This window comes from Streptomyces sp. NPDC016309 (genome assembly GCF_043077235.1).
In the GTDB taxonomy this organism is placed as follows: Bacteria; Actinomycetota; Actinomycetes; order Streptomycetales; family Streptomycetaceae; genus Streptomyces.
Window position 1 is genome coordinate 115344 of record NZ_JBIBSG010000001.1, and the last position, 115343, is coordinate 230686.

102 protein-coding genes and 1 pseudogene (2 of these 103 cut by a window edge) are annotated in these 115343 nt (G+C 72.2%); 40 read left to right on the forward strand and 63 right to left on the reverse strand.

The window, feature by feature from the left end:
• A protein-coding gene (locus ACF068_RS00480; RefSeq protein ID WP_392271929.1) for a M4 family metallopeptidase crosses the window boundary here: on the forward strand, nt 1–773 show its 3' portion. 1261 nt of this gene lie to the left of the window's left edge; only the last 773 of its 2034 coding nucleotides appear in the window; its start codon lies off the left edge, out of view; its stop codon occupies nt 771–773.
• A gap of 317 nt (nt 774–1090) precedes the next feature.
• Here the strand turns inward: ACF068_RS00480 and ACF068_RS00485 are convergent, their stop codons facing one another.
• The 6 genes from ACF068_RS00485 to ACF068_RS00510 all read right to left on the reverse strand — a co-directional run bounded on the left by ACF068_RS00485 (nt 1091) and on the right by ACF068_RS00510 (nt 10555).
• A complete protein-coding gene (locus tag ACF068_RS00485; RefSeq protein ID WP_392271930.1) occupies nt 1091–3718 on the reverse strand; it encodes a glycosyltransferase family 1 protein in 2628 nt (875 codons plus the stop codon).
• A 125-nt stretch (nt 3719–3843) separates the two neighbouring features.
• A complete protein-coding gene (locus ACF068_RS00490; RefSeq protein WP_392271931.1) occupies nt 3844–5127 on the reverse strand; it encodes an FAD-dependent monooxygenase in 1284 nt (427 codons plus the stop codon).
• 13 nt (nt 5128–5140) lie between these two features.
• Nucleotides 5141–6262: a monodechloroaminopyrrolnitrin synthase PrnB family protein gene (locus tag ACF068_RS00495; RefSeq protein WP_392271932.1), complete on the reverse strand. Its 1122-nt coding sequence runs from the start codon at nt 6260–6262 to the stop codon at nt 5141–5143.
• Between the two features lie 61 nt (nt 6263–6323).
• Complete coding sequence (locus ACF068_RS00500; protein ID WP_392271933.1) at nt 6324–7715, reverse strand: MFS transporter; 1392 nt, start codon at nt 7713–7715, stop codon at nt 6324–6326.
• A gap of 298 nt (nt 7716–8013) precedes the next feature.
• Nucleotides 8014–9465, reverse strand: a complete 1452-nt coding sequence (locus tag ACF068_RS00505) for a 4-hydroxyphenylacetate 3-hydroxylase family protein (protein ID WP_392271934.1) — start codon at nt 9463–9465, stop codon at nt 8014–8016.
• Between the two features lie 118 nt (nt 9466–9583).
• Entirely contained in the window at nt 9584–10555 is a 972-nt protein-coding gene (locus tag ACF068_RS00510; RefSeq protein WP_392271935.1) for an AraC family transcriptional regulator, read from the reverse strand.
• A gap of 130 nt (nt 10556–10685) precedes the next feature.
• Between ACF068_RS00510 and ACF068_RS00515 the strand changes: the two genes are divergently transcribed.
• The 6 genes and pseudogenes from ACF068_RS00515 to ACF068_RS00540 all read left to right on the forward strand — a co-directional run bounded on the left by ACF068_RS00515 (nt 10686) and on the right by ACF068_RS00540 (nt 20194).
• Nucleotides 10686–11627, forward strand: a complete 942-nt coding sequence (locus ACF068_RS00515) for an SDR family oxidoreductase (protein ID WP_392271936.1) — start codon at nt 10686–10688, stop codon at nt 11625–11627.
• A gap of 262 nt (nt 11628–11889) precedes the next feature.
• Nucleotides 11890–13875, forward strand: coding sequence for an alpha-1,4-glucan--maltose-1-phosphate maltosyltransferase (locus ACF068_RS00520; protein ID WP_392272662.1), 1986 nt, complete (start codon nt 11890–11892; stop codon nt 13873–13875).
• Nucleotides 13872–15563, forward strand: a pseudogene (treS, locus tag ACF068_RS00525) (maltose alpha-D-glucosyltransferase); the annotation flags it as partial. The gene ACF068_RS00520 and the pseudogene treS, both read left to right, overlap by 4 nt.
• A 448-nt stretch (nt 15564–16011) precedes the next feature.
• Complete coding sequence (locus tag ACF068_RS00530) at nt 16012–17394, forward strand: maltokinase (protein ID WP_392271937.1); 1383 nt, start codon at nt 16012–16014, stop codon at nt 17392–17394.
• A gap of 210 nt (nt 17395–17604) precedes the next feature.
• Nucleotides 17605–19812: a 1,4-alpha-glucan branching enzyme gene (gene glgB, locus ACF068_RS00535; RefSeq protein ID WP_392272663.1), complete on the forward strand. Its 2208-nt coding sequence runs from the start codon at nt 17605–17607 to the stop codon at nt 19810–19812.
• A gap of 76 nt (nt 19813–19888) precedes the next feature.
• Entirely contained in the window at nt 19889–20194 is a 306-nt protein-coding gene (locus ACF068_RS00540; RefSeq protein WP_392271938.1) for a hypothetical protein, read from the forward strand.
• Here the strand turns inward: ACF068_RS00540 and ACF068_RS00545 are convergent.
• The 4 genes from ACF068_RS00545 to ACF068_RS00560 form a co-directional block, all read right to left on the reverse strand.
• Entirely contained in the window at nt 20184–22406 is a 2223-nt protein-coding gene (locus ACF068_RS00545) for a HelD family protein (protein WP_392271939.1), read from the reverse strand. The two genes, ACF068_RS00540 and ACF068_RS00545, sit on opposite strands and share 11 nt — an antisense overlap.
• Before the next feature lie 147 nt (nt 22407–22553).
• Nucleotides 22554–22889: a thioredoxin gene (trxA, locus tag ACF068_RS00550; protein WP_392271940.1), complete on the reverse strand. Its 336-nt coding sequence runs from the start codon at nt 22887–22889 to the stop codon at nt 22554–22556.
• Entirely contained in the window at nt 22886–23275 is a 390-nt protein-coding gene (locus tag ACF068_RS00555) for a MerR family transcriptional regulator (protein ID WP_392271941.1), read from the reverse strand. Before ACF068_RS00555 ends, trxA begins: the two co-directional genes overlap by 4 nt.
• Before the next feature lie 29 nt (nt 23276–23304).
• Nucleotides 23305–23817, reverse strand: coding sequence for an Lrp/AsnC family transcriptional regulator (locus ACF068_RS00560; protein ID WP_392271942.1), 513 nt, complete (start codon nt 23815–23817; stop codon nt 23305–23307).
• A 45-nt stretch (nt 23818–23862) separates the two neighbouring features.
• Here ACF068_RS00560 and ACF068_RS00565 point away from each other — a divergent pair, with 45 nt between their 5' ends.
• Both ACF068_RS00565 and ACF068_RS00570 read left to right on the forward strand, forming a co-directional pair.
• On the forward strand, nt 23863–24738 hold the full coding sequence (locus ACF068_RS00565; protein ID WP_392271943.1) for an NAD-dependent epimerase/dehydratase family protein: 876 nt from the start codon (nt 23863–23865) through the stop codon (nt 24736–24738).
• A 44-nt stretch (nt 24739–24782) separates the two neighbouring features.
• On the forward strand, nt 24783–25613 hold the full coding sequence (locus tag ACF068_RS00570; protein ID WP_392272664.1) for an aldo/keto reductase: 831 nt from the start codon (nt 24783–24785) through the stop codon (nt 25611–25613).
• 101 nt (nt 25614–25714) lie between these two features.
• Here ACF068_RS00570 and ACF068_RS00575 read toward each other — a convergent pair whose 3' ends face one another.
• Nucleotides 25715–27331 carry an MFS transporter gene (locus tag ACF068_RS00575; protein WP_392271944.1) on the reverse strand — a complete coding sequence of 539 codons (1617 nt, stop codon included), beginning with the start codon at nt 27329–27331 and terminating at the stop codon, nt 25715–25717.
• Nucleotides 27332–27433: 102 nt separating this feature from the next.
• On the opposite strand from ACF068_RS00575, the gene ACF068_RS00580 reads away from it, so the two are divergent.
• Complete coding sequence (locus ACF068_RS00580) at nt 27434–28033, forward strand: TetR/AcrR family transcriptional regulator (RefSeq protein ID WP_392271945.1); 600 nt, start codon at nt 27434–27436, stop codon at nt 28031–28033.
• A 76-nt stretch (nt 28034–28109) separates the two neighbouring features.
• On the opposite strand, the gene ACF068_RS00585 is transcribed toward ACF068_RS00580, so the two are convergent.
• Both ACF068_RS00585 and ACF068_RS00590 read right to left on the reverse strand, forming a co-directional pair.
• On the reverse strand, nt 28110–29297 hold the full coding sequence (locus ACF068_RS00585) for a YncE family protein (RefSeq protein ID WP_392271946.1): 1188 nt from the start codon (nt 29295–29297) through the stop codon (nt 28110–28112).
• 155 nt (nt 29298–29452) lie between these two features.
• Nucleotides 29453–30799 carry a cation:dicarboxylate symporter family transporter gene (locus tag ACF068_RS00590; protein WP_392271947.1) on the reverse strand — a complete coding sequence of 449 codons (1347 nt, stop codon included), beginning with the start codon at nt 30797–30799 and terminating at the stop codon, nt 29453–29455.
• 124 nt (nt 30800–30923) lie between these two features.
• On the opposite strand from ACF068_RS00590, the gene ACF068_RS00595 reads away from it, so the two are divergent.
• From ACF068_RS00595 to ACF068_RS00605, 3 genes are all read left to right on the forward strand, one after another.
• On the forward strand, nt 30924–32636 hold the full coding sequence (locus ACF068_RS00595) for an ATP-binding protein (protein ID WP_392271948.1): 1713 nt from the start codon (nt 30924–30926) through the stop codon (nt 32634–32636).
• The gene (locus ACF068_RS00600) at nt 32633–33361 is read left to right on the forward strand and encodes a response regulator (protein ID WP_392271949.1); all 729 of its coding nucleotides are present in this window, start codon (nt 32633–32635) and stop codon (nt 33359–33361) included. The genes ACF068_RS00595 and ACF068_RS00600 overlap by 4 nt, the downstream gene beginning before the upstream one ends.
• A gap of 110 nt (nt 33362–33471) precedes the next feature.
• Entirely contained in the window at nt 33472–34158 is a 687-nt protein-coding gene (locus tag ACF068_RS00605; RefSeq protein WP_392271950.1) for a helix-turn-helix domain-containing protein, read from the forward strand.
• 48 nt (nt 34159–34206) lie between these two features.
• On the opposite strand, the gene ACF068_RS00610 is transcribed toward ACF068_RS00605, so the two are convergent.
• Nucleotides 34207–34641: a hypothetical protein gene (locus ACF068_RS00610; RefSeq protein ID WP_392271951.1), complete on the reverse strand. Its 435-nt coding sequence runs from the start codon at nt 34639–34641 to the stop codon at nt 34207–34209.
• Between the two features lie 197 nt (nt 34642–34838).
• Nucleotides 34839–35864, reverse strand: coding sequence for an ATP-dependent 6-phosphofructokinase (locus tag ACF068_RS00615; RefSeq protein ID WP_392271952.1), 1026 nt, complete (start codon nt 35862–35864; stop codon nt 34839–34841).
• A gap of 304 nt (nt 35865–36168) precedes the next feature.
• Between ACF068_RS00615 and pta the strand changes: the two genes are divergently transcribed.
• The 4 genes from pta to ACF068_RS00635 all read left to right on the forward strand — a co-directional run bounded on the left by pta (nt 36169) and on the right by ACF068_RS00635 (nt 41702).
• Nucleotides 36169–38277 carry a phosphate acetyltransferase gene (pta, locus tag ACF068_RS00620; RefSeq protein WP_392271953.1) on the forward strand — a complete coding sequence of 703 codons (2109 nt, stop codon included), beginning with the start codon at nt 36169–36171 and terminating at the stop codon, nt 38275–38277.
• Nucleotides 38278–38306: 29 nt separating this feature from the next.
• The gene (locus tag ACF068_RS00625; RefSeq protein WP_392271954.1) at nt 38307–39536 is read left to right on the forward strand and encodes an acetate kinase; all 1230 of its coding nucleotides are present in this window, start codon (nt 38307–38309) and stop codon (nt 39534–39536) included.
• Between the two features lie 87 nt (nt 39537–39623).
• Nucleotides 39624–41054 (forward strand): pyruvate kinase, encoded by a 1431-nt coding sequence (pyk, locus tag ACF068_RS00630; protein ID WP_392271955.1) that lies wholly within the window; start codon nt 39624–39626, stop codon nt 41052–41054.
• A gap of 153 nt (nt 41055–41207) precedes the next feature.
• The gene (locus ACF068_RS00635) at nt 41208–41702 is read left to right on the forward strand and encodes a hypothetical protein (protein ID WP_392271956.1); all 495 of its coding nucleotides are present in this window, start codon (nt 41208–41210) and stop codon (nt 41700–41702) included.
• Nucleotides 41703–41851: 149 nt separating this feature from the next.
• On the opposite strand, the gene ACF068_RS00640 is transcribed toward ACF068_RS00635, so the two are convergent.
• The 4 genes from ACF068_RS00640 to ACF068_RS00655 form a co-directional block, all read right to left on the reverse strand.
• Nucleotides 41852–43162, reverse strand: a complete 1311-nt coding sequence (locus ACF068_RS00640) for a hypothetical protein (protein ID WP_392271957.1) — start codon at nt 43160–43162, stop codon at nt 41852–41854.
• Nucleotides 43152–43685: a DUF6114 domain-containing protein gene (locus ACF068_RS00645; protein WP_392271958.1), complete on the reverse strand. Its 534-nt coding sequence runs from the start codon at nt 43683–43685 to the stop codon at nt 43152–43154. The genes ACF068_RS00640 and ACF068_RS00645 overlap by 11 nt, the downstream gene beginning before the upstream one ends.
• A 94-nt stretch (nt 43686–43779) precedes the next feature.
• The gene (locus ACF068_RS00650) at nt 43780–44445 is read right to left on the reverse strand and encodes a DUF6230 family protein (protein ID WP_392271959.1); all 666 of its coding nucleotides are present in this window, start codon (nt 44443–44445) and stop codon (nt 43780–43782) included.
• A 587-nt stretch (nt 44446–45032) separates the two neighbouring features.
• A complete protein-coding gene (locus ACF068_RS00655; protein WP_392271960.1) occupies nt 45033–46001 on the reverse strand; it encodes a tetratricopeptide repeat protein in 969 nt (322 codons plus the stop codon).
• Nucleotides 46002–46295: 294 nt separating this feature from the next.
• Between ACF068_RS00655 and ACF068_RS00660 the strand changes: the two genes are divergently transcribed.
• On the forward strand, nt 46296–46922 hold the full coding sequence (locus ACF068_RS00660; RefSeq protein ID WP_392271961.1) for a TetR/AcrR family transcriptional regulator: 627 nt from the start codon (nt 46296–46298) through the stop codon (nt 46920–46922).
• Between the two features lie 25 nt (nt 46923–46947).
• Here ACF068_RS00660 and ACF068_RS00665 read toward each other — a convergent pair whose 3' ends face one another.
• On the reverse strand, nt 46948–47439 hold the full coding sequence (locus ACF068_RS00665) for a GNAT family N-acetyltransferase (RefSeq protein WP_392272665.1): 492 nt from the start codon (nt 47437–47439) through the stop codon (nt 46948–46950).
• 62 nt (nt 47440–47501) lie between these two features.
• Here ACF068_RS00665 and ACF068_RS00670 point away from each other — a divergent pair, with 62 nt between their 5' ends.
• Nucleotides 47502–47963, forward strand: coding sequence for a MarR family transcriptional regulator (locus ACF068_RS00670; RefSeq protein ID WP_392271962.1), 462 nt, complete (start codon nt 47502–47504; stop codon nt 47961–47963).
• A 93-nt stretch (nt 47964–48056) separates the two neighbouring features.
• On the opposite strand, the gene ACF068_RS00675 is transcribed toward ACF068_RS00670, so the two are convergent.
• From ACF068_RS00675 to ACF068_RS00685, 3 genes are all read right to left on the reverse strand, one after another.
• Entirely contained in the window at nt 48057–49757 is a 1701-nt protein-coding gene (locus ACF068_RS00675; protein ID WP_392271963.1) for a methylmalonyl-CoA mutase, read from the reverse strand.
• A gap of 83 nt (nt 49758–49840) precedes the next feature.
• A complete protein-coding gene (locus ACF068_RS00680) occupies nt 49841–50173 on the reverse strand; it encodes a DUF3817 domain-containing protein (RefSeq protein ID WP_392271964.1) in 333 nt (110 codons plus the stop codon).
• 52 nt (nt 50174–50225) lie between these two features.
• Nucleotides 50226–50735, reverse strand: a complete 510-nt coding sequence (locus ACF068_RS00685) for a MarR family winged helix-turn-helix transcriptional regulator (RefSeq protein ID WP_392271965.1) — start codon at nt 50733–50735, stop codon at nt 50226–50228.
• 159 nt (nt 50736–50894) lie between these two features.
• Here ACF068_RS00685 and ACF068_RS00690 point away from each other — a divergent pair, with 159 nt between their 5' ends.
• Nucleotides 50895–51932 carry a glycoside hydrolase family 6 protein gene (locus tag ACF068_RS00690; protein WP_392271966.1) on the forward strand — a complete coding sequence of 346 codons (1038 nt, stop codon included), beginning with the start codon at nt 50895–50897 and terminating at the stop codon, nt 51930–51932.
• Between the two features lie 56 nt (nt 51933–51988).
• Here ACF068_RS00690 and ACF068_RS00695 read toward each other — a convergent pair whose 3' ends face one another.
• The 4 genes from ACF068_RS00695 to ACF068_RS00710 form a co-directional block, all read right to left on the reverse strand.
• Complete coding sequence (locus tag ACF068_RS00695) at nt 51989–53959, reverse strand: galactose oxidase-like domain-containing protein (RefSeq protein WP_392271967.1); 1971 nt, start codon at nt 53957–53959, stop codon at nt 51989–51991.
• Nucleotides 53960–53962: 3 nt separating this feature from the next.
• On the reverse strand, nt 53963–55756 hold the full coding sequence (locus tag ACF068_RS00700) for a glycosyltransferase family 2 protein (RefSeq protein WP_392271968.1): 1794 nt from the start codon (nt 55754–55756) through the stop codon (nt 53963–53965).
• Nucleotides 55757–55915: 159 nt separating this feature from the next.
• Nucleotides 55916–56209, reverse strand: a complete 294-nt coding sequence (locus tag ACF068_RS00705) for an MTH1187 family thiamine-binding protein (RefSeq protein ID WP_392271969.1) — start codon at nt 56207–56209, stop codon at nt 55916–55918.
• Entirely contained in the window at nt 56206–56550 is a 345-nt protein-coding gene (locus ACF068_RS00710) for a DUF3817 domain-containing protein (protein ID WP_392271970.1), read from the reverse strand. Before ACF068_RS00710 ends, ACF068_RS00705 begins: the two co-directional genes overlap by 4 nt.
• 174 nt (nt 56551–56724) lie before the next feature.
• Here ACF068_RS00710 and ACF068_RS00715 point away from each other — a divergent pair, with 174 nt between their 5' ends.
• The 4 genes from ACF068_RS00715 (at nt 56725) to ACF068_RS00730 (ending at nt 59397) form a co-directional block, all read left to right on the forward strand.
• Nucleotides 56725–57363, forward strand: coding sequence for an AIM24 family protein (locus ACF068_RS00715; RefSeq protein WP_392271971.1), 639 nt, complete (start codon nt 56725–56727; stop codon nt 57361–57363).
• Complete coding sequence (locus ACF068_RS00720) at nt 57363–58013, forward strand: AIM24 family protein (protein ID WP_392271972.1); 651 nt, start codon at nt 57363–57365, stop codon at nt 58011–58013. Before ACF068_RS00715 ends, ACF068_RS00720 begins: the two co-directional genes overlap by 1 nt.
• The gene (locus ACF068_RS00725; protein WP_392271973.1) at nt 58010–58783 is read left to right on the forward strand and encodes an AIM24 family protein; all 774 of its coding nucleotides are present in this window, start codon (nt 58010–58012) and stop codon (nt 58781–58783) included. Before ACF068_RS00720 ends, ACF068_RS00725 begins: the two co-directional genes overlap by 4 nt.
• Nucleotides 58784–58920: 137 nt before the next feature.
• The gene (locus tag ACF068_RS00730) at nt 58921–59397 is read left to right on the forward strand and encodes a MarR family winged helix-turn-helix transcriptional regulator (protein ID WP_392271974.1); all 477 of its coding nucleotides are present in this window, start codon (nt 58921–58923) and stop codon (nt 59395–59397) included.
• 3 nt (nt 59398–59400) lie between these two features.
• Here ACF068_RS00730 and ACF068_RS00735 read toward each other — a convergent pair whose 3' ends face one another.
• Entirely contained in the window at nt 59401–60756 is a 1356-nt protein-coding gene (locus ACF068_RS00735; protein ID WP_392271975.1) for an ATP-binding protein, read from the reverse strand.
• The gene (locus tag ACF068_RS00740; RefSeq protein WP_392271976.1) at nt 60753–61412 is read right to left on the reverse strand and encodes a response regulator transcription factor; all 660 of its coding nucleotides are present in this window, start codon (nt 61410–61412) and stop codon (nt 60753–60755) included. The genes ACF068_RS00735 and ACF068_RS00740 overlap by 4 nt, the downstream gene beginning before the upstream one ends.
• Before the next feature lie 117 nt (nt 61413–61529).
• Here ACF068_RS00740 and ACF068_RS00745 point away from each other — a divergent pair, with 117 nt between their 5' ends.
• Nucleotides 61530–61814: a PepSY domain-containing protein gene (locus tag ACF068_RS00745; RefSeq protein WP_392271977.1), complete on the forward strand. Its 285-nt coding sequence runs from the start codon at nt 61530–61532 to the stop codon at nt 61812–61814.
• Nucleotides 61815–61913: 99 nt separating this feature from the next.
• On the opposite strand, the gene meaB is transcribed toward ACF068_RS00745, so the two are convergent.
• Nucleotides 61914–62870 carry a methylmalonyl Co-A mutase-associated GTPase MeaB gene (gene meaB / locus ACF068_RS00750; protein ID WP_392272666.1) on the reverse strand — a complete coding sequence of 319 codons (957 nt, stop codon included), beginning with the start codon at nt 62868–62870 and terminating at the stop codon, nt 61914–61916.
• 16 nt (nt 62871–62886) lie between these two features.
• Nucleotides 62887–64095: an acetyl-CoA C-acetyltransferase gene (locus ACF068_RS00755; RefSeq protein WP_392271978.1), complete on the reverse strand. Its 1209-nt coding sequence runs from the start codon at nt 64093–64095 to the stop codon at nt 62887–62889.
• A 138-nt stretch (nt 64096–64233) separates the two neighbouring features.
• On the opposite strand from ACF068_RS00755, the gene mce reads away from it, so the two are divergent.
• The 7 genes from mce (at nt 64234) to ACF068_RS00790 (ending at nt 74130) form a co-directional block, all read left to right on the forward strand.
• Nucleotides 64234–64686, forward strand: a complete 453-nt coding sequence (mce, locus tag ACF068_RS00760; RefSeq protein WP_392271979.1) for a methylmalonyl-CoA epimerase — start codon at nt 64234–64236, stop codon at nt 64684–64686.
• Between the two features lie 166 nt (nt 64687–64852).
• The gene (scy, locus tag ACF068_RS00765; RefSeq protein ID WP_392271980.1) at nt 64853–68908 is read left to right on the forward strand and encodes a polarized growth protein Scy; all 4056 of its coding nucleotides are present in this window, start codon (nt 64853–64855) and stop codon (nt 68906–68908) included.
• A gap of 115 nt (nt 68909–69023) precedes the next feature.
• Nucleotides 69024–69962 (forward strand): hypothetical protein, encoded by a 939-nt coding sequence (locus ACF068_RS00770; protein ID WP_064071808.1) that lies wholly within the window; start codon nt 69024–69026, stop codon nt 69960–69962.
• A gap of 214 nt (nt 69963–70176) precedes the next feature.
• A complete protein-coding gene (locus ACF068_RS00775; protein WP_392271981.1) occupies nt 70177–71112 on the forward strand; it encodes an ATP-binding cassette domain-containing protein in 936 nt (311 codons plus the stop codon).
• 2 nt (nt 71113–71114) lie between these two features.
• Nucleotides 71115–71894 carry an ABC transporter permease gene (locus ACF068_RS00780; RefSeq protein ID WP_392271982.1) on the forward strand — a complete coding sequence of 260 codons (780 nt, stop codon included), beginning with the start codon at nt 71115–71117 and terminating at the stop codon, nt 71892–71894.
• A gap of 173 nt (nt 71895–72067) precedes the next feature.
• Nucleotides 72068–73324, forward strand: a complete 1257-nt coding sequence (locus tag ACF068_RS00785; protein WP_392271983.1) for an ABC transporter ATP-binding protein — start codon at nt 72068–72070, stop codon at nt 73322–73324.
• Nucleotides 73321–74130, forward strand: a complete 810-nt coding sequence (locus tag ACF068_RS00790; RefSeq protein ID WP_392271984.1) for an ABC transporter permease — start codon at nt 73321–73323, stop codon at nt 74128–74130. Before ACF068_RS00785 ends, ACF068_RS00790 begins: the two co-directional genes overlap by 4 nt.
• A 12-nt stretch (nt 74131–74142) precedes the next feature.
• Here ACF068_RS00790 and ACF068_RS00795 read toward each other — a convergent pair whose 3' ends face one another.
• Nucleotides 74143–74472 (reverse strand): ATP/GTP-binding protein, encoded by a 330-nt coding sequence (locus tag ACF068_RS00795; RefSeq protein ID WP_392271985.1) that lies wholly within the window; start codon nt 74470–74472, stop codon nt 74143–74145.
• Nucleotides 74473–74664: 192 nt separating this feature from the next.
• Here ACF068_RS00795 and ACF068_RS00800 point away from each other — a divergent pair, with 192 nt between their 5' ends.
• Entirely contained in the window at nt 74665–75699 is a 1035-nt protein-coding gene (locus tag ACF068_RS00800; protein WP_392271986.1) for an LLM class flavin-dependent oxidoreductase, read from the forward strand.
• Nucleotides 75700–75812: 113 nt separating this feature from the next.
• Here ACF068_RS00800 and ACF068_RS00805 read toward each other — a convergent pair whose 3' ends face one another.
• Nucleotides 75813–76205, reverse strand: coding sequence for an SCO5389 family protein (locus tag ACF068_RS00805; RefSeq protein WP_064071815.1), 393 nt, complete (start codon nt 76203–76205; stop codon nt 75813–75815).
• A 220-nt stretch (nt 76206–76425) separates the two neighbouring features.
• Here ACF068_RS00805 and nucS point away from each other — a divergent pair, with 220 nt between their 5' ends.
• Nucleotides 76426–77088, forward strand: coding sequence for an endonuclease NucS (gene nucS / locus ACF068_RS00810; RefSeq protein WP_185923484.1), 663 nt, complete (start codon nt 76426–76428; stop codon nt 77086–77088).
• Between the two features lie 136 nt (nt 77089–77224).
• Here the strand turns inward: nucS and ACF068_RS00815 are convergent, their stop codons facing one another.
• The 4 genes from ACF068_RS00815 to ACF068_RS00830 form a co-directional block, all read right to left on the reverse strand.
• Nucleotides 77225–80101, reverse strand: a complete 2877-nt coding sequence (locus tag ACF068_RS00815; RefSeq protein WP_392271987.1) for an ATP-binding protein — start codon at nt 80099–80101, stop codon at nt 77225–77227.
• A gap of 296 nt (nt 80102–80397) precedes the next feature.
• Nucleotides 80398–80721 carry an STAS domain-containing protein gene (locus ACF068_RS00820; protein ID WP_031073773.1) on the reverse strand — a complete coding sequence of 108 codons (324 nt, stop codon included), beginning with the start codon at nt 80719–80721 and terminating at the stop codon, nt 80398–80400.
• Between the two features lie 179 nt (nt 80722–80900).
• The gene (locus ACF068_RS00825) at nt 80901–81749 is read right to left on the reverse strand and encodes a 3-hydroxyacyl-CoA dehydrogenase family protein (RefSeq protein ID WP_392271988.1); all 849 of its coding nucleotides are present in this window, start codon (nt 81747–81749) and stop codon (nt 80901–80903) included.
• Nucleotides 81750–81914: 165 nt separating this feature from the next.
• Nucleotides 81915–82565: a TetR/AcrR family transcriptional regulator gene (locus ACF068_RS00830; RefSeq protein WP_392271989.1), complete on the reverse strand. Its 651-nt coding sequence runs from the start codon at nt 82563–82565 to the stop codon at nt 81915–81917.
• Between the two features lie 78 nt (nt 82566–82643).
• On the opposite strand from ACF068_RS00830, the gene ACF068_RS00835 reads away from it, so the two are divergent.
• Genes ACF068_RS00835 through ACF068_RS00845 form a run of 3 tightly spaced genes read left to right on the forward strand, consistent with a single transcriptional unit; the run spans nt 82644 to nt 84770 of the window.
• Nucleotides 82644–83426: an ABC transporter ATP-binding protein gene (locus tag ACF068_RS00835; RefSeq protein ID WP_392271990.1), complete on the forward strand. Its 783-nt coding sequence runs from the start codon at nt 82644–82646 to the stop codon at nt 83424–83426.
• 8 nt (nt 83427–83434) lie between these two features.
• Nucleotides 83435–84184: an ABC transporter permease gene (locus tag ACF068_RS00840; RefSeq protein ID WP_392271991.1), complete on the forward strand. Its 750-nt coding sequence runs from the start codon at nt 83435–83437 to the stop codon at nt 84182–84184.
• 13 nt (nt 84185–84197) lie between these two features.
• Nucleotides 84198–84770 carry a cob(I)yrinic acid a,c-diamide adenosyltransferase gene (locus ACF068_RS00845; protein WP_392271992.1) on the forward strand — a complete coding sequence of 191 codons (573 nt, stop codon included), beginning with the start codon at nt 84198–84200 and terminating at the stop codon, nt 84768–84770.
• Between the two features lie 58 nt (nt 84771–84828).
• On the opposite strand, the gene ACF068_RS00850 is transcribed toward ACF068_RS00845, so the two are convergent.
• Nucleotides 84829–85413 carry a hypothetical protein gene (locus tag ACF068_RS00850; protein ID WP_392271993.1) on the reverse strand — a complete coding sequence of 195 codons (585 nt, stop codon included), beginning with the start codon at nt 85411–85413 and terminating at the stop codon, nt 84829–84831.
• A 150-nt stretch (nt 85414–85563) separates the two neighbouring features.
• Between ACF068_RS00850 and ACF068_RS00855 the strand changes: the two genes are divergently transcribed.
• From ACF068_RS00855 to ACF068_RS00865, 3 genes are all read left to right on the forward strand, one after another.
• A complete protein-coding gene (locus ACF068_RS00855; protein WP_392271994.1) occupies nt 85564–86775 on the forward strand; it encodes a sensor histidine kinase in 1212 nt (403 codons plus the stop codon).
• Nucleotides 86772–87473 carry a response regulator gene (locus tag ACF068_RS00860; RefSeq protein ID WP_392271995.1) on the forward strand — a complete coding sequence of 234 codons (702 nt, stop codon included), beginning with the start codon at nt 86772–86774 and terminating at the stop codon, nt 87471–87473. The genes ACF068_RS00855 and ACF068_RS00860 overlap by 4 nt, the downstream gene beginning before the upstream one ends.
• Before the next feature lie 131 nt (nt 87474–87604).
• Complete coding sequence (locus tag ACF068_RS00865) at nt 87605–89461, forward strand: glycosyl hydrolase family 18 protein (protein WP_392271996.1); 1857 nt, start codon at nt 87605–87607, stop codon at nt 89459–89461.
• Here ACF068_RS00865 and ACF068_RS00870 read toward each other — a convergent pair whose 3' ends face one another.
• The 25 genes from ACF068_RS00870 to ACF068_RS00990 all read right to left on the reverse strand — a co-directional run.
• Nucleotides 89462–90217, reverse strand: a complete 756-nt coding sequence (locus tag ACF068_RS00870) for a 4'-phosphopantetheinyl transferase family protein (protein ID WP_392271997.1) — start codon at nt 90215–90217, stop codon at nt 89462–89464.
• 73 nt (nt 90218–90290) lie between these two features.
• Complete coding sequence (locus tag ACF068_RS00875) at nt 90291–90764, reverse strand: DUF2550 domain-containing protein (RefSeq protein WP_392271998.1); 474 nt, start codon at nt 90762–90764, stop codon at nt 90291–90293.
• A gap of 129 nt (nt 90765–90893) precedes the next feature.
• On the reverse strand, nt 90894–91268 hold the full coding sequence (locus ACF068_RS00880) for a F0F1 ATP synthase subunit epsilon (RefSeq protein WP_392222507.1): 375 nt from the start codon (nt 91266–91268) through the stop codon (nt 90894–90896).
• A gap of 153 nt (nt 91269–91421) precedes the next feature.
• On the reverse strand, nt 91422–92864 hold the full coding sequence (atpD, locus tag ACF068_RS00885) for a F0F1 ATP synthase subunit beta (protein WP_392271999.1): 1443 nt from the start codon (nt 92862–92864) through the stop codon (nt 91422–91424).
• Entirely contained in the window at nt 92864–93781 is a 918-nt protein-coding gene (locus ACF068_RS00890; RefSeq protein WP_392272000.1) for a F0F1 ATP synthase subunit gamma, read from the reverse strand. Before ACF068_RS00890 ends, atpD begins: the two co-directional genes overlap by 1 nt.
• A 20-nt stretch (nt 93782–93801) precedes the next feature.
• Nucleotides 93802–95400 (reverse strand): F0F1 ATP synthase subunit alpha, encoded by a 1599-nt coding sequence (atpA, locus tag ACF068_RS00895; RefSeq protein WP_392272001.1) that lies wholly within the window; start codon nt 95398–95400, stop codon nt 93802–93804.
• Nucleotides 95401–95526: 126 nt separating this feature from the next.
• On the reverse strand, nt 95527–96342 hold the full coding sequence (locus ACF068_RS00900; RefSeq protein ID WP_392272002.1) for a F0F1 ATP synthase subunit delta: 816 nt from the start codon (nt 96340–96342) through the stop codon (nt 95527–95529).
• Nucleotides 96339–96884: a F0F1 ATP synthase subunit B gene (locus ACF068_RS00905; RefSeq protein WP_392272003.1), complete on the reverse strand. Its 546-nt coding sequence runs from the start codon at nt 96882–96884 to the stop codon at nt 96339–96341. Before ACF068_RS00905 ends, ACF068_RS00900 begins: the two co-directional genes overlap by 4 nt.
• A gap of 41 nt (nt 96885–96925) precedes the next feature.
• Complete coding sequence (gene atpE / locus ACF068_RS00910) at nt 96926–97159, reverse strand: ATP synthase F0 subunit C (RefSeq protein WP_010474382.1); 234 nt, start codon at nt 97157–97159, stop codon at nt 96926–96928.
• Between the two features lie 87 nt (nt 97160–97246).
• Nucleotides 97247–98056 (reverse strand): F0F1 ATP synthase subunit A, encoded by an 810-nt coding sequence (gene atpB / locus ACF068_RS00915; RefSeq protein WP_392272004.1) that lies wholly within the window; start codon nt 98054–98056, stop codon nt 97247–97249.
• A gap of 225 nt (nt 98057–98281) precedes the next feature.
• Nucleotides 98282–98719 (reverse strand): hypothetical protein, encoded by a 438-nt coding sequence (locus tag ACF068_RS00920; protein ID WP_392272005.1) that lies wholly within the window; start codon nt 98717–98719, stop codon nt 98282–98284.
• 262 nt (nt 98720–98981) lie between these two features.
• Nucleotides 98982–100298: an MraY family glycosyltransferase gene (locus ACF068_RS00925; protein ID WP_392272006.1), complete on the reverse strand. Its 1317-nt coding sequence runs from the start codon at nt 100296–100298 to the stop codon at nt 98982–98984.
• A gap of 106 nt (nt 100299–100404) precedes the next feature.
• Nucleotides 100405–101679 carry a serine hydroxymethyltransferase gene (gene glyA, locus ACF068_RS00930; RefSeq protein WP_392272007.1) on the reverse strand — a complete coding sequence of 425 codons (1275 nt, stop codon included), beginning with the start codon at nt 101677–101679 and terminating at the stop codon, nt 100405–100407.
• A 132-nt stretch (nt 101680–101811) separates the two neighbouring features.
• Nucleotides 101812–102450 (reverse strand): protein-tyrosine-phosphatase, encoded by a 639-nt coding sequence (locus ACF068_RS00935; protein ID WP_392272008.1) that lies wholly within the window; start codon nt 102448–102450, stop codon nt 101812–101814.
• A complete protein-coding gene (locus tag ACF068_RS00940) occupies nt 102447–103094 on the reverse strand; it encodes an L-threonylcarbamoyladenylate synthase (RefSeq protein WP_392272667.1) in 648 nt (215 codons plus the stop codon). Before ACF068_RS00940 ends, ACF068_RS00935 begins: the two co-directional genes overlap by 4 nt.
• 29 nt (nt 103095–103123) lie before the next feature.
• Nucleotides 103124–104005 carry a peptide chain release factor N(5)-glutamine methyltransferase gene (gene prmC, locus ACF068_RS00945; protein WP_179166411.1) on the reverse strand — a complete coding sequence of 294 codons (882 nt, stop codon included), beginning with the start codon at nt 104003–104005 and terminating at the stop codon, nt 103124–103126.
• A gap of 32 nt (nt 104006–104037) precedes the next feature.
• On the reverse strand, nt 104038–105117 hold the full coding sequence (gene prfA / locus ACF068_RS00950) for a peptide chain release factor 1 (RefSeq protein WP_392272009.1): 1080 nt from the start codon (nt 105115–105117) through the stop codon (nt 104038–104040).
• Nucleotides 105118–105222: 105 nt separating this feature from the next.
• Nucleotides 105223–105447 carry a 50S ribosomal protein L31 gene (gene rpmE / locus ACF068_RS00955; RefSeq protein WP_392272010.1) on the reverse strand — a complete coding sequence of 75 codons (225 nt, stop codon included), beginning with the start codon at nt 105445–105447 and terminating at the stop codon, nt 105223–105225.
• A 132-nt stretch (nt 105448–105579) separates the two neighbouring features.
• Nucleotides 105580–106677 carry an LCP family protein gene (locus tag ACF068_RS00960; RefSeq protein WP_392272011.1) on the reverse strand — a complete coding sequence of 366 codons (1098 nt, stop codon included), beginning with the start codon at nt 106675–106677 and terminating at the stop codon, nt 105580–105582.
• A 254-nt stretch (nt 106678–106931) separates the two neighbouring features.
• Nucleotides 106932–107291: a hypothetical protein gene (locus ACF068_RS00965; RefSeq protein ID WP_392272012.1), complete on the reverse strand. Its 360-nt coding sequence runs from the start codon at nt 107289–107291 to the stop codon at nt 106932–106934.
• A gap of 442 nt (nt 107292–107733) precedes the next feature.
• Nucleotides 107734–109440: a trypsin-like serine protease gene (locus ACF068_RS00970; protein WP_392272013.1), complete on the reverse strand. Its 1707-nt coding sequence runs from the start codon at nt 109438–109440 to the stop codon at nt 107734–107736.
• Nucleotides 109441–109750: 310 nt separating this feature from the next.
• Nucleotides 109751–111820: a transcription termination factor Rho gene (gene rho / locus ACF068_RS00975; protein WP_392272014.1), complete on the reverse strand. Its 2070-nt coding sequence runs from the start codon at nt 111818–111820 to the stop codon at nt 109751–109753.
• 381 nt (nt 111821–112201) lie between these two features.
• Nucleotides 112202–113119 (reverse strand): homoserine kinase, encoded by a 918-nt coding sequence (gene thrB / locus ACF068_RS00980; RefSeq protein ID WP_392272015.1) that lies wholly within the window; start codon nt 113117–113119, stop codon nt 112202–112204.
• Between the two features lie 382 nt (nt 113120–113501).
• The gene (thrC, locus tag ACF068_RS00985; protein WP_392272016.1) at nt 113502–114560 is read right to left on the reverse strand and encodes a threonine synthase; all 1059 of its coding nucleotides are present in this window, start codon (nt 114558–114560) and stop codon (nt 113502–113504) included.
• Between the two features lie 6 nt (nt 114561–114566).
• On the reverse strand, nt 114567–115343 hold the 3' portion of the coding sequence (locus tag ACF068_RS00990; protein WP_392272017.1) for a homoserine dehydrogenase. It continues 516 nt past the right edge of the window; 777 of the gene's 1293 nt are visible here — the last part of the coding sequence; the start codon falls outside the window, past its right edge; it ends in the stop codon at nt 114567–114569.

Consider the following 115343-nt stretch of genomic DNA (forward strand, 5'->3'; position numbering starts at 1 on the left):
GCGGCGACGGCAGTCCGCTGCGCTACATGGACAAGCCGAGCAAGGACGGCTCGTCGAAGGACGCCTGGTACTCCGGTATCGGCAACGTCGACGTCCACTACTCGTCCGGCCCGGCGAACCACTGGTTCTACCTGCTCTCCGAGGGCAGCGGCGCCAAGTCCATCAACGGCGTGAACTACGACTCGCCGACCTCCGACGGCCTGCCCGTCACCGGCATCGGCCGCGACAAGGCCGCGCTGATCTGGTACAAGGCGCTCACCACCAAGTTCAACTCGACGACCAACTACGCCGGTGCCCGCACCGGAACGGTCGCGGTCGCCACCGAGCTGTACGGCGCGGGCAGCGCCGAGGTGAAGGCCGTCGAGCACGCCTGGGCCGGTGTCAACGTCGGCTCCCGTCCCGGTGGCGGCGACCCCGGTACCGGCAAGATCTTCGAGAACACCGCCGACGTCGCCATCCCGGACAACGGCGCCGCCGTCACCTCGGCCGTCAGCGTCACCGGCATCGCCGGCAACGCCCCCTCCACCCTCAAGGTGGACGTGGACATCGTCCACACCTGGCGCGGTGACCTGGTCGTCGACCTGGTGGCCCCGGACGGCTCGGTCTACAACCTCAAGCCGTTCAGCTCCTCCGACTCCGCCGACAACGTGAAGGCCACCTACACGGTCAACGCGTCCAGCGAGGTCGCCAACGGGAGCTGGAAGCTGCGCGTGCAGGACAAGGCCGCGCAGGACACCGGCTACATCAACAGCTTCAAGCTCACCTTCCCGTAAGCCCGGGAAGCGGTGACGCACCGCCCGGTGGCACTCCACGTGCCGCCGGGCGGTCGTGCGTCCGGACGGCGTGGCGGACGGGCCCGGGGGCGTACGGCCCGGGGCGCGCCGCCCGCCCGCGGCTTGCCGCCCGCCCCCGGACGGACCGCGGCCGGGCGGTCCTCCTCCTCACGGCGGGGGACGCCTCCGCCGAACGGCCGAGGACCGGATCGGTTCCCCGGCCGATGCCCCGGAGAGGGCGGGGGCGGCAGGCTGTGCGGCGCGCGGCCCGTCGCCCCCCACGAGGGGAGGGGGCGACGGGCCGCGGGCCCCGGTACCTAGCGCATCAGCACGCCCGCGCCCTCGCCCGTCGACTCGGTCGGCAGGGCGACCAGGCCCAGGTCGGCGCCGGCGGGCAGCAGCCGGTGGGTGGGCAGTATCCGGACCGTGTACCCGAACGGGCCCGTCCGGTCGAGGGTGAGCGGCCCCTCGTACACCCAGCGCCCCTGCTGGTCGGGGCCGCCCGCCGGCTTGAGCGGCACGGTCTCGGCGTCCCGCAGCCGGTCGTCGGTGTCGACCCGGCCGGCGACCGCCTGCACCTCGACGTCCTCCGGCTGGAGGTCCCCGAGGGCCACCCGCACCCGCAGCGCCAGGGTCGAGCCCAGCTCGGCGACGCCGTTGGCCTCGTCCACCTCGACGTGGTCGACGGCCACGCGCGGCCATACGGCGCGCACCCGGGCCTTCCAGGCGGCGAGCTCCCGTGCGGCGCCGGTGTCCAGCGCCCGGTGGGCGAGGGCCGCCGGGGCGTAGAGCCGCTCCACGTACTCCCGCACCATGCGTCCCGCCAGCACCTTGGGGCCCAGGTTGGCGAGCGTACGGCGGACCATCTCGATCCACCGCTCGGGCAGCCCGTTCGCGCCCCGGTCGTAGAAACGGGGGGCGACACGCTTCTCGATCAGCTCGTAGAGCGCGTTCGCCTCCAGGTCGTCGCGCCGGTCCTCGTCCGTCGTCGGGCCGTCGGCGGTCGGGATGGCCCAGCCGAAGTCCGGCTCGTACCACTCGTCCCACCAGCCGTCCAGGACGGACAGGTTGAGACAGCCGTTGAGGGCGGCCTTCATCCCGGACGTGCCGCACGCCTCCAGCGGGCGCAGCGGGTTGTTCAGCCACACGTCGCAGCCGGGGTACAGCTTCTGCGCCATGCCCATGCCGTAGTCGGGCAGGAACACGATCCGGTGGCGCACGCGCGGGTCGTCGGCGAACCGGACCAGCTCCCGCACCAGCCGCTTGCCCCCGTCGTCCGCCGGGTGGGCCTTGCCGGCGACGACGATCTGCACCGGCCGGTCCGGGTCCAGCAGCATCCGCGTCAGCCGGTCGCGGTCCCGCAGCATCAGCGTCAGACGCTTGTACGAGGGGACCCGGCGGGCGAAGCCGATGGTCAGGACGTCGGGGTCCAGGACCCCGTCGATCCAGCCGAGCTCGGCCGAGCCCGCGCCCCGCTGCCGCCAGGAGGCGCGCAGCCGGGTCCGGACCTCCGTGACGAGCTGTTCGCGCAGCTCGCGCCGCAGGTCCCAGATCTCGGAGTCCGCGATCTCGCCGACGGCGTCCCACCGCTGGGAGCCGCCGACGCTCAGCGCGTCCTCGGCGCGCTGGGTGCCGATCCTGCGGGCACCGAGCCGGAACACCTCGGGGGCCACCCAGGTCGGGGCGTGGACGCCGTTGGTGATGGAGGTGATCGGCACCTCGTCCGGGTCGAACCCGGGCCACAGGCCGGCGAACATCTCCCGGCTCACGGCGCCGTGGAGGGTGGACACGCCGTTGGCGCGCTGCGCCAGGCGCAGCCCCATGACGGCCATGTTGAAGAGGTTCGGCTCGCCGCCGGGGTAGGTCTCCCTGCCGAGCTGGAGGATCCGCTCGACGTCGACGCCGGGCAGTTCCGCGCCGTCGCCGAAGTGGCGGGCGACCAGCTCGCGGTCGAACCGGTCAATGCCGGCGGGGACGGGGGTGTGGGTGGTGAAGACCGTCCCCGCCCGGACGGCCTCCAGGGCGGCGTCGAAGTCGACGCCCTCCTCGCTCAGTTCCCGGATGCGCTCCAGGCCGAGGAATCCGGCGTGCCCCTCGTTGGTGTGGAACACCTCGGGCGAGGGGTGGCCGGTGAGCTCGCAGTACGCGCGTACCGCCCGGACACCTCCTATGCCGAGGAGCATTTCCTGGAGCAGTCGGTGTTCGCTGCCGCCGCCGTACAGCCGGTCGGTGACGTCCCGCTCGGAGGGGCCGTTCTCCTCGACGTCCGAGTCGAGCATCAGCAGCGGTACGCGGCCGACCTGGGCCACCCAGATGTGGGCGTGCAGGCTGCGGCCGCCCGGCAGGGCGAGGGAGACCCGGACCGGGGCGCCGCCGCGCTGCCGCAGCAAGGCGACGGGCATCTCGTTGGGGTCCAGCAGCGGGTAGTGCTCCTGCTGCCAGCCGTCCCGGGAGAGCGACTGGCGGAAGTAGCCGTGCCGGTAGAGCAGGCCGACGCCGATGAGCGGTACGCCGAGGTCGGAGGCGGCCTTCAGGTGGTCGCCGGCGAGGATGCCGAGGCCGCCCGAGTACTGGGGCAGGGCCGCGGTGACGCCGAACTCGGGCGAGAAGTAGGCGACGGCGGCGGGCAGGTCGCCGTCGGGGAGGGAGTGGTTCTGGTACCAGCGGCGGCCGCGCAGGTAGTCGTCGAGGTCGTCGGCGGCGGCCGACAGGCGGCGCAGGAAGCGCCGGTCGCGGGCGAGCTCGGCGAGCCGGGCGGCGGACACGGAGCCCAGCAGCCGCACGGGGTCGCAGCCGGCCGCCCGCCACCCCTCGGGGTCGACGGCCTGGAACAGATCACGAGTCTCGGCGTGCCAGGACCAGCGCAGGTTGCGCGCGAGGTCGCTGAGCGGCCGCAGCGGTTCGGGGAGGACGGGGCGCACGGTGAATCGACGGATTGCCTTCACGTGTTCCACCTTCGCAGGGCAGGTACGTATCGGGGCGGACGCACCACGGTGTGCGCCCGCCTTCACCCTCCGACGTTATCGGGACCTCGCCCTCCGTAACCACGGCGCACTCGGGGGGAGCGCGTTCACCGCGCGCTCACCGGGACCCGGTAGGGCGACCCCGCGTTGACCGTTTCCGGGTCGAACGCGCCGGTCGCGGCGTACCGGGCGGCGATCCCGCGCCGTTCCTCCGGCGGGATCACGTCGTCGATGTGGGTGAAGCCGCCGGGGGCGCGCCGGTGGGCCAGATTGATGACGACTTCCGGACCGAGGCGCCGGTTGGCGCGCTGAAGGTCCGTCATGGCGGGCCGCCGCTCCGCCTCGTAGGCGGCGAGGGCGGCGGCCGGGTCGGCGTGCCGGGCCATGGCGTGGGCGAGGGCCCGGGCGTCGATGATCGACTGGGTGGCGCCGTTGGAGCCGATGGGGTACATGGCGTGGGCGGCGTCGCCGACCAGGGTGGTGCGGCCGTGGCTCCAGCGGGCCAGCGGCTCGCGGTCGACCATGGGGTACTCGTAGGCGGCCTCGGCGGCGCGCAGCACGTCGGGGACGCGGACGCCGTCGAACTCCCAGCCGTCGTAGTGGCGGAGGAGCCCGGACACGGGCACGGCCCGGTTCCAGTCGCCCCGGTGGCCGGGGGTCGCGATGCTGTCGGCGGGCATCGCGAGCGCCCAGTTCACCAGGACGTCCCCGGAGGGACGTTCGGCCATCGGGTAGACGACGGCCTTCTGCCGGTCGTCGCCCGCGATGAGCATGAAGGGGCCGGCCCGGCGGGCGTCCAGCCACGACACGCCGCGCCAGACCAGCATGCCGTTCCAGGGCGGCTCGCCCTCGTGGGGTTCGAGGGCGGCGCGGACCGCGGAGCGGATGCCGTCGGCGCCGATCAGGACGTCGGGTTCCAGGGAGGCGCAGCCGCCCCTGGTGCCCTCGCGGTGTTCCAGGCGCACCCGCGGCCGACCGTCGGGGAGCTGCTCCAGGCCCGTCACCCGGACACCGGTGACGAGCGCGGAGGGGCCGAGCCGGTCGCGCACCGCGTCGGCAAGGACCCGCTGGAGGTGTCCGCGCGCGAGGGAGAGCTGGGGCCAGTGGTAGCCGGCGCCCAGCCCGCGCGGCTCGCGGGAGATCAGCCCGCCCGAGCGGTGGTAGTAGCGCAGCTCGCGGGTGCGGACGGCGTCGGCCTCCAGGTCGTCGAGGAGTCCGAGCGCGTCGAGCTCGCGCACGGCGTTGGGCATGAGGTTCAGCCCGGCACCGAGCGGCCGGATCTCCCGGGCGGCCTCGGCCACGGTGACGCGGGGGAAGCCGGCGGCGTGGAGGGCGAGCGCGGTGGTGAGGCCGGCGATGCCGCCGCCGGCGACGAGTATGTGCGGGGTCATGGTGCTCGCCCCCTCACGCGGCCGTGGTGCGCGGGCGCTCGGCGGCCTGGCGCACCAGCGTCTCGTTGTCCCGGGTCAGGTCGAGCACCGAGCGCAGCAGCGCGACCGGTGCGCCGCCGCTGCCCTGGTCGTACAGGCGGAGGTCGTCGCCGTAGGCCTTGCGGGCGATGCCGAGGTGGCGGGCGCGGAACGTCTTGAGGACGCGCAGCACCCGGGCCAGGGAGTGGGCGGAGGCGACGAGCTGGGGCGGCAGCCGGTGGGCGGTCTCCCAGCTCAGCGCGGCGGAGAGCTTGCTGACGGCGGACACCCCGTCCTTGTGGGCGGCGTGGAAGGCGCGCCACGACGGGAGGCTGTAGGCGACCGACTCGGCGAGGAAGGCGTCGTAGCCGGGGTCGGGCCGGTCGCACTGCCAGACCGTCAGATCGACGAGCCACAGCGGCACCTGGGCGGCGGCCGGGCCGAGCCAGGCGCGGCCGGCGACGTCGACCTCCTCGAAGTACGGCCGCAGGGTGCGCGCGAAGTAGGACGGCGAGACGTGGGTGATGGTGAAGTCGATGGAGTCGACCATCGCCTGGACGTGCTGTGCGGTGCGGTCCAGGGTGCGGGCGAAGCCGGGTTCGTACGGTTCGAGCCCGGCGAGCCGCTCACAGGTGTCGAGCGCGGCGACGAGGCCGGGGAAGACCATCCGGACGGCTTCCTGGAGGTGGGCCTCCATCTCGTGGCCGGTGTACATCCGCTGCCGGGGGCCGAGCGGGTTCCAGGTGGTGTAGTGGTGCACGGTGTCCCGGGGCACCATGTCGGTGCGGCGGGCCAGCTCCTCCAGGACGGGGAGCACCTCGGGGACGGCGGCGACCGGCTGGACGCCGTGCCGTTTCAGGGAGCCGAGCAGCATGCCGAGGTCCCGCATGGCGGCGAGGGCCTCGATGACGCACCACTCGGCGACCCGGTCGAGGTCGGGTACGAGGGTGCGCAGCGCGACGGTGAGCGCGGCGACGTCGGCGTCCCGGTTCATCGCGGGGAGCGCGGCGAGCAGCGCGTCGGCGCCGAGCGGGTCGGCGTCGCGTATCTCGGTGAGGCGGTAGCGCGGTTCGGCACAGGTGTCGGGACCGGGCGCGACAAGGTCGTACAGGGTCAACGGGATGCCCCCCTCGGGCGGTGTGGATTCGGGAGTGGCGCGGTGTTCGCTGGTCAGGCGGTCACCGCGGGTCGCCCACCCGGTCCTGGCGTGGCGGCGCCGGTGCGGGCGCGGGCGGGCTCAGCCGTACGGACAGCAGCGCGGCCGCCGCGGCGAACGCGGCGCCGACGAGCAGCGCCGCCTGGTGGCCCGCGGTCTCGGCCTGGGGTGTGGCCGCTCCGGTACGGGTGGTGGCCACGGCCACGAGGACGGCCAGGCCCAGGACGGACCCGAACTGCTGGCTGGTGTTGACCAGCCCGGAGGCCAGGCCGGTCTCCTCGGGCGCGGCCCCTGCCGTGGCGGCCACGTTGGTGGTGACCGTGACCAGCGGCAGGGCGGCACCCAGCACGAGGCTGGGTGCGAGGACGGTGGTGGCGAAGGTGCCGTGGGGATCGAGGGCGAGGGCGAGCCAGACCATGCCGGCGAGCAGCAGCCCGAAGCCGAGGGTCATGGTCCGGCCGAGGCCGAGTCGCCGGATGAGGCGGCCGGTCAGCGGGGCGGTGGCGACGACGACCACCGACAGGGGCAGCAGGCCGAGGCCACCGGTGAGCGGGGAGTGCCCCAGGACGTGCTGGAGGTGCAGGCTGACCAGGAAGAACATGGGGAACAGCGCCATCTGGGCCAGGGCGGCGAGGCCGTTGGCGAGGCGCGGCACCGGCCGCTTGAGGGCGGCGGGCGGTACGAGGGGCCGGGCGGCGCGGGTCTCCACGAGGGCGAACGCGGCGAGCAGGGCCGAGCCGGCCGCGGCCACGGGCAGGCTGCGTCCGACGAGGGCGTAGGCGACGAGGCCGAGGCCCCCGGTGGCGGTGAGCGCGCCGAGCAGGTCGAAGCCGGGCCCGGCGCCCCGGCTGCCGCCCGCCGGGAGGCGCGGGGCGAGCAGGGCGAGGACGGCGGCGACGGCGACGTTCAGCCAGAAGGTGGAGCGCCAGCCGAGCAGGTCGGTGAGGGCCCCGCCCAGGACGGTGCCGAGGACGCCGCCGAGACCGCCCGTCGCGGCGAAGACGCCGAGGGCCCTGTGCCGGGCGGGGCCGTCCGGGAACAGGACCAGCAGCAGGGCGAAGGCGGCGGCCCCGGCGAGTGCGGCGCCGATCCCCTGCGCGGCACGGGCGGCGATCAGCGCGCCGGTGCTCTGCGCGAGTGCCCCGGCGGCGGAGGCGGCCGCGAGGAGGGCGAGTCCGAGGACGTACAGCCGCCGGTGACCGAACAGGTCGGCGGTGCGGCCGCCGAGGAGGAGCAGCCCGCCGAAGGTGATGAGGTAGGCGTTGGCCACCCAGGACAGGTTGGCGGACCCGGCCGCGAGGTCGGCGCCGACGGACGGCAGCGCGACGTTGATGATCGCGGTGTCCATGATCATCAGGAGTTGGGTGGCGGCCAGCAGTCCCAGCGTGCCGCGCGTTCCCCCCGGGCGGCTCACCGGTGGCCCCCGGCGCGGGTCCAGCCGGGGTCGGCGGCGCCCGGGAGGGAGCGGTGCGGGCGCCGTAGCGGGGCGGCCGCGTGCGCCGAGCGGACCGCGTGTGCCGGGACGGCCGCGTGTGCCGGGCGGACCGCGTGTGCCGGGACGGCCGCGTGTGCCTGGCGGACCGCGTGCGCCGGGACGGCCGCGTGTGCCGGGCGGACCGCGTGTGCCTGGCGGACCGCACGGCCTGGGCGGACCGCGCGGCCGCCCCGGGCGCACCGGCCAGGGTCGGCCGCGCGCAGCCGGGCGGGTGCGGTCATCGCGTACGCCCCAGGCCGTAGCCGTCCAGGCAGGTCCGGGCGAGGGCCTCGCAGCCGGGCGCCCCGCCCTCCCGGGCCTGCTGGGTGAGGTAGACGTGGGGGGCGCCGTGGTAGAAGCGTTCGTACTGCTCGTGCCGGCCGGCGAACTCGGATCCGAGCGCGTCCCAGGCCAGCTTCAGCAGCTTCACGCGGTCCTCGGCCGGGGTGCCGGGCGAGCGGACGTACCTGCGGAGCAGCGGGCCCAGTTCCGGGTGGAGCAGGTCCTCACCGGACGCGGGGAGCTGGATGAGGCCGCCGCCCGCGAGCAGCTTGACCTCCTGGACGGCCTGGGGGTAGAGCTCCCCGGCCATGATGCGCTGGGCGAACGAGATGTCCTTGCCGGGCGCGACCCCGCCCCGGCCGCCGTCGACCTCCTCGTACGAGGCCTCCGCCGCGAGGACGAACGCCTTGGCCTGCGCGACCCGGCCGAGGAGGCGGCCGACGGCCTGGGTGACCGGCGGCAGCTCGTAGGTGTTGTTGGCCTTGGCGATCAGGATGGCGAGGCCGGCGAGGAACTCCAGTTTCGTCCAGAAGCGGGTCGCGGCCTGGTGGACGAGGTTCAGGTACGCGGGGGTGTGCCACCACATCCGGAACGACACGTCCACGTTCCGGTAGGTCAGCACCCGTTCCCAGGGCACGAACACGTCGTCGCACACGAGCAGCGCGTCGTTCTCGTCGAAGCGGGAGGAGAGCGGGTTGTCGAACACGCTGCGGGCCCGTGCCTCGTAGGAGGTCCGGGAGAGGAACTTCAGTCCGGGGGTGTCGACCGGGACGGAGAAGCACACCGCGTGCGCGACGTCCTCGGGGGCGAGCGGTTCGATGGTGCCGACGATCACCTCGTTGCCGAAGACCGTCGCGGTGCCGATCATCTTGGCGCCGCGCACCACGATCCCGCCGTCCTTCTCGGCGACGACCCGCACCACCAGGTCGTCCTCCTCCTGGCCGGAGGCCGGCCGGGTGCGGTCGATCTGCGGGTTGGTGATGGTGAAGACCGGGTAGAGGTCGCCCTCGGCGAGCCGCCGGTGGTGGGCGAGGGCGGCGGCGGAGCCGTCGTACGCCTCGGTGGCGAAGAGGGAGGGCAGCGCCGCGAAGCCCGCCGCGCCGCCCGCCATGTAGTCGGGGGTGCGGCCCAGGAAGCCGAAGCTCGCCTCCGCCCACACCTTGTACGCCTCACGGCGCGCCACCAGGTCCTGGTACGAGCGCGGGATCGCGTACGCCCGGTGGACACCGCCCTGGGTGAGGACCGGGGTGTGCTCGGAGTCGTGCGCCAGGTCGTACAGCCGGGCGATCGAGGTGGCGGTGTTGCGGAACGCGGGGTGCGAGGTGACGTCCTCGACCCGCTCCCCGTCGAGCCATATCTCCCGGCCGTCGCGCAGCGACGCCAGGTACTCCTGACCGGACCTCGTCACCGTTTCTCCTCTTGCGGATGCCATTGCCGCAGCAGAGCCTGTCCGTTGGTACACACCTACGGCAATGAACGTCCGTCCAATGGTCCTTAAGAACCGGCCAGTCCGCGTCCGGAAACCATTAGGCGGCGCGTGCCGCGCCCGCCCGGTACTCACCGGGAGTGACGCCGAACCATTTGCGGAACGCAAGGTGGAAACCGACCGCGCTCTGGTAGCCGACCCGCTGCGGGACCGCCGACTGGGGCAGCGACGTCTCGCCCAGCAGCCGCGCCGCCTCCTGCATGCGCCGTCCGGTCAGATGGCGCGCCGGTGCCTCGCCGACGAGCGCGCGGAACGCGGCGGTGAACGCGGAGCGGGACATGCCGACCTCCCGGGCGAGCGACTCGATGGTCCAGGGCTCGGCGAACCGGGTCGCGATCATCACCAGGGCGCGGCTCACGCCCGGGTGGCGCAGGACCGGCAGGGACGCCGGGTTCTCCGCGAACTCGCGCAGCAGCGGGCGCAGCGCGAGCACCAGGGCCATCTCGAAGGCCCGCAGCGTGATGAGCCGGTCGCCGGGGCCGATGGGCCGGTCGGGGGCGGCGAGCAGCCGGAGGGTGTCCCGCAGCAGCGGTTCGCGGCCGACCTGGGAGCCGTCCAGGACCAGGGCCCAGGGCAGCGCCTTGTACAGACCGGTGGCGGCGCTGGAGTCGTAGTGCAGCCCGGCGCACAGCAGCCGGCTCTCCGGTCCGGTGCCGCCGATGCGGATCTCGCCGGAGGTGCCGGGCTCCCGCTCCGGCAGGACCGCCTTGAGCGGCACGCCCTGCCGGCCGGGCCGGTCGGAGAGCCGGTGCGCGGTGCCGGTGGGGAAGACGGCCAGGTCACCGGCGTGCAGTTGCTGGGGCGGCTGGCCCTCGGCGGTGATCCAGCAGCCGCCCTCGACGATGTAGTGGAGGACGGCGCAGCCCTGCTCGGCGTCGCCCTCGATGGCCCAGGGGGCGCGGACGTGCCAGCGGCTGTCGAAGACGCCGGTGAGCCGCAGTGGTTGCAGCAGCTCACTGAGGAGGTCGTCGTGCCGGTCGTCGTTCCCGGTTTCGGTGCGCACGGTGTCCATGGACGATCCTTCAACCCCCGCCCCGAATTGTTAATTGATCGGCCAAAGCCGCCGCCGCCAGCCTGAGTGAACGCCTTCATGGCAGCAGTCACACCCTATCGAAGGGCCGATCAGGCATATGTCGGAGCAGATGTCCGAGCAGAATCGGATGCGGGTAGCAGTGGTGGGAGCGACCGGTTTCCAGGGGGGTGCGGTGGCCCGGTTGCTGACCGAGCGTGACCACCGGGTGCGTACGCTCTCCCGCCGTCCCGAGGGCGACCGGCCCCCGCTGCCCGGGGTCTCGTGCGCCACCGGCGACCTCGGTGACGCCGAGGCCGTACGGCAGCTCTTCACCGGGGCGACGCACGCCGCGGTGGTGATGCCGCTGGTGTACGAGGCGGAGCGGGTGCGCGCCTACGCCCGGAACGTCGCGGACGCGGCGGTGGAGGCGGGGGTGCGGCGCCTGGTGTACAACGCCAACACCCGGGTGCCGCGCGCCGCCACCGACGTGGCGGCCTTCGAGACCCGCCGGATCGCCGAGGAGGTGCTGCGGGAGAGCGGCGTGCCGCTGGTGGTGCTGCGCCCGCCGGTCTACCTCGACAACCTGTTCAGCCCTTGGAACGGCCCGGCGCTCGTCAACGACGGCATCCTCTCCTATCCGCTGCCGGCGGACGTGCCGACCGCGTGGCTGTCGCACCGCGACCTGGCCGGGGCGGTGTACGCGGCGCTCACCGCGGAGGGCGTGGAGGGGCGGACGTACGACATCGGCGGGGCGCGGGCCCTGACGGGTGATGAACTGGCGGAGGAGTTCGGCAAGGGGCTCGGGCGCCGGGTGCGCTACCGGACGCTGGCCCCGCACGTCTTCGAGCAGGGGCTGGCGCAGGCGATCGGCCCGGTCGCGGCGGCCGGGGTGGCGGGCATCTACCACTACATGGCCGCGGGCCGGGATCCACTGCTGCTGGCGGGCGATGACGGGCTGTCCGCGGAGGCGCTGTCGCTGACGCCCACGCCGGTCGACGCCTGGGTGTCACGCCGGCCGTGGCAGATCTGGGCGAACGATCCGGAGGAGCGGGACGCCCAGACGCTCACCTGAACGCCACTGGACACACCCGAGCGGGAACCGGCCACGATATTCCACTCGAACGGGGCCGGTTCCTTTCGTGTTCGCGTACGCCTGAGTAGTTAACAACACGCCGGATTGCCCACCCGAAGGGTGTGGGTAGGGCTCCTCCGGTACCCGCCCACCCGAGTGAACCCGGACAGGAGCGGTGATGCCTGCGCTCTGCCACTCGTCAACGGAGCAAGTACAAAGAGCGATACCCCGTACGCAACCCTCAGGTGATGCCGTGAACTCGCTGATTGGTCGCATTCCCGTTCTCGATGTACGCCCGCTGGTCGACTGCGGCAGAAGGCCCGCCAAGGCGGTGGTCGGCGAAACCTTCCAGATTACGGCCACGGTCTTCCGCGAGGGGCACGACGCCGTGGCCGCGAACGTGGTGCTGACGGACCCGGCCGGCAAGCCGGGCCCGTTCACCCCGATGCGGGAACTGGCGCCCGGCACCGACCGCTGGGGCGCCGAGGTCACTCCGACGGCGGAGGGGCGGTGGACCTATACCGTCGAGGCCTGGAGCGACCCCATCGCCACCTGGCGCCACACCGCCGGCATCAAGGTCCCGGCCGGCATCGACACCGCCCTGGTCCTCGCCGAGGGCGCCACGCTGCACGAACGGGCCGCCGACGGCGTACCGAAGGGCGAGGGCCGCGAGGCCGTGCTCGCCGTGGTGGACGCCCTGCGGGACGAGCGGCGCTCCGCCGAGGACCGGCTCGCGGCCGCCCTCGGCACCGAGGCGGTCCAGGCGCTGGCCGCCCATCCGCTGCGCGAACTGGTCTCCGCCGCCAAGCCGTTGCCGTTGCTGGTGGAGCGGGAGAGGGCGCTGTTCGGGTCGTGGTACGAGATGTTCCCGCGCTCCGAGGGGGCCCGCCGGGAAAACGGACGCCTGGTCTCCGGAACGTTCCGCACGGCCGCGGAGCGACTTCCGGCCATCGCCGCGATGGGGTTCGATGTCGTATATCTGCCGCCCATCCACCCCATCGGCACCACCCATCGCAAGGGTCCCAACAACACCCTGACGGCCGGTCCCGACGACGTCGGTGTGCCGTGGGCGATCGGCTCCCCCGAGGGCGGCCACGACGCGGTCCACCCGGACCTGGGCACCCTCGAGGACTTCGACGCCTTCGTCGAACGCGCGCGCGAACTGCGCCTGGAGGTGGCGCTGGACTTCGCGCTCCAGTGCTCGCCGGACCACCCATGGGTCGAGAAGCGCCCGGCGTGGTTCCACCACCGGGCCGACGGCACCATCGCGTACGCCGAGAACCCGCCCAAGAAGTACCAGGACATCTATCCGATCGCGTTCGACCGGGACATGCGCGGCATCATCCGCGAGACGGTGCGCGTACTCCGCCACTGGATGGCCCACGGCGTCCGCATCTTCCGCGTCGACAACCCGCACACCAAGCCCGTGGTGTTCTGGGAGAAGGTCATCGCGACCATCAACAAGAGCGACCCCGACGTGATCTTCCTGGCGGAGGCCTTCACCCGCCCGGCGATGATGCACACCCTGGGCGCGATCGGGTTCCAGCAGTCGTACACGTACTTCACCTGGCGCAACACCAAGCAGGAGCTGACGGAGTACCTCACCGAACTGTCCGGCGACGCCGCCGCCTACATGCGGCCGAACTTCTTCGTGAACACCCCGGACATCCTGCACGCCTACCTCCAGCACGGCGGCCGCCCCGCCTTCGAGGCGCGCGCGGTGCTCGCCGCGACGATGTCCCCGACGTGGGGCGTGTACGCCGGGTACGAACTGTGCGAGAACACCCCGGTGCGGGAGGGCAGCGAGGAGTACCTGGACTCCGAGAAGTACCAACTGCGCCCACGCGACTGGGAGTCGGCCGAGCGGGAGGGCCGCACCATCGCGCCGCTGATCACGAGTCTGAACCGGATCAGGCGCCGCAACGCCGCCCTGCGGACGCTGCGCTCGGTGCACTTCCACCACACCGACGACGACGCCGTCATCGCGTACAGCAAGCGAGCGGGTTCGAACATTGTTCTGACGCTCGTCAACCTCGACCCGCGCCACACCCACGAGGCGACGGTGTCGTTGGACATGCCGGAACTCGGCCTCGACTGGCACGAGACCGTGCCGGTGCGCGATGAGCTCACCGGTGAGACCTATCACTGGGGCAGGGCCAACTATGTGCGCCTCGAGCCGGGTGTCACGCCCGCGCACATCCTTGTCCTGCGACCGTCCCCGCCGATCGGAGGGTCACCCACATCATGATCGTCAACGAGCCCGTCCACGACACGTTCGAGGACACACCGGCAAAGGACCGTGATCCCGACTGGTTCAAACGAGCCGTCTTCTACGAGGTTCTGGTGCGTTCGTTCCAGGACAGCAACGGCGACGGCGTCGGCGACCTCAAGGGCATCACCGCCAAGCTGGACTACCTGCAGTGGCTCGGGGTCGACTGCCTCTGGCTCCCGCCGTTCTTCAAGTCCCCTCTGCGGGACGGCGGTTACGACGTATCGGACTACACCTCCGTACTGCCCGAATTCGGCGACCTGGCCGACTTCGTCGAGTTCGTCGATGCCGCCCACCAGCGCGGCATGCGAGTGATCATCGACTTCGTGATGAACCACACCAGCGACCAGCACCCGTGGTTCCAGGAATCCCGCAGCGACCCCGACGGCCCCTACGGCGACTACTACGTCTGGGCCGACGACGACAAGCAGTTCCAGGACGCGCGGATCATCTTCGTCGACACCGAGACGTCCAACTGGACCTTCGACCCGGTGCGCAAGCAGTACTACTGGCACCGGTTCTTCTCCCACCAGCCGGACCTGAACTACGAGAACCCGGCCGTGCAGCAGGAGATCCTGTCCGCACTGCGCTTCTGGCTCGACCTGGGCATCGACGGGTTCCGCCTGGACGCCGTGCCGTACCTGTACCAGCAGGAGGGCAGCAACTGCGAGAACCTCCCGGCCACCCACGCCTTCCTCAAGCGGGTGCGCAAGGAGATCGACGCCTCCTACCCCGACACCGTGCTGCTCGCCGAGGCCAACCAGTGGCCCGAGGACGTCGTCGACTACTTCGGCGACTTCTCGGCCGGCGGCGACGAGTGCCACATGGCGTTCCACTTCCCGGTCATGCCGCGCATCTTCATGGCGGTGCGCCGGGAGTCCCGCTACCCCGTCTCCGAAGTCCTGGCGAAGACCCCGGCGATCCCGGCGAACTGCCAGTGGGGCATCTTCCTGCGCAACCACGACGAGCTGACGCTGGAGATGGTCACCGACGAGGAGCGCGACTACATGTACGCGGAGTACGCCAAGGACCCGCGGATGCGCGCCAACATCGGCATCCGGCGGCGCCTGGCCCCGCTGCTCGACAACGACCGCAACCAGATCGAGCTCTTCACCGCGCTGCTGCTGTCCCTGCCCGGCTCGCCGATCCTCTACTACGGGGACGAGATCGGGATGGGCGACAACATCTGGCTGGGCGACCGCGACGGCGTCCGCACGCCCATGCAGTGGACGCCCGACCGCAACGCCGGCTTCTCGTCCTGCGACCCGGGACGGCTGTACCTGCCGACGATCATGGACCCGGTCTACGGCTACCAGGTCACCAACGTCGAGGCGTCCATGGCGTCCCCGTCGTCGCTGCTGCACTGGACCCGCCGGATGATCGAGATCCGCAAGCAGAACCCGGCCTTCGGCCTGGGCTCGTACACCGAGCTGCCGTCGTCCAACCCGGCCGTCCTCGCCTTCCTGCGGGAGTACGGGGACGACCTGGTGATGTGCGTGCACAACTTCTCCCGCTTCCCGCAGCCCACCGAACTGGACCTGCGGCGCTTCAACGGGATGCACCCGGTGGAGCTGATCGGTGGGGTCCGCTTCCCCGCGATCGGCGAATGGCCGTACCTGCTCACCCTCGCGGGGCACGGCTTCTACTGGTTCCGCCTCCGCCAGGACCCGGTGAAGCCGGCCACGGGCCGGACGGTCACGGAAGCCACCGTCGCCACGTCCGCCCCGGTGATCCCGGCAGGCTCCGGCGCGGTGACGACGCCGGGCGCGGCCCGTGCCGGGGCGGCGGCCGTGGCCGTGCCGGGCGCGGCGGGCGGCGAGGCGGCTCCCGGGCGGGCCGCTCCGGAGCGGGTGACCGTGCCCGGCCGGGTGCCGGCCGGCGGGGACCGGGGCCCGTCCCCCGCCGGCGGCGGGGCGGCCGGGAAGGGGTGAGGACATCAGGGCGGGGCGTTTCCGTCGCCCCGCCCTGGGCACTCTCCCCCTCATACGTCGATTCGGGTCTATCTCGACCATCCCCGCCCGACACGTCCCGCACAGCCGGACAGCACTCGCCGCATTCCGGGACACTCTGCACGTTCTGTGCATTTCGTAGTGCCCGGGGAAAGGACGCGCTGCCATGTCGGAGACCGCATCCACCGCCCGGGCTCCGGTCGCCCTGCTCCCCTCCCTGGTGCCGCTGCTGCACGAATGGCTGCCGCGCCAGCGCTGGTTCGCCGGGAAAGGCCGCCCCGTCACCGCTTTCACCCTCGTCTCGGTGACCGAACTGCTCCCGCTCGACACCACCGGACCCGGTCTGCTGCACCTGCTCGTGCGGGTCCAGCAGCCCGGCGCCGGCACCGCCTCCCAGGGCGACTGCTACCAGTTGCTGCTGGGCGTGCGGAACACCCTGCCGCCGCAGCTCGCCCCCGCGCTCATCGGCCGCGTCCCGGACGGACCGCTCGCCGGGCGCACGGTCTACGAGGGGCTCAGCGACCCACGGCTCGCGGCGCTGCTGCTGGAACGATTGCGCACTCCCGGCCCGATGGGTCCGCTGCGGTTCTCCCGGACCGTCGCCATCCCCGAGGGCCTCACGCCCCGCGTCCTGGACACGGAGCAGTCCAACTCGTCGCTCGTGTACGGCGACCAGTACATCCTGAAGGTGTTCCGCCGGGTCTACCCGGGCGCCAACCCCGACCTGGAGCTGCCGCTCGCGCTCGCCCGCGCGGGCTGCACCCGGGTTCCCGCGCCCGTCGCCTGGTACGAGACGGGCAACGGCCGGCCGGAGGCCAGCACCCTGGGCGTCCTCCAGCCCTATCTGCGCGGGTCGCAGGACGGCTGGCAGCTCGCCCTGGACGCCCTCGCCGCCGGCCGGGACTTCACCGCCGAGGCGCGGGCGCTCGGCCGGGCCACCGCCGAGGTGCACACCGCGCTGGCGGACGCCCTCCCGACAGTGGCCCTGGGCCGCCCGCAGACCGAGAACCTGGTCCACGGGATGGGCCGCCGGCTGGACGCCGCCGCCCAGGCGGTACCCGCGCTGATGCCGTACGTCCCGGGACTGCGCGCCGCTTTCGAGGCGGTCGGCGCGGCCCGGACGGAGGGGTTGCTCGGGCGGGCCCAGCGGGTCCACGGCGACCTTCACCTGGGCCAGACCCTCCGTACCGGGGACGGCGACTGGTCGGTGATCGACTTCGAGGGGGAGCCCGCGAAGCCGCTCGCCGAACGCCGCCGCCCGCAGCCGCCGGTGCGCGACGTGGCCGGCATGCTGCGTTCCTTCGACTACGCGGCCCGCTCGCACCACCCCTGGAACCCCGACTGGGCCGAACGGTGCCGGGACGCCTACTGCACCGGATACGCCGAGGCCTCGGGCGCCGACCCGCGCGACGAGCCCGAGCTGCTGCGCGCGTACGAGACGGACAAGGCGGTCTACGAGGTCCTGTACGAGGCCCGGCACCGCCCCGACTGGCTCCCGGTCCCGATGGCGGCCATCCACCGCCTGGCCGCGCAGACCACCACTCCGTGATGTGAACGCCCCTTGAGGAGGCTTCTCCCCGTGACCCCCCGTCGCCCCACCCGTAACCCGGCCGCCCCGGCAGCCAAGAAGGCCCCGGCCACCACCAAGGCCCCGGGAGCACCGGCCGCGCCGGCACCCGAGAAGGCGCCCGCGGCGCCCGCGTCCACCGCGCCTCCCGCACCCGCCGTCAGGCAGACCCCGCTGGGGGACGCCACCACCCTGCCCACGCCGCCGCCCGGCGCCACGCCCCGGCCGCGGGCGGCCGCCGACGGGGTGGTCGCCGCGCCGCTGGACCCGGCCGACCGGGGGCGGCTGCTCGCCGGTGAGCACCACGACCCGCACGCCCTGCTGGGCGCCCACCCGGTCGACGGCGGGATCGCGATCAGGGCCCTGCGCCCGTGCGCGCGCGGCGTGACCGTGGTCGTCGACGGGGTGGGCACCGAGCTGCACGACGACGGCGACGGACTGTTCTCGGTGGTGCTGCCGCTGTCCGCGGTGCCCGCGTACACGCTGCGGACGGCGTACGACTCCGCCGTCGCCGAGGGGGACGACCCGTACCGCTTCCTGCCGGCGCTCGGCGAGCTGGACCTGCACCTGATCGGCGAGGGCCGGCACGAGGAGCTGTGGAAGGCGCTCGGCGCCCACCCGATGACCCACCAGGGCGTCACCGGCACCCGCTTCACGGTGTGGGCGCCCAACGCGCGCGGGGTGCGGCTGGTCGGCGAGTTCAACTACTGGGACGCCGGCACCGGCCTGCCGCTGCGGTCGCTGGGGAGCACCGGGGTGTGGGAGCTGTTCGTCCCGGGCCTGGGCGAGGGGGCGCTGTACAAGTTCGCCGTCACCGGGCCGGACGGGCACTGCTCGCTGCGCGCCGACCCGATGGCCCGCCGCACCCAGTGCCCGCCGGAGACGGCGTCCGTCGTCACGGCCTCGCACTACGAGTGGCAGGACCGCGACTGGATGGCCCACCGCGGCGACCGGCCCGTCCACGAGGCGCCCTTCTCGGTGTACGAGGTGCACCTGCCGTCCTGGCGGCCGGGCCTGACCTACCGTGAGCTTGCCGACGAGCTGCCCGCCTACGTCAAGGGCCTGGGCTTCACGCACGTCGAGCTGATGCCGGTGGCCGAGCACCCCTACAGCCCGTCCTGGGGCTACCAGGTCACCTCGTACTACGCGCCCACGGCCCGCCTCGGCAGCCCCGACGACTTCAAGTTCTTCGTCGACGCCTGCCACCGCGCCGGGCTCGGCGTCCTCGTCGACTGGGTGCCGGCCCACTTCCCGAAGGACGACTGGGCGCTGGCCCGCTTCGACGGCACCCCGCTGTACGAGCACCCGGACCCGCGGCGCGCCGAGCACCCCGACTGGGGGACGCTGGAGTTCGACTACGGCCGTACCGAGGTGCGCAACTTCCTGGTCGCGAACGCGGTCTACTGGTGCGAGGAGTTCCACGTCGACGGCCTGCGGGTCGACGCGGTCGCCTCGATGCTGTACCTGGACTACTCGCGCGAGGGCGGCGAGTGGCTGCCCAACGAGCACGGCGGCCGGGAGAACTTCGACGCGGTGGCCTTCCTCCAGGAGATGAACGCCACGGTCTACCGCCGCTGCCCGGGTGTGGTCACCATCGCCGAGGAGTCCACCGCGTGGGAGGGCGTCACCCGTCCGACCGACAGCGGCGGGCTGGGCTTCGGGCTGAAGTGGAACATGGGCTGGATGCACGACTCGCTGGTGTACGTCTCCAAGGAGCCCGTGCACCGCAAGTACCACCACAACGAGATGACGTTCTCGATGGTGTACGCGTACAGCGAGAACTACGTGCTGCCCATCTCCCACGACGAGGTGGTGCACGGCAAGCAGGCCCTGGTGACCAAGATGCCGGGCGACTGGTGGCAGCGACGCGCCAACCAGCGTGCCTACCTGGGCTTCATGTGGGCGCACCCGGGCAAGCAGTTGCTGTTCATGGGGCAGGAGTTCGCCCAGGGGGCGGAGTGGTCGGAGGCGCACGGCCCGGAGTGGTGGCTGACGGAGGACGGCTACCACTCGGCGGGCGACCACCGCGGGATGCGGGACCTGGTCCGCGACCTGAACGCGGTCTACACGGCGACGCCCGCGCTGTGGGAGCGGGACACCGTCCCGGAGGGCTTCCAGTGGTCGCTCGGTGACGCCGCCGAGGACAACGTGTTCGCCTTCCTGCGGTACGACGCGCAGGGCGCGCCGCTGCTGTCGGTGAGCAACTTCTCGCCGGTGGTGCGCGAGGACTACGGGCTGTGGGTGCCGGACCGGATCGCGGCGTGGGCGGAGGTCCTGAACACCGACGCCACGGAGTACGGCGGCAGCGGGGTGCGCACCGCCGGCCCGGTGAAGCCGGAGGGCGGGCACGTCCGGCTGACGCTGCCGCCGCTGGCGACGGTGTGGCTGAAGCCGGCCTGACCGGACGGGCCGCCGTGGCGCGCGGCGGCCGAAAACGGTGTGCGGGGAGGCCGGCCGGCGGGTGACGATGACCGCCATGACCGACCTTCCCGCACAGACCCTGCTGGTCTTCGACCGTGATGACTGGGTGTACGTCCTGCCCTCGTTCGACGCCGCGGCGCACGAGCTGGAGGCCGTGGACGTGGCCGGCGGGGAGTACGAGGCGTTCACGCTGGACGGCGAACGCGTCGCGCTCACCGCGCCCGGGGGGTGGCGGGGCCCGGTCGTCGTCGGGCCGACCGGGCGGCGTGACCCGGAAGCGCTGCGGGAGCGGATCGAGCGGAGTTCGGGTTCGCCCGCGCCCACGCCCGAGGAGCTGGCCCGGCTCCACCTCAACCGCTGACCCGGACCACCCCCAGCCGCTGGGTGGCTCGGGTCAGCGCCACGTAGAGGTCGTTGACGCCGTGCGGCCCGCCGGACCGGATGCCCTCCGGGTCGGCGACGATCACGGTGTCGAACTCCAGGCCCTTCGCCTGGCGCGGCTCCAGCAGGACGACCGGCCGGGTGAGGTCGGGTTCCGGTCCGCGGGAGGCTTCGGGGAGGGCCGCGCCGAGCGCCGGGAGCCGGCCGGGCGGGGCGATCACGGCGAGCCGTCCCTCGGCGGGCCGTTCCCGGCGTACGGCCTCGGCGACCTCGCCGGGCAGGTCGTCCGTGGTCCGCTCCCAGGGCGCCACGCCCGTGGACCGCACGGAGCGGGGCGGGACGAAGTCCGGGTCCTCGGCGCGCCGCACCGCCGCCGCGACCTCCATGATCTCGGCGGGCGTGCGGTAGTTGACGCCGAGGCGGACGTGCTCGTAGCGGTCGCCGACGTACGGGCCGAGGATGTCCTGCCAGGAGCCGCAGCCGGCCGCGTCGCCGGTCTGGGCGGGGTCGCCGACCAGGGTCATCGAGCGGGTGGGGACGCGGCGCATCAGCAGCCGCCACGCCATGGCGGACAGTTCCTGTGCCTCGTCGACGATGACGTGCCCGAAGGCCCAGGTGCGGTCCGCGGCGGCGCGTTCGGCGGCGCTGCGGTGGTCGGCCTCCTCGTGGCGCTCGGCGAACCGTTCGGCGTCGATGATGTCGTGGGCGCCGAGCACCTCCGACTCCTCGTCCTCGAACTCGTACGTACGGGAGGCGTAGGAGACGTCCAGCACGCCCTGGGCGTAGGCGATGCGGGCGCTGCGCTCGCGTTCGGCGGCGGCGCGGGCGGCGGTGTCGTCCTCGCCGAGCAGTTCGGCCGCCTCGTCCAGCAGCGGTACGTCGGCCTCGGTCCACGGGCCGCCGGTGCGGCGGACGAACTCGGCCTCGCCGTCCGGGAGGTGGCCGTCGGGCTCGGCGAGGAAGCCGGCGACGAGCTCCTGCGGGGTGAGCGCCGGCCACAGCTCCTCGATCGCGGCGTGGACGTGGGGGCTGGCGGCGATCTCCTTGCGCATCTGGGTGATGTCGCTGGGGTCGAGGAGGTTGGGGCCGCCGAAGGGGTCGGCGCCGAGCCGCTCGGCGAGCTGGTCGGTGAGCGCGTCGATGATCCGGAACGCGAAGCGGGGCCGGGCGAGGTTGTGCGGCAGGCCGGTGCCGCGGGCGTCCCAGCGGGCGTCCTCGGCCATGTTCCGGTCCAGCAGGAGGGTGCCGTAGTCGTCGTGGTCGATCTCGATCGGCGCGTCGGTGGGCGGGACGGTCTGCCGGTCGCGGAGGACCCCGGCGAGGACGTCGGCCATGCCGGCGCGTCCCTTGATCTCGGCGGCCTCGGGGGTGTCGGTGCCGGTGGCGCGGACGCCGGGGAACAGCTCGCCCGGGGTGGCCAGCAGGACGCCGGTCTCGCCGAGGGCGGGCAGCACCTCGCCGATGTAGCCGAGGAAGCCGGAGTTGGGGCCGACGATGAGGACCGCGCGGCGGGCGAGCTGCTCGCGGTGGGCGTAGAGCAGGTAGGCGGCGCGGTGCAGCGCGACGGCGGTCTTGCCGGTGCCGGGGCCGCCCTCGACGACGAGCACGCCCTGGTGCGGGGCGCGGATGACACGGTCCTGTTCGGCCTGGATGGTCTGCACGATGTCGCTCATGCGGCCGGTGCGCGCGGCGTCGAGCGCGGCGAGGAGCACCTCGTCGGCGTCGGGGTTCTCGTGCCCGGTGCGGGTGGTGTCGGTCAGGTCGAGGATCTCGTCGTGCAGCGCGGTGACGTGGCGTCCCTCGGTGGTGATGTGGCGGCGGCGGCGCAGCCCCATCGGCTCGTACCCGGTGGCGAGGTAGAAGGGCCGGGCCACGTCGGCGCGCCAGTCGACGACGAGGGGGGTGCGTTCCTCGTCGTCCTCCCGGATGCCGATGCGCCCGATGTGGTGGTCGCGGCCGTCGCGGAATTCCAGTCGTCCGAAGCAGAGCCCGCTTTCGCCGGCGTCGAAGGCGGCGAGCAGCCCGGACTGTTCGGCGACCAGCACGTCCCGCTCCAGCCGCGCCTGGAACCCGGTGCCGACGTCCTTGAGGGCGGCGCGGACGGCGGTCTCGGCCTGGGTCCGCAGGTGGTCGAGTCGCGCGTAGAGCCCATTGATGAATTGCTGCTCTTTCCGATATTCCTCGGTTGACAATCCAACTCCCGACGCGATACAGTGCGCTTATTGAACTTCTGCGCGCCTTTTGGCGTGCGCGCATGCGAAAACTCAAATATACGCGAGAAAACGCCCCGGCCGCCAATGCGGCCCGGGGCGTTTTCCGTACGTCGGTGCCGCTGTGCCCTAGACCAGCGCGTCCTCCACTTCCTGGAGCAGCCGGCGCTTGGGGCGGGCGCCGACCATCGACTTCACCGGCTCGCCGGCGCGGAACACCAGCAGGGTGGGCATGGACAGCACGTTGTAGCGCGTCACCGTCTCCGGGTTGGTGTCCGCGTCGATCTGCACCACCTTCAGGCGGTCCGCCTCCTCGGCGGCGACCGCGCTCAGCACGGGGGCGAGCTGGCGGCACGGGCCGCACCAGTCGGCCGTGAACTCGACCAGGACCGGGCGGTCGGCGGACAGGACCTCGGTGTCGAAGTCCGCGTCGGTCACCTCGGGCACTCCATGGGCGTGGATCATTCCGTCGTCCTCTCGAATTGGCAGCGTGGTTCGGGCGTCCCGGTCGCCAGCGCGAGCCGGGCGGCGACCTCGGCGCGCACCGCCCGGAGCTGGCCGATCAGGCCGTCCAGCTCGTCGAGCTTGCGCCGGTAGACGTCCAGCGAGGCGGGGCAGGCGTCCCCAGCCGGATGGCCGGCGCGCAGGCAGTCGACGAACGGCCGGGTCTCCTCCAGGTCGAACCCGAAGTCCTGGAGCGTCCGGATCTGCTGGAGCAGCCGCAGGTCGTCCTCGTCGTACGTGCGGTAGCCGTTCTCCGCGCGCCGCGCGCGCAGCAGGCCACGGGACTCGTAGTAGCGCAGGGTCCGGGTGGTCGTGCCCGCGCGCTTCGCCAGCTCGCCGATTCGCATGCCCCCGACGGTAGGGCTTGACGCGGACGTCAAGGCAAGAGCGGTTTGCGCGGCACCGGCGAGGAGAGCACGACCGACGTGGTCGTGCGGCCCAGCGCGGACGTCTGCTCCAGCACGTCCTCCAGGTGGACGGTGTCCGTGACCGCCACCTTGAGGATCCAGCAGTCCTCGCCGACCACGTGGTGGGCCTCCAGGACCTCCGGGCGGTCCAGCAGCTCCAGGGTCCTCGGGTGCCGGAGGGTGTAGCCACCGTGCGGGTCGACCCGGATGAAGGCCTGGATGCCGTAGCCGAGCCGGGCCGGTGACACGTGCGCGCCGTACCCGGTGATGGCACCGCACGTCTCCAGGCGGCGGACGCGTTCGGCGACGGCCGCCGGGCTGAGCCGGACCCGGCGGCCGAGCTCGCTCAGCTTGATGCGGCCGTCGCTCTGGACGAGCTCCAGGATCTGCCGGTCCACCTGGTCGAAGGACACCGCCGTCGTTCCGACGGCCACGGGGCGCGGATGCCGTTGTTCTTTGGGCGCGGCGGCCGGATCTCCCATGGTTCCCCCTTCAGGCTGCGGCCCGTCACCGTAACACTGGTGCCCATGCTCGGAATATGCGTGATCGGCGGGAGCCGGTACTTCGGAAAGCGCCTGGTGAAGCGGCTGTTGGAGGCGGGGCACACCGTCACCGTCGTCAATCGCGGATCGTCCGCGCCGCCCGCCGGGGCCGTGCACCTGATCGCCGACCGTGACGACGAACGGGCCCTGGAAGAGGCGCTCGGTCCGCGGACCTTCGACGTCGTGCTCGACCAGGTCTGCTACACCCCCCGCCAGGCGGAGATCGCCCGGCGGGTCCTCGGGCCGCGCACCCGGCGCTACGTGATGACGTCGACGGTCGAGGTGTACGAGAACGAGGATTCCGCCTCGCCCGTGCGGGAGGAGGCCGTCGATCCGCGCACGGTCGCGGTGGACCTGGACGCCGACCTCCCCTACGGCGAGGGCAAGCGGCAGGCCGAGGCCGTGTTCGCACGGGACCCGTCGCTGCGCTTCACGGCCGTGCGGGTCGCCCATGTCCTGGGTGGCGCCGACGACTTCACCGGTCGCCTCACGCACTACGCGGAAAGGATCGGGGCGGGGCTCCCCGTCGCCGTGGCCCCCGCGGACCGTCCGGCGACCTATGTGTACGTGGAGGAGATCGCGGACTTCCTGGCGTGGGCGGCCGAGCGGGACTTCACCGGGCCGGTGAACGCGGCGTCGCACGGTCCCCTGACGACCCGGGACATCTGCGCGGCCGTCGAGGCGCGGACCGGTGGCCGGGCGGAATTCCGGGAGGTCGGGACGGGCGAGGTGTCCCCCTTCTCCTTCCGGCGCGGATACGCCATGGACAACACCCGTGCCACGGAGCTCGGTTACCCCTTCCGGCACAGTTCCGACTGGCTGGAACGGGCCGTCGGCGAAACCCTCGGGGCCCTGGCGTGAGGTACCTCGGGGACGTCGCGGTCGGCGCCGTGGGGCTCGGGGCGATGCCGCTGTCCATCGAGGGCCGCCCCGAGGAGGCCCGCGCGCTGGCGACCGTCCACGCCGCGCTCGACGCGGGCGTCACCCTGATCGACACGGCCGACTCGTACCACGCCCCGGCGGGCGGCGAGCCCGGCGACGGTGAACGCCTGGTCGCCCGCGCCCTGGCGGCATACGGCGGCGGGGCCCGCGACCGAGTGCTGGTCGCCACCAAGGGCGGCCGGGGCCGCACCCCCGGCGGCGGCTGGACCGTCGACGGCCGCCCCGAGCACCTGCGGCGTGCCGCCCGGGCGTCGGCGCGGCGGCTGGGGGTGGAGGCGATCGGCCTGTACCAGTTGCACAAGCCGGACCCGGCCGTGCCGTACGCCGAATCGCTGGGCGCGCTCCGCGACCTGCTGGACGCGGGCACCATCCGGATGGCCGGCGTCTCGAACGTGGACGTGGCGCAGATCCGCCTCGCCCGCGAGGTCCTGGGCGACCGGCTGGTCTCCGTGCAGAACCAGTGGTCCCCCGCCGTCCGGGACAGCGAGCCCGAGCTGCGGCTCTGCGCCGAGCTGGGGCTGGCGTTCCTGCCGTGGAGCCCCCTCGGCGGCATCTCGCGCAGCTCGCTGGACGGCCCGTCCGCCCGGGAGGCCGACCCCCGGTTCGGCGCCTTCCACCGGGTGGCGCGGGAGCGGGGGGTCAGCCCGCAGCGGGTGGCCCTGGCATGGGCGCTGGCCCGCTCCCCGGTGGTCGTTCCCATCCCGGGGGCCAGCCGCCCGGAGACGGCCCGCGACTCGGCCGCGGCGGCGGATCTGGTCCTGGACGAGCGGGAGCGGGAGCTGCTCGGCCCGTGAGGCGCGGGGGCCTCGGCGCCGCCCGTGAGGGGCGGAAACCGCCGGGCCGTGACGTGCGGCCCCCCGGCGGCACGTCACGGCCCGGCCGTGCGGGGGCGGGCTCAGACCAGCTCGGGCTCGCGGGCCTCGGTCTCCGCCTTCGCGCGCGCCGTGCGGCCCGGCAGGAGGAGGGCCACCAGGACCGTGCCGACGGCCAGGATCGCCGCGCCGACGAGGCTGGTGTGGGCCACCGCGTCGGAGAAGGCCGAGCCCACGGCGTCGGCCATCCGCTCGGCGCCCTGCGTCAGTTGGGCGGCCTGCGCCGGCGAGGCGTGGGCGGCCTGCTCGCCGATGCCGTGCGCGACGGCGAATCCGGCGCCGACCGAGTCCTGGGCGGTGGTGAGCGCCTCGGCGGGGAGGCCGCTGCCCTCGGTGGCGTCGGCGAGGTGCGAGGAGTACGAGGAGGCCAGTACCGAGCCGAGCAGCGCGATGCCGAGCGAACCGCCCAGCTCCAGCGAGGTGTCGTTGACGGCACCGCCCACGCCCAGCTCCGACTCGGGGAACGCGCCCATGATGGCGTCGGTGCAGGGGGACAGCGCGAGGCCGATCGCGACGCCCAGGACGACCAGCGGGGCGACGAAGTCGCCGTACGCGGAGGCCGCGTCGACCCGGGTCAGCAGGGCGAGGGCGAGCGTACCGAGGGCCATGCCCGCGGTGACCGTGACCTTCATGCCCAGGCGCGGGGTGAGGAACCCGGTCAGCGCGGAGCCGACGAACACGGCGCCGGCCAGCGGCAGCATCCGCACGCCCGTGTCGAACGGGTCGTACCCGAGCACGAACTGAAGGTGCTGGGTCAGGTAGTAGAAGGCGCCGAAGACGGCGAGGAAGAACAGGGCGACGGCCAGGTTGGAGCCGGCGAAGCCGCGGTTCAGGAAGCGGCGGACGTCCAGCACCGGGCGCGGGTGGCGCAGCTCCCAGACCACGAAGGCGACGAGCCCGGCGCCCGCGACGACCGCGGCGCCCACGGCCTTGGCGTCCCAGCCGAAGTGCGGGCCCTGGATGATCATGTAGACCAGCGCTCCGGTCCAGACGACGGAGAGCAGCCCGCCGACGTAGTCGATGCGCCCGTGCCGGGCGGCCTTCGACGGCGGTACGAGGGCGAAGGCGCCGACGATCGCGAGCGCGGCGACGGGAACGTTGATCAGGAACGTGGACGCCCAGCCGTGGTTCTCCAGCAGGGCGCCGGCGACCAGCGGCCCGGCGGCGATGGCGAGACCGGCGGTGGCCGTCCACAGGACGATGGCCTTCGCGCGCTCGGCGCGCGGGAAGGTCGCGGCGAGCAGCGACAGCGTGGCGGGCATGATCATCGCCGCGCCGACGCCCATCACGGCCCGGGCGGCTATGACACCGGCGGAGGAGTCGACCAGCGAGCCGGCGACCGAGCCGGCGCCGAAGACGACCAGGCCCAGGACGAGCGCGCCGCGCCGGCTGTACTTGTCGCCGATCGCGCCCAGCAGCAGCATCAGCGCCGCGTAGGGGACGGTGTAGCCGTCGATGACCCACTGGAGGTCGGAGCTGGACAGCCCCAGGTCCTGGGTCATGTCGGGCGCGGCGACGGTGAGGGCGGTGTTCGCCATCACGATGATCAGCAGGCTCAGGCACAGCACGAGCAGTGCCCACCAGCGCTTCGCATAGGGCCGGTCCATCCTCTCGACCGGCTCGTTCATGACGAGACGCATGGTTCTGTCCACCCTTCCAGCGACACGATCTTGCACAGTGATGTGCAATTACACACTCCTGTGCAAGTTACGCCACTGCACAGCCATGTGCAAAATGAAGGCGTGACTTCTGGAAGAGCCGATGCCAACCGGCGCCGTATCGAGCAGGTGGCCCTCACCGAGCTGCTGCGCGACCCGGACGCCTCCATGGACCAGATCGCCCGCGCGGCCGGGGTCGTACGCCGGACCGTGTACGGGCACTTCCCCAGCCGGGAGGCGCTGATCGCCGCGCTCGTGGACAGCGCGGTCGAGTCGGTGGCGCGGGCGCACGCGAGCGGCCGCGAGGGCGTGGACGACCCGGCCGAGGCGCTGGCCCGCGCCACGCTCGCGGTGTGGGAGATCGCCGACCGCTACCGGCTCCTGGTGGCACTGGCCCAGCGGAGCGTCACCATGGAGGGCATCCGGGAGCGGCTGACCCCGGTGCGCGAGGCCTGCGCGGCGGTGCTGCGGCGCGGCCTGGACGAGGGCGTGTTCGCCTCCCCGCTGCCGGCCGCCGCCCTCGCGTACGTGCACGAGCAGGTGCTCTTCGGGCTGATGGAGGCGGTGAACGCGGGTGCGCTCGCGGCGGACCGGGCGGGGCGGTCCGCCGCGGTCACGATGCTGATCTCGGCGGGGACGCCGGCCGAGCGGGCGGCGGAGCTGGTGGCGTCGCTGGAGCCGTAGGCCGTGTCCGTGAAGTCTCGCCTGGCCCGCGGTGCCCCGGACGCCCCCTAGGGCCTGCCTGCCGGATCCAGCCGGATCAGCGGTCCAGACCGGACAGCGCGTCCGCCGCCACCCGCCCGGCCCGCTCGCGCTGCGGGAAGTCGCCGACCTTCACCCGGGCGACCTCCTTCGCGGTGCGGTAGTCGACGACCGACACCTCGTCCCGGTTGGAGAGGGTCACGAAGCAGTGCGTGCCGCCGGGCCCGGTGAGGGACCAGTACGGCAGCGCCCCCGGCTCGTAGGGGACGAGGCCGTCGGTGGTCAGGCCGGGGCGGGAGACGACGGCCGTGTAGTCGTCGATGGTGCCGGCCATGCACAGCTTGTCGTTCGCGCCGTTCATCGCCATGCCGTGGTGGGCGGAGTTCTGCGGGTAGTCGTCCGGCTTCAGCGCCGCCCCCGCCGCGCTGAACGGCATCTCGACGGTCCGCACCGTGCGCCCGGCCTGGAGGTCGTACTCGATGAACCCGTTGAGGTAGGAGAGCTGGGCGTACATCGTCTTCCCGTCCGGGGTGATCACGGCCGGGCGCACCCCCTTGTCGAAGGTGTACTTCCGCAGCACCTTCAGCGTGGTCGCGTCGGCGACCGTGACCTGCTTGGTCCCCTTGAGGGCGTTGAGGGCCTTGGGGAACGAGGTGATGCCGATGGACATGTTGTAGATGCGGCTGCCGTCCGCCGAGTACATGTTCTCGTGCGGATACGTGCCGGTCGCGAACTCCCCGGTGACGCGGCCGGTCGCGGTGTCCAGGGCCTGCGCCTTGGCGGCGGTGATGGCGGAGACGACGAAGGTGGAGCCGTCCGGGGAGAGGACGGCGTGGTCGGCCTTGAGGCCGTCGAGGTGCGTGCGCCAGAGCTGCCGGCCGGAGGCGATGTCGTACGCGGCGGCGTCGCCGAGGTTGCCGCGCGAGACGTAGAGGGTGCGCCCGTCGGGTGAGAGGTGGGCGTCGTCCACGAACTTGTCGCCGCCCGCCTGCTGCCGGACGATCTCGTAGGCGGCGCGGCGGATCGGGTCCATGCCGGCGAGGACCGCGTCGAGGTCGGGGACGACGTCGAGGGAGCCGAGGTTCTCGTACGTACGGGAGTCGATGAAGCTGACCGTGCCGTCCGCGCTGTTGCCGACGACCACGACGTCGCGCGGGGCGGTCCTGGGCTCCTCGGCGGCGGAGGCGGTGACCTGGCCGAGGGCCACCGTGAGGGTGAGGGCGAGCAGTGCGGGAAGACGCGACATGGGGGATCCCTTCATGCACATGCCAGAAGTGGTCCCTACGATGACACGTTCCTGTTACCGGCGGTACGGGCGGAACGGACCGAACCGCGCGGGGGCCTCCCGCGCGGTTCGGTCGCCCGGACTCCGTAAGCCCGGGGCGCCTCGGTCCCGGTACGTCAGACCTTGACGGGCTCGCGCGGCTCGGGGAGGTCGTCCGTGCCACCGGGGGCCGGGGCGTGGTCGTCGACCAGGGTCCTCTCGTCGAACGGCACCTTCCCGGCCAGGACGTCGGCCACCCGCGCCTTGTCGATCTCCTTGGTCCAGGTGCCGACCAGGACGGTGGCGACCGCGTTGCCCGCGAAGTTGGTCAGGGCGCGGGCCTCGCTCATGAAGCGGTCGATGCCGACGATCAGGCCCACGCCGTCGACCAGTTCGGGGCGGTGCGACTGGAGACCGCCGGCCAGCGTCGCCAGGCCCGCGCCGGTCACCCCCGCCGCGCCCTTCGAGGCGATGATCATGAAGACGAGGAGGGAGACCTGCTCGGAGAGCGAGAGCGGGTCGCCCATCGCCTCGGCGACGAACAGCGAGGCCATCGTCAGGTAGATGGCGGTGCCGTCCAGGTTGAAGGAGTAGCCGGTCGGGACGGTGATGCCGACGACGGGCTTGCTCACGCCCAGGTGCTCCATCTTGGCGATCAGGCGCGGCAGCGCCGACTCGGAGGAGGAGGTGGACAGGATCAGCAGGAACTCCCGGCCCAGGTACCGCAGCAGCGTCAGGATGTTCACGCCCGCCACCAGCCGCAGCAGGGTGCCGAGGACGCCGAACACGAACAGGGCGCAGGTGAGGTAGAAGCCGATCATGATGACGGCCAGCGACTTCAGGGCGTCCACGCCGGTCTCGCCGACCACCGCCGCGATGGCGCCGAACGCGCCCACCGGGGCGGCCCACATGATCATCGCGAGGATGCGGAAGACCAGGCGCTGGATGTGCCCGATCCCGCGCAGCACCGGCTCCCCCGCCCCGCCCATCGCCTGGAGCGCGAAGCCGGCCAGGAGCGCCACCAGGAGCGTCTGGAGCACCTCGCCCGCCGTGAACGCGGAGACCAGTGTCTTGGGGATGACGCCGAGGAGGAAGTCGGCGGTGCTCTCGCTCGCCCCCGACGCCTGCTTCTCGCCCGCCGCCGCGACCTCGTCCGTCAGCCGGAGGCCGGAGCCCGGCTCCAGCACGTTGCCGACGACCAGGCCGATGGCGAGCGCCACGGTCGACATGACCATGAAGTAGCCCAGGGCCAGTCCGCCGACGGCGCCCACCTTCGCGGCCTTGCGCACCGATCCGACGCCCAGCACGATCGTGCAGAAGATGATCGGGGAGATCATCATCTTGATCAGGTTGACGAAGCCGGTGCCCAGCGGCTTCAGTTCGACGGCCACCCCCGGGGCGGCGAAGCCCACGGCGATGCCGAGCACGACCGCCCCGATGACGGCCAGATACAGATAGTGGGTACGGTCCCGTCGTGCGGCCACGGGGTCCTCCTCGGTGAGTCGCTCCACTGTCCCTGTGGATCCCCGAGACCATCTCTCACCTTGTGACGGCGGTCACCGTTGCGTACCTTTCGTTCACACGTTTTCGGACAGGCGGACCTCGCTCATGCGCTTCTCGCACACCCGTCCCCGCAGCCTCGCCGGCCAGCTCTTCGCGATGCAGGTCGTGCTGGTGGCCGCGGTCGTGGCGGGGTGCGCGCTCTTCGCGTACGCCGACGACCGCGGCCAGGCCGAGGAGACCGCACGGCGGCAGACCACCGCGACGGCGACGGCGGTCGCCCGCGCCCCCACGGTCGTGGAGGCCGCCCGGTCCCACGACCCGACCGCCCGGCTCCAGCCGTACGCCGCCTCCCTCGTCGGGGAGCCCGGCGTCACCTTCGTGACGATCATGGCGCCGGACGGCACGCGCTGGACGCACCCCGAGCCGGACCGGATCGGCAGGAAGTACCTGGGACACATCGACGCCGCCCGGCGCGGCGACACGTACTCCGAGACCTATGTGGGGACGCTGGGGCGCTCGGTGCGGACGGTGGCCCCGGTGTACGACCGGGGCGAGGTCGTCGCCCTCGTCAGCGCGGGCATCACCGTCGACCGGATCAGCGAGCAGCTCCAGGGCCAGGTCACCGCGCTGCTCGGGATGGCCGGCGCGGCGCTGGCGCTGGGCGGCGCGGGGACGTACGTGGTCAACGCCCGCCTCCGGCGGCACACGCACGGCATGAACGCCGCCGAGCTGAGCCGGATGCACGACTACCACGAGGCCGCGCTGCACGCGGTGCGCGAGGGCCTGGTGATGCTGGACGGGGAGCGGCGGATCGCGCTGATCAACGACGGGGCGCGGGAGCTGCTGGGCCTGGGGCCCGGGGTGGTGGGCACGCCGGCCGACCGGCTCGGCCTGCCGCCGTCGCTCACCGGGGCGCTGCTGTCCGGCGGGACGCGGGTGGACGAGCTGCACCTGACGGCCGATCGCGTGCTGGTGGTGTCCACCCGGCCGGTGGTCGGCGGGGAGCGGCGGGGAACGATGGTGACACTGCGGGACCACACCGAGTTGCAGGCCCTGTCCGGCGAGCTGGACTCGGAGCGCGGCTTCACGCAGGCGCTGCGCTCGCAGGCGCACGAGGCGGCCAACCGGCTGCACACGGTGGTGTCGCTGATCGAATTGGGGCGGGTGGAGGAGGCCGTGGGCTTCGCGACGGCGGAGCTGGAGCTGGCCCAGACGCTGACCGACCGGGTGGTCGACGCGGTCGGCGAACCCGTGCTGGCGGCCCTGCTGCTGGGCAAGGCCGCCCAGGCGAGCGAGCGGGGCGTGGAGCTGGTGCTGACGGAGGACAGCCGGATCGACGACGGTGTCCTGCCGCCCGCGCTCCCGGCGCGCGACCTGGTGACCATGCTGGGCAACCTGATCGACAACGCCCTGGAGGCGACCCGGGGGACGCCCGCCGCGCGGGTCACGGTCACCGCGCGGACGGACGACGGTGAACTGCTGCTGCGGGTCGCCGACTCGGGCCCGGGCGTCGGCGCGGACGACCACGAGGCCGTCTTCCGGCGCGGATGGTCCACCCACGGCCCGGGGCGGGGCCTGGGCCTGGCGCTCGTGCGGCAGGCGGCCCACCGGGCACGCGGCACCGTCGCCCTGGACGACGCCCCCGACGGCGGCGCGCGCTTCACGGTCCGGCTCCCGCTGCCGCCCGCGGCCGCCCGGGCCGGGGTCACGCGGGGCGCCGGTGAGCCGGGCGCGGTCGGCGCGGACGCGGGCGGGCCGGGCGCGGTCGGCGCTGCGGGGAGCGAGCGGCCGGTCCGGGCCGGCGAGGTGCCGTCATGACCGGGCCTGCGCCGATCCGGGTCCTGGTCGTCGAGGACGATCCCGTCGCGGCGGACGCGCACGCGCTGTACGCGGGCCGGGTGGCGGGCTTCACCGTGGTCGGGGTGGCGCACTCGCGCGCCGCCGCCGTCCGGCTGCTGGAGCGGACGCCGGTCGACCTGATCCTCCTCGACCTGTACCTGCCGGACGGTCACGGCCTGCACCTGCTGCGATCGCTGCGCGCCTCCGGCCACCACGCCGACGTCATCGCGGTCACCTCCGCCCGCGACCTGGCCGTCGTGCGCGAGGGCGTCTCGCTCGGCGTCGTCCAGTACGTGCTGAAGCCCTTCACCTTCGCGACCCTGCGCGACCGGCTCGTCCGGTACGCCGAGTTCCGCGCGGCCGCCGGCGAGGCGTCCGGCCAGGACGAGGTCGACCGGGCCCTCGCCGCCCTCCGCACCCCCCAGCCCGCCGCCCTCCCCAAGGGCCTCAGCGCCCCGACCCTCGCCGCCGTCACCCGTACCCTCCGCGAGGCGGACACCGGGCTCACGGCCGCCGGGGCCGCCGCGGTCGTCGGCATCTCCCGCATCACCGCCCGCCGGTATCTGGAGCACCTCGTCACCGCGGGCCGGGCGGAGCGCAGTCCGCAGTACGGACAGGTGGGCCGCCCGGAACTCCGGTACCGCTGGGTCCCCTCCGGGGCCGGAACGGGGCCCGGGGAGGGAACCGGGGCCGGAGCAGGGTAAATTACCGACAGGTAGGGCAGTAGCGGGCGCATCTGGACGTTCCTACGACATTTGCCCTTGGGTGAACCGACCGTAGCCAAAAGTGACCCTCTGCTCCTACGGTGTGCCGCGTGCACCCCTCTCCCCCGTCCCCACCGTTCAACGCCATCGCCGCGCGCCGACTGCGTGAGGCGCTGGGAATGGCTCCCGCCCATGTCGCCTACGGCCTGCGCGCCCAGTACGGCCTCGGCGTCCCGCCCGAGACGGTCATCGCCTGGGAGCGCGGCGCGGCGGCGCCCGACCCGCGGGAGCTGACCGCCCTCGCCGGCGTCCTGTGGTGTTCGCCCGGCGAGCTGCTGGCCGCCGCCACCACCCTGCGCGAGCACCGCCTGGCTCGGGCCCTCGCGCCCGAGGACCTCGCCCGCCGGGTCGGTCTGGACACCAAGGCGTACCTGCGTATGGAGGAGTCCGGCCGGTGGCGCGGCAACGAGCGTCAGACGGCGGCACTGGCCGACGCGCTCGCCCTCGGGCCGCGCGAGCTGATCACGGCCACGGGCCGGGACGAGGAGCTCGCGGACCTGCTGCGGAGTGCGGCGACCACGCGGTGGCAGGCGTATGTGAAACCGGCGGCGAAGCTGCTGCCCATGGACCGCCACCACCTGGAAGACGTCCTCCAGCAGCTCCACGCCGACTACCAGTCGCGGATGGTGGCGACCAATAGCTGGGGCTCCGACGTGACCGGCGACAGCGGCGGCGAGGCCGGCCGGGAGTACCTGGCGCGGGTCGTCGAGCACTTCTGGGAGCTGGCCCGTCTCTGACGGCCGCCGGGCTCCCGGCGCCGGCTCCCGCCCCCGGCGCGCCGGCCGTCACGGACGCCGCGGCACGCCCACCGCCCCGGACGGCACCGCCCCGGATGCCGCCGCCCCGGCCGCCGCCACCTCGGCCGACGTCGCCGCCCCGGCGCGGGGCGTCCCGGTGGCGGGCGCCCCGGTGGCAGGTGCCCCGGTGGCAGGTGCCCCGCTGCCCGGCGCCCTTCCGGGTGCGGTCGTCGCGGGACTCGCCGTGCCGGGGACGGTCGTCGCGGGGGCGTCCGGGCGATAGGGATCGGCGTCCCCGCCCCGTACGAACGTCACGACCGTGACGGCGGCGACCACCAGCGCGGCACCGGCGACCACCGGTACGGCCGCCCGCCGCCACCGCGGCTCCGCGGGGCCGTCGGGCCCGCCCTCCGGCGCCCCTCCGGGCACCGCGCCGAACCCGGCCGCCCGCTCCCGGGGAGCGGGAGGTTCCTCGTCGGTCATGCGGCGCCGCCCTCCCTCGCCGGCCGCCCACCCGGACCCGGTGGGGCATGTCCCGGACAAGCGCAAGCCTCGCCGAAGCGGCGGCCCGGCTCAAGAGGGCAGGACGCGCCGGCCGCGAAACGGCGTACGCACGGGGAAGGGCCCACTCACGGGGGACGGCATCCGCCCGGGGGCGGCGTCCGCGCGGCCCCCGGGCGTCAGAAGACGGACTCCGCCTCGTACATCCGGTTGTGCGGCACCGTCTTCAGCCGGGTGACCGCGTCCGCGAGCGGCACCATCACCACGTCGGTCCCGCGCAGCGCCGTCATGTTGCCGAACTCCCCGCGGTGCGCGGCCTCCACCGCGTGCCAGCCGAAACGGGTGGCGAGGACCCGGTCGTACGCCGTCGGCACGCCGCCCCGCTGCACATGGCCGAGGATGACCGGCCGGGCCTCCTTGCCGAGCCGCTGCTCCAGCTCGGCGGCGAGCCGGTTGCCGATTCCCTGGAACCGCTCGTGGCCGAACTGGTCGATCGCGCCCTTCTCGTACTCCATCGAGCCCTCGGCCGGGTGCGCGCCCTCGGCGACGCAGACGACGGCGAACTTCTTGCCGCGCGCGAAGCGTTCCTCGACCATCTTCACCAGGTCGTCGACCTCGAAGGGCCGCTCGGGCAGGCAGATGCCGTGCGCGCCGCCCGCCATGCCGGACTCCAGGGCGATCCACCCGGCGTGCCGTCCCATCACCTCGACCACCATCACCCGTTGGTGGGACTCGGCAGTGGTCTTCAGACGGTCTATGGCCTCCGTGGCCACCGTCACGGCCGTGTCGAAGCCGAAGGTCCGGTCGGTCGAGGAGATGTCGTTGTCGATGGTCTTCGGCACGCCGACCACCGGCATCCCGGCGTCCGCCAGCATCCGGGCGGCGGTCAGCGTGCCCTCGCCGCCGATGGGGATGAGAACGTCGATGCCGTACCGCTTCTGGATCTCCTCGCAGTTCTCGGCCGCCTCGCGCAGCCGGGCACGCTCCAGGCGGGCCGAACCGAGGATGGTGCCGCCGCGGGCGAGGATGCCGCTGACCGCGTTGAGGTCGAGGGGCCGGTAGTGGCCGTCGAGCAGACCCTTGAAGCCGTCCTCGAAGCCGATCACCTCGTCGCCGTGGCCGGTCATGGCACGGTGCACGACCGACCGGATCACTGCGTTCAGGCCGGGGCAGTCGCCGCCTGCGGTGAGAACTCCGATGCGCATCGTGCCGTGTCTCCTGCTCAGTAGTGGTACGGGTGAGCCTTACCGAATTGTCCCACGCCGGGGGTCCCGTCCGTGCTCACGGCGCCCGCACCGAAGGGCCTTCACAGCCGCCCCGGCCCCGCCCCGGCCCTGCTCCGCCACCGCCCGAGCGCGGGCTCCACGACCCGGGTTCCCCCGTCCCGGCGGGCCAGACGCCCGGGGGGCGCTCTACCCAGCGCCAGAGGTATTGTCAAGAGGGTATGGCCACCCCAACGGGGTTTTTTGTTCGCCCATTCATTCGACTTCAGGGGACAGGAGAGCTTGCGTGGCGCGCAGCGTGTACGTGACCGGGATCGACCGCGGGGACGGCCGGCAGGTCGTGGAGCTGGGAGTCATGGAGCTCCTGACTCGCCAGGTGGACCGGGTGGGGGTGTTCCGGCCGCTGGTGCACGACGGTCCCGACCGTCTCTTCGACCTGCTGCGGGTGCGCTACCGGCTGTCCCAGGACCCGGCCACCGTCTACGGCATGGACTACCAGGAGGCGGCCGCGCTCCAGGCCGAGAAGGGCACGGACGAGCTGGTCGCCCAGCTCGTCGAGCGCTTCCACCGGGTGGCCCGCGACTACGAGGTCGTGCTGGTGCTCGGCACCGACTTCCACGCCACCCAGCTCCCCGAGGAACTGGCGCTGAACGCGCGGCTCGCCAATGAGTTCGGCGCCTCGGTGATACCCGTCGTCGGCGGCAAGAGCCAGGCCGCCGAGTCCGTCCGCGCCGAGACGCGCAACGCCTTCCGCGCGTACGAGAGCCTCGGCTGCGACATCCTCGCCATGGTGGCCAACCGGGTGGCGCCCGAGGACCGGGACGCCATCGCCGAGCGCCTCGCGGCCCGGCTGCCCGTCCCCTGCTACGTGATCCCCGACGAGCCGGCGCTGTCCGCCCCGACGGTCGCGCAGATCAGCCAGGCGCTGGGCGCCGAGGTGGTGCTGGGCGACGATTCCGGGCTCGCGCGCGACGCCCTGGACTTCGTGTTCGGCGGCGCCATGCTGCCGAACTTCCTCAACGCGCTGACCCCCGGCTGCCTGGTCGTCACCCCCGGCGACCGCGCCGACCTGGTGGTGGGCGCGCTGGCCGCGCACTCGGCCGGGACGCCGCCCATCGCGGGCGTCCTGCTGACCCTGAACGAGCGGCCCAGCCGGGAGATCCTCACCCTCGCCGCGCGGCTGGCGCCCGGCACCCCGGTGATCTCCGTGAGCGGCAACAGCTTCCCGACGGCCGCCGAGCTGTTCTCCCTGGAGGGCAAGCTGAACGCGGCGACGCCCCGCAAGGCCGAGACCGCGCTCGGGCTGTTCGAGCGGTACGTGGAGAGCGGTGACCTGCTCAAGCGGATCTCGGTGGCGCGCACCGGCCGGGTGACCCCGATGATGTTCGAGCACGACCTGCTGGAGCAGGCGCGGGCGGACCGGCGCCGGGTGGTGCTGCCGGAGGGCACGGAGGAGCGCGTCCTGCGCGCCGCCGACGTCCTCGTACGCCGGGACGTGTGCGAACTGACCCTGCTCGGTGATGTCGAGGCGATCCGCAAGAAGGCCGCGGACCTGGGCATCGACCTGAAGCACACCCAGCTCATCGACCCGGCGGCCAGCGAGCTGCGCCAGCGGTTCGCGGAGCGGTACGCCGAGTTGCGCGCCCACAAGGGCGTCAGCGTGGAGCTGGCCTACGACGTGGTGTCGGACGTCAACTACTTCGGCACCCTGATGGTGCAGGAGGGCCTGGCGGACGGGATGGTGTCGGGCTCGGTGCACTCCACCGCGGCGACGATCCGCCCCGCCTTCGAGATCATCAAAGCGAAGCCTGGGGGTACCTCCCAGGGCGGAGCCCGAGGGGGAGCGTCGATCGTCTCGTCGGTCTTCTTCATGTGCCTGGCCGACCGGGTTCTGGTGTACGGCGACTGCGCGGTCAACCCGGACCCGAACGCCGAGCAGCTCGCCGACATCGCGGTCCAGTCCGCCGCCACGGCCGCCCGGTTCGGCGTGGAGCCGCGGATCGCGATGCTGTCGTACTCGACGGGCACGTCGGGCTCCGGCGCGGACGTCGACAAGGTGCGCGAGGCGACGAAGCTGGTGCGCGAGGCGCACCCCGAGCTGAAGATCGAGGGCCCGATCCAGTACGACGCGGCGGTCGAGCCGTCCGTCGCGGCGACCAAGCTGCCTGGGTCGGAGGTCGCGGGGCAGGCGACCGTGCTGATCTTCCCGGACCTCAACACCGGCAACAACACGTACAAGGCCGTGCAGCGCTCGGCCGGCGCCGTGGCCGTGGGGCCGGTCCTCCAGGGCCTGCGCAAGCCGGTCAACGACCTGTCGCGCGGCGCGCTCGTCAGCGACATCGTGAACACGGTCGCGATCACCGCGATCCAGTCCCAGCCCACCGCGTCCGCATGACCGCCCGCACGGCAGAAGGCACCGAACCCATGAGCAATGCGAGCAACCCGACCCGGGTCCTCGTCCTCAACTCCGGCTCCTCGTCGGTGAAGTACCAGCTCCTCGACATGCGCGACGGCGCGCGGCTGGCCGTCGGGCTGGTCGAGCGGATCGGCGAGGAGACCTCGCGCCTGGTCCACACGCCGCTGACCGGCGGGGAGTCCGGCAAGCGGGAGCGTACGGCCCCGATCGCCGACCACGAGGCCGCGCTGAAGGCGGTCTCCGAGGAGCTGACGGCGGACGGGCTCGGCCTGGACTCGCCCGAACTGGCGGCGATCGGGCACCGGGTGGTGCACGGCGGGCTGAGGTTCTCGGCGCCCACCGTGATCACGGACGAGGTGATGGCGGAGATCGAGCGGCTGATCCCGGTGGCCCCGCTGCACAACCCGGCGAACATCACCGGCATCCGCACCGCCCAGGCGCTGCGCCCCGACCTCCCCCAGGTGGCCGTCTTCGACACGGCGTTCCACACCACGATGCCGGAGCACGCGGCGCGGTACGCGATCGACACCGCGACCGCGGACGCGCACCGTATCCGGCGGTACGGCTTCCACGGCACGTCGCACGCGTACGTCGCCCGGCGTACCGCGCGGCTGCTGGGCAAGGAGCCGTCCGAGGTGAACGTGATCGTGCTGCACCTGGGCAACGGCGCCTCGGCCTCGGCGGTGGCCGGGGGCCGGTGCGTGGACACCTCGATGGGCCTGACCCCCTTGGAGGGGCTGGTGATGGGTACCCGATCCGGCGACGTCGATCCGGCGGTCGTTTTCCACCTGGTGCGGGTGGCCGGAATGTCGACCGATGAGATCGATGTCCTGCTGAACAAGAAGAGCGGATTGGTGGGGCTTTGCGGCGACAATGACATGCGGGAGATCCGCCGGCGGATCGAGGAGGGCGACGAGCGGGCGCGGCTCGCGTTCGACATTTACATCCACCGGCTGAAGAAGTACATCGGCGCCTATTACGCCGTGCTCGGCCGGGTGGACGCGGTGGCGTTCACGGCGGGTGTCGGCGAGAACGCGGCCGCGGTGCGGGAAGCTGCGGTGGCGGGCCTGGAGGAGCTGGGCCTGGCGGTGGACGCGGGTCTCAACGAGATCCGCTCCGGTGAGGCGCGGCTGATCTCGCCGGAGTACGCGCGGGTGGCGGTCGCCGTGGTCCCGACGGACGAGGAGCTGGAAATCGCGCAGCAAACCTACTCACTGGTCACTTCGCCGGCCCATTGAGCCCCACGATTGAGCGCCGGTCCGCCCATTTGTACATTCCACCAGACGGAATATTCCGCAGTGAAACAAACCGATAGGATCCGCCTTATGCGCCGTTCCAAAATCGTCTGCACACTGGGCCCCGCCGTCGACTCGTACGAGCAGCTCAAAGCTCTCATCGAGGCTGGTATGAACGTGGCCCGTTTCAACATGAGCCACGGATCCCACACTGAGCACGAGGAGCGGTACCACCGCCTCCGCAAGGCCGCGGAGGACACCGGCCGCGCGGTGGGCGTCCTCGCCGACCTCCAGGGCCCCAAGATCCGTCTGGAAACCTTCGCCGAGGGACCGGTCGAGCTCGTCCGCGGGGACGAGTTCACCATCACCACCGAGGACGTCCCCGGTGACAAGTCCATCTGCGGCACCACCTACAAGGGTCTCCCGGGAGACGTCTCCAAGGGCGACCAGATCCTGATCAACGACGGCAACGTCGAGCTGCGCGTCATCGAGGTCGACGGCCAGCGCGTCAAGTCCATCGTCGTCGAGGGCGGGGTCATCTCCGACCACAAGGGCATCAACCTGCCGGGTGCCGCGGTGAACGTCCCGGCGCTGTCCGAGAAGGACGTCGAGGACCTGCGCTTCGCGCTGCGGATGGGCTGCGACCTGGTCGCCCTGTCCTTCGTGCGCAACGCCGACGACGTCAAGGACGTCCACAAGGTCATGGACGAGGTCGGCATCCGCGTGCCGGTCATCGCCAAGGTGGAGAAGCCGCAGGCCGTCGAGAACATGCAGGACGTCGTGATGGCGTTCGACGGTGTGATGGTGGCCCGCGGCGACCTGGCCGTGGAGTACCCGCTGGAGCGGGTGCCGATGGTGCAGAAGCGCCTCATCGAGATGTGCCGCCGCAACGCCAAGCCGGTGATCGTGGCCACCCAGATGATGGAATCCATGATCACTAACTCGCGCCCCACGCGCGCCGAGGCGTCCGACGTCGCCAACGCGATCCTGGACGGCGCCGACGCGGTCATGCTGTCCGCCGAGTCCTCGGTCGGCGCGTACCCGATCGAGACCGTGAAGACGATGTCGAAGATCGTCACGGCGGCCGAGGAGGAGCTGCTCTCCAAGGGCCTCCAGCCCCTGGTCCCCGGCAAGAAGCCGCGCACCCAGGGCGGCTCGGTCGCCCGCGCGGCCGCCGAGATCGCGGACTTCCTGGACGGCAAGGCCCTCATCGCCTTCACCAAGTCCGGCGACACGGCCCGCCGCCTCTCCCGCTACCGCGCCCAGCAGCCGATCCTCGCCTTCACCACGGAGGCCTCCACCCGCAACCAGCTCGCCCTGAGCTGGGGCGTCGAGTCCTTCGTGGTCCCCCACGTCGACAACACCGACGCGATGGTGGACCTGGTCGACGCCGAGCTGCTGAAGCTCCAGCGCTACAACGCCGGCGACACCATGGTCATCACCGCCGGCTCGCCCCCCGGCGTCCCCGGCACCACCAACATGGTCCGCGTCCACCACCTGGGCGGCGAATCCCGCGCCTGACGCGCGCCCCCGGCGGAGCCCCCGCAACCGGGGGCTCCGGTCCGGGAAACCGCAGTTCACTCACGTGGGCCGCACCGTCCATGGCCGGACGGCGCGGCCCACGTGCGTACCGGCAGGAGAACATCCGGGTAGCCATGGAAAGGTTCAAGGCCAATGGCGGATGCTGAGCCGCCCGCCGAGCTGCGGGACGCCCTGCGGCTGCTGGAGGAGCACCTCGGCAGGTCCCGGTCCGACGCTTCCGACGGCCATGCCCGATGGGAGCTGTACCGGGCGGCCCTCGAATCGGACACGGCCCGGCCGGCCCTGCTGGCCGCCGTCGCCGCCGAACCGGACGGCGCGCTGGCCTCGGGCGTCGTGGGCGAGGCCCTCGAACGGCTCCCCCGCTCCGAGCGGGGCGCCTGGGTCGAGGCCCTCGCACCGGAGGTCCGCGCGTTCGGTGAACGCCGGGCCCGGGAGCTGGCCACCCTGGAGGATCTCCGGTCCGGAGCGGTCGCGGCGGAGCGCGTGCCCGAGATGATCGACGACTGGAGCGACTGGCTCCAGCTCCGTGCCGCCACCGAGGCGGGTGACGGGGCGGTGCTGCGAGCCCTGGCCGCCTCGGGCCGCACCAAGCGCATCCGGCGGACGGCGGCCGAGGCACTCGGCTGAGTCCCGTACCGGCCGGGGGCGGCACCCTGTTCACGGGATGCCGCCGCCGGCCCGGGCGGTAGCCCGTGCCCGGCAAGCGCCGAGGGCCTCCCCACCCGTCATGGGTGGGGAGGCCCTCGTGTCGTGCGGCTCCCGGAAAGGCTGTCCGGTCAGTCGGCCTCGATGAAGTTCTTCAGGCCCGGGACCGTGAGGTCGCCGCCGAACTGGCCGGCCTGGGTGACCTTCACGTTGGTGAAGAAGGCGTACGGGACGTTCAGCGGGGGCGGGGTGTCCGGGCTGAAGGTGATCGGGATGAGGCCGAAGAGGTTGCCCTTCAGCTCCTCCGTGTACATGGTCACCGTGCCGCCGGTGATCGTGGAGGTCGATCCGGGGCGCGAGGTGACGTGGCCCGTGTGGCCGTCGGAGTGGACCGTGAGCTGGTGGAGGTCGTCGATGCTGACGGACTCCGCCGTGAACTTCAGGACCTTCTTGATCTTGCCGCTGCCGGTCTTGACCTCGACGATGCCGTGGTAGTCGAGGCCCCGCAGGGTGAGCTTGGTGCTCTCCAGCTTCCACGGGTCGTCGGGCAGCAGCGGGATGCCGGGCTCCAGCTCGGCCGCGGCGAGGGCCTCCGGGTCGGCGGTGGGGCAGGGGAAGCGCGGCTTGGCGCCGTCCGGGATGTCCTCGTCCTTCTTGGGGTCGAGTCCCTTGGCGTCCTCGGGAAGTTCCTCGACCTCGGCGCCGGCCTTGTCGGCCGCGTCCTTGATCGCTTCCTTGGTCTCGTCGACGACGTCGTCGTCCCGCCCGGCCGGCTTCCCGGCGGGCTTCTCGACCGGCTCGGCCGACGGCTCGGCGGGGTCTTCGGCGGACGGCTTCGCGGTGGGCTGCTCGGTGGAGGGCTCCGCCGTGGTGGGGGCGGTGGCCGACGGGGTGGCCGTCGGCTCCTCGCCGGGGCCGTCGAAGACGTCCTTGATCGCGTCGCCGATGCCCAGCGGGTCCAGCGGGTTCCTGGTCTCGGTGGCTTCGGGGCTCGCGGTCGGGGTCGGGGTCGCGGCGGGGGCCGGGCTCGTGGCGGCGGGAGGCTTCGTCGCGCCGGCCTTGGGCTCGGTGGTGTCCGGTTCCCGCGTCTCGCTCGCGGACGGGCTGGTGCCGGGGGCCGGCTCCTTCTGCTCGTCCGTGCCGGCGGAACCGGTCGCGCTCGGCGACGGCGTGGGCGACGGTGAGGCCGACGCGGTGGGCTTCTCGGACTCGGACGGCTCGTCGGAGCGGGTCACGCACGGCCCGGGCGCGAAGGGGATGTCCTTGTCGTCGGCCAGGGCCGCCTTGGGCGCCATCCCGAGACCGACGATCACGGCGGTGGGCATCGCGGCCAGGGCTATCGCCTTGCTCGCGGGCGCCTGGATCTTGGTCAGCAGCGACTTTCTCGGTGCCGCGTGGCGCGGCCCCTTTCTCGTCACCGGCTGGGTGTCGTCACCCCGCACTGTTCCTCCCGCCGTTGGCGTCGACTGTCGTGCCGGTCCCGTACGCGTCCGTGTCGTCCGTACCGCCGTCCAGCGGGGCCGGGTCGTCCGGCACCTCCACCGTCTCGGCGGGCTCGGCCTCCCGCGGCTTCCCGGGCGCCCAGGCGATGGACATCGCGCCACCGGTGAGGGCGAGCAGGAACCCGATGAGGAATCCGCCCAGGTTGGCCACCGGGATGGAGATCAGGGCCAGCAGGATCGTGGCGACACCGGCGAACACGCGCACGATGGCCTGGAACCACATGGTCAGACCGAGCGTCATCAGCAGGACGCCGATGATCAGTGATCCGGCGCCCGCCGTGGTCGCCATGGAGAGCGTCATCTGCCCGAGCTTGAGGCTCGCGTACGGGAAGTAGGCGATGGGGAATCCGCCCAGCAGGGTGAAGAGGCCTGCCCAGAACGGGCGGGTCTCCCGCCACTGGCGGAACCGCCTGCGGATGACGCGGAGGTAGTGCTCGTTCTGACCCGGTGACTCGGCGCTCATGAAAAGCTCCCTGGAACTGGCATTGCTATCTATAGAGGGAGACGGGCGGGCACGGTCGCCACGGGCATCCCTGCCCGCCCGCATGTTTCACCGGTCAGTAGCACTCGACGTCGGGGCCGTCGCCCCGGTGCAGACGCATGCTCAGACCGCTCAGCTCGAAGGAGCCGGCGGTGGTCGCCCACGCCTTCTGCTTGACACCGGTCAGAACGGCGCGGTCCGCCTGCTGGGCGAAGCCGTTCTGGTTGATGTTCTTGTCCTTGACGGCGGGGCCCTTGCCGGTGCCCTCGTTGTCGGTGTCCTTGGCCGCGACGCCGATGTCGATGTTCTCGAACTTGGCGTCGGCGTCGAGGTCGGTGACGTCGAGGTAGAGGTTCTCCGCGACGACCGGCTTCTTCGGGTCCTGACCCGCCGTCAGCTTCAGCGTGATCTTGCCGAAGACCGGGACGTCGGGGGTCACCACGGACTGGCACATCTTGGTGATCGTGGCGTTCTTGAACGTCGAGATGGCGACCGGCCGCGGAACGACCTGGTTGCCCTCCTTGACGTTCGCGTACCCCATGTCGACGCCGCCGTACTGGGCGAAGCCGCGACCGTCGAGGTGGCCGGCCGTCACCTTGAACTCCTGGCCGGACACGGCGAACGACGCCGCGAGCGCACCCTGGGCCAGACCGACGCCTATCGCGGCCGTCGCGGCCACGCTCGGCACCATGACGACGGCGAACCGCTTCCATCTGGTCCCACCGCGAATCTGGGACTTCATAAGTTTCCTCCTTCTCGGACGTACATCTCCGGATGGGCCCAGGGCCCGTCCTGGGATGGGAGAAGTGCTACGTCCTCGGGAAGGAGAGCGCCCGTGGGTCAGGCGCGAGCCGCGTCCGAATCACCGGCGATCACCCCCGAGCGACAACCACTGGCCACGCGTTCGCGCAACCCTGCTTGGACAGGCCCTGCCGGGATGGGCAGGAACCCCCCTGTCCGGAGCCGGCGGCAGTGTCGCCGGCCCACTCGGTGGGGATCCGCTCCCGTATACGCGGCTGGTTGCCGGGTGGTACGGGATTGGACCGAGCGTGGCCGATCGTGGTCCATTCACGGCGCCGACACAAGAGGGTTCGTTACTGGCTAGTAACGGGTGGATAACCACGCCACGACGGGGTGATGTCGCCCGGGCACACAGGGTGCTACCGACCGGTTCGACAGAAGGTGATTTCAGCGGCAAAAGCCGGACATAAAGCGGGTGTTGATTTACTGGAAGTAACAGCGGCCGCGTTTACCAAGTTTTGGTAAAGCGCGGCCGCATTTTGTCACCGTGTCGCCAAATCGCCCGTGCTCTGACGGGGGGTCAGTGCGTCAGAACAGCACGCGGGCCAGTGCCGCGCGGGCCCGGGTGACCCGCGGGTCGTCGGGGCCGATCACCTCGAAGAGCTCCAGCAGCCGCACCCGCGCCGTGTCCCGCTCATCGCCCGCCGTGCGGCGCACCGTGTCGACGAGCCGGCCGAAGGCGTCCTCCACGTGGCCGCCCACCAGGTCCAGGTCGGCGGCGGCGAGCTGCGCCGGCACGTCGGCCGGGTCGTCCGCCGCGTTCTTGCGGACCAGCTGCGGGTCCATGCCCCGCACCCGGGAGAGCAGCTCCGCCTGGGCGAGGCCCAGCTTGGCCTCGGTGTTGGCCGGGTCGTCGACCAGGACGTTCTTGTACGCCTGGATCGCCCCGCCGAAGTCGTTGGCGTCCAGCGCCTGCACCGCCGCCTCCAGCAGCGCGTCGTACGGGCCGGCCGGCTGCGCCGGGGCCGCGGCGGCGCCGGCCGCGTCCGGTTCGACCGTGATGCCGGTGAGGCCGAACCGCTCCTCGCCCACCCGGATCAGCTCGTCCAGGGTCTGGCGGATCTGCGCCTCGGGCGCCGCCCCCTGGAACAGCGGCAGCGCCTGTCCGGCGACCACCGCGAAAACGGCCGGGATCCCCTGGATCCCGAACTGCTGCATCAGCATCTGGTTGGCGTCGACGTCGATCTTGGCGAGCACGAACCGGCCGTTGTACTCGGCGGCCAGCCGCTCCAGCAGAGGGCCGAGCTGCTTGCACGGCTCGCACCACTCGGCCCAGAAGTCGATGACGACCGGGACCTCGGTGGAGCGCTGGAGGATGTCGCGCTCGAACCCCGCCTCGTCGACATCGATCACCAGGGCCGACGGGGAGACCGCCGCGCCGCCGCCCTCCCGGGCGGCCTGGGCTCGCGCCTGCTCCGCCTTCGCCTTGGCCTCTCCGGCCGCCTTCACCGCGGCGAGGTCGACGACGCCGCTCATGGACATGTTCCTAGGCTGCATGGGTACATCCTCCCCCTTCCGCGCGCGTAACCGGTAAGCCATGGCCGAACCGCGGCCGTCCGCTCGCCCCCCGCCGGAATGCGGGGCGTACGGACGTACGCGATCCGGCTGATGTTTTCGGCACCGGGTCCCCACCCTGGCGCCTGTGGTTGTCGCTCGGGCCGCTCAAAGCCTTTCGCTACGCGTCGTAGCGTAACCCCGATCCGAGCCGTCCGGAGCCCGGGGGGAGCGGTGAACTGCCTCACATGTACGGACCGGTAACACCGGACGTACTCGCCGGTATGGTCGAGCGTCATGTGCAGCAGCTCCACCTCTCCCCGCGGCCGTACCGGTGGTCGCCCCCGCTCGGCGGAGGCCGACGCCGCGATACTCGAGGCGACCCGGGCCGCCCTGGTCGAGCTGGGCTGGTCGAAGCTGACGATGGGCGACGTCGCCGGCCGCGCCGGGGTCGCCAAGACGACGCTCTACCGCCGCTGGGCCGGGAAGAACGAACTGGTCGTCGACGCGGTGGCCGTCCTCTTCGACGAGCTCGAACTGCCCGACCGGGGCAGTCTGCCGGCCGACATCGAGGGCGTGGTGGTGCAGTTCGCCGCCCTGCTGGAGCGGCCCGAGACCAAGACGGCGCTCATGGCCGTCATCGCCGAGTCCACCCGCGACGAGCCGCTGCGCGAGCGGATCCGCACCTCGATCGTGGAGCGGCAGAAGCGCCTCGTCCTGGCGGGCCGGGAGCGCGCCCAGGCCCGTGGCGAGCTCCCCGCGAGCCCGGCGTCGGCCGCCGGGACGGACGACCTGATCTTCGACGTGATCGCGGGGGCCGTGGTCCACCGGGCGCTGGTGAGCGCCGAACCGGTCGACGCGGAGTGGGTCCAGCGCTTCACCGCCCTGCTGCTGGGCGGCCTGGGGGCGGCGGCCCGGACCTGACCGCGGCCCGCGCGGGCGGGCGCCGTCAGAGCGGGCGGTGCATGACGTGCAGGCCCACGTACCCCGCCGAGGGGTGGTGGAAGGCCTCGGGGACCGTGCCGACGATCCGGAACCCGAGCCGCTCGTAGAGCCGTACCGCGTGGACGTTGGTCTCGACGACCGCGTTGAACTGCATGCCCCGGAAGCCCTGCTCCCGTGCCCACGCGATGCTGTGCTCGACGAGGGCCCGGCCCACGCCGCGGCCGCCGTGCGCGGGGTCGGTCATGTAGCTGGCACTGGCGATGTGCGCGCCGTTGCCGGCCTGGTTGCTGTTCATCTTGGCGGTGCCCACCACGGCGCCGGTCGCCTCGTCGACGGCGACGACGGTCCGGTGCGGGGCGGGCAGCATCCACCAGCCGCGCCCCTCCTCCTCGTCCAGGTCCGGTGGGTAGGTGAAGGTGTCCCCGACGGCGACGATCTCGTGGAAGAACGGCCAGATCGCGGACCAGTCCCCGTCCTCGGCCTTCCTGATGGTGATGCGCATCGGGCCAGCATGCCCGGCCTTGACCTCGAGCGCAGTCGAGTTTCTACGGTTCAGGCATGACGATGATCACGCAGTATTCGACCGAGGAACTGGCCGCCCAGCCCGCCGGGGCGTGGACCGGTCTCGCCCACCGCGCGGTCGTCGGCGCGCTGCGCGCGGCCCTGGCCGAGGAGGACCTCACCCAGCCGCACTGGTGGACGCTGAACCACGTCGCCGGGGCCCCCGGCACCTGGACCCGTCCGGCGCTGACGCGCCGCCTGTCGCGCTACGACGACCAGGACACCGATTTCGACGCGGTGTACGACGACCTCGTGGCCCGCGGCTGGGCGACCGAGTCGCCGGAGGGCGCCTTCACTCTCACCGCCGGGGGCGAGGCCGGCCGGCTCCGCGCCCGGGAGCGCAACGCGCGGGTTCACGCGCGGATGCACGAGGGCATCGGGGCCGAGGAGTACGCGGTCGCGGTGAACGTCCTGCGCCGGCTCGTCGCCAATCTGGGCGGCGACGCCGACCTGCCGTAGCGGCGGTCGCGCGTACGGCGGCCGCGCGGGCCCCCGTACCGGAACCGGTACGGGGGCCGCCGTGCGGGCGCGGACACGACCCGCGGATACGAGCTAGAAGCCCGGCGGCTCGGTGTACGTGCCCCACTCGTCGCGCAGGGCGTCGCAGATCTCGCCGAGCGTGGCCTCGGCGCGGACCGCGTCCAGCATCGGGCCGATCATGTTGGAGCCGTCCCGGGCGGCGGCCAGCATGGCGTCCAGGGAGGTGCGTACCCGCGCCTCGTCCCGCTCGGCCTTCCGCGCGCCGAGCACCTTGACCTGCTCGCGCTCGACCTCGTGGCTGACCCGCAGGATCTCCAGGTCGCCGGTGACGGAGCCGTGGTGGCAGTTGACGCCGACGACCCGCTTGTCGCCCTTCTCCAGCGACTGCTGGTACCGGAAGGCGGACTCCGCGATCTCGCCGGTGAACCAGCCGTCCTCGATGCCGCGCAGGATGCCGGAGGTGATCGGCCCGATGGGGTGCTGCCCGTCGGGGTGGGCGCGCAGCCCGCGCTCCTTTATCCGGTCGAAGATCTTCTCGGCGTCGGCCTCGATGCGGTCGGTGAGCTGCTCGACGTACCAGGAACCGCCCAGCGGGTCGGCGACGTTGGCGACGCCGGTCTCCTCCATCAGCACCTGCTGGGTGCGCAGGGCGATCTCGGCGGCCTGCTCGGAGGGCAGGGCGAGGGTCTCGTCGAGGGCGTTGGTGTGCAGCGAGTTGGTGCCGCCGAGGACGGCCGCGAGGGCTTCCACGGCGGTGCGGACGACGTTGTTGTACGGCTGCTGGGCGGTGAGGGAGACACCGGCGGTCTGGGTGTGGAACCGCAGCCACTGCGCCTTGTCGCTCTTCGCGCCGTAGACCTCCTTCATCCAGCGCGCCCAGATGCGGCGGGCGGCGCGGAACTTGGCGATCTCCTCGAAGAAGTCGACGTGGGCGTCGAAGAAGAAGGACAGGCCGGGGGCGAAGACGTCCACGTCCAGGCCCCGGCTGAGGCCGAGCTCGACGTACCCGAAGCCGTCGGCGAGCGTGTAGGCGAGCTCCTGCGCGGCCGTCGCACCGGCCTCGCGGATGTGGTAGCCGGAGACGGAGAGCGGCTTGTACGCCGGGATGTTCCGGGCGCAGTGCTCCATCAGGTCGCCGATGAGGCGGAGGTGCGGCTCGGGCTGGAAGAGCCACTCCTTCTGGGCGATGTACTCCTTGAAGATGTCCGTCTGGAGGGTGCCGTTGAGGACGCCCGGGTCGACGCCCTGCCGTTCGGCGGCGACGAGGTACATGCAGAAGACGGGGACGGCCGGGCCGCTGATCGTCATCGACGTGGTGACGTCGCCGAGCGGGATGTCCTTGAAGAGGACCTCCATGTCGGCGGCGGAGTCGATGGCGACGCCGCAGTGGCCGACCTCGCCGAGCGAGCGCGGGTCGTCGGAGTCACGGCCCATGAGGGTCGGCATGTCGAAGGCGACGGAGAGCCCGCCGCCGCCGTTGCCGAGGATCATCTTGTAGCGCTCGTTGGTCTGCTCGGCGTTGCCGAAACCCGCGAACTGGCGGATGGTCCAGGTGCGGCCCCGGTAGCCGGTCGGGTACAGGCCGCGGGTGAAGGGGTACTCACCGGGCCAGCCGATCCGCTCGAAGCCGTCGTAGGTGTCACCGGGCCGGGGGCCGTAGACGGGCTCCACGGGGTCGCCGGAGAGCGTGGTGAAGTCGGCGTCGCGCTTGCGGGCGGCGTCGTAACGGGCCTGCCAGCGTCGGCGGCCTTCCTCGATGGCGTCAGCGTCCATGCCTCCGAATTTACTAGGACGTCCTAGTAAATGTCGATGGCCGACCGCCGTGCGCGTGGCGCACGGCGGTCCGGGAGGGGCGGCTACGCCTTGACGGCGACCGGCGCGGCGTCCGCCAGCAGCGGCTCGACGTCCCGCGTGACCTTGCGCTCGACGAAGAAGGCGGCGAAGGGGATGGTGCCGGAGAGCAGGATCCACAGGAGCCTGCCGAACGGCCACTTCGCCTTGGAACCGAGGTCGAAGGCGAAGATCAGATAGATGATGTAGAGGACGCCGTGGGCCTGGGAGACCATGAAGGTCACGTCCTCGCCCTGGTCGAACCCGTACTTGAACACCATGCACGTGCAGAGCACGAGCAGCATGACGGCGGTCACATAGGCCATGACCCGGTAGCGGGTCAGCACGCTCCTCTTCATGACAGTGAGCGTAACCGCCCGTTCCGGGCGATCTTCGCGCGGGGACCCCGCCTCACTTCTCCTCGAAGTCGTGCGCCGCGATCCGCAGCGGGCGCAGCATCGCGAAGATCTCGGCGCACTCCTCGGCGTCGTAGGCCCCGAGCCCGAAGTCCATGGCCATCAGGTCCGCCGTCGCCGCCTCGACGACCTCGCGGCCTTTGTCGGTGATGGAGGCGAGGGTGCCGCGCCCGTCGTTGGGGTTGGGGCGCTTGGCCACCAGCCCCGACCTGACCAGCCGGTCGACCGTGTTCGTCACGGACGTGGGGTGCACCATCAGCCGCTCACCGATCTTGGACATCGGCAGCTCGCCCTCCTTGGAGAAGGTGAGCAGCACCAGCGCCTCGTACCGGGCGAAGGTCAGGCCGTAGGGCTTGACCACCGCGTCGACCTCCGCGAGCAGGATCTGGTGCGCGCGCATGATCGAGGTGATCGCGCCCATGGAGGGGACGGGCCCCCAGCGGCGCTCCCAGAGCTCGTCGGCGCGGGCGATGGGGTCGAACGGGAGACTGAGCGGTTTCGGCACGCCGTCGACCATACCGACTGGTCACATGCTGGTCAGCCCCGTCTCGGTGTTCGGTCGCCCGCCACGATGGGACGGTGTCGCAGCCTCGTACCTCTTGCCCGCTATGTCAGGATTGACAGATCCGTCCATCGCGTCGTCAGAGCCATACGAGGGGGCTGGATGTCCGGCCGCAGACCGTTTTGCGAACGCACCGCCCTTCTCGTGGCGGCCGCGTCCGTCACCGCCCTCGCCGCCGCCGGCTGCGCCTCCGGCCCGCGCGGCGAGGGCGGCGGGGAAGCACCCGCCCAGGAGCCGGTCGGCCGCAGCGCGCCGGGCAAGAGCTCGCCGTTCTGGATCGACCCGGCCGGCCCCGCGGTCCGCCAGGTCAAGGTGTACGAGGCCCAGGGCCGCACCGAGGACGCCAAGCTGATGCGGCGGATCTCCGAACGGCCGACCGCCCAGTGGCCCGCCTGGGACGAGCCGGCCGCCGACATCCGCCGGGCCGTGCGCGGCGCGGCCGCCGCACGCCAGCGGGTCGTCCTCGTCGCGTACAACATCCCCCACCGCGACTGCGGCATGTACTCGAAGGGCGGCGCGGCGAGCGCGGAGGCCTACCGGGAGTGGATCGGCTCGTTCGCCGACGCCATCGGGAACGCGCCCGCCATCGTCGTCCTGGAGCCGGACGCCGTGCCGCACATGGTGGACGGCTGCACGCCCGACCAGCACCACCCGGAGCGCTACCCGCTGCTCGCCGGGGCGGTCGACCGGCTCAAGCGGCAGCCGAACACCAAGGTGTACCTGGACGCCGGCAACCCGGCCTGGCTCAAGGACCCGGGCAAGCTGGTGGACCCGCTGCGACGGGCCGGTGTCACCAGGGCGGACGGCTTCGCGCTGAACGTCTCGAACTTCCAGACCACCGCGTCGGTCACCGCCTTCGGCACGGAGCTGTCGGCGCTGCTCGGCGGCGCCCACTTCGTCATCGACACCAGCCGCAACGGCGCCGGCCCCTTCCCCGGCGACGGCGAGGAGGCCTGGTGCAACCCGCCGGGGCGGGCGCTCGGCACCCCGCCCACCGAGGACACCGGCGACGAGCGGGTGGACGCCTACCTGTGGATCAAGCGCCCGGGCGAGTCCGACGGCACCTGCCGGGGCGGCCCGGCCGCCGGGACGTGGTGGCCGGAGTACGCCCTGGGCCTGGCGCGCCGCGCCAAGGGCTGACGGGGCCCGGGGCCGGGCGTTGTCCGGCGGGGCCGGGCGTTGTCCGGCGGGGCCGGTCAGGGGGACGTCCGGCCCACCCGGACCCACTTGGCCACCGACGGGCGCCCGTCCTTGTCGACCGCGAAGAGCATGTACCAGCCGGGCGGCACCAGGGTCGGGTCCAGCGGGGCCGTGACCGTGATGGCGTCCTTGCTCCTGGTGAGGCCGAGCGCGATGGAACGCTGCTCCACGTCCGTCGTGTGCGTCACCGCGCTGGGCCGCATCAGCCGGGCCTTGACGATGCGGGCGGCGTCCTTGGTGCGGAAGGTGGCCCGGCCGTTGCGGTCGAGTTCCCCGGGGCCCTCGTCCAGCACCGGCCGGCGGTCGGCGCCCGGTCCGTACAGGTAGGGCGGGGCGAACACCTCCACGCGCTGTTCGAAGGTGCCCAGCTTGGTGTTGTCCTTGTCGTTGAACAGCGGGTCCGAGCCGAACGTCGCCACCCGGCCGTCGGGCAGCAGCAGCGCCTCCGAGTGGTAGTTGCGGCCGACCGTGGGCTCGGCCGCCTCCCGGAAGGAGTCGGTCGCCGGCTCGTAGAACTGCGCCTTGAGGATGTCGCTGCCGCTGCGGCCGCGGTACTTCTCGGAGCCGCCGGTCGTGAAGACGGTGTCGTCCGGCAGGAGCACGCTGCTCAGGTAGCGGGTGCCCTGGGGCAGGGACGCGCCCGTGCGGAACGCCGGCCTGGCGGCCTTGAGGTCGATCAGCGCGGTGCGGGGGGTGGACAGCTCCGACTCGCCGACCCCGCCGCCGCCGAGCACCATCAGCTTCTGGTCCTGGGCGGGCGGCAGCAGCAGGGAGGCGGAGGTTTCGAGCTGGTCGGGGTCGGTGATGTCCCGGATGGGCTGGAAGGTGTTCTTCCGCAGGTCCCACAGGCCGGGTACGCGGCCCTTCTCGGCGGGCCCGTAACCGGCGTTGGAGCCGGTGTAGAAGAGCTTGCCGCCCTGGGTGAGGAAGAGGGCCGGGTAGGTGGGGAAGTAGCGGAAGGGCCCCTTGGTCCACTTCTTCGTCCTCGGGTCGTAGATCTCGTTGTCGCCGGGTACGACGTCCCCCACGTCGTTGAGGCCGGAGACGGCGAGCACCCGGCCGTCCTGGAGGGTCACCAGGGTGGGGTACCAGCGGGCGTCCTTCATGGGGGCGACGGGCACGTACTTCTCGGCCTTCGGGTCGAACTCGTACGCCGCCTTGATGCCCTGGAAGTCCTGCTTCTCCGTGGTGAGCCGCTGGGCGATGCCGTAGACGTTGGCCGCGTCCTTGCCCTTGAGGCCGACGACCCGGTACTGGGCGGCCTGGGTGGTCAGGGCCTTGGGGCCCTCCTTCCTGGCCTCCACGAAGACCCGCGCCTCGGCGGCGGTCACCTTGGTCTCCCAGGGCTTCATCTGGCCACTCGTGAAGTACGAGATCTTGAAGTCGCGCTTGGCCTTGGGGACGGTCACGTCGAACTTCGAGACGTACTCGACGCCCGACGGCGAGCGGAAGACGGTGCCCTTCTTGAGGGTGACGGCCTTGTCGGGGCTCTCGTTCTTGACGCGCATCCCGCCGCCGGCGCGCTTCACCTCGCCGTCCAGGACCTCGTAGCGGGCGGTGCCGCCGGCCACCAGGAGGCGGCCGTCGGGGAGCTGGCTGTGGCCCGCGCAGAAGAAGTCCTCCGGGGTCGGGATCTTCTTGAAGGTGTGGGCGACCGGGTCCCACAGGATGGTCTCGAAGGTGCCCGCGTCGAACTTCTTCTGGTTGTTCCCCGAGCCCGCGATCAGGAGCACCTTGCCGGTGTGGAGCAGGGCCGCGTGGATGGCGTTGAGCCGGTAGGCGCCGGGCACGTCGAGCCGCTGCCAGGAGCCGTAGGCGGCCTTGTACCCGGGCTGGGCGATCTTGTACGCGTGGTACTTCTCCTCGGCGAAGGAGAGCGCGGCCGGCGCGTTCAGGCCCGCGAGCAGAACCACCGCTCCTCCGCCGAGCAGGGTCTTCTTGAGCTTCTTCGACGGCCGGTAGGCCATGGGTCAGTTCCCTCCTGTCGTCGTGGCGAACGCGGGCTCGGGGTCGTCCCCGGTCTTCGGCCGGACCGTGACCGCCACCGGCGGGGCGGGCACCGGATCCGGGGCGCGGAGGCGGGCGCGGGCCCGGCGCTCGAGGAGCAGGCCGCCGCCCCAGACGGCGACCGGGGCCAGGGCGATGAGCAGGGCGAGCACCGCCCAGGTGCGCATGGCCGCGTGGGTGTGGCCGAGGACGGCGGAGGCCACGAGGGAGGCGGCGAGCACGGCGGCCCAGTACAGGTGGATACGGAAGGTGGCGGGCCGGTCGGGGCTCGCCTCACCGCCCTTGGGGGTGACGACGAAGCGGCCGTGGGTGCGCAGCAGGGCCGACACCAGGGACTTGAGGTAGATCGGGGCGCAGAGCGCGGACATCGCCATGCCGGCCAGGCCGCCGGACCCCTCCGGTTCGTGGGGGGAGACGTTGTGGCGGCGGTTCCACAGGTAGAGGCCGATCTGGAGGGCGGCGGCGTCGCTGTAGAGCATCAGCCAGACGGACGACGAGACCTGGGTTCCGGAGGCGCCGAGCCAGAGGAACAGCACGCAGGACAGGACGCCGAGGAACCAGTTGACGGCCGTCATCGGGTAGTAGACCAGCATCAGCGTGTAGTTGAGCAGCCGGCCGGGCGGCACCCGGAAGAACGCCTTCCCGTACTGCGTGAAGAGGGTCTCGTACGTACCGCGCGACCAGCGCAGTTGCTGGGTGAAGAAGTCGGTCCAGGAGGCGGGCCCCTCCCCGACCGCGAGGACGTCGGGTGTGTAGACGGACCGCCACAGGTGCCCGGTGCGCGGGTTGGCGGTGCGGTGCAGCTCGAAGCCGGTGGCCATGTCCTCGGTGATGGAGTCGTACAGCCCGCCTATCTGCTTGAGGGCCCGGACGCGCACCACGTTGTTGGTGCCCACGAACATGGGGGCGTGGTAGCGGTTGCCGGCGCGCTGGATGAGGGCGTGGAACAGGAACTGCTGGGACTCGGCGGCCTTGGTGACGGGCGAGGTGTAGTTGCCGTACACCTGGGGGCCGACGACGAAGGCGACGTCGGGGTCGCGGAAGAAGCCGAGGGTCCGCTCCAGGAAGTTCGGCAGCGGGACGTGGTCGGTGTCGACGGAGGCGAAGAAGTCGTAGTCGTCGCCGTGCATCGCGAGCCACGCGTTGTAGTTGCCGTGCTTGGTCCTGGCCTTGTGCGCGCCCGTGGGGCGGTTCCACGCGGGGACCCCGGCCCGGGTGAAGTGGCGTACGCCGAGCTCCCGGCACAGGGCCTTGGCCCGCTCGTCGTCGCCCTCGTCGAGCAGCCACACGTCCAGCCGTCCGTCGTGGGTGACGCGGACGGCGCCTTCGAGGGTGGCGCGGACCATGGAAAGGGGCTCTTTGCCCGGTACGTACGTGGTGAGGAACGCGACGCGGGTGCCCTTCTGCGGCACGACGGGGACCGGGTCGCGGGCGACCATCGTGGCGTGGGCGATGGACACCACGTTGATCAGCATGAAGAGGCAGATGAGCCCGATCGACACCAGCATCACCGCGTCGAACCTGATGAGCCAGCGGTCGCCGCCCTCGCGGGTGGTCCAGTGGGTGGGCCAGACCAGGTACACCAGCACCGCCGCCGAGAGCAGCGGGGCCAGGGTCATGAGCAGGACGGCGCGTATTCGGTGCGGCTCCTGGGAGAGCAGGCTGCGGTACCGGACCTGGTACGCCGTCCGGCCCGGTTCCGTCAGGGGGCCGGCGAGACGGCTGTAGGTGTCGTAGTCGTAGCCATCCGGCCGCACGGTGCCTCCAGCTGTCGAGCGGGTCGCATATCCCCACCAAAGGGGAGAACCAGCGACGTGTCGACCGGAGGCGTCCGAGCGGGCGTTTCTGTGCCGCGCCGGGTGTGAAGCGGCCCGTGCCCCGGCCGGCGCGGGCCGGGAGCACGGGCGGACGCGCGGTCAGGCGGAGAGGTGGCGCTCCACCGTGGCGACCTTGGAGGTCAGGCCGTCCGTGACGCCGGGCCGGATGTCGGCCTTCAGGACCAGCGAGACGCGGGGCGCGCGTGCCTCCACGGCGGCGACGGCGCGCCGGACGACGTCCATGACCTCGTCCCACTCGCCCTCGACGGAGGTGAACATGGCGTCGGTGCGGTGCGGCAGCCCGGACTCGCGGACGACGCGCACGGCGTCGGCGACGTACGCGCCGACCTCCTCGCCGACGCCGAGCGGGGTGACGGAGAAGGCGACGATCACGCGTTCACCGTGCCCTCGCGGCGGGCGCGGGAGGCGATCACCGCGTCGTCGGCGGCGCGCTTGAGCCTGCGGTCCGCGAAGAACCCGCCGAAGGGCAGGACGGAGAGCACGAAGTACAGGGCGGCGGTCTTCGGCTCCCACTTGGTGCGGTTCCAGGCGTCGGCCCAGAACAGCACGTACAGGACGAAGAGCACGCCGTGGACGGCGCCCATGACCGGGACCGCGTTGAACTCCGTCGTGCGCTTCAGCACCGAGCAGACGAGCAGCAGGATGAACGACACGGCCTCCGGGGCGGAGACCAGTCGGAGGCGGTGGAGGGAGGCGGCGGTCTTGATGTCCACGAGGCAGCACCTTCGGCGTCGGTCGGGGGGCGACTGTCGCCCGCGCCCGGATCTTGTGAATCGGTGCACAAGCGACCCGTTCATTGTGACAGGCGGCCGCGCACGCCCCGTATCAGGGTCGGGATCCTCCCCGGGGCCCTGTCTGCCGCCGCGGCCTGCGGTTACCGTCATCGCGTGGCAACGTTCCGACTCCAAGGCAGCAAGGTGCTCGCCGTCGACATGACCGGCGACGCCGTCAAAGCGAAGAACGGCTCGATGGTCGCCTACGACGGCCGGATGGCGTTCAAGAAGATGTCCGGCGGCGGTGAGGGCCTCCGCGGGATGGTGACCCGCCGGCTCACCGGCGAGCAGATGGAGATGATGGAGGTGAAGGGGGAGGGCACCTGCTTCTTCGCCGACCGGGCGTCCGAGATCAACCTGGTCTCGCTGTACGGCGACAAGCTGTACGTCGAGTCCAGCAACCTGCTGTGCGCCGACGCCTCCCTGCGCACCGGCACCAGCTTCACCGGGCTGCGCGGCGGGGCGACCGGGACCGGGCTGTTCACCACCACGGTCGAGGGCACCGGACAGGCCGCGATCATGTCCGACGGGCCGGCCGTGGTGCTGCGCGTGACGCCGCAGTACCCGCTGTCGGTGGACCCCGGCGCCTACGTGGCGCACCAGGGCAACCTCCAGCAGAACTTCCAGTCCGGTGTGACCTTCCGCACACTGCTGGGCGAGGGTGGCGGCGAGGCGTTCCAGATCCGCTTCGAGGGCGACGGCCTGGTCTACGTCCAGCCGAGCGAGCGCAACACGATCGGAGGGGACGTCTGATGCCGTTCCGCGAGGTCAATTCGAAGATGGTCGAGGCGACGATCTCCCCCGGACAGAAGATGTTCAGCCAGCGTGGCGCGATGCTGGCCTACCGGGGCGAGGTCACTTTCACGCCGAACATGGCCGGTGGCCAGGGCGGCGTGATGTCGATGATCGGCCGCCGGGTCGCCGACGAGGCAGCCCCCCTGATGACGGTGGAGGGCAGCGGCACGGTGATGTTCGGGCACGGCGGCCACCACATCCAGGTCATCACCCTCACCGGCGAGACCCTGTACGTCGAGGCGGACCGCCTGCTGGCCTTCGACGGCACCCTCCAGCAGGGCACGATGTTCATGGGCTCCCAGGGCGGCGTCATGGGCATGGTGCGCGGCCAGGTGACCGGCCAGGGCCTGTTCACCACGACGCTCAAGGGCCACGGCGCGGTCGCCGTGATGGCCCACGGCGGAGTGATCGAACTGCCCATCACCCCGAACCGTCCGGTGCACGTGGACCCGCAGGCCTACGTCGCCCACCACGGCGACGTCCGCAACAAACTGTCCACCGCCCTCGGCTGGCGCGACATGGTGGGACGCGGCTCCGGCGAGGCCTTCCAGCTCGAGCTGAGCGGCAACGGTGCGGTGTACGTCCAGGCGTCGGAGGAGAAGCTGTGAGCACGCCCGTCATTCACGACCCCATGACCCTGCCGAGCGACGACAACGTCAACGCGTACACCTTCTGCGTGGAGCTCAAGGGCTCCCAGTGGTTCCTCCAGAAGGGCAAGATGATCGCCTATTACGGGCGCATCGACTTCAACGGCATCGGCCACGGGGGCCTGGACCGGCTCGTCCGCTCCAGCTTCCACTCCCCGCTGCACGCGAGCGACTGGGTGGTGGCGGAGGGCAGCGGCAAGATGCTGCTCGCGGACCGCGCGTTCGACGTGAACTCCTTCGACCTCGACGACGGCAACCTCACGATCCGCGCCGGCAATCTTCTCGCCTACCAGCCCTCCCTGGCACTGAAGCAGTCGATCGTGCCGGGCTTCCTGACCCTCATCGGCACGGGGAAGTTCGTGGCCGCGTCGAACGGCCCGGTGGTGTTCATGGAGCCGCCCCTGCGCGTGGACCCGCAGGCCCTGGTCGGCTGGGCCGACTGCCCCTCCCCCTGCCACCACTACGACCACGGCTACATGACCGGGGTGATGGGCGGGCTGCGGGCGCTGACCGGGCTCGGCGGGGCGTCGGGCGAGGAGCACCAGTTCGAGTTCGTCGGCGCCGGGACGGTACTGCTCCAGTCGACGGAGGCCCTGATGGCGGAGCAGGCGACGGGCGCGGTGCCGCACGAGCCGGGCGTCCCCGGGGCGGGATCCGGCCACGTCCGGCCCGGTTCCGCACCGCGCCTTCCCGGACAGCTGGGGGACCTCCAGCGTCGCTTCGGGCTGTGAGCGGTAGTCTGCGGAGTGTGACGCCCTCGAACGTCTGCACCCTTGACCCGGTGCGGCCGCGAGGACGGGGGGCCGGCGTGCCCGGCGTCACCGACCCTCAATCGTCCAGAATTCAACTTCTTAGGTAGAATCCATATATGGAGACCGAGACGGCCACCAACTGGCTGACCGACGACGAGCAGTGCGCCTGGCGCACCTATCTGGACGTCAACAGGCTGCTGACGTACCAGCTGGAAAAGGACCTCCAGCCATTCGGCCTGACCATCAACGACTACGAGATCCTGGTCAACCTGTCGGAGGCGCCCGACCACCGCCTCCGCATGAGCGACCTGGCCGCCGCGACGCTCCAGTCCAAGAGCCGGCTCTCCCACCAGATCACCCGGATGGAGAACGCGGGGCTGGTACGCCGGGAGAACTGCGAGTCCGACCGGCGCGGGCTGTACGCGGTGCTGACCGAGCAGGGCATGGACACCATGCGGAACGTGGCCCCGCACCACGTCGACTCGGTGCGCAGGCACTTCATCGACCTGCTGAGCCCCGAGGCCCTGGCCGACCTCCGCAAGGCCCTCACCCCGATCGCCGAACAGCTCCGGGGCCTGCGCGGCAAACCGTAGGGCTCACGCCGCCGGCAGCCGCAGTTCGAACAGCGCGCCGCCCGACGCGGCCCGCCCCACCGTCAGCGTCCCGCCGTGACGCACCGCCACGTCGCGGGCGATGGCCAGCCCCAGGCCGGCACCGCCCTCGTCACGGCTCCGCGCGTCGTCGAGACGGACGAACCGTTCGAAGACCCGCTCCCGCTCGGGCTCCGGCACGCCGGCCCCGTCGTCCGCGACGGTGAGCACGACGTGCCGGCCCGCGCGGCGCACGGTCACCCACACGGCCGTCCCGGCGTGCCGCTGCGCGTTGTCCAGCAGGTTGCCCAGCACCCGCGCGAGCTGCCCGCGCGACCCGCCGGCCTCGGCCTCCTCCGCCTCGATCCGCACCGGCACCCGGTCGCCCGTGCGCTGGGCGACCTCCTGCCGCACCAGGGCCGCCAGATCGACCCGCCCCCGGCCGGGCCGCTCCCCGGCGTCCAGCCGGGCCAGCAGCAGCAGGTCGGCGGCGAGCCGCTGGAGCCGTACGGTGTCGGCCACCGCCCCCGGCAGGTCCAGCAGCTCCGGGTGCGCCGCGCCCACCTCAAGCTGGGTGCGCAGGCTGGCGACGGGGCTGCGCAGCTCGTGCGACGCGTCGGCGACGAACCGCCGCTGGCGCTCCACGCTCGCCTCCAGCGCCGCCAGCGTCTCGTTGGTCGTCCGCGCCAGCCGGGCCACCTCGTCGCGCGTCGCCGGGACCGGGACCCGGCGCGACAGGTCCTCCGACCCGGTGATCGCCGCCATCTCCCGCCGGATGCCCTCGACGGGCTTCAGCGCCCGCCGCGTCACCAGCCAGGTCACGCCCGCCACCACCAACAGCAGCGGCACCAGCGCGGCGAGCATCGCGTCCCGTACGCCGGCGACCGTCGCCTCCTCCGCGGCGAGCGGCGCCCCCGCGTGGACGGTCACCCCGCCGACCTCCACGGCGGCGAAGCGGTACGTCGCCGTCCCGCCGTCGACCGTGACCTCGCCCGTCGCGTGGTCCACGTCCTCCGACACCTCGCCCCGGGTGCCGGCGGCACCGCCCGCGACGGCCCTGGTGCCGGGGCTGCCCGTCCCCTCGATGCGCTCGACGTCCTCCCCGACGGCGACGACCCGCCCGTCCCCGTCGACCACCTGCACCGGGTGCTCCTCGGTGTCGTCGGGCAGGTCCAGCCGGCGGTAGGGCGTACCGGCGGCGATCTGCGACGCGACCGATCGCGCCGTCACCTCGGCCTGGAGCCCGGCCTGGTCCACCAGGTTCCCCCGCAGCACCCCCAGCAGGGCCGCCCCCGCCACCACCAGGGCCAGCGCGACCACGAGCGTCGCGCCCAGCGCGGTGCGCGCGCGTACGGACCTCACGGCCGCTCCAGCCGGTACCCGGCGCCGCGCACCGTCGTGATGACCCCGGGCCCCAGCTTGCGCCGCAGGGTGCTGACGTACACCTCGACGATGTTCGGGTCGCCGTCGTACGCGAAGTCCCACACGTGCTCCAGGACCTCCGTCTTCGCGACCACCTCCCCCGCCCGCGAGACCAGGTGCTCCAGCACGGCGAACTCCTTCGCGGTGAGGGCCACCTCCTCCTCCCCCATCCGCACCCGCCGGCCGGCCGTGTCCACCCGCAGCGCCCCGGCCGCCAGCACCGGGGACGCGCTCCCCCCGCGCCGCCGCAGCAGCGCCCGCACCCGCGCCACCAGCACCACGTACGAGAACGGTTTGGTCAGGTAGTCGTCGGCGCCCGTGTCGAGCCCCTCGGCCTCGTCGTACTCGCCGTCCTTGGCCGTGAGCATCAGGATCGGCACCTCGTGCCCGGCGGCCCGCAGCGCCCCGCACACGCGGTACCCGTTCATGCCGGGCAGCATGATGTCCAGCACGACCAGGTCGTACGCGCCGGTCCCCGCCCGGTGCAGGCCCTCCCGGCCGTCGTGCACCACGTCCACGGCGAAGCCCTCGGCCCGCAGCCCCGCCGCGAGCGACAGGGCGAGCCGCCTCTCGTCCTCCACGATCAACAGGCGCATGCGCCCAGGGTCCCAAACGGAAGCTGAAGAACCCTTCAGCCGCCTTCAGGCCCCCTTCAGCGCGCCGGCGGCACGGTGGGTGCCGTACCGATCGCACCACCCATCGGAGGACCTTCCATGAAGCGCAACGTCATCATCGCCACGGTCACGGCGGCGGCCCTGCTCACGGGCGGCACGGCGGCCGCGTTCGCCGCCACGTCGGACGACGACGCCCCGGTGCAGCGCCCGGCCGTCACGGCCGAGCAGGCCCTCAAGGCGGTCGCCGCCCACGGCACGGTCGTGTCCCTGGAGCTGGACGACGACGGGCGGTCCTGGGACGTCGAGCTCGTCACGAAGGACGGCGGGACGCGGGACTGGACGGTCGACGGAAAGGGCGAGGCCAAGCCCGACCCCACGGACTGACCCGGCCGGGGCGGCGCCCCCGGAAGGGACGCCGCCCCGGTTCCGTCGTGCCCACCGCCCGGGCAGGCCACCGCACGGGCGTGCCCGGGGCGGGCGGGGTCAGTGGCCGGTGAGGCCGGCGACGAGTTCGTCGGCGGCGGCGTACGGGTCCAGGTCGCCCGCCACGATGCGCTCCGAGAGCGCGTCCAGCCGCCGGTCCCCGTGGAGGTCGCCGATCCGCTCGCGCAGGGCGGTGACCGCGATGGTCTCCACCTCGTGCGCCGCCCGCGCCCGCCGCCGTTCCGCGAGGACGCCCCGTTCCTCCATCCACGCGCGGTGCTTCTCCAGCGCCTCCACGACCTCGTCGACGCCCTCGCCCCGCGCCGCGACCGTCTTCACGATCGGCGGCCGCCAGTCGCCCGGCCCGCGCGACTCGCCGAGCCCGAGCATGTGGTTCAGCTCGCGCGCGGTCGCGTCGGCGCCGTCCCGGTCGGCCTTGTTGACGACGTACACGTCGCCGATCTCCAGGATGCCCGCCTTGGCGGCCTGGATGCCGTCGCCCATCCCGGGGGCGAGCAGCACCACGGAGGTGTCGGCCTGGGAGGCGATCTCGACCTCCGACTGCCCGACGCCCACCGTCTCCACGAGCACCACGTCGCACCCGGCCGCGTCGAGCACCCGGATGGCCTGCGGGGCGGCCCAGGCGAGCCCGCCGAGGTGCCCGCGCGTGGCCATCGAGCGGATGTACACGCCCGGGTCCGAGGCGTGCTCGGACATCCGCACCCGGTCGCCGAGCAGCGCGCCGCCGCTGAACGGCGAGGACGGGTCGACGGCGAGGACGCCGACCCGCTTGCCGGCCCGCCGGTACGCGCTGACCAGCGCCGACGTCGAGGTCGACTTGCCGACGCCGGGCGAGCCGGTGAGGCCCACCACATAGGCGTTGCCCGCGAGCGGTGCCAGCGCCGCCATCACCTCACGGAGCTGCGGGGACGCCCCCTCCACGAGCGAGATCAGCCGGGCCACGGCGCGCGGCCGGCCCTCCCGTGCCTGGGCGACCAGTGCGGGGACGTCCACCATCACTTACACAGCTCCCTTACTTGCCGTTGCCGGGGACGCGGAGGATGAGCGCGTCGCCCTGGCCGCCGCCGCCGCACAGCGCCGCCGCGCCGACGCCGCCACCGCGCCGCTTGAGCTCCAGCGCGAGGTGGAGGACGACACGGGCGCCGGACATGCCGATCGGGTGCCCGAGCGCGATGGCGCCACCGTTGACGTTCACCTTTTCCGGGGAAACCCCGAGGTCCTTCATTGACTGCACGGCGACGGCCGCGAACGCCTCGTTGATCTCGATGAGGTCGAGGTCGGCGACGTCCAGCCCGTCCTTCGCCAGCGCGTGCCGGATGGCGTTCGACGGCTGGGACTGGAGCGAGTTGTCCGGCCCGGCCACGTTGCCGTGGGCGCCGATCTCGGCGATCCACTCCAGACCGAGCTCCTCGGCCTTGGCCTTGCTCATCACCACGACGGCGGCCGCGCCGTCGGAGATCTGCGACGAGGTGCCGGCGGTGATCGTGCCGTCCTTGGCGAAGGCCGGGCGGAGCTTGCCCAGGGACTCCACCGTGGTCTCGGGCCGGATGCCCTCGTCCTTGCTGAAGACGACCGGCTCGCCCTTGCGCTGCGGGATCTCGACCGGGGTGATCTCGGCCTCGAACAGGCCGTTCTTCTGCGCGGCGGCGGCCCGCTGGTGGGACAGCGCGGCGATCTCGTCCTGCGCCTCGCGGGCGATGCCCAGGCGGGTGTTGTGCTTCTCCGTGGACTCGCCCATGGCGATGTTCTCGAAGGAGTCGGTGAGGCCGTCGTACGCCATGGCGTCGATCATCTCGATCGCACCGTACTTGTAGCCCTCGCGGGACTTGGGCAGCAGGTGCGGCGCGTTGGTCATGGACTCCTGACCGCCGGCGACGACCACGTCGAACTCACCGGCGCGGATCAGCTGGTCCGCGAGGGCGATGGCGTCGAGGCCCGAGAGACACACCTTGTTGATGGTGAGGGCGGGCACGTTCATGGGGATGCCGGCCTTGACGGCGGCCTGGCGGGCGGGGATCTGGCCGGCCCCGGCCTGGAGCACCTGGCCCATGATCACGTACTGCACCTGGTCGCCGCCGATGCCGGCCCGGTCCAGCGCGGCCTTGATGGCGAAGCCGCCGAGGTCGGCGCCCGAGAAGGTCTTCAGCGAGCCGAGCAGACGGCCCATGGGCGTGCGTGCGCCCGCGACGATGACTGAGGTGGTACCGGTCGTTCCAGACATGAGGCACGGCCCCTTGGATGTGGAGTGTGAACGAGGGTTTACCGCCAATGTACTGAGCGGTACGTGTCCTGGTCACCGGCCAGCCAGTGTGATGGCGCGCACGTTGCGTAACCACCTCCGGAGCGCTGCACTGGTGCCATGCTGACGCGAATCGACCACATCGGGATCGCCTGTTTCGACCTCGACAAGACCGTTGAGTTCTACCGTGCCACGTACGGCTTCGAGGTGTTCCACACCGAGGTCAACGAGGAGCAGGGGGTCCGTGAGGCCATGCTCAAGATCAACGAGACGTCCGACGGGGGTGCCTCCTACCTCCAGCTCCTGGAGCCCACCCGGGAGGACTCCGCCGTGGGCAAGTGGCTGGCCAAGAACGGCGAGGGGGTCCACCACATCGCCTTCGGCACCGCCGACGTGGACGGCGACGCCGCGGCGATCCGTGAGAAGGGTGTGCGGGTCCTGTACGACGAGCCCCGCATCGGCTCCATGGGATCGCGCATCACGTTCCTGCACCCCAAGGACTGCCACGGCGTCCTCACGGAACTGGTGACCTCGGCCGAGCCGTCCGCCGGGACGTCCTCGGTGGAGCACTGACCTCCGGATTCCTGGCCCGGTAGAGTGGGCGGCTCCGGGCCGGGGCCGGATCGGGGCCGTGCCGCGTCTCCGTCTGTGATCTGACACCATTCCCCGGGGGGCCGTTCGCCGGCGAACGGTGCTCGTACCAAGAGAGTTGCGACCAGGGGACGGATGGGACCGCGCAGTGCGGGGCTACGAACGCCAGGAGAGCCACCGGGCTGACGACCACCTTTCGCGGTTCGAGGCCGAGATGGACCGGCTGAAGACCGAGCGGGAGAAGGCCGTCCAGCACGCCGAGGACCTCGGTTACCAGGTCGAGGTGTTGCGCGCCAAGCTCCACGAGGCGCGCCGCACCATCGCGTCCCGTCCGGCGTACGACAACGCCGACATCGGCTACCAGGCCGAGCAGTTGCTGCGGAACGCCCAGGTCCAGGCCGACCAGCTCCGCTCGGACGCCGAGCGCGAGCTGCGCGAGGCGCGGGCCCAGACGCAGCGGATACTGCAGGAGCACGCCGAGCACCAGGCCCGCCTCCAGGCGGAGTTGCACGCCGAGGCGGTGCAGCGCCGCCAGCGGCTGGACCAGGAGCTCTCCGAGCGCCGCCAGACGGTCGAGGCGCACGTCAACGAGAACGTGGCGTGGGCCGAGCAGCTTCGCGCCCGCACCGAGGCGCAGGCCCGCCGGCTGATGGAGGAGTCCCGCGCGGAGGCCGAGCAGGCCCTGGCGGCCGCCCGCGCGGAGGCCACCCGGCTCGCCGAGGAGGCCCGCCGGCGCCTGGGCGCCGAGACGGAGACGGCCCGCGCGGAGGCCGAGGCGATCCTGCTGCGCGCCCGCAAGGACGCCGAGCGGCTGCTGAACGCCGCGTCCACCCAGGCGGCGGAGGCCACCAGCCACGCCGAGCAGCTCCGCAGCGCGACCACCGCGGAGTCGGACCAGGCGCGCCAGCAGGCGGCCGAGCTGAGCCGGGCCGCCGAGCAGCGGATGGCCGAGGCGGAGGAGCGGCTGCGCGAGGCCCGCGCGGAGGCCGACAAGGTCCTGGCGGAGGCCCGCGAGGCGGCGGGCAAGCGGCTGTCGAGCGCCGAGTCGGAGACCGAGCAGCGCACGCGTACCGCGAAGGCGGAGATCGCCCGGCTGGTCGCGGAGGCGACGAAGGAGTCCGAGGCCCTCAAGGCGGAGGCGGAGCAGGCGCTCGCCGATGCCCGCGCGGCAGCGGAGAAGCTGGTCGCGGAAGCCTCGGAGAAGGCCCGTACGGCGGCGGCGGAGGATTCGGCGGCGCAGCTCGCCAAGGCCGCCCGTACCGCCGAGGAGGTGCTGTCCAAGGCGTCGGTCGACGCCCAGGAGACCACCCGCAAGGCGTCCGAGGAGGCCGAGCGGATCCGCCGCGAGGCCGAGGCCGAGGCGGACCGGCTGCGTGCCGAGGCGCACGACACGGCCGAGCAGCTCAAGGGCGCCGCGAAGGACGACACCAAGGAGTACCGCGCCAAGACGGTCGAGCTCCAGGAGGAGGCGCGCCGGCTGCGCGGCGACGCCGAGCAGCTTCGGGCGGAGGCGATCTCCGAGGGCGAGCGGATCCGGGGCGAGGCCCGGCGCGAGGCGGTCCAGCAGATCGAGGAGGCGGCCAAGACCGCCGAGGAGCTGCTGACCAAGGCGAAGGCGGACGCGGACGAGCTGCGGACGTCCGCGACGGCCGAGAGCGAGCGGGTCCGCACCGAGGCCATCGAGCGGGCGACGGGCCTGCGCAGGCAGGCCGAGGAGACGCTGGAGCGCACCCGGGCGGAGGCCGAGCAGCTCCGTACGGAGGCGGATGAGCAGGCCGAGTCGGTGCGGGACGCGGCCGAGCGGGCCGCCGCCGCGCTGCGCGAGGAGGCCGAGCGGGGCATCGCGGCCCGGCAGGCGGAGGCCGCCGAGGAGCTGGCCCGGCTGCACACGGAGGCGGAGAGCCGCCTCGCGGCCGCCGAGCGGGCGCTGGCCGACGCGCGGGCGGAGGGCGAGCGGATCCGCCGCGAGGCGGCCGAGGAGACCGAGCGGCTGCGCACCGAGGCCGCCGACCGCATCCGTACGCTCCAGGCGCAGGCCGAGCAGGAGGCCGAGCGGCTGCGCACGGAGGCCGCGGCGGACGCGTCGACGGCCCGGGCGGAGGCGGAGAACGCGGCGGTACGGCTGCGTTCGGAGGCGGCCGCGGAGGCGGAGCGCCTCAAGTCGGAGGCGCTGGAGTCGGCCGACCGGATGCGGGCGGAGGCGCAGGCCGCCGCCGAGCGGGTCACGGCGGAGGCCGCCGAGGAGCTGGCCGCCGCGCAGGACGAGGCCAACCGGCGCCGCCGCGAGGCGGAGGAGACGCTGGGGGCCGCGCGCACGGAGGCGGACCAGGAGCGGGAGCGGGCCCGCGAGCAGAGCGAGGAGCTGCTGGCGTCGGCGCGCAAGCGCGTCGAGGAGGCGCAGACCGAGGCGCAGCGGCTGGTCGAGGAGGCGGACCGGCGGGCCACCGAGATGGTGTCGGCCGCCGAGCAGACCGCGCAGCAGGTGCGGGACGCGGTCGCCGGGCTGCACGAGCAGGCCGAGGAGGAGATCGCCGGGCTGCGGTCGGCGGCCGAGCACGCGGCGGAGCGCACGCGGGGCGAGGCGCAGGAGGAGGCGGACCGGGTCCGTTCCGACGCGTACGCGGAGCGGGAGCGGGCCGCGGAGGACGCGAGCCGGCTGCGCGAGCGGGCCCAGGAGGAGACCGAGGCGGCCAAGGCGCTCGCGGAGCGCACGATGGCGGACGCCATCGCGGAGTCGGAGCGGCTGAAGTCCGACACGGCCGAGTACGCGCAGCGGATGCGGACGGAGGCGTCGGACTCGCTCGCCTCGGCGGAGCAGGACGCGGCGCGCACCCGGGCGGAGGCGCGGGAGGACGCCAACCGCATCCGGTCGGAGGCGGCGGCGCAGGCGGACCGGCTGGTCGGCGAGGCGACGAGCGAGGCCGAGCGGATGACGGCCGAGGCCGCCGAGCTGCTGGCGACGGCGGAGCGGGACGCGGCGCGGCTGCTCGACGAGGCCGAGCAGGTCAAGGCGGAGGGCGAGGCGCAGGCCGAGGAGCTGCGGGCGGCCGCCCGGGCGGACGGCGAGCAGGTCCTGGACGAGGCGCGGAAGGCGGCCGACAAGCGGCGCGCGGACGCGGCGGCGCAGGCGGACCAGCTCATCGGCGAGGCCACGGGCGAGGCCGAGCGGATCGGCGCGGAGACCGCCGAGCGGGTCGAGCGGCTGGTGGCCGAGGCGACGGCGGAGGCCGAGCGACTGGTGGCCGAGGCGACCGGGGAGGCCGAGCGGCTGCGGGCCGAGGCCGCCGAGACGGTCGGTTCCGCGCAGCAGGCGGCGGAGCGGATCCGCACGGAGGCGGACCGGCTGCGCACGGAGTCGGAGGCGGCCGCCGAGCAGGTGCGGTCCGAGGCCCGGGCCGAGGCGGACCGGGTGGTCGACGAGGCGCGCGAGGCGGCGGCCAAGCGGCGGGCGGACGCGGCCGAGCAGGCCGACCAGCTCGTGGCCAAGGCGCGGGAGGAGGCGCTGCGGGCGACCGCGGAGGCGGAGTCGCAGGCCGACACGATGGTGGGCGCGGCCCGCAAGGAGGCCGAGCGGATCGTCGCCGAGGCCACCGTGGAGGGCAACGCGCTGGTGGAGAAGGCGCGTACGGACGCCGACGAGCTGCTGGTCGGGGCGCGGGGTGACGCCACGGCCATAAGGGAGCGGACGGAGGAGCTCCGCCGGCGTACGGAGGCGGAGATCGAGGAACTGCACGAGCGGGCCCGCCGGGAGAGCGCCGAGCAGATGAAGTCCGCGGGCGAGCGGGTCGACAAGCTGGTGAAGGCCGCGACCGAGCAGCGGGCCGAGGCGGAGGCCAAGGCCAAGGAGCTGCTGGCGAACGCGAATTCGGAGGCGAGCAAGGTCCGTATCTCGGCGGTGAAGAAGGCCGAGGGGCTGCTCAAGGAGGCGGAGCAGAAGAAGGCCAGCCTCACGCGCGAGGCGGAGAAGATCAAGGCGGACGCCGAGCGCGAGGCCGAGAAGATGATCTCCGAGGGCAAGCGGGAGCTGGAGGTGCTGGTGCGGCGCCGGGAGGACATCCAGGCCGAGATCTCCCGTGTCCAGGACGTGCTGGAGGCGTTGGAGTCTTTCGAAGCGCCTTCGGGGGGTACGAAGGAGGGCGGCGGGGTCAAGGCCACCGCGGCGGCAGGGGTTACCCGTTCGAGTGGCAAGTCAACCGACGAGTAAGCCACTCAAAAGGCTGGACATTCTCCAGTTTGAACGGGCATCCGCTCGAAGACACGCCGTGTGGACCCCTAGGATTCCCCCTAACACCTCACCGGTCTCATTCGACAGGAACCCCATGAGCGACACTTCCTCCCCCTTCGGCTTCGAGCTCGTGCGGCGTGGTTACGACCGCGGTCAGGTGGATGACCGCATTACCAAGCTCGTCGCCGACCGAGACAGTGCTCTGGCCCGAATCACCTCTCTGGAAAAGCGCATCGAGGAGCTCCACCTCGAGACGCAGAACGCCCAGGCCCAGGTCAGCGACGCCGAGCCGTCGTACGCCGGTCTCGGCGCCCGTGTCGAGAAGATCCTCCGCCTCGCCGAGGAGGAGGCGAAGGACCTGCGCGAGGAGGCCCGTCGCGCCGCCGAGCAGCACCGCGAGCTCGCCGAGTCGGCGGCCCAGCAGGTGCGCAACGACGCCGAGTCGTTCGCGGCGGAGCGCAAGGCGAAGGCCGAGGACGAGGGCGTCCGGATCGTCGAGAAGGCCCAGGGCGAGGCCAACTCGCTGCGCGCCGAGGCGCAGAAGGACGCGCAGTCCAAGCGGGAGGAGGCGGACGCGCTCTTCGAGGAGACCCGTGCGAAGGCCGCCCAGGCCGCCGCCGACTTCGAGACGAACCTCGCCAAGCGGCGGGAGCAGTCCGAGCGGGACCTGGCCTCGCGTCAGGCGAAGGCGGAGAAGCGTCTCGCCGAGATCGAGCACCGGGCGGAGCAGCTCCGGCTGGAGGCCGAGAAGCTGCGCACGGACGCGGAGCGCCGGGCCCGTCAGACGGTGGAGACGGCGCAGCGCCAGGCCGAGGACATCGTGGCGGACGCGAACGCCAAGGCGGATCGTATCCGCAGCGAATCGGAGCGCGAGCTGGCGGCGCTGACGAACCGTCGCGACTCGATCAACGCGCAGCTGACCAACGTCCGCGAGATGCTGGCGACGCTGACCGGTGCGGCCGTCGCCGCGGCCGGTTCCCCGGCGGACGACGAGCCGGTCTCGCGCGGCGTCCCGGCGCAGCAGACCCGCTAGTACGACGCCGGCGAGGTCCTGGCCGGCCCGAGGGGCCCCGTGGGATCCCCGCGCGCACGCCTTCCGGGGCGGTGCGCGCGGGGGCCTCACGGGGCCCTTCCGCGTGCGCCCGGCGCACTCCTCCCCGTGCGCTCCGGGGCACGCACCGGGCGCGGGAAAAGGGGGGCGTGCCGTTCCGGTGGCGGGGCCCCCGGCGCGCCCGTAGCGTGGACGGGTGATCGAGCTCGAGGACCTGACGAAGCGGTTCGGTACGAAGACGGCGGTCGACCACCTGTCCTTCCAGGTCCGTCCCGGTGTGGTGACGGGCTTTCTCGGCCCCAACGGCGCGGGCAAGTCGACCACGATGCGCATGGTGCTGGGGCTCGACCACCCGACCGACGGCATGGTCCGGATCGACGGCCGGCACTACCGGGAGCTCGACGAGCCGCTGAAGTACATCGGCGCGCTGCTGGAGGCGCGGGGGCTGCACGGCGGGCGCACCGCGTACAACAACCTGCTGTGCCTCGCGCAGTCCAACCGCATTCCGCGGCGGCGGGTCGCCGAGGTGCTGGAGCTGGTGGGACTGGCCGCGGTGGCCAGGAAGAAACCGAAAGGTTTTTCGATGGGTATGGGGCAGCGGCTGGGAATCGCCGCCGCTCTCCTGGGTGATCCACAAATCCTCATGTTCGATGAGCCCGTCAATGGTCTGGACCCCGAGGGAATTCACTGGATCCGTAATCTGATGAAGACGCTGGCGGGTGAGGGCCGGACGATCTTCGTTTCCAGTCATCTGATGAGCGAAATGGCCCTCACCGCCGATCACTTGATCGTCATCGGGCAGGGCCGGCTTCTCGCGGACACCTCCATGGCGGATTTCATCCAGCGGAACTCCCGCAGTTACGTCCGGCTGCGCTCCCCCGAGCCGGAGCGGCTGCGGGACGCGCTCCGGTCCGCCGGGCTGACGGCGGTCGATGCCGGGGACGGGGCGCTGGAGGTCGAGGACGCGTCGACCGAGCAGGTCGGGGAGCTGGCGGCCCGCCATGGGGTCACGCTGCACGAGCTGAGCGCCCAGCGGGCGTCGCTGGAGGAGGCGTTCATGCGGATGACGGCCGCGACGGTGGAGTACCACGCGCATGCGGGCACCGGGCCCCTGTGGTCCAGGGAGGTCTGACGATGGCGTCGGCCCCCGCGGTCCTCCGCTCGGAATGGACCAAGATCCGTACGGTCTCCTCGACCGTCTGGACCCTGGCCTCGGCGCTGGTCGTCACGGTCGCGATGGGAGCGGCGCTGTCCGCCCTGGTGCGGGAGACCTTCGACGAGATGACGGCTGTCGAGCGGGCCACCTTCGACCCCACGGTGGTCAGCTTCTCCGGCATGCTGCTGGGCCAGCTCGCGATGGTGGTGTACGGCGTCCTCGTGGTCGGCACCGAGTACAGCACGGGGATGATCCGTACGTCGCTGGCCGCCGTACCGCGCCGGGCGACGTTCCTCTTCAGCAAGATCGCGGTGGCCGGGGCCCTGGCCCTGGCGGTGGGACTGGCGACCGGCTTCCTGTCCTTCTTCCTCGGCCAGGCGCTGCTCGGCGACCTCCGCACCACCATCGGCGAGCCGAACGTGCTGCGCGCGGTGGTCGGCGGCGGGCTCTACATGGGCCTGATGGCGGTGTTCTCCATGGGCGTGGCGGCCATGCTGCGCTCGACGGTGCTGTCGCTCGGCATCCTGGTGCCGTTCTTCTTCCTCGTCTCGCAGATCCTGTCGAACGTCCCGAAGGCGAAGGAGGTCGCCGAGTACTTTCCCGACCAGGCGGGCTCCACGATCATGCAGGTGGTCCCCGGCGCGCTGGGCAGCGACCCGGCCCCGTACAGCCCGTGGGGCGGCATGGGCATCATGGCCCTCTGGGTGGCGGCGGCCCTCGCGGGCGGCCACCTGGTGCTGAAGCGGCGGGACGCCTAGGGACGCCCAGGGGTCCGTGTTCCTTCCCGGCTCGGTCCCGCCCCCGACCCGCCCCCTTCCTCTCCGGCCTCGGCGGAACCGTCAAGGGGCGGATACGCTCTTACCTCTTACGGGGGTCCTGCGTCAGCGTGCCGCGGGCCCGACGACGTGACATCTGTCGATGGGGCTGGAGAATGATCGAGGCAGTCGGCCTGACGAAGCGCTACGGCGCCAAGACGGCCGTGTACAACCTTTCCTTCCAGGTGAGGCCGGGTACCGTCACCGGTTTCCTGGGGCCGAACGGCTCCGGCAAGTCGACGACGATGCGCATGATCCTCGGACTGGACCGGCCGACGTCGGGGCACGTGACCATCGGTGGCCACCCGTTCCGGCAGCTACCGAACGCGCCGCGGCAGGTCGGGGCGCTGCTGGACGCCAAGGCGGTGCACGGCGGCCGCAGCGCGCGCAACCACCTGCTGTCGCTGGCCCAGCTCGCCGGCATCCCCGCCCGCCGGGTGGACGAGGTGCTCGGGGTGGTCGGCCTCCAGGACGTGGCCCGCAAGCGGTCCAAGGGGTTCTCGCTCGGCATGGGTCAGCGGCTCGGCATCGCGGCCGCCCTGCTGGGCGACCCGCAGGTGCTGCTGTTCGACGAGCCGGTCAACGGCCTGGACCCCGAGGGCATCCTCTGGGTGCGCAACCTGATGAAGGCGCTGGCCGCCGAGGGGCGTACGGTCTTCGTCTCCTCGCACCTGATGAGCGAGATGGCCGTCACCGCCGAGCACCTGATCGTCATCGGGCGCGGCCAGCTTCTGGCCGACATGAGCGTCAAGGACTTCATCTCCGCCAACTCCGCGGACTTCGCCCGGGTGCGCACGCCGCACACCGAGCCGGCACAGCGGGAGAAGCTGGTGGGCGTGCTCGCCGAGGCCGGCGGGCAGGTTCTGTCCGAGCCGGACGGCGCGCTGCGCGTGACCGGGCTGCCGCTGCCGCGCATCAGCGACCTGGCGCACGACGCGGACGTACGCCTGTGGGAGCTGTCGCCGCACCAGGCCTCGCTGGAGGAGGCGTACATGCGCCTGACCCAGGGTGCCGTGGACTACCGGTCGACGACCGACCAGCGGGCCGGGCTGATGCAGCAGCCGGACCCGATGGGCTACGCGCCGCCGCAGCCGGTCGTCCCCGAGGTCCCGCAGCAGGGCTGGTACGCCCCGCCGCCGCCCGGGCAGAACCCGTACGCGGGCGGACCGCAGCAGGGCGGGCCCCAGCCGGGCGCGCAGCCCGCGCAGCCGTACCAGGCCGCGCCCGCCGCCCCGGCCGCGCCCGCCGCGCCGCCCGTGCAGGCCCCCGCCGCACCGCCCGCGCCCGCCGCGCCGCCCGTGCAGGCCCCCGCCGCACCGCCCGCGCCCGCCGCGGCCCCCGCAGACCTGAGCAAGAGCGAGGACGCCCGATGACCACCGCCCCCTACCAGCAGCAGTACACCTCACCGATCCCGGTGCGCCGCGCCCACCTCGGGGACGCGCTCGCCTCGGAATGGACCAAGATCCGCTCGGTCCGCTCCACCATGTGGACGCTGGGCGTCATGATCCTGCTCATGGTGGGCGTCGGCCTGCTCGCCATCGTGGCGATCAACGCCACCGATGCCGACATGGGCGAGGAGCCGGTCCTGGCACTGGGCTTCAACGGGGTGCTGCTCGGCTCCATCTGCGTGGTCACGCTGGGCGTGCTGACCATCTCGTCCGAGTACGGCACCGGCATGATCCGTACGACGCTGACCGCCTGCCCCAGCCGCAGCCGCGTCCTGGCCGCCAAGGCCATCGTCTTCTTCCTGCTGACGCTCGTCGTCACGTCGGTCACCGCCGCCCTGGTCGCCGTCATGCAGACCGCGATGGTGGACGGTGGCACCGCGACCGGGGAGGAGTGGCTCCGCGCGACGGTCGGCGCGGGCCTGTTCACCGCGGTCCTCGGGCTGCTGGCGCTCGCCCTGGGGGCGCTCGTCCGGCACTCCGCCGGGGCGATCACCATCATGATCGGTGTGATGCTGCTGCCACTGGTGGCCGCGATGTTCATGGCCTCGCTGCCGGAGGTGCGCGAGTTCCTGTTCCAGTACTCGATCCCGAGCCTGCTCATCGCCTTCTACAGCGACACGGGTCTCATCGACGGCGGCCCGCACGGCTGGACGCCGCTGTGGATCCTGAGCGCCGTGACCGCCGTGGCGCTGGCCGGGGCCTTCCTCGCCACGGAGAAGCGCGACGTCTGACGGGGCCGCCCGTCAGTGACGGGGCGCGTTGCGGGACCGCTGCACCCGGGTGGTGCGGCGGTCCTTCGCGCTCCAGCACGCCTTGTGCCAGTGCCGCCGGTCGTCCACGCCGCCGTACTCGGGCCAGGCCACCACGTGCGGGAGGCTCGCCGGGATCTCCTGGTCGCAGCCCGGGCAGCGGTAGCGCTTGCCCGCGGCGCTCGCGCCCGCGACGTGCCGGACCGACCAGTCCTCGTCCTGCCACGACTCGGTGCGCTGGAAACCCCCGTACCGGTCGCCCGAACCGCCGCTGGTCTCGTTCGGCTTCTCGCCGCCACGGGGGCGGTTACGGCGCGGGGACACGGAACACCTCGCTGGGGCAGACACGGACTGGTGCCGTCCAGCCTAAGGGCCGCGACTGTGGGTACTCGCCCGGTCCGGTTCGAGTTACCGGAAAATCGCAACAACTTGCCGCCGGGCCGTTGCCTTTGGCACCTGCCAGACGTTGTTGCCAGTGAGGGGAGCCGCGTCGGCCGGTCAAGGAGGCATAAGGCGATGCGTGTGGGAACTTTTGTACTGGCGGCCCAGTTTCCCGGCCAGGGCCACGGGGAGGCGTTGCACCGCGCGGTGCGGTCGGCGGAGGTCGCCGAGGAGGCGGGACTGGACTCGGTATGGCTGGCCGAGCACCACTTCGTACCGTACGGCGTCTGTCCCTCCGCCGTGACGCTCGCCGCGCTGCTGCTCGGCCGCACACGGCGCATCCGGGTGGGGACGGCCGTCAGCGTGCTGCCGACGACCCATCCGGTCGCGCTCGCGGAGCAGACGGCGCTGCTGCACCTCACCTCCGGCGGGCGGTTCACGCTGGGCGTGGGGCGGGGCGGGCCGTGGGTCGACCTGGAGGTGTTCGGCTCCGGCCTCGCGGCGTACGAGTCGGGCTTCCCGGAGGCGCTGGATCTGCTGCTGCGCTGGCTGCGGGAGCCGCGGGTCTCGTCGGAGGGGCCGCGCCACCGGTTCCGCGAGGTCGCCGTCGTCCCGCGGCCGCAGGAGCTCATCGACGGGGACCCGGTGCCGGAGACGATCGTCGCCTGCACCTCACCGCGGAGCGTGCGGCTCGCCGCCGGGCGGTGCCTGCCGATGCTGCTCGGGATGCACTGCGACGACGAGGAGAAGGCGGACGTGGTCGCGCTGTGGCGGCGGGAGGCGCTGGCCGCCGGGCACAGCCCCGACGCGGTGGCGCGGGCGGCCGCCGGGCATGTGTCGGCGGGCGTCGCGCAGATCGCGGACCGCACGGCGGACGCGGTGGAGACGCTGGTCAAGGCGATGCCCGGGTGGCTCAAGCAGGGGCTGGACGCCCATGTGACCGTCGACGGCCGGCGCCGGACCATGCGCGACCCCGTGGCGTACACCGAACTGCTGTGCCGGCTGCATCCGGTGGGCTCCCCGAGGGTGGCCGCGGACCGGCTGGCGGCGACCTCGGAGCGTACGGGCATCACGCGCTTCGCCCTGCTCGTGGAGGGCTCCGGCGATGTCGCCGCCACGGAGGAGAACGTCCGGCGACTGGGCGCGGAGGTCGTGCCCCGGCTCGGCTGAGGACTCCATGCCGCCGCCCCCGCACCAGTCGCACCTCCCGCGATGCGGAGCGGCAGCACTGGGGCGTGTCTTTCGGATCGTCTGGGGGCTGATCCAAAAGACACGCTCGGGCGTCAGCAGTCGCGCAGGGTCGGCGACTGGTTCAGCAGTTGGGCTCGTACGGAGGTGAAGCGGGCGAGCCGCTCGTCGACCGAGGAGTCCAGCGGGAACACCGCGACGCGGTGGCAGTTCTGGAATGCCAGACGCACACCGAAGTGCCGCTGGAGCGCACCCCGGATCGCGTCACTCGCCAGCGCGCGCAGAAGCTGTCCGCGCGCCTGCTCGTCCGGCGGCGGCGTCTGGTTGTCGGCGAACGCACCGCCGTCCACCTTCAGCTGGGCCACCAGTGAGCTGATCATCTCCCACGCGTAGGGCAGGGAGGTCCGGACGCAGTCGACGAAGTCGGCTTCGTCGACCTCGCCTCGCTCGGCCTGTTCCAACAGCGCCGGTGAGACGTCGAGCGACATGGGTTCTCCTCTCGCGACCCCGGTCACCGGGGTCTTACGGGCAGGGAAGGAGGACGCCCCCCGCACGCAACGCAGCGTGCACGAGCGACAACCTCCCGCTTCCACGGTAAGCGCGCTGTCCGGACCGCACCAGGAGATTGGGTGGACAACCGGCCACGGGTGAACGGGAGTTTAGGACCGAATCGCGCGGAAGAGCGTGTGTCTTGTAGCGTTGCCGACCATGCGTCTCGTCATCGCCCGCTGCTCCGTGGACTACGCGGGCCGGCTCACCGCCCACCTGCCCTCCGCACCCCGTCTGATCCTGGTCAAGGCCGACGGCAGCGTGTCCATCCACGCCGACGACCGGGCGTACAAACCGCTCAATTGGATGTCGCCGCCGTGCACCCTCAAGGAGGGCGATGACCGTGTGTGGACGGTCGTGAACAAAGCGGGCGAGAAACTGATCATCACGATGGAGGAAATCCTCCATGACTCGTCGCACGAGCTCGGGGTGGATCCCGGCCTCATCAAGGACGGCGTGGAAGCGCACCTCCAGGAGCTGCTCGCCGACCGGATCGAGACACTGGGCGACGGGTACACGCTGATCCGCCGCGAGTACCCGACCGCCATCGGGCCGGTCGACATCCTGTGCCGCGACGCCGACGGCACGACCGTGGCCGTGGAGATCAAGCGGCGCGGCGAGATCGACGGCGTGGAGCAGCTCACCCGCTATCTGGAGCTGCTGAACCGCGACCCGCACCTCGCGCCGGTGAAGGGCGTCTTCGCCGCCCAGGAGATCAAGCCCCAGGCGCGGGTGCTGGCGACGGACCGCGGCATCGGCTGCGTGGTGCTGGACTACGACGCGCTGCGTGGCATCGAGGACGACAAGCTGCGGCTGTTCTGAGCCGTCCCCCGGTCCGGGTCCTCACTTCCCCGGACCGTCGTACGCTGCCCCGCCGTCGTACCTTCTCGGCCGTCGTACGCCCTCGCGGGTACGGCCACGGCCCCGGGACGTCACCGTCCCGGGGCCGTGTCATGTCTCAGGCCGACGTACCGCTCGGCGAGGGGCCGCCGCTCGTGGCGGGCGCGCTCTGGGTGGCGCCGCCGGCGCCGCCGGTGGTCTCCGTGCCGCCGCCGCTGGTGCCGCCGCCGGCCCCGCCGGTGGTGTCCGTCCCTCCGGTGTCGGTGCCGCCCGTGGTGTCCGTCCCTCCGGTGTCGGTGCCGCCCGTGGTGTCCGTGCCACCGGTGGTGTCGGTGCCGCCGGTGGTGTCCGTACCGCCGGTGGTGTCGGTGCCGCCCGTCGTCGGGGAGGAACTGCCGCCGGTCGTGGGCGAGCCGCTGCCGCCCGTGGTGGGCGAGGACGTGCCGCCGGTCGTCGGGGAGCCGGTGCCGCCCGTGGTCGGGGAGCTGCTGCCACCGGTGGTGGTGGAGCTGCCGCCCGTCGTCGGGGAGGGGCTGCCGCCCGTGGTCGTCCCGCTCGTGGCGGACGGGTCGCCCGACGGGGTCGGGGTGCCGCTCTCGCCGGGGCCCGAGGTTCCGGGCGCGCCGGAGGTGCCGGAGCCCGAGCCGTACCCTCCGGTGCCGTCGCCGGTGCCGTCGCCGGGGTCGCGGGTGGAGCCCTGGTCCGGCTCGTCCGCGTCGGGGCCGCCGCTGCCGCCGTCCCCGTCGGCCGGCCGGTCGGAGGTGACGCGGCCCGGCCCGCCCTTGCCGTCCTCGGCGCCGCCGGAGGTCGCGCCCAGGGTCACCACGGTGCCGAGCACGGCCGCGAGGACCGCGCCCGCCCCGGCCGCGACCAGGTTGCGCCGGGCGCCCTTCAGGATGGTGCGCCGCGCGGTCCCCCCGGCCGCCCGGGCCGGCGGGTCCTGGCGGCCGGCGGCCGCCCCGGTCCCACCGCCGCCGGGCCCGGACACCGCGTCCGCACCCGGCCCCGCGGCCGGACCCGCCGGACCCGCCTGCCCCGCGGCGACCGGACCGCTCGTGCCCACCGGCCCGCCGGCGCCCGCCGCGGCGCCCGCGCCCACCGCACCGCCGAGGGCCGCGGGTACGCCCCCGGACGGGGACGCCGACTCGTCGGACCGCGCCGCGGGCACCTCCTCGCCCGCCGCCGTCCGGCCACCCGGCAGCGCCCCGCGCTCCCGGTCCGCGACGAGGGCCAGGGCCCGCCGGCCGGCCACCGTGCCGCGCTTGTCGGCGAGGGCGCCGCGCATGGCGATGGACGCCTCCAGCTCGGCGCGCGCCCGGTCCAGGTTCCCGGCGCACAGCGCGAGGACGCCCAACTCGTGGTGGAAGTAGGCCTCCTCGGCCACCTCCCCGGCGTGCCGGGCGGCCTCCGCTCCGGTGCGCAGCGCCCGTTCCCAGGCGCCCCAGTGCAGTCCGGCCGCGAAGGCGGGTGCCGCGCTGCGGGCCAGGACGACCGCGGAGGCGGCGTAGCCGTCCTCGTCCTCCTCCTCGGCGGAGGGTTCGGGGGCGGAGGACGCCGGGGAGCCGGAGCCGCCGAAGACCCCGGGGACGTCCGGTCCGGCGGCCGCGGTGGCGGGCCCGCCCGCGTCCGCGGCGGCCTGGACCGTGGCCGTCAGCGCGGCCAGTACGGCGTCCGCCTCGGCGACCGCCCGCTCGGGGCTGACCGACGGGTGGCCGACCCACCAGGCGTAGTGCTGGGCGGCGGTGTGGGCCCGGTCGGCGGCGCCCTCGTCGTACCCCTTGGCGACGAGCTGCGCCATCACCCCGGCGGCGAGCCGGTAGCGGGTGCCGACCGGGCTGAGCAGTCCGCAGCGCAGCAGCTCGCCGATGGCGGCGTCCGCGTGCGTGTCGTTGACCAGCGCCGGCAGGTGCGCCTGGTGCGGGACCTCGCCGCCGAGCGCGACCGCGAAGCGCAGGGTCTCGCGGGCCGGCTCGGAGAGCCGGGAGGCGAGCAGCGGGGCGGGGGCGGCGGCGTCGCCGAGCGGCGGCAGAGGCGCCTCGCGGTGGTCGGCGAAGACATCGTCCTCGTCCTCGTCGCCCGAGGGCGCGGTGCGCAGGTCGTCGCGCTGCTTGAGCAGGGCGCCGGCCTGGACGAAGCGCAGCGGGAGGCCTTCGGACTCGAACCAGAGGTCACCGGCCCAGTTGGCCTCGTCGTCGGTGAGCGGCCGGTCGACGCAGCGCTCCAGCAGCTCCAGCGCGGAGCCGCGGTCCAGCCCGGAGAGGAACACCTCTTCGAGGTGGGAGTCGGGCGAGGGCGCGGCGACGTCGGGCGTGGCGGCGAGCAGGAAGGCGCACTCGGGGGTGGCCTCGAGGAGTTCGTCCAGCGCGGCGCCGCCGAACTCGAGGTCGTCCAGGACGACGACCGCGCCGATGTCGTGGACCGCCGCGCGCAGGCCGGCGCGGTCGGGGCGGGTGGCGGGTGCGCGGTGGACGGTGGCGTACAGCTCGTGCAGCAGCTCGGTGGGCGTGCGGTGGTGGCCGGAGAGCCGGACCACGCCGTCGGGCGCGAGCTCCGCGCAGTCGGCGGCGACGGCGTCGAGCAGCGCGGTGCGCCCGGAGCCGGACGGGCCGGTGAGCCGCACGGAGCGGCCGCGGGAGAGCAGCCGGACCAGCCGCTCACGCTGCTCCTGGCGTTCCAGGAGGGGCAGGGGCGGGGCGGCGGGACCGGGGGGCACGGGCGGGCCGGACGCGCGGGCCAGGTCGGCGCGCTCCTCGGGGGTGTGGCGGCCGGGGGCCTCGGGCCGGCGCCCGGGCGGGCAGGGCTCGATCTCGCTGCCGTCTATGGGGTTGACGGTGAGCAGGAGGTCGCCCGAGACGAGCTGGGCGGTGCGGGCGGGACCCGGCGGGGTGCCGCCCTGCCCGTACGCGGGTGTGGGGCCGCCGTCGCGTGTGGTGCGAGGGCGGCCGTCGCGGTCGTCGTGGCCGACGTCTTTTGGTCCCCGGTGGATCGGGTCCATGGTGTAAGCCCCCAAAAGCATGGTGCGCGGAAAAGCCCCTCCCGGCCTTTCTGCACGCCCGCTGTCGCTTCTGGTCCGGTGCCCGCCGGGTGGGTCCGTCAAGGGCGGGCGACCGAACCCTAGACGTTCGCTCAGTATGGATGAAGAGCCGGGGTGGCACGGCGCCCGGGACGTCACGGTCTTGTGAGGATTGGGCGCCTGGTGCGGGTTCGGCGGGCCCCGTGCCGTCGGGGAGTGTCCGGCGGGGCCGGCGGCGGCCGGGCGTCGCGGCCCGGGCGCGGCCCGCCGGACGGGGACTACACGCGGGGCAACGTTTCGGCGGCGATGCCGCCCTCGATGGCGAGGATGCGGTGCAGCCGGGTGGCCACCAGCAGGCGCTGCATCTGGGGCGGTACGCCCCGCAGCACCAGCCGGCGGCCGCAACGGCCCGCTCGCCGGTGGGCGCCCATGATGACCCCGAGACCCGTGGCGTCCCAGGAGTCGAGGCCGGTCAGGTCGAGCACCAGGTCGCCGGCTCCGTCGTCGACGGCCGAGTGCAGGACCGTACGGGCGTCCGCCGCGCTGCGGACGTCGAGGCGGCCCCCGACGACCAGCTCGGCGTGGTCGCCCCTGATGTGCATATGCGCTCCCCGAGAGTGCGTTGCCGTCGCGTTGTCGTCGCGTCTTTCGTCGTCACGTACTTCGTCGTCACGTACTTCTATGCATCAACTGACTGCCTGACCGGCGGACCAGTTGCGCCTTGTAAGCGAACCGATACCGAATTCACCCCGAGGGGTGATGGTGGAACGGTCGAAACGGCTCAGTGCTTGTAGAAGCCCTGCCCGCTCTTGCGGCCGATGTCACCCGCGTCCACCATCCGGCGCATCAGCTCCGGCGGCGCGAACTTCTCGTCCTGGGACTCGGTGTAGATGTTGCTGGTGGCGTGGAGCAGGATGTCCACGCCGGTGAGGTCGGCGGTCGCGAGCGGGCCCATGGCGTGGCCGAAGCCCAGCTTGCAGGCGACGTCGATGTCCTCGGCGGAGGCGACGCCCGATTCGTACAGCTTCGCCGCTTCGACGACCAGGGCGGAGATGAGACGGGTCGTCACGAATCCGGCGACGTCGCGGTTGACGACGATGCAGGTCTTGCCGACCGACTCGGCGAACTCCCGCGCGGTGGCGAGGGTTTCGTCGCTCGTCTTGTAGCCGCGCACCAGTTCGCAGAGCTGCATCATCGGGACCGGCGAGAAGAAGTGGGCGCCGACGACGCGCTCCGGGCGCTCCGTCACGGCCGCGATCTTGGTGATCGGGATGGCGGAGGTGTTGGAGGCGAGGACGGTGTCGTCGCGTACGAGCTTGTCGAGCGTACGGAAGATCTCGTGCTTGACCTCGAGCTTCTCGAAGACGGCCTCGACGACGACATCGGCGTCGGCGGCCGCGTCCAGGTCGGTCGTCGTGGTGATGCGGGCCAAGGCGGCCTCGGCGTCGGCGGCTTCGAGCTTGCCCTTGGCGACGAACTTGTCGTACGAGGCCTTGATGCCGTCGGTGCCGCGGGTCAGGGCCGCGTCGGTGACGTCACGCAGCACGACCTCCCAGCCCGCCTGGGCCGAGACCTGCGCGATTCCGGACCCCATGAGTCCGGCCCCGATGACGGCGAGCTTCCTGGCCACGATCTTCCCCTTAACACCCGTTTACGTATCGGTTCTTCGCGGAGGTTAGCGGGCGCGCGCGGCCGTGTGGCGCCGAAGAGATGCGCGTCACGTCTCAGATGACGGACATCACACCGGTACGGGCGGTGGGGTGAGCCCGGCGGGGCGGCGGGGCCGTGAGCGGGGTCACTCGGACGTGGGGCGCGCCGCATACTCCAGCACCTTGCGCCCCATCAGCTCCTCCATCTCGTCGAGGAGACCGAGGGCCGCGCGGGAGACCTCGCCGATGTCGCGCCGCTGGACCATCTCCTGGCCGATCCACGCCATGAGGGACTCGTGGACCCAGGAGAGCTGCCCGGCGACGAGCGCCGGGATCGGGTCGCCGTCGGCGGCCCCGGTCTCCCGGGCGAGGGTGGCGGTGAGGTCGGCGAGCGCCTCCTGCTGGATGGCCCACAGCCGGGACCGCAGGGCGTGGGCGTCGCTGATCACCCGCATGAAGTCGGCCCAGCCGGCGAAGAGGCCCACGGTCGGGGACTGGCTCACCACGGCGGCACGCAGTTCACGCAGGACGGCGGCGGCGGCGCTCTCGCCGGGGCGGCGGCCCCGGACGTAGCGGGAGAGCCGGTCGATGACGTCCTCGCCGCGGTCGAGGAACAGGTCCTCCTTGGCGGGGAAGTAGTTGTAGACGGTGTTGACGGAGACATCGGCGGCGGCGGCGATCTCGGCGATCGTCACCGCGTCGAAGCCCCGTTCCAGGAACAGCCCGGTGGCCACGTCGGAGATGTGCTGCCTGGTCTGCCGCTTCTTGCGCTCTCTCAGTCCCTCGGTCGTCGCCATGCCCGCATCCTAGCTTTCTGGGCCCTCTGAAAACTTGGAGTCATTGCAAACTTTGGGAGACTCTGTTTTTCTTGGGGCATGCCCATCATCAGTACGGCCGGACTGGCCCACACCTTCCGCACCCGCGGCGGCCCCGTCGAAGCCGTCCGCGGGATCGACCTCACCGTGCAGCCCGGCGAGATCCTCGGGTTCCTCGGCCCCAACGGCGCGGGCAAGACCACCACGCTGCGGATGCTCACCACCCTTCTGCCGCCCACCGGCGGCGCGGCCACGGTCGCGGGCCGCGACCTGGTCGGCGACCCCGCCGGCGTACGGCGGAGGATCGGGTACGTCGCCCAGTCCGGCGGCGTCGACCTCTCCGTCTCCGTACGCGAGGAACTGGTCACCCAGGGCCGGCTCTACCGCCTCACGAAGTCCGAGGCGGCCGGCCGCGCCGCGGAGCTGGCGCGTGAACTGGACCTCACCGACCTGCTGGACCGCCCGTGCGCGGCCCTCTCCGGCGGACAGCGCCGGCGACTGGACATCGCCCTGGGGCTCACCCACCGCCCCGAGGTCCTCTTCCTCGACGAGCCGACCACCGGCCTCGACCCCGGCAGCCGCGCCGACCTGTGGCGGCTGGTCCGGCGGCTGCGCGACACCCACGGCACCACCGTCTTCCTCACCACCCACTACCTCGACGAGGCCGACGAGCTGTCCGACCGGCTCGTCGTCGTCGACCGGGGCACGGTCGTGGCGGAGGGCGCTCCGGCGGACCTCAAGGAGCGGTACGCCGGATCGGCCGGGGCGTCGCTCCAGGACACCTTCCTCGCCATCACCGGGCGCGGCCCGGCCCCCACCGACCAGGCCCCCGTGGCCGTCTAGGAGATCCCGTGCTGTTCCACGACACCGCCCTGGTCTTCGGGCGGTACGCCCGCCAGACGCTGCGCTCCCGGTTCCAGCTACTGTTCGGCGCCCTGATGCCGCTGCTGTACCTGCTCTTCTTCGGCCCGCTCCTCACCGGTCTGCCGCTCGGCGCGGACGGCGACTCCTGGCAGGTCCTGGTGCCGGGCCTGCTGCTCCAGCTCGGCCTGTTCGGCGCCTCGTTCGCCGGGTTCGCGCTCATCATCGAGCAGCGGATGGGGGTCCTCGAACGGCTGCGGGTGACCCCCGTCAGCCGCCTCGCGCTGCTGCTGGGACGGGTCCTGCGGGACGCCGCGGTCTTCGTGTTCCAGGCGGTGCTGCTGGTGCTGGCCGCCGTGGCGATGGGGCTGCGCGCGCCGCTGGGCGGGATTCTGATCGGCTTCGCGTTCGTCGCCGTGCTGACGGTCGCGCTGGCGTCCCTGTCCTACGCGCTGGCGCTGAAGCTGCCCGAGCCACAGGGGTTCGGGCCGGCCGTCAACGCGGTGGCCATGCCGTCGATGCTGCTGTCCGGCCTGATGCTGCCGATGGCCCTGGCGCCGGCCTGGCTGGACGCGCTGTCGCACCTGATGCCGTTCCGCTACCTGGTGGACGCGGTGCGCGCCGGGTACGTGGGCGACTACACGGGCACGGCGATGCTGTACGGCGTGCTGGTGGCCGCCGGGTTCGCGGCGGTGGCCGTGACGGTGGGCACACGCGTCTTCCGCCGGGCGGGCGCGTAACTAAGGTGGCCGTATGGTCAATCTGACGCGCATCTACACCCGCACCGGCGACAAGGGCACGACGGCACTCGGCGACATGAGCCGCACGGCCAAGACGGACCTGCGGATCGCGGCGTACGCCGACGCCAACGAGGCCAACGCGGTGATCGGCACCGCGATCGCGCTGGGCGGCCTGGACCAGGAGGTCGTCAAGGTCCTCGTCCGGGTCCAGAACGACCTGTTCGACGTGGGCGCCGACCTGTCGACGCCGGTGGTCCCGGACCCGCAGTACCCGCCGCTGCGGGTGGAGCAGAGTTACGTCGACAAGCTGGAGGCCGACTGCGACCGGTTCCTGGAGGACCTGGAGAAGCTCCGCTCCTTCATCCTCCCGGGCGGAACCCCGGGCGCGGCCCTGCTGCACCAGGCCTGCACGGTGGTGCGGCGGGCCGAGCGCTCGACGTGGGCGGCGCTGGAGGTGCACGGCGACACGATGAACGCCCTGACGGCGACGTACCTCAACCGGCTCTCGGACCTGCTGTTCATCCTGGCCAGGACGGCCAACAAGGAGATCGGCGACGTCCTGTGGGTCCCGGGCGGCGAGCGCTGACCCGGGCCGGCGCCCGGCGGCCGGCGGCGGCCGCGGCCTAGCGGCGGCCGGCGGCGGCCTAGCGGCGGTCCACGCGGGCCGGTCCGCCGCGGCCTGGCTCCGGCTCGGGCGCCGGCGCCTTCCGGGGCCAGACCGCGTACGAGAGGGCGATCAGCCCGTGGATCCCGGCCGCCCGCCACGCCACGCCCGTCCAGTTCTCCAGCGGACCGGTGCGGCCCGGGTCGTCCACGTACAGCACCGCCAGCCAAAGCAGCCCCGTGGCGACCACCGCCCCGATGAGCGTGCCCAGCCAGAGGCGGCCCTCGTGACGGGCGCGGGCCATGCCGTAACGGGGCGGGCCCACCGGGCGGGGGCCGCCCGCCAGGCGGTGGGCGGCATGGCCGTCGAGCCACTTCACCGTGCGGTGACCGTGGCCGACGGTGTACCCGATGTACAGCGCGGCCAGCCCGTGCTCGGCGCTCGGGTCGGCGCCGTTCTTCAGGTCCATCGCGGTGACGACCAGCAGGACGACCTCCAGCAGCGGTTCGCCCAGCAGCAGCGCCGCGCCCGTGCGGGGCATCCGCAGCAGGTAGCGGACGGCCAGTCCGGCGGCCAGCAACACCCAGAAGCCGACCTCGCAGATGACGATGAGCGCGACGACCACGGCACTCTCCCTTCGGTACCCCTCCAGCCTTCCGGCGGCGGGCGGCCGTTTCGTCGTCGCCGGTGACGAACCGGGACTGCATCCTTCGATGTAGCGGCGCTCCGACCGCGCGGTGACGTCACCGGCGGGGGCGGCATGTTGGATGGGCGTGTGACGTTTCCCCGTACGCATCGCGACGACGTGCTGATCGCCGCCGCCGGGCTGGCCTGCGGTGTGCTGCTGTGGTGGTTCGGGCTCTACACGCGCGGGACGCGGGACACCGGGCTGCCGGGCGACCCGGTGGTCCTGGTCCCCCTCCTGGTGATGACCGCGCTGGCGCTGGTGCGCCGCACCATGCCGCGCACCGCCCTGCTCGCCGGGACGGTGGCCGTCGTCGCGGACCAGTTCACCCGGGGCGACCTGATGACGGTCGTGATGTTCGCCGACATCGTGTACGCGGCCGTGGTGTACGGGCCCCCCGCCTCCGTCCGGTGGATCCCGGTCACCAGCGGGCTGATCACCATCGCGGTGACGCTCGGCTTCCTGGCCTGGTACCGCACTCCGGAGGCGCTGCTGATCGGGGTGGTCACGGCACTGATCACGTTCTTCCCGGCCATCACCGGCGCCGTCGTCCGCAATCACCGCCTCGCCGCCGACACGGCCCGGCTGCGGGCGGAGCAGACCGCGCTGCTGGCGGAGATGGACCGCCGGCAGGCGGTGATCGCCGAGCGGTCCCGGATGGCCCGCGAGCTGCACGACATGGTGGCCAACCACCTGTCCGCGATCGCCATCCACTCCACCGCCGCGCTCTCCATCGACGACCCCGGGACGTCCCGGGAGGCGCTGGGCGTCATCCGGGAGAACAGCGTCGACGGCCTGGCCGAAATGCGCCGCCTGATCGGCCTGCTGCGGGACACCAGCGGCCATGACGAGCCGGCCGCCGCACCGACCCTGGACGGCCTCGACGCCCTGGTGCGGCAGGCCCGGGTGAACGGTGCGGCGAGCGGTCTGACCTTCCGGCTCACCGACGACCGGGCCCCGGACGGCCGGCTCCCCGCGCCCGTCGAGCTGGCCGCGTACCGGATCGTCCAGGAGTCGCTGACGAACACGCTCAAGCACGCGGACGGGGGCGAGGTGACCGTCACGCTGACCTCCGCCGCCCCGGGGCTGACCGTCGAGGTGACCAGCCCCTTCGGCGCCCGGCCCGGCCCCCGCGCGCCCGGGTCGGGGGCCGGTCTGGTGGGGATGCGGGAGCGGATCGCGCTGCTGGGCGGGGTGTTCGCGGCGGGCCCGGCGCCGGCGCCGGGGGACGGGACGGGGAAGATCTGGCGGGTACGGGCGGAGCTGCCCGTGGCGGAGGACGACAGGGAGCCGTCGGCATGACCGGACGCATGACGGAACGCGGTACGGGAAGCACGGCCGGAGCCGCCCGGGTGCGGGTGCTCGTGGCCGAGGACCAGCGCGCGGTGCGCGCCGGACTGGTGCTGATCCTGGGCAGTGCGCCCGACATCGAGGTGGTCGGGGAGGCGGGGGACGGCGAGGAGGCGGTGCGGCTGGCGCGGGAGCTGCGCCCGGACCTGGTGCTGATGGACATTCAGATGCCCCGGCTGGACGGGGTCTCGGCGACGCGCCGGGTGGTGGGCGAGCGCCTCGCCGACGTCCTGGTCCTGACCACGTTCGACCTGGACGAGTACGTCTTCGGGGCGCTGCGCGCGGGGGCGGCCGGGTTCCTGCTGAAGAACACGGAGGCCGGGGACCTGATCGGGGCGGTACGGACGGTGGCCCGTGGCGAGGGCCTGATCGCCCCGGCGGTGACCCGCCGGCTGATCGCGGAGTTCGCGGCCCCGGCCGGCCGGGTGCGCGCGCCGGACGCGCCCGATCCGGCCGTACTGGATGTGCTGACCCGGCGGGAGCGGGAGGTCCTCTCGTGCCTGGGCGAGGGGCTGTCGAACGCGCAGATCGCGGTGCGGCTGGAGATGGCGGAGGCGACGGTGAAGACCCATGTCAGCCGCCTGCTGGGCAAGTTGGGGCTGCGCAGCCGGGTGCAGGCCGCGGTGCTCGCCCAGGAGCTGGGGGTCTGACCGGGGCGAGGCTCGGCCCGGTACACCTATGGTCTGGACCTATTGACGATTGGTCCAGACCTTCCTACGCTCACGGCGCGCACCTTTCACGGACCCCCACCGTTGTCCGTCCCGCAACTTGAGGAGCACCGTTGAGCACTCAAGCACTTCCGCGCAGAACGAGGTTCCGTGCCAGAGCCACGGCCGGACTCACCGCCCTGCTGCTCCCGCTGGCCGCCATGGTCGGCCTCGCCTCCCCCGCCCAGGCCGCCACTTCGGCGACCGCCTCGTACACCAAGGCCTCCGACTGGGGGTCGGGCTTCGAGGGCCGGTGGACGGTGAAGAACACCGGCACCACCACGCTCTCGTCCTGGACCGTCGAGTGGGACTTCCCCTCCGGCACGTCCGTCACCTCCGCCTGGGACGCCACCGTCACCGGCAGCGGCACCCACTGGACCGCCAAGAACGTCGGCTGGAACGGCACCCTCGCCCCCGGCGCCTCCGTCTCCTTCGGGTTCAACGGGACCGGCACCGGATCCCCCACCGGCTGCAAGCTCAACGGCGGCTCCTGCGACGGTGGCCCCACCGTGCCCGGGGACAACCCGCCCTCCGCGCCCGGCACCCCGTCCGCGTCCGACATCACCAACACCTCGGTCAAGCTCTCGTGGGCCGCCGCCACCGACGACAAGGGCGTCAAGAACTACGACGTCCTCCGCGACGGCGCCAAGGTCGCCACGGTCACCGGCACGACGTACGCCGACACCGCCCTGACGGCCGGCACCGACTACTCGTACACCGTCCAGGCGCGTGACACCGCCGACCAGACCGGACCGGTCAGCGGCGCCCGCGCCGTGCGCACCACCGGCGGCGGCACGGACCCGGGCCCCGGCCCCGGCTCGGCCGTCAAGCTCGGCTACTTCACCAACTGGGGCGTCTACGGCCGCAACTACCACGTCAAGAACCTGGTGACCTCCGGCTCGGCGCAGAAGATCACGCACATTAACTACGCCTTCGGCAACGTCCAGAACGGCAAGTGCACCATCGGCGACTCCTACGCCGACTACGACAAGGCCTACACCGCCGACCAGTCCGTCGACGGCAAGGCCGACACCTGGGACCAGCCGCTGCGCGGCAACTTCAACCAGTTGCGCAAGCTCAAGGCCCAGTACCCGCACATCAAGGTGCTGTGGTCCTTCGGCGGCTGGACCTGGTCCGGTGGCTTCGGCCAGGCCGTGCAGAACCCGGCCGCCTTCGCCCAGTCGTGCTACGACCTGGTCGAGGACCCGCGCTGGGCCGATGTCTTCGACGGCATCGACCTGGACTGGGAGTACCCCAACGCCTGCGGCCTGTCCTGTGACACCAGCGGCCCGGCGGCCTTCAAGAACATGATGCAGGCCATGCGCGCCAAGTTCGGCACCGGCAACCTGGTCACCGCGGCCGTCACCGCCGACGCCTCCTCCGGCGGCAAGATCGACGCCGCGGACTACGGCGGCGCCGCGCAGTACCTCGACTGGTACAACGTGATGACGTACGACTTCTTCGGCGCCTGGGCGGCGAAGGGCCCGACGGCCCCGCACTCCCCGCTCACCTCGTACCCGGGCATCCCCCAGGCGGGCTTCAACTCCGCCGAGGCGATCGCCAAGTTCAAGGCCAAGGGCGTGCCGTCCGCCAAGCTGCTCCTCGGCATCGGCTTCTACGGCCGCGGCTGGACCGGCGTGACGCAGAAGGAGCCGGGCGGCACCGCCACGGGCCCGGCGCAGGGCACGTACGAGCAGGGCATCGAGGACTACAAGGTCCTGAAGAACAGCTGCCCCGCCAACGGGACGGTCGCCGGCACGGCGTACGCCCACTGCGGCACCAACTGGTGGAGCTACGACACCCCGGCCACCGTCACGTCCAAGATGGGCTGGGCGAAGAACCAGGGCCTGGGCGGAGCCTTCTTCTGGGAGTTCAGCGGCGACACCGCGGGCGGCGAGCTCGTGAGCGCCATCGACAGCGGACTGAAGTAGTCACCCGCGGCGGGGACGGCGCAGGACGCCGTCCCCGCCGTACCCCGTCTCGTGCCGCACCACACGGCATTCCTCCCCCAGGACGGCGACCGCTGCCCGGTAGCCGTCACCCGCGTCGACGTCATGGAGCCGCACCGGCGGGTGCGGCTCTTCGCGTTCCCGCCACTCCAGCAGCGCGGCCGGCGCGTCCGGCGCGCTCACCGTCAGCAGCGCGGGGGGCACCGTCAGCCCGTCGCCGGTCGCCTTGAGCACCGCTTCCTTCCGCGCCCAGTAGCGGACGAAACCCGGTGTCCGCTCCGCGGCCGGCAGCCGCTCCAGCCAGGCCCGCTCGGCCGGCGCCAGGACCACCGGCGCGAGCTCCGCCGCCCGGCCGTCCTCCGCGACCTCCTCCAGATCGACACCGACCGGCCCGGCCAGCGACAGCGCGACCGCGACCCGCTCCCCCGAGTGCGACAGCGACGGCTCCAGCGAGGAACCGGCCACCCGGGGCTTGCCGTGCGGCTCCGGCCGGTCGCAGTGCCGGCACTCGTGGACGAACCGCACCTCGCCCGGCGCGGTCCCGAGCTGCGCCGCCACCAGCTCCCGCAGCAGCGCGTGCGCGGTCAGGTACAGCGCGCGGTCCGCCGCGCGCACGAAGGCCCCGTACCGCGACCGCTCCCGGTCGTCGAGGAGCTCCAGCAGGGACGGCGACGGTTCGCGCACGGCGTCGGCGATCCACACATGGCACTCGCCCGCCCCCACCCGGGGGACGTCCACACCCGCACCGGACCGGACCGTCCGCGGGGCCTCGCCCGAGGCCCCGCGTCGCGAAGCCTCCCGCGGATGCCCGTCAGGCGACATTGACCCGCTGGCCGGGAGGCGCGGCCTCCAGCCAGGCGAGGAAGCCGGTGAGCGCGTCCTCGCTCATCGCCAGTTCCAGCCGGTGCCCGTGGTGCAGACAGCCCAGCACCACCGAGTCCGACAGCAGCGCCAGCTCCTCCTCGCCCTCGGGCATCCGGCGCGCCAGCACCTCGATGCCGGACCGCTCCAGGACGCGGCGGGGGCGGGGGGCGTAGGAGAAGACCCGGAACCAGGCGACCCGGTCGCCGCTGTAGCGGGCGACGCCGTACACCCAGCCCTTGCCGGTGGGGGTCCCCCCGGCGGAGCGAGGGGGAAGGTCACCGTCGTCCGGCACGTGCCAGCGCAGGCTGCAGTCGAAGGTGCCGCCGGACCGCTGGATCAGCCGGCGGCGCAGTCCGAAAACGAAGAGCCCGATCACCACCAGCGCGACGACCAGGGCGCTCACCAGCAGAGCGAGGAACATCTCCACCGACCTCCTCGCATCGTTCGTTCAACGAAGTACAACCTGCACCTGCATCGACCTCAGCCGCGGCACGTTCTGGATGATTCCAGACCGGACCGCGGCTGAGGGCACAACTGTCGGCGCGCTGCGCTAGCGCACCGCTACCGCGCGCAGCCGGACGCCGGCGCGCCGCTCGGCGGCGGCGTCCGACTCGGCCTTCGCGCGCTCCAGCGCACGCTCGGCGCGCTGGGGGTCGATCTCGTCCGCCAGCTCGGCGATCTCGGCGAGCAGCGACAGCTTGTTGTCCGCGAAGGTGATGAAACCGCCGTGCACGGCGGCGACGACAGTCCCGCCCTCACTCGTACGGATGGTCACCGGGCCCGACTCCAGCACACCGAGCAGCGGCTGGTGGCCGGGCATGACGCCGATGTCGCCGGACGTGGTGCGCGCGATGACCAGGGTGGCCTCGCCGGACCAGACACTCCGGTCCGCGGCGACCAGCTCGACGTGCAGCTCAGCAGCCAAGGGTGGCTCCTCGGGTCACCACCCGGCGTGTGCCGGGTGTTGGGTCATAAGTCTAGTAGGGCGCCCGGCGACGGATCGCCGGGCCCCTCGGTCAAACGGGGGGCGTACGAAGGGGGGCGGGACGGACCCGCCCCCCTTCACGAGTCACGGGACTCAGGAGACGCCGAGCTCCTTGGCGTTCTTCTTGAGGTCCTCGAGACCACCGCACATGAAGAAGGCCTGCTCGGGGAAGTGGTCGTACTCACCGTCGCAGATCGCGTTGAACGCGGCGATCGACTCGTCGAGCGGCACGTCCGAGCCGTCCACGCCGGTGAACTGCTTGGCGGCGTGGGTGTTCTGGGACAGGAAGCGCTCGACGCGACGGGCACGGTGGACAACGAGCTTGTCCTCCTCGCCCAGCTCGTCGATACCGAGGATCGCGATGATGTCCTGGAGGTCCTTGTACTTCTGGAGGATCCCCTTGACGCGCATGGCGGCCTCGTAGTGGTCCTGCGCGATGTAGCGCGGGTCCAGGATCCGGGACGTGGAGTCCAGCGGGTCCACGGCCGGGTAGATGCCCTTCTCGGAGATCGGACGGGAGAGAACCGTCGTCGCGTCGAGGTGGGCGAAGGTGGTGGCCGGGGCCGGGTCGGTCAGGTCGTCCGCGGGGACGTAGATCGCCTGCATCGAGGTGATCGAGTGACCACGCGTCGAGGTGATGCGCTCCTGGAGCTGACCCATCTCGTCCGCCAGGTTCGGCTGGTAACCCACCGCGGACGGCATACGGCCGAGCAGGGTGGACACCTCGGAACCGGCCTGGGTGAACCGGAAGATGTTGTCGATGAAGAAGAGCACGTCCTGCTTCTGCACATCGCGGAAGTACTCCGCCATGGTCAGACCGGCCAGGGCGACGCGCAGACGGGTGCCCGGGGGCTCGTCCATCTGGCCGAAGACCAGGGCGGTCTTGTCCAGAACGCCGGACTCTTCCATCTCCGCGATGAGGTCGTTGCCCTCACGGGTGCGCTCGCCGACGCCCGCGAAGACGGAGACGCCTTCGTGGAGGTTGGCGACACGCATGATCATTTCCTGGATCAGCACGGTCTTGCCGACACCGGCACCACCGAACAGACCGATCTTTCCACCCTTGACGTACGGGGTGAGAAGGTCGACGACCTTCAGACCGGTCTCGAACATCTCGGTCTTGGACTCGAGCTGGTCGAAGGCGGGGGCCTTGCGGTGGATCGGCCAGCGCTCACCGACGTTGGCGTTCTCCTCGGGGTGGTTCAGCACCTCACCGAGGGTGTTGAACACCTTGCCCTTGGTGAAGTCGCCGACCGGCACCGTGATGCCGTTGCCCGTGTCGGTCACCGCGGCCTGGCGGACCAGACCGTCGGTGGGCTGCATCGAGATGGTGCGGACCAGGCCGTCACCCAGGTGCTGGGCGACCTCCAGGGTCAGCGTCTTCTTCTTGCCGTCCTCGGCCGGGTCGGCAACCTCGACGTGCAGCGCGTTGTAGATCTCCGGCATCGCGTCGACGGGGAACTCCACGTCGACGACCGGGCCGATGACCCGCGCGACGCGGCCCGTCGCCGTGGCCGTCTCAACAGTGGTGGTCATTACTTGTCACTCCCCGCGGTCGCGTCGGCCAGGGCGCTCGCGCCACCGACGATCTCGCTGATTTCCTGGGTGATTTCGGCCTGGCGGGCCGCGTTGGCAAGCCGGGAGAGGCTGTTGATCAGGTCTCCGGCGTTGTCGGTCGCCGACTTCATCGCGCGGCGGCGGGCGGCGTGCTCGGAAGCGGCGGCCTGCAGCAGTGCGTTGTAGACACGGCTCTCGACGTACCGCGGCAGCAGGGCGTCGAGGACGTCCTCGGCCGACGGCTCGAAGTCGAACAGCGGAAGGATCTCGCCCTTGCTCCCCGTCTCCTCCGCCGCCTTCTCCAGGCTGAGCGGGAGCATCCGGTTCTGCACGGGCGTCTGCGTCATCATCGACACGAATTCCGTGAAGACGATGTGCAGCTCGTCGACCCCGCCCTCGGCCGTCTCCGTGGTGACGGCCTGGATGAGGGGCGCGGCGACGGCCTTGGCGTCCGCGTAGCTCGGGCTGTCGGTGAAGCCGGTCCACGACTCCGCGACCTTGCGCTCGCGGAAGCCGTAGTAGGCGACACCCTTGCGGCCGACGATGTACGTGTCGACCTCCTTGCCCTCGCCACGCAGCCGCGCGGTGAGCTGGTCCGCCGCCTTGATGGCGTTGGACGAGTAGCCGCCGGCCAGACCGCGGTCGCTCGTGATGAGCAGGACCGCGGCCCGCGTCGGGGTGTCCGTCTCGGTGGTCAGCGGGTGGTTGGTGTTCGACCCGGTGGCCACCGCGGTGACCGCGCGGATGAGCTCGGTCGCGTACGGCGTCGAGGCCGCCACCTTGCGCTGCGCCTTGACGATGCGCGAGGCGGCGATCATCTCCATCGCCTTGGTGATCTTCTTGGTCGCCGTGACGGATTTGATGCGACGCTTGTAGACCCGGAGCTGCGCTCCCATGAGTCAGGTCCCTTCCGTCGTCACTTCGAGACGTTGGCGGCGGCCGGGGCGTCCTCGGCCAGCAGCTTCCCGTCCGAGGTCTCGAACTGCTTCTTGAACGCGGCGATGGCGTCGGCGACGGCGGTGAGGGTGTCGTCCGACATCTTCGCGCCCTCGCGGATCGAGGTCATCAGCGGCTTGTGCTCCCGGTTAAGGAAGTCCAGCAGCTCGGTCTCGAAGCGGCGGATGTCCGCGACCGGGACGTCGTCCATCTTGCCGGTGGTGCCGGCCCAGACGGAGACGACCTGGTTCTCGGTCGGCATCGGCTGGTACTGCGGCTGCTTCAGCAGCTCGACCATCCGCTTACCGCGCTCCAGCGAGGCCTTCGACGCGGCGTCCAGGTCGGAACCGAAGGCGGCGAACGCCTCCAGCTCACGGAACTGGGCGAGGTCCACGCGCAGCCGGCCGGAGACCTGGCGCATCGCCTTGTGCTGGGCGGAGCCACCGACACGGGAGACCGAGATACCGACGTTCAGGGCCGGACGCTGGCCGGCGTTGAACAGGTCGGACTCCAGGAAGCACTGGCCGTCGGTGATGGAGATGACGTTGGTCGGGATGAACGCCGAGACGTCGTTGGCCTTGGTCTCGACGATCGGCAGACCGGTCATCGAGCCGGCGCCCATGTCGTCGGAGAGCTTGGCGCAGCGCTCCAGCAGACGCGAGTGCAGGTAGAAGACGTCACCCGGGTAGGCCTCGCGGCCCGGCGGGCGGCGCAGCAGCAGGGAGACGGCACGGTAGGCGTCGGCCTGCTTCGACAGGTCGTCGAAGATGATCAGGACGTGCTTGCCCTGGTACATCCAGTGCTGACCGATGGCGGAGCCGGTGTAGGGCGCCAGGTACTTGAAGCCGGCCGGGTCGGACGCCGGGGCGGCGACGATGGTCGTGTACTCCAGGGCACCGGCCTCCTCCAGCGCGCCGCGCACGGACGCGATGGTGGAGCCCTTCTGGCCGATGGCGACGTAGATGCAGCGGACCTGCTTCTTCGGGTCGCCCGAGCGCCAGTTGTCGCGCTGGTTGATGATCGTGTCGACGGCCAGGGCGGTCTTGCCGGTCTGACGGTCACCGATGATCAGCTGACGCTGACCACGGCCGATCGGGGTCATGGCGTCGACGGCCTTGTAGCCGGTCTCCATCGGCTCGTGCACCGACTTGCGCTGCATGACCGTGGGTGCCTGCAGTTCGAGGGCGCGGCGGCCCTCGGTCGCGATCTCGCCGAGACCGTCGATCGGGTTGCCGAGCGGGTCGACGACCCGGCCCAGGTAGCCCTCGCCGACAGCGACGGACAGGACCTCGCCGGTGCGGGTGACCGGCTGGCCCTCCTCGATGCCGCTGAACTCACCGAGGACAATGGCACCGATCTCGCGCTCCTCGAGGTTGAGGGCGAGGCCGAGGGTGCCGTCCTCGAACTTCAGCAGCTCGTTCGCCATGGTCGAGGGCAGACCCTCGACCTTCGCGATGCCGTCGCCGGCAAGGCTGACCGTACCGACCTCCTCGCGCGAGGCCGCGTCCGGCTTGTACGACTGGACAAAGTTCTCCAGCGCGTCCCGGATCTCCTCCGGCCGGATCGTGAGCTCCGCCATCTGGGTTCCCTGCTCTCCTTGTTGGGCCCGAAGTATCTTTGGGGGATCTGGGGGCTCCCCCCAGAACTTCTGCATCCTCTGCACGGCCCAACCGGGCCGTAGGTAACGCTTTTTGGGTTGTGCTGGTCAGCCGGCGAGTCGCCGGGCCGCCTCGTCGAGACGACTGGCGACGGTGCCGTTGACGACCTCGTCGCCGACCCGCACCGAGATCCCGCCGAGGACCGTGGGGTCCACGTCCAGGTTCAGGTGCATCTGGCGGCCGTACAGCTTGGCCAGCACGGCGCCGAGGCGCTGCTTCTGCTGGTCGCTCAGCGGCACCGCCGAGGTGACGACCGCGACCATCCGGTCCCGGCGCGCCGCGGCGAGCTTGGACAGGGAGTCGAGTCCCGCCTCCAGGCTACGTCCCCGGGGCTGGGTCACGAGACGGACGATCAGCCGCTCCGTGGCGGGGTTCGCCTTGCCGCCGAGCAGGCTGCGCAGCAGCTCGCTCTTGGCGGACGTGGTGGCCGCCTTGTCGGTCAGCGCGGCCCGCAGCTCCGTGCTGGACGAGACGATCCGGCCGAACCGGAACAGCTCGTCCTCGACGTCGTCGAGCGCGCCGGTCTGCTGCGCCGCGGTGAGGTCCGCGGTGTTCGCCAGCTCCTCGAGGGAGTCGACGAGGTCACGCGAGTACGACCAGCGGGACCGGACCATGCCGGAGACCAGGTCGACGGCTTCCCCGCCCACCTGACCGCTCAGCAGTCGCGTGGCCAGCTCGGCCTTGGCCTCACCGGCCTGCGCCGGGTCGGTCAGGACCCGACGCAGCGACACCTCGCGGTCGAGCAGCGCGGTAACGGCGGCCAGCTCACCGGCGAGCTTCGCCACGTCGACCGACGTGTTGTCGGTCAGCGCGTCGAGGCGCTCGCGCGCGGCAGCCAGTGCCTCGCGGCTCGCTCCGTTCATCGGGCGGCCTCGGCCTTCTCCTCGAGCTCGTCGAGGAAGCGGTCGATGGTGCGGCTCTGGCGGGCGACGTCCTCGAGGGACTCGCCGACCAGCTTGCCGGCCAGGTCGGTGGCGAGCTTGCCCACGTCCTGGCGCAGCGCGGTCGCCGCGGCCTTGCGGTCGGCCTCGATCTGGGCGTGGCCGGCGGCGATGATCTCCTCGCGCTGGCGCTGGCCTTCCGCCTTCATCTCCTGGATGATCGCGGTGCCCTGCTCCTGCGCCTCCTGACGCAGCCGCGCGGCCTCGTGGCGGGCCTCGGCGAGCTGAGCCTTGTACTGCTCGAGCACACTCTGGGCTTCGATCTTGGCCGCCTCGGCCTCTTCGATACCGCCCTCGATCTTCTCGCGGCGCTCTTCCAGAACCTTGTTGATGTTCGGGAGGAGCTTCTTGGCGAGGAAGCCGAAGACGATGGCGAAGGCGATCAGGCCGATGACGAGCTCGTCGAGATGCGGGAGCAGAGGGTTCTGAGGCTCCTCCGCCGCCGCAAGGAACAGAGCGTTCACATCAGTGCCTTCCGTGAAAGGGGTTGGGCTGTCGGTCCGGCTTACTTGTAGACGAAGCCCATGACGATGCCGATGAGGGCGAGCGCCTCACAGAAGGCGAAACCCATGATCTGGTTGGTACGGATCAGGCCGGCCGCCTCGGGCTGACGGGCGAGGGCCTGGGTGCCGTTACCGAAGATGATGCCGACGCCGACGCCGGGGCCGATCGCGGCCAGACCGTAGCCGATGGAGGCGACGTTTCCGTTGACAGCGGCGAGAGTCTCGAGAGCGGACATGCCGGTTCTTCCTTCTCTTTCAAGGACCCGGTGGGGGTTGGCCACCGGACGTCTGTTGGTAGGGGGTTGGGCTGGGCCGAGGCCCGCTCAGTGGTGCTCGGAGAGCGCGCCCTGGACGTAGCTGCTGGCCAGGAGCACGAAGACGTACGCCTGGACGGCCTGGATGAAGAGCTCGAAGGCCGTCATGATGATGACCATGACGAACGAGGCGCCGGCGTAGACGAAACCGAGGCCGTTCATCAGGTACCAGGTCGCCAGGGAGAACATGACGATCAGCAGGTGACCGGCGAACATGTTCGCGAAGAGTCGCACCGCGTGCGTGAAGGGCCGGATGATCAGGTTCGAGAAGAACTCGAGCAGCATGATCAGCGGCAGGATCGCGCCGAGGGACTTGTCGTAGCCGAGGATGTTCTTCCAGCCGCCGACGAAGCCGTGCTTCTTGAAGGTCAGGCTGACCCACATCACGTACACGATGATGGCGAGGCCGGCCGGGAAGGCGATCAGCGAGGTGACCGGGAACTGGGCGAGCGGAATGATCGACCAGAGGTTCATGATCCAGACGAAGAAGAACAGCGACACCATGAAGGGGACGTACTTCTCGCCGTCCTTCTTGCCGATGATCTCGTAGACGATCCCGCGGCGCACGAAGTCGTACCCCGCCTCGCCGACCATCTGAAGCTTGCCCGGGACCAGCTTCGGCTTGGCGAAGGCGGCCCAGAAGAATGCGACGATCGCGATCGAGCCCAGCAGGGCCAGCAGCATCGGCTTCGTGAACTCGAAGCCGCCGATGGTGGCGATGGGCTCGTACAGGAACGTGTGCAGACCCGGAGCCGGGAACCCGCAGGGGGTGAAGATGTGGCAGCTCGCGTCGAAGGCAAGCGTCTGGTCAGCACTCACCGCGGGCTCCTTCAGCGTGGCGCATAGGTACGGCAACCTCGTTGTGTCGGCGCGGCACGCAGCCGCGGGTCGGCACTGGACTGGTCTTACGGATGGGGGGGCGGCGGTTCGGCGTCGAGCCTCGCGCTGGGACAGGCGTCAGCTCGGATGCCCGCGCCCGCAGTGCCGCAGTTGGCACCGGACGATAGCAGCAACGCGAACGCGCATTTATCCCGGCCCTACCCCTCACGTCGACTGCCCCGTCTTCTCGGACTTCGTGCCCTTGTCGGACGTGGGTTCAACGTAAAGGATCTTGGCCTTCATGTAGGCGCGGGCCTGGGCCGCGACCCAGACGACGGTCGCCGCGAGCAGCGTGAAGGCGAACGCCTTGAAGTCGAACAGCGTGGTGTTCTTGAGCAAGGCGAGGAAGATGAAGAGCAACAGCAACTGGGCCGTGTAGAGCATCAGCCCCATGGCCTGGAAAAGCTGCGGCAGCGTCCTGGCCGTCCGCTGGAGCACCACCAGCCCGATCCCCATGAAGAGGACGACCACGAGCGTCCCGACGACCGCGCCGATCGCCCCCTCGCCACCGGCGACCACACCGCTGACGGCGGTCGCGATCGCGCCGACGGCAAGGGTGGGTACGGCGGTGTGCAGGAGGGTGCGGGCGTCGTTGGACGGCATGGCGGCATCTCCGCTTGCTGGTGGGGGCAGTGGTGTCGTCATGGACGAGCGTAATCCCGGTCCGAGGCGTGCTCTCGGGGCCGCGGAACCGTCGCACTACGGTCCTTCGGCTCTGTCGCCGGGTCTCGTGAACGGTATCACAAACTATTTGATGAGGTCTTTACCCGGAGGTGTGCCAACTCTCACACATGAGAGTGACCGCGCGCGTGTGTGCGCGACAGCGGGCCGGTTTGTCTGGTAATGGCCCGACCCGTGACCTCCGTCAACCGCGCGTTCCGGCCTTCCGCCGGTCGTGGAGCTCGGGAAGGGCACTGAGGGCGGTCGCCCCGTTGACTCCCGCCGGAACGGGCACGCGCTCCTCGTCATGCGAGGGCGACGGCCCCCCGGGCGGGGCCGGCGCCAGCCGCACCGTACGGCGGCGGTAGCGCGGCGGGACGAAGGCCTCCGCCCAGCGCGGGGCGCGGGGGGTGAACCGCGGCAGCAGCAGGAGCACCAGCCCGATCGCGCTCAGCGCCACGATCAGCAGCACGATCCACATCGACGCCGAGTGCACCGAGTACGCGAGGGTGCCGAAGGCGATGAGCGCCGACCAGAAGTACATGATCAGCACCGCCCGGCTGTGCGAGTGGCCGATCTCCAGCAGCCGGTGGTGCAGGTGCCCGCGGTCGGCGGCGAACGGCGACTGGCCGTTCCAGGTCCGGCGCACGATCGCCAGCACCAGGTCCGCCATCGGGATCGCGATGATCGTCAGCGGCAGCAGCAGCGGGATGAAGACCGGCAGGGCGGCGTGCGTGGCCTCGCGGGTCGAGCCCTCGAAGATCTTCAGCGCGTCCGGGTCGACCTGACCGGTGATGGAGATGGCCGAGGCGGCCAGCACCAGGCCGATGAGCATCGAGCCGGAGTCGCCCATGAAGATCCGCGCCGGGTGCATGTTGTGCGGCAGGAAGCCCAGGCACATGCCCATGAGGATCACCGCGAACAGCGTCGCCGGGGCGGCGGCCTCGATCGTGAAGCCGTACCAGATCCGGTAGGCGTACAGGAAGAACGCGGCGGCGGCGATGCACACCATGCCGGCCGCGAGGCCGTCGAGGCCGTCCACGAAGTTCACCGCGTTGATGGTGATGACCACCAGGGCGACGGTCAGGAGCGTGCCCTGCCACTGGGTCAGCGCCACCGTGCCGATGCCGGGGATGGGCAGCCACAGGATCGTCAGGCCCTGCATGACCATGACGCCCGCGGCGATCATCTGGCCGCCGAGCTTGATCAGGGCGTCGATCTCGAACTTGTCGTCCAGGACGCCGATCAGCCAGATCAGGGCGGCACCGGAGAGCAGCGCGCGCGGCTCGTTGGACAGCTCGAAGACGCTGTTGAGGTTGGGCAGGTGGTCCGCGACGAGCAGTCCCGCGCACAGCCCGAAGAACATGGCGATGCCACCGAGCCTCGGTGTCGGTTCTCGGTGCACGTCGCGGGCACGGATCTCCGGCATCGCGCCGGCCGCGATGGCGAACTTCCGCACCGGACCGGTGAGCAGATAGGTCACCGCGGCCGTGACACAGAGCGTCAGCAGGTAATCACGCACGGGCTGCCCCACAGGAATCGCTGGCCATCTCAGCCCCACACCCTAGCTCTGCCGTCCCCATGGTTGAGGACACACGGGTGCCGCCGGCGGTTGCACGCCTGTCCTTCTACCCCCGATACGGTGGATATCGGTCGGCCAGTTCCCGCACCTCGGCCCGGACCTTCCCGGCCGCTTCCGGGTCCTCCCGCAGCGCCGCCGTGAACAGCGCGGCGATCCGTTCCATGTCGGCCGGCACCATCCCCTGGGTCGTCACCGCGGCCGTACCGAGCCGGATCCCGCGCCCGTCCCCGTACGGCAGGGCGCACGTGTCCAGCACGATCCCGGCGGCCGCGAGACGGGACCTGGCGATCCGGCCGTCGAGGCCCAGGGGCGCCGGGTCGGCGGTGATCAGATGGGTGTCGGTGCCACCGGTGGTGACGGCGAAGCCCTCGCGGGCGAGCGCGCCGGCGAGGGCGCGCGCGTTGGCCACCACCTGGTGGGCGTACGCGGTGAACGCCGGCGTCGCCGCCTCCCCGAAGGCGACCGCCTTGGCGGCGATGGTGTGCATCTGGGCGCCGCCCTGCGTGAACGGGAACACCGCCCGATCGATGCGCTCGGCGAGCTCGGCGCCGCACAGCAGCATGCCGCCGCGCGGTCCGCGCAGCACCTTGTGCGTGGTCGCGCAGACGACGTCGGCGTACGGGACGGGGTTGGGCGCGGCCCCGCCGGCCACCAGTCCGATCGGGTGGGCGGCGTCGGCGATGAGGCAGGCCCCCACCTCGTCGGCGATCTCCCGGAACGCGGCGTAATCGATGTGCCGGGGGTACGAGATCGAGCCACACACGATCGCCTTCGGGCGGTGCTCGTGCGCCAGCAGCCGCACCTGCTCGTGGTCGATGAGCCCGGACTCGGCGTCCACGCCGTAGGGGACGAAGTCGAACCAGCGGCCGGAGAAGTTGGCCGTCGATCCGTGCGTCAGGTGCCCCCCGTACGCCAGCCCCATGGCCAGCACGGTGTCCCCGGGCCGCAGCAGGGCCGCGTACGCGGCCAGGACGGCCGAGGAGCCCGAGTGGGCCTGCACGTTCGCGTGGTCGGCCCCGAAGAGCGCGGTGGCCCGCTGGACGGCGATCCGTTCGGCGGTGTCCACGTACTCGCAGCCGCCGTGGTACCGGGCGCCGGGGTAGCCCTCGGCGTACTTGTTGGCGAGCGGCGACCCGAGCGCGGCGAGCACGGCGGGCGAGACGAAGTTCTCGGCGGCGATGAGCTGGAGGCTGTCGGCCTGCCGGCGCCCCTCCCCCGCCAGGACGTCGGCGATCTCGGGGTCCTGCCGTCGCAGGACGTCGGCATCCGCCCCGTACGCGTTCGACGCGCGCACATCGGCGGCAGCAGCGGTGACCGGCATCAGTGGCTCCAGGCGTGGGCGGGCCCCGTCACACCCAATGTAGGCCCGCCCCGCCCCCCGCGCCCCGCCGGCGCCGCCCCGGTTCCCCCGTCAGGGCCGCGGGTCCCGGGCGGGCCCGGCGCCGGGGCGCGGCTACCGGCGGGTGGGGACGCCCGTCAGGGCGGTGACGACCGGGTCCAGGGCCTGCTGGATCTCGTCGCCGATGGAGCGGAAGAACGTGATGGGCGCGCCGTACGGGTCGTTGACCTCGTCGGCTTCCGCGCTGGGCGCCAGGAGCCACCCGCGCAGCGCGGCGGCGGCGCGGACCAGGGCGCGGGCGCGCTCGGCCATGCCGTCGCTCAGGGGGTCGGGCAGGGTGGCCGGATCTATCGCCCGTACGAGCCGGGTGAACTCCTTCAGCGTGAACGTGCGCAGCCCGGCCGAATGGCCCATCGAGATGACCTGGGCGCGGTGGTCGCGGGTCGCCGTCAGCACCAGGTCGGCGCGGATGACGTGCTCGTCGAGCAGCTCGCGGCCGACGAAGCCGCTCGCGTCCGCGCCGAAGTCGGCGAGGACGAGCTCGGCGTTGGCCTCCATGGGGGCACCCTCGTGGCCCCAGGTGCCGGCGCTCTCCACGATCAGGCCGCCGCCCAGGGGGTCGCCCAGGCGGTCGCACAGGGCATGGCGGGTCAGCCGCTCGGTGATCGGCGAGCGGCAGACGTTGCCGGTGCTGACGTGGAGGATGCGGAACGAGTGGTCCGTGCCTATGCCACGCCCCTCAGGGGCGGTCAATTGGCCACCTCGAGGTCGGGTACCACCTTGCGCAGCTCGTCGACGGACAGGGCGCCGGCGCGCAGCAGGACCGGGACCTTGCCGGTGACGTCGACGATCGACGACGGGACGATGCCGGGCGTCGGGCCGCCGTCCAGGTACACCGACACGGAGTCGCCGAGCATGCCCTGCGCGGCGTCGCAGTCCTCGGGCGCCGGGTGGCCGGTGAGGTTGGCGGACGAGACGGCCATCGGGCCGACCTCGGTGAGCAGCTCGATGGCGACCGGGTGCAGGGGCATGCGGACGGCCACGGTGCCGCGGGTGTCGCCGAGGTCCCACTGGAGCGACGGCTGGTGCGTGGCGACCAGCGTCAGGGCCCCCGGCCAGAAGGCGTCGACGAGCTCCCAGGCCTGCTCGGAGAAGTCCGTGACCAGGCCGTGCAGCGTGTTCGGGGAGCCGATCAGGACGGGCGTGGGCATGTTGCGGCCGCGTCCCTTGGCCTCCAGCAGGTCGGCGACGGCCTCCGCGCTGAAGGCGTCCGCACCGATCCCGTACACGGTGTCGGTGGGCAGCACGACGAGCTCGCCGCGGCGGACGGCGGACGCGGCCTCACGGAGGCCGGTCGTGCGGTCGGTCGCGTCGTTGCAGTCGTATCGCCGAGCCATGGTGCGGGCCTCCTCGTACACGTGCTTCGTCATGGGGTCGCCTTGCGCGCGGTCGCGAAGCGCGGGCGGTTGTTCAGGTCGGGGTGGTCGGCGGCGTCCGCCCAGCCGGCCTCCTCGTTGAAGATCCACGGCACCTGGCCGCCCTGGGTGTCGGCGTGCTCGACGACGACGAGGCCGCCGGGGCGCAGCAGACGGTGGGCGGTGCGCTCGATGCCGCGGATGGTGTCGAGGCCGTCCTCGCCGGAGAAGAGCGCCATCTCCGGGTCGTGGTCGCGGGCCTCGGGCGCGACGTACTCCCACTCGGTGAGGGGGATGTACGGGGGGTTGGAGATGACCAGGTCGACCTGGCCGTCCAGCTCGGGGAGGGCCGTCAGGGCGTCGCCCTGGTGGACGGTGACCCTGGATCCCTCGGCGTTCTTGCGCGTCCACACCAGGGCGTCCTCGGACAGCTCCACGGCGTGCACGCGGGAGCGCGGCACCTCCTGGGCCATGGCGAGCGCGATGGCGCCGGAGCCGGAGCAGAGATCGACGATCAGCGGTTCGACGACGTCCATCGCCCGTACGGCGTCTATGGCCCACCCGACGACCGACTCGGTCTCGGGGCGCGGCACGAAGACGCCGGGTCCGACCTGGAGCTCCAGGTACCGGAAGAACGCCCGCCCGGTGATGTGCTGGAGCGGCTCGCGGGCCTCCCGGCGCGCGATGGCCTCCCAGTAGCGGGCGTCGAAGTCCGCGTCCTTGACGTTGTGCAGTTCCCCCCGCTTGACGCCGTGCACGAACGCGGCGAGCTCCTCGGCGTCGAAGCGGGGTGACGGCACGCCGGCGTCGGCCAGCCGCTGGGTGGCCTGGGCCACCTCGGCAAGCAGCACACTGCGGGGGCTTGGGGGTCGCCCCCCAAAATGTTGCTGCACGCTGGTCCTCCGGGCTGTGCGGGTGTCGGGTCTTACTGGGCGGCGGCGAGCTTGGCGGCGGAGTCGGCGTCGACACACGCCTGGATCACCGCGTCGAGCTCCCCGTCGAGCACCTGGTCCAAGTTGTACGCCTTGAAGCCGACGCGGTGGTCCGAGATCCGGTTTTCCGGGAAGTTGTACGTCCGGATCTTCTCGGACCGGTCGACGGTGCGCACCTGGCTGCGGCGCGCGTCGGCGGCGTTCTTCTCCGCCTCCTCCTGGGCCGCGGCGAGCAGCCTGGACCGCAGGATACGCATGGCCTGCTCCTTGTTCTGGAGCTGGCTCTTCTCGTTCTGGCAGGAGGCGACGATGCCGGTCGGCAGGTGGGTGATGCGTACGGCGGAGTCGGTGGTGTTGACGGACTGGCCGCCGGGGCCGGAGGACCGGTACACGTCGATGCGCAGGTCGTTGGCGTGGATCTCGACGTCGATCTCCTCGGCCTCGGGCGTCACGAGGACACCGGCGGCGGAGGTGTGGATGCGGCCCTGCGACTCGGTGGCCGGCACGCGCTGCACGCGGTGCACGCCGCCCTCGTACTTCAGGCGGGCCCAGACACCCTGGCCGGGCTCGGTCGCGCCCTGGCCGCCCTTGGTCTTCACGGCGACCTGGACGTCCTTGTAGCCGCCGAGCTCGGACTCGGTGGCGTCGATGATCTCGGTCTTCCAGCCGACGCGCTCGGCGTACCGGAGGTACATGCGCAGCAGGTCACCGGCGAACAGGGCGGACTCGTCGCCGCCCGCGCCCGCCTTGATCTCCAGGATGACGTCCTTGTCGTCGCTGGGGTCGCGCGGGACGAGCAGCAGCCGCAGCTTGTCGGTCAGCTCCTCGCGCTGCTTCTCCAGATCCTTGACCTCGGCGGCGAAGTCGGGGTCCACCTGCGCGTACTCGCGGGCGGTCTCGATGTCCTCGCCGGTCTGCTTCCAGGAGCGGTACGTGCCGACGATCGGGGTCAGCTCGGCGTAGCGCTTGTTGAGCTTGCGGGCGTTGGCCTGATCGGCGTGGACCGAAGGGTCGGCAAGCTTCTTCTCGAGATCGGCGTGCTCGCCGATCAGTTCCTCGACCGCCTCGAACATCGGGGGCTCCTGGTTTCGCGGATGTGGCTGCTGTGGAAGACGGCAAAGCGCCGGTCCCGGCCACCCCGGCGACGCGGGGCGACCGGAGACCGGCGCAGTGGCTCGCTACTTGGAGGAGCCGGCAGCCTTCTTGCCGAAGCGGGCCTCGAAGCGGGCCACACGGCCACCGGTGTCGAGGATCTTCTGCTTGCCCGTGTAGAACGGGTGGCACTCGGAGCAGACCTCGGCACGGATGGTGCCGCCCTGGATCGTGCTACGGGTGGTGAACGACGCGCCACAGGTGCAGCTGACCTGCGTCTCGACGTACTCGGGGTGGATGTCGCGCTTCAAGGTGTCTCCTAGTTTCGGGAGGGCGCCGGGTCGCCCGCGCGGGCTGCGCGTGCGTGAACCGGGGCCGACGTACCAGTCTGCCAGGACCGGCCGTATCTCCCAAAACCAGGGGGTGCCCGGATCTATTCCGGGCTATCTGACCAGCCCGTCGGCCTGCCCCTTCGCGGTGTCCGCGGTGGCGGCGGCGGGGATCGGCCGGTCCGCCTTGAGGGCCGCCCAGACCTGCTGGGACTGGGCCTGGAGGGGGATGACGCGGTTGAGGTCGGCGGGGTCGTACTGGACCGGGAGCGTGACCATGTGGACGTCGTCGGCGCCGAGCTGCCCCAGGCCGCCCGCGAAGTCGGCGAGCTCCTTGACGGAGTCGAGCTCGGAGTCGGGCGTGATCGCCTTGGTGGCGGTGTCGGCGAGGTTCCACAGCTTCTTGGGGCTGCTGAAGACGCCGACGCTCTTGGCCTGCTCGATGAAGGCCTTCATGAACGCCTGCTGGAGCTGTATGCGCCCGAGGTCGCTGCCGTCGCCGACGCCCTTGCGGGTGCGTACGAGGCCGAGGGCCTGCTCGCCGCCGAGGGTGTGGGTGCCGGCGGGGAGGGCGAGGTGGCTGCTCTTGTCGTCGATCGGCCGGGTGGTGGTGATCTCCACGCCGCCGAGCTCGTCGATCAGCTTCTTGAAGCCGGTGAAGTCGACCTCGATGTAGTGGTCCATGCGGATGCCGGACATCTTCTCGACCGTCTTCACCGCGCAGGCCGGGCCGCCGACCTCGTACGCCGTGTTGAACATGGCCTTGTGCCGGCCGGCCACCTTCGCGCCGGACTTGTCGGTGCAGTCGGGGCGCTCGACGATCGTGTCGCGGGGCAGGGAGACGACGCTGGCCTTCTTGTGGCCCTCGTACAGGTGCAGGACCATCGCGGTGTCGGAGCGGGCGGCGCCCTCGTCCCTGCCGTACGCGCCGTTGGCGCCGGAGCGGGAGTCGGAGCCCAGGACCAGGATGTCCACGGAGCCGTTGTCGACGTCCTGCGGGCGCTCGTCGTCACGCAACTGGGCGTTGATGTCGACGCTCTCGATGTTGCCGTTGAGCGTGAAGTACACGTACCCGAACCCGCACCCGCCCACCGCGACCAGCCCGGCGGCGGACCAGGCGGCGACGGTGAACGCCTTGCGTCCCTTGCCCCGCTGGATGCGGCGGCGTCCGGTGGCGCGTATTCGGCTGGTCCTGCTGCCCTGCTCGGCCATGTTCTCCTCAGTCCTCGCTGGTTCCGCTACCCCCAGCTGTGGTGATCAGGCACTGTGTGGCCTGTCAGACGGGGAAGCGGCCCAAAGGGTTGCACGGCCGGGTAAAAGGCCCCTCAGGGCGCCCCGCGCGTGCCGCACGGCCGCCCGGCGCACCCGGACGCCCACCGACCAGCGGTTTCGCCGCCCCGCTCAGCAGGACGCGGACGGCCCCGACCCCCGCCACGGCGTGACGGAGATCCCACCGGACCGGGGTGTCACGCCTTCAGGCGCAGGGCGAAGGAGCACCTGAGGGTCTGGCTGAACCGCCAGTCGCCCTGCCGGTAGTCGTACCTGCACGACGTCGCGTCCCGCCGCACGGGGCCGGTGATCCGGAGCTGGGCCATGTAGACGACCTCGCTGACCGTCTTAGCCTGCACCGTGAAGCCCCGGGGGGAGTGGTCCCTCAGCTCACGGAAGCGGGGGGAATGCGGGTCGCCCTCCTTGACGAGCAGAGGAATACCGTCGGTGTCGTCCAGGCTGTAGGCGCCGTACCGGTCGATTTCCACACCGCCGGGGACGTCCAGGATTTCCGCCCCCACGATTTCCACGTCGTCGTCGGACATGTTGGTGGGCACGGGAATCGCGTACCAGAAAACGTCCCCGACGGCGGCGTGCTCGTACCCGACGGTTCCCGAGGAGTGGTTCCCCCCGTCGAGAGCCCTACCGGTGAGCGTCCCGGGCGCCTTCTCCGGTCCCCCGGCACAGCCCGCGGCCACAAGGCACGACAGGGCCAGGAGGCACGCGATGCCAGGACGGGCGAACCGCACCCCCGCGGACGGCCGAAGACTCATTCTCATCCCCCGTTGTTCGTTCCCCCGGCTCGCATCACCGGGGCGGCATCTCGCGCACGGAATGCGTGACGATCATGCCGGGCTCAGGCACATGGAAGCACCATTCATCGGCTCGGTGGTGGGTCTCGTGCAAGATCTGAGCGCTTATTGAGCTTCCCCGGGAAAACGGAAGGTGCCCACCGCCTGGGAGGCGATGGGCACCGACCGGGAAAGGGCGCGCCGGACGTCAGCCGAACAGGTTGTACGCCTGCCAGCCGGTGCCGAAGTCCTTGCGGGCGAGGAAACCGCCCCTGCCGTTGCCCGGGTACAGCCAGAGCTTGCCGGCCGTGTCGCGGGCGAGGACGTCGGCGACGCCGTCGCTGTTGACGTCACCGGTGGTGGCGAGCGCGTTCATGGAGCCGAAGGCCCCGACGAGGACGGGCGCGGCCCACGGCTTGGTGGCGACGCCGGTGCCCTTGTAGAGGTAGGTCTTGCCGTCCTTCGCGCGGGCGAAGATGTCCGCCTTGCCGTCGTTGGTGAAGTCGCCGTGGCCGCGGACCATCGTGTAGGAGCCCCAGCCCGAGCCCACGGCGACGGGGGCGGCGAAGGCGCCATTGCCCTTGCCGGGGTAGATGCGCATGGTGCCGGTCGAGTCGACGGCGATCATGTCGGGCAGCTCGTCGCCCGTGACGTCACCGGGGAGCAGGATGGCCTTGTGCTTGCTCCAGCCCTTGGCGATGAGCTTGGGGTCGGCGGTGTCGCTGTACGACCAGTAGACCTCACCGTCACTGAACCGGTAGAGCAGGTCCTGAAGACCGTCTCGGTTGAGGTCGTCCTGCGTGATCATGTTCACGCCGGTGGGCTTGCCGAGGTTGTAGGTCCGGCTCAGCGAGGTGACCTTCGAGGTCCAGCCGAACAGCGTGCCGTCCGACGCACGTCGTGCCAGCAGGTCGGCGGTGTGGTCGCCGCTCAGGTTGGAGTCGGCGACACGCGCCTGGACCGGCGCCGAGTAGGTGGAGACCTTCGCGTAGACGCCGTACTTGCCCTGTGCGGAGCAGTCGACATCACCCCAGGAGACGACGCCGACCAGCTTGCCGCCCACCACGAGGGGGCCGCCGGAGTCACCGTTGCAGGTGGTCTCGCTCGTCGCGTCACTGCCGGTCGGCGCGGCACCGGCGCACAGCATGTGGCCCCTGACGAAGCCCTCGCTGTAGGCGGTTGCGCAGTTCGTGTCGGACACGACGTCGGCGTCCGCGACCTTCAGGGTCTGCGAGGCGCTGTTGGGCTCCGTGGAGCTGGTGCGGCCCCAGCCGTACACCTTGCCGTCCAGACCGGCCTGGTAGAGCGCGGAGTCCGTCGGCTGCGCCAGCGGCAGCGGCTTGACGGTGGTGGGGGCGGCCAAGGTCAGGACGGCCACGTCGTTGTCGAGCGTGTACTCGTTGTACGACGGGTGGTGCCACTGGCGGCTGACGTTGTACGCCTTGCCTCCGTGGAGGTCCGTACCCGTCGGCAACTGGTCGGTGCCCACGATGATGCTGCCGACCGCGTACCACTTGATGCCCTTGACGCAGTGGGCCGCGGTGAGGACCTTGGTCGGGGCGATCACGGCACCGCCGCAGAAGTAGCCGGCGCCGGTGCTGTCCTTGAAGTGCAGCTGCGCCATCCACGGCGCGGTGGAGATGGAGGTCTCCTGCCCGCCGATGATGCGGGCGCTGGGCGCGCTCTCCACGGAGGCGTCCGGCTGCTTCACCAGGGATCGCGGGCTCTTGGCGTCGGCCGCCATCGCGTCGGCCGCGCGCTGGGCCAGTTCCTCCTGCGGAACCGTGTCCGACTGCGACGGCAGCGCGCTGATGCGAGGCGCCTCGCCTGCTTCCGCCGAGTCGGAGTTCGTGACGGCGATACCGGCCCCCACCAGGGCGACGACTGCGGCGGCGGCCGGCAGTGCCAGTGTCATACGGCGCCGGTGACGGCCGCCGCGCGTGCCTATCTGCACTGAGTAAACCCCTTGGGTCGACCCGGCGGAGCGCGACCGCAACGCCGGAAGAATCCATGACGGTGGCGGGGCGTGACTGCGACACGGGCAGTGAGCCGGAAAACCCCCCTGGCCTCGGCTCGGACTGCGCGGCGGAATCCCCCCACGTCGATGGGAGGATGCTACGCCTGTCAAGTGTTGGTTGACCAGCGGCGGGTGAGAATCCCGTGAAAAGGCGTGAAAAAGGCCCTCCCCGTCACCGAAGTGACCGGGAGGGCCTCCTGAGGCGGCGTCAGTCGTTGCTGTTGCCGGACGACGGGGTCGTCTTCTGGATCTGGAGCAGGAATTCGGCGTTCGACTTCGTCTGCTTCATCTTGTCGAGCAGCAGCTCGATCGCCTGCTGCTGGTCGAGCGCATGCAGCACCCGGCGCAGCTTCCAGACGATGGCGAGCTCGTCGCTGCCCAGCAGGATCTCCTCCTTGCGGGTGCCGGACGCGTCGACGTCCACCGCCGGGAAGATGCGCTTGTCGGCGAGCTTCCGGTCGAGCTTGAGCTCCATGTTGCCGGTGCCCTTGAACTCCTCGAAGATCACCTCGTCCATGCGCGAGCCGGTGTCGACCAGCGCGGTGGCCAGGATGGTCAGCGAGCCGCCGTCCTCGATGTTGCGCGCGGCACCGAAGAAGCGCTTCGGCGGGTAGAGCGCGGTCGAGTCGACACCACCGGAGAGGATGCGGCCGGAGGCGGGCGCCGCGAGGTTGTACGCGCGGCCCAGGCGGGTGATCGAGTCGAGCAGGACGACCACGTCGTGACCCAGCTCCACCAGGCGCTTGGCGCGCTCGATGGCCAGCTCGGCGACGGTGGTGTGGTCCTCGGCCGGACGGTCGAAGGTCGAGGAGATGACCTCGCCCTTGACCGACCGCTGCATGTCGGTGACCTCTTCCGGACGCTCGTCGACGAGGACGACCATCAGGTGGCACTCGGGGTTGTTCGTGGTGATCGCGTTGGCGACCGCCTGCATGATCATGGTCTTGCCGGTCTTCGGCGGGGCCACGATCAGGCCTCGCTGCCCCTTGCCGATCGGCGACACGAGGTCGATGATCCGCGTGGTCAGCACACCCGGGTCGGTCTCCAGACGGAGACGGTCCTGCGGGTAGAGCGGGGTCAGCTTGTTGAACTCGGGGCGGCCCCGGCCGGAGTCGGCGGCCATGCCGTTGGCCGAGTCCAGACGGACCAGCGCGTTGAACTTCTCGCGGCGCTCGCCCTCCTTCGGCTGGCGTACGGCGCCGGTGATGTGGTCACCCTTGCGCAGGCCGTTCTTGCGGACCTGGGCGAGGGAGACGTACACGTCGTTCGGGCCGGGCAGGTAGCCGGAGGTCCGGATGAACGCGTAGTTGTCGAGGATGTCCAGGATGCCCGCGACCGGGATCAGGACGTCGTCCTCGGAGACCTGCGGCTCGCCGGCCTGGAAGTCGTCGCGGCCACGGCGGCCACGACGGTCGCGGTAGCGGCCACGGCGGCCGCGGCGGCCGCCCTCGTCGTCGAAGTCGTCCTGCGGGCCGGTCTGGCCGCCCTGCTGGCCGCCCTGGCGCTGCTGACGCTGGCCGCCGCCCTGCTGGTCGTCGCCCTTGCCGCCGCGGTCCCGCTGACGGTCACGCTGGCGGTCCCGGCGTTCGCCGCGGTCACCACGCTCGCCGCGGTCGCCGCGGTCGCGCTGGCGGTCGCGGCGGCTGCCCTCGGCGGTGTCGGCGGACGCGTCGCCCTTGGTCTCGGGCTGGCCGTCGGCCCGGGTGTCGGTCTTCGCCTCCGTACGGACGTCGGCGCGGACCTCGGTCCGGACGTCGCCCTCGGGGCTGCCGGCGGGGGCGGTGGCGCGACGGCGGCGGCGCTCGCCGGCGGGCTGGTCGTCACCGGAGGCGCCGCCCTGCTCGGCCGGGGCCGAAAGCTTCGGGGAGGGCTGGCCGGGGATCTCGATCTGCTGCTGCGCCACGGCCTTGTCGGCCTTCTCGGCGGCCTTGTCGGCCTTGCCGGAGGCGTCCTCGCCCGTGCGGGCCTTGGAGGTGGCGCGACGCTTGGGCTTCGTCTCGGCGGCACCTGCCGCGTCGGCGGTCTTGGGCGCGGAGGCACCGCCTCCGGCCTGCGCCTCCTTGATGACCTCGATCAGCTGGCTCTTGCGCATGCGCGCGGTGCCCCTGATGCCGAGGCCGGACGCGACCTGCTGCAGCTCGGCCAGGACCATGCCGTCGAGGCCGGTGCCGGAGCGGCGGCGCCGTGACGTGGTGCCAGTGGCAGCACCTGCGGCGGGCGCGGCGGTGTCGACACTGTTGTCGGCAGTCACGCCCATCAGATCGGTGGTGTCGCTCACGAAGGGTCCTTCCCTGGAGCGGACGTCGGCCTTCTGGCTCGGCGACCGGTTGTGCTGTCCGACAGCGGTCCTTGATCGGTGGACCGAGTCGGGGCGGTGGTCCCGCCGGGTACGGCGGAGAAGAGGAACGTGCTTGGGTCCGGCCCGAGGCCCCCTGCTCGGCCCGCTCCTGGGAAAAGCGAGGGGTGTCGCGCGCCGGTTCCGGAGCGTGCTCGAAACTGCTCAGGCAGGCTGCTCAGGCAGTGGAGGAGGCTCCCGGAAGAATGGTGGTCCCGGATGGGGACACTCAGCACCACGCCACAAAGACGTCGGGTGCAGACTCGAGGTTAACACTACCGGCTCCAACAAACATTCCCCCTCTCCAACACCGGCAACCGTGTACTACGGGGCGAGCGGCAGGACGCTCGCGCCCGAGGCGTCGAGGGCCAGCCGGTTGGCCGCCCAGCCCTCGCCCGCCAGCCGCGCGACCTTGTCCGCCGCGCCGCCCTCGGCCAGCGCGAGCACCGTGGGACCCGCACCGGAGATGACCGCGGGAACGCCGTCCGCGCGCAGTCGGTTCACAAGTGCGATGCTCTCCGGCATCGCGGGAGCCCGGTACTCCTGGTGGAGGCGGTCCTCGGTGGCGGCCAGCAGCAGCTCGGGGCGCCTGGTCAGGGCCTCGACGAGCAGCGCGGCACGGCCGGCGTTGACCGCGGCGTCCACGTGGGGGACGGTGCGCGGCAGCAGGCCGCGGGCGGTCTCGGTGAGGACGGGCTTCGCGGGGACGAAAACCACCGGAACGATGGAATCCGACGGGTTCATCCTGATCGCCCGGGCGGCGCCGCCCTCCATCCAGGCGAGCGTGAAACCGCCGAGCAGACAGGCGGCCACGTTGTCCGGGTGGCCCTCGATCTCGGTGGCGAGCTCCAGCAGCGCCGCGTCGTCGAGCCTGGCGTCGCCGCCTATGGTCACGGCGCGGGCGGCGACGATGCCGGCGCAGATGGCGGCGGAGGAGGAGCCGAGGCCCCGGCCGTGCGGGATGCGGTTCGCGCAGACGACCTCCAGGCCGCGCGGCTGGCCGCCGAGCAGGTCGAAGGCCGTGCGCATGGAGCGTACGAGCAGATGGCTCTCGTCGCGCGGGAGGGTCTCGGCGCCCTCTCCGGCGATGTCGATGTGCAGCCCGGAGTCGGCGACCCGGACGACGACGTCGTCGTACAGCCCCAGCGACAGGCCGAGGGCGTCGAAGCCCGGGCCGAGGTTGGCGCTGGTGGCGGGAACGCGCACCCGGACGGCGGCGGCGCGGAACGCGGGACCGGCCATCGCTCGATGACTCTCCTTGGATCTGACGACGTGGTTGTCGCGTGTTGTGCGAGGTCGGGGGGTCGTGGTTCTACAGGGGGTACGGGGGTGGTGCGAGGAGTACGAAGACCCGTGGGCCGCAGCGGCATCAACGGCAACAGCACCGCGGCATATGCGGCGGGGCGGGTTCGGTACAGCCTATCGAAGGAAGGTTCTGTGGCGACATAGGGCGCACAGGAGGCGCACGATGCGTGTCGCGAGCCGTGCCGTGCTTCGGAGTACGACACCGTGCGGGTTGCGAATTTCGGCCAGATTTCGCAGCTCGGGGGCATGGGCCGCCGCGCGGGCCGGAAGGGGGCCGTCCGGGCTCCGGGCGGTGACCCGCCGGAGCCCGGACGGCGCCTCAGACCAGGCCGAGCCGCTCCGCGGCGGTGGCCGCGTCGACCGGTACGGTGACCGGCTGCGGCGCTCCGGCGACCGCCCAGTCCGGGTCCTTGAGGCCGTTTCCGGTCACGGTGCACACGATCTTCTGGCCCGGGTCCACCTTGCCCTGCTCGGCCGCCTTCAGCAGGCCGGCCACCGAGGCGGCGGAGGCGGGCTCCACGAACACGCCCTCCTGAGAGGCCAACAGGCGGTAGGCGCGCAGGATCTCACGGTCCGTCACCTCGTCGATGAAGCCGCCCGACTCGTCCCGCGCGGCCAGCGCGAAGTCCCAGGACGCCGGGTTGCCGATGCGGATCGCGGTGGCGATGGTCGACGGGTCCTTGACGACCTCGCCCCGCACCAGGGGCGCGGAGCCGGAGGCCTGGAAGCCCCACATGCGGGGGGTGCGGGTGGAGACCCCGTCCGCCGCGTACTCCTTGTAGCCCTTCCAGTAGGCGGTGATGTTGCCGGCGTTGCCGACGGGCAGGACGTGGACGTCGGGGGCGTCGCCCAGCATGTCCACGATCTCGAAGGCGGCGGTCTTCTGCCCCTCGATGCGGACCGGGTTGACCGAATTGACCAGCGCCACCGGGTAGTTGTCGGAGAGCGCGCGGGCCAGCGTCAGGCAGTCGTCGAAGTTGCCGTCGACCTGGAGGATCTTGGCGCCGTGGACCAGGGCCTGGCCCATCTTGCCGAGCGCGATCTTGCCCTGGGGCACCAGGACGGCGGAGACCATGCCGGCCCGGACGGCGTACGCGGCCGCCGAGGCGGACGTGTTGCCGGTGGAGGCGCAGATGACGGCCTGCGCGCCCTCCTCCTTGGCCCGGGTGATGGCCATGGTCATGCCGCGGTCCTTGAAGGAGCCGGTGGGGTTGGCGCCCTCCACCTTCAGGTGCACCTCGCACCCCGTGCGCTCGGAGAGCACCTGCGCGGGTACGAGCGGCGTACCACCCTCACGGAGCGTGACGACCGGGGTCGTGTCCGTGACCGGGAGCCGGTCGCGGTACTCCTCGATGATTCCGCGCCACTGGTGAGTCATTGCTGGTTACTCTCCTTCGACCCGCATGATGCTGGCGACACCGCGGACGGTGTCGAGCTTCCGCAGCGCCTCGACGGTCCCGGACAGGGCGGCGTCGGGCGCGCGATGGGTGACGACGACGAGGTCCGCCTCGCCGTCCTTGCCCTGCTGGCGCACCGTATCGATGGATACGCCGTGCTCGGCGAAGACCGTCGCCACCTGGGCGAGTACGCCCGGCTTGTCGGCCACGTCGAGGCTGATGTGGTACCGCGTCACCACGTCGCCCATGGGGCTGACGGGGAGCTGGGTGTACGCGGACTCGCCGGGACCCGTCGCGTCGTTGAGGCGGTTGCGGCAGACGGCGACGAGGTCGCCGAGAACGGCGGACGCGGTCGGCGAACCGCCGGCACCGGGCCCGTAGAACATGAGCTGCCCGGCGGCGTCCGCCTCCACGAACACGGCGTTGTACGCGCCGCGCACCGAGGCGAGCGGGTGGCTGAGCGGGATCATCGCGGGGTGCACGCGCGCGGTGACGGACCCGCCGTCCGCGGCCCGCTCGCAGATGGCGAGCAGCTTGATGGTGCAGCCCATGCGCTTGGCGGAGGCGAAGTCGGCGGCGGTGACTTCGGTCATCCCCTCGCGGTACACGTCGTCGAGGCGTACGCGGGTGTGGAAGGCGATGCCGGCGAGGATGGCGGCCTTGGCGGCGGCGTCGAAGCCCTCGACGTCGGCGGTCGGGTCCGCCTCCGCGTACCCGAGGGCGGTGGCCTCGTCGAGCGCCTCGGAGTACCCGGCCCCGGAGGT

Excerpts from the sequence above, each read along its gene's own strand:
- ACF068_RS00490 (WP_392271931.1), bottom strand. The coding sequence starts at position 5,127 with ATGACCCCGCACATACTCGTCGCCGGCGGCGGCATCGCCGGCCTCACC.
- ACF068_RS00510 (WP_392271935.1), bottom strand. The coding sequence starts at position 10,555 with ATGGACACCGTGCGCACCGAAACCGGGAACGACGACCGGCACGACGAC.
- ACF068_RS00515 (WP_392271936.1), top strand. The coding sequence starts at position 10,686 with ATGTCCGAGCAGAATCGGATGCGGGTAGCAGTGGTGGGAGCGACCGGT.
- ACF068_RS00530 (WP_392271937.1), top strand. The coding sequence starts at position 16,012 with ATGTCGGAGACCGCATCCACCGCCCGGGCTCCGGTCGCCCTGCTCCCC.
- ACF068_RS00540 (WP_392271938.1), top strand. The coding sequence starts at position 19,889 with ATGACCGACCTTCCCGCACAGACCCTGCTGGTCTTCGACCGTGATGAC.
- trxA (WP_392271940.1), bottom strand. The coding sequence starts at position 22,889 with ATGATCCACGCCCATGGAGTGCCCGAGGTGACCGACGCGGACTTCGAC.
- ACF068_RS00555 (WP_392271941.1), bottom strand. The coding sequence starts at position 23,275 with ATGCGAATCGGCGAGCTGGCGAAGCGCGCGGGCACGACCACCCGGACC.
- ACF068_RS00560 (WP_392271942.1), bottom strand. The coding sequence starts at position 23,817 with ATGGGAGATCCGGCCGCCGCGCCCAAAGAACAACGGCATCCGCGCCCC.
- ACF068_RS00565 (WP_392271943.1), top strand. The coding sequence starts at position 23,863 with ATGCTCGGAATATGCGTGATCGGCGGGAGCCGGTACTTCGGAAAGCGC.
- ACF068_RS00570 (WP_392272664.1), top strand. The coding sequence starts at position 24,783 with ATGCCGCTGTCCATCGAGGGCCGCCCCGAGGAGGCCCGCGCGCTGGCG.
- ACF068_RS00575 (WP_392271944.1), bottom strand. The coding sequence starts at position 27,331 with ATGCGTCTCGTCATGAACGAGCCGGTCGAGAGGATGGACCGGCCCTAT.
- ACF068_RS00585 (WP_392271946.1), bottom strand. The coding sequence starts at position 29,297 with ATGTCGCGTCTTCCCGCACTGCTCGCCCTCACCCTCACGGTGGCCCTC.
- ACF068_RS00595 (WP_392271948.1), top strand. The coding sequence starts at position 30,924 with ATGCGCTTCTCGCACACCCGTCCCCGCAGCCTCGCCGGCCAGCTCTTC.
- ACF068_RS00600 (WP_392271949.1), top strand. The coding sequence starts at position 32,633 with ATGACCGGGCCTGCGCCGATCCGGGTCCTGGTCGTCGAGGACGATCCC.
- ACF068_RS00610 (WP_392271951.1), bottom strand. The coding sequence starts at position 34,641 with ATGACCGACGAGGAACCTCCCGCTCCCCGGGAGCGGGCGGCCGGGTTC.
- ACF068_RS00615 (WP_392271952.1), bottom strand. The coding sequence starts at position 35,864 with ATGCGCATCGGAGTTCTCACCGCAGGCGGCGACTGCCCCGGCCTGAAC.
- ACF068_RS00625 (WP_392271954.1), top strand. The coding sequence starts at position 38,307 with ATGAGCAATGCGAGCAACCCGACCCGGGTCCTCGTCCTCAACTCCGGC.
- pyk (WP_392271955.1), top strand. The coding sequence starts at position 39,624 with ATGCGCCGTTCCAAAATCGTCTGCACACTGGGCCCCGCCGTCGACTCG.
- ACF068_RS00635 (WP_392271956.1), top strand. The coding sequence starts at position 41,208 with ATGGCGGATGCTGAGCCGCCCGCCGAGCTGCGGGACGCCCTGCGGCTG.
- ACF068_RS00645 (WP_392271958.1), bottom strand. The coding sequence starts at position 43,685 with ATGAGCGCCGAGTCACCGGGTCAGAACGAGCACTACCTCCGCGTCATC.
- ACF068_RS00650 (WP_392271959.1), bottom strand. The coding sequence starts at position 44,445 with ATGAAGTCCCAGATTCGCGGTGGGACCAGATGGAAGCGGTTCGCCGTC.
- ACF068_RS00655 (WP_392271960.1), bottom strand. The coding sequence starts at position 46,001 with ATGCAGCCTAGGAACATGTCCATGAGCGGCGTCGTCGACCTCGCCGCG.
- ACF068_RS00660 (WP_392271961.1), top strand. The coding sequence starts at position 46,296 with ATGTGCAGCAGCTCCACCTCTCCCCGCGGCCGTACCGGTGGTCGCCCC.
- ACF068_RS00670 (WP_392271962.1), top strand. The coding sequence starts at position 47,502 with ATGACGATGATCACGCAGTATTCGACCGAGGAACTGGCCGCCCAGCCC.
- ACF068_RS00675 (WP_392271963.1), bottom strand. The coding sequence starts at position 49,757 with ATGGACGCTGACGCCATCGAGGAAGGCCGCCGACGCTGGCAGGCCCGT.
- ACF068_RS00680 (WP_392271964.1), bottom strand. The coding sequence starts at position 50,173 with ATGAAGAGGAGCGTGCTGACCCGCTACCGGGTCATGGCCTATGTGACC.
- ACF068_RS00690 (WP_392271966.1), top strand. The coding sequence starts at position 50,895 with ATGTCCGGCCGCAGACCGTTTTGCGAACGCACCGCCCTTCTCGTGGCG.
- ACF068_RS00695 (WP_392271967.1), bottom strand. The coding sequence starts at position 53,959 with ATGGCCTACCGGCCGTCGAAGAAGCTCAAGAAGACCCTGCTCGGCGGA.
- ACF068_RS00720 (WP_392271972.1), top strand. The coding sequence starts at position 57,363 with ATGCCGTTCCGCGAGGTCAATTCGAAGATGGTCGAGGCGACGATCTCC.
- ACF068_RS00730 (WP_392271974.1), top strand. The coding sequence starts at position 58,921 with ATGGAGACCGAGACGGCCACCAACTGGCTGACCGACGACGAGCAGTGC.
- ACF068_RS00740 (WP_392271976.1), bottom strand. The coding sequence starts at position 61,412 with ATGCGCCTGTTGATCGTGGAGGACGAGAGGCGGCTCGCCCTGTCGCTC.
- ACF068_RS00745 (WP_392271977.1), top strand. The coding sequence starts at position 61,530 with ATGAAGCGCAACGTCATCATCGCCACGGTCACGGCGGCGGCCCTGCTC.
- meaB (WP_392272666.1), bottom strand. The coding sequence starts at position 62,870 with ATGGTGGACGTCCCCGCACTGGTCGCCCAGGCACGGGAGGGCCGGCCG.
- ACF068_RS00755 (WP_392271978.1), bottom strand. The coding sequence starts at position 64,095 with ATGTCTGGAACGACCGGTACCACCTCAGTCATCGTCGCGGGCGCACGC.
- mce (WP_392271979.1), top strand. The coding sequence starts at position 64,234 with ATGCTGACGCGAATCGACCACATCGGGATCGCCTGTTTCGACCTCGAC.
- ACF068_RS00770 (WP_064071808.1), top strand. The coding sequence starts at position 69,024 with ATGAGCGACACTTCCTCCCCCTTCGGCTTCGAGCTCGTGCGGCGTGGT.
- ACF068_RS00780 (WP_392271982.1), top strand. The coding sequence starts at position 71,115 with ATGGCGTCGGCCCCCGCGGTCCTCCGCTCGGAATGGACCAAGATCCGT.
- ACF068_RS00785 (WP_392271983.1), top strand. The coding sequence starts at position 72,068 with ATGATCGAGGCAGTCGGCCTGACGAAGCGCTACGGCGCCAAGACGGCC.
- ACF068_RS00790 (WP_392271984.1), top strand. The coding sequence starts at position 73,321 with ATGACCACCGCCCCCTACCAGCAGCAGTACACCTCACCGATCCCGGTG.
- ACF068_RS00800 (WP_392271986.1), top strand. The coding sequence starts at position 74,665 with ATGCGTGTGGGAACTTTTGTACTGGCGGCCCAGTTTCCCGGCCAGGGC.
- ACF068_RS00805 (WP_064071815.1), bottom strand. The coding sequence starts at position 76,205 with ATGTCGCTCGACGTCTCACCGGCGCTGTTGGAACAGGCCGAGCGAGGC.
- nucS (WP_185923484.1), top strand. The coding sequence starts at position 76,426 with ATGCGTCTCGTCATCGCCCGCTGCTCCGTGGACTACGCGGGCCGGCTC.
- ACF068_RS00815 (WP_392271987.1), bottom strand. The coding sequence starts at position 80,101 with ATGGACCCGATCCACCGGGGACCAAAAGACGTCGGCCACGACGACCGC.
- ACF068_RS00820 (WP_031073773.1), bottom strand. The coding sequence starts at position 80,721 with ATGCACATCAGGGGCGACCACGCCGAGCTGGTCGTCGGGGGCCGCCTC.
- ACF068_RS00830 (WP_392271989.1), bottom strand. The coding sequence starts at position 82,565 with ATGGCGACGACCGAGGGACTGAGAGAGCGCAAGAAGCGGCAGACCAGG.
- ACF068_RS00835 (WP_392271990.1), top strand. The coding sequence starts at position 82,644 with ATGCCCATCATCAGTACGGCCGGACTGGCCCACACCTTCCGCACCCGC.
- ACF068_RS00845 (WP_392271992.1), top strand. The coding sequence starts at position 84,198 with ATGGTCAATCTGACGCGCATCTACACCCGCACCGGCGACAAGGGCACG.
- ACF068_RS00860 (WP_392271995.1), top strand. The coding sequence starts at position 86,772 with ATGACCGGACGCATGACGGAACGCGGTACGGGAAGCACGGCCGGAGCC.
- ACF068_RS00875 (WP_392271998.1), bottom strand. The coding sequence starts at position 90,764 with ATGTTCCTCGCTCTGCTGGTGAGCGCCCTGGTCGTCGCGCTGGTGGTG.
- atpD (WP_392271999.1), bottom strand. The coding sequence starts at position 92,864 with ATGACCACCACTGTTGAGACGGCCACGGCGACGGGCCGCGTCGCGCGG.
- ACF068_RS00890 (WP_392272000.1), bottom strand. The coding sequence starts at position 93,781 with ATGGGAGCGCAGCTCCGGGTCTACAAGCGTCGCATCAAATCCGTCACG.
- atpA (WP_392272001.1), bottom strand. The coding sequence starts at position 95,400 with ATGGCGGAGCTCACGATCCGGCCGGAGGAGATCCGGGACGCGCTGGAG.
- ACF068_RS00900 (WP_392272002.1), bottom strand. The coding sequence starts at position 96,342 with ATGAACGGAGCGAGCCGCGAGGCACTGGCTGCCGCGCGCGAGCGCCTC.
- atpE (WP_010474382.1), bottom strand. The coding sequence starts at position 97,159 with ATGTCCGCTCTCGAGACTCTCGCCGCTGTCAACGGAAACGTCGCCTCC.
- ACF068_RS00920 (WP_392272005.1), bottom strand. The coding sequence starts at position 98,719 with ATGCCGTCCAACGACGCCCGCACCCTCCTGCACACCGCCGTACCCACC.
- glyA (WP_392272007.1), bottom strand. The coding sequence starts at position 101,679 with ATGCCGGTCACCGCTGCTGCCGCCGATGTGCGCGCGTCGAACGCGTAC.
- ACF068_RS00940 (WP_392272667.1), bottom strand. The coding sequence starts at position 103,094 with ATGGCTCGGCGATACGACTGCAACGACGCGACCGACCGCACGACCGGC.
- prfA (WP_392272009.1), bottom strand. The coding sequence starts at position 105,117 with ATGTTCGAGGCGGTCGAGGAACTGATCGGCGAGCACGCCGATCTCGAG.
- ACF068_RS00960 (WP_392272011.1), bottom strand. The coding sequence starts at position 106,677 with ATGGCCGAGCAGGGCAGCAGGACCAGCCGAATACGCGCCACCGGACGC.
- ACF068_RS00970 (WP_392272013.1), bottom strand. The coding sequence starts at position 109,440 with ATGACACTGGCACTGCCGGCCGCCGCCGCAGTCGTCGCCCTGGTGGGG.
- thrB (WP_392272015.1), bottom strand. The coding sequence starts at position 113,119 with ATGGCCGGTCCCGCGTTCCGCGCCGCCGCCGTCCGGGTGCGCGTTCCC.
- thrC (WP_392272016.1), bottom strand. The coding sequence starts at position 114,560 with ATGACTCACCAGTGGCGCGGAATCATCGAGGAGTACCGCGACCGGCTC.